This window comes from Enterobacter sp. HMSC16D10 (genome assembly GCF_001807145.1).
GTDB classification, from domain to species: Bacteria; Pseudomonadota; Gammaproteobacteria; order Enterobacterales; family Enterobacteriaceae; genus Enterobacter; species Enterobacter roggenkampii.
The window spans coordinates 1-96,949 of record NZ_KV787849.1 but is presented as its reverse complement, the minus strand read 5'-3'; the positions used below and the strand labels follow the sequence as shown (position 1 = coordinate 96,949).

The 96,949-nt window shown below is 58.2% G+C and carries 84 protein-coding genes and 1 pseudogene; 40 read left to right on the top strand and 45 right to left on the bottom strand.

Annotation, left to right across the window (positions count from 1 at the left end):
* Window positions 1–61 precede the first annotated feature (61 nt).
* The 7 genes from HMPREF3143_RS06110 to HMPREF3143_RS06080 are packed head-to-tail and all read right to left on the bottom strand — an operon-like array spanning window position 62 to window position 6,512.
* Window positions 62–1,288, bottom strand: coding sequence for a Zn-dependent hydrolase (locus HMPREF3143_RS06110; protein WP_070532224.1), 1,227 nt, complete (start codon window positions 1,286–1,288; stop codon window positions 62–64).
* A complete protein-coding gene (locus tag HMPREF3143_RS06105) occupies window positions 1,285–1,767 on the bottom strand; it encodes an L-2-amino-thiazoline-4-carboxylic acid hydrolase (protein ID WP_025910964.1) in 483 nt (160 codons plus the stop codon). The genes HMPREF3143_RS06110 and HMPREF3143_RS06105 overlap by 4 nt, the downstream gene beginning before the upstream one ends.
* Window positions 1,768–1,784: 17 nt before the next feature.
* A complete protein-coding gene (locus HMPREF3143_RS06100; RefSeq protein WP_039025279.1) occupies window positions 1,785–2,942 on the bottom strand; it encodes a branched-chain amino acid ABC transporter substrate-binding protein in 1,158 nt (385 codons plus the stop codon).
* 28 nt (window positions 2,943–2,970) lie between these two features.
* Complete coding sequence (locus HMPREF3143_RS06095; protein ID WP_059364467.1) at window positions 2,971–3,690, bottom strand: ABC transporter ATP-binding protein; 720 nt, start codon at window positions 3,688–3,690, stop codon at window positions 2,971–2,973.
* Window positions 3,683–4,450 carry an ABC transporter ATP-binding protein gene (locus tag HMPREF3143_RS06090; RefSeq protein WP_070532219.1) on the bottom strand — a complete coding sequence of 256 codons (768 nt, stop codon included), beginning with the start codon at window positions 4,448–4,450 and terminating at the stop codon, window positions 3,683–3,685. The genes HMPREF3143_RS06095 and HMPREF3143_RS06090 overlap by 8 nt, the downstream gene beginning before the upstream one ends.
* On the bottom strand, window positions 4,447–5,553 hold the full coding sequence (locus HMPREF3143_RS06085; RefSeq protein WP_070532216.1) for a branched-chain amino acid ABC transporter permease: 1,107 nt from the start codon (window positions 5,551–5,553) through the stop codon (window positions 4,447–4,449). Before HMPREF3143_RS06085 ends, HMPREF3143_RS06090 begins: the two co-directional genes overlap by 4 nt.
* A gap of 8 nt (window positions 5,554–5,561) precedes the next feature.
* On the bottom strand, window positions 5,562–6,512 hold the full coding sequence (locus tag HMPREF3143_RS06080) for a branched-chain amino acid ABC transporter permease (protein ID WP_032651944.1): 951 nt from the start codon (window positions 6,510–6,512) through the stop codon (window positions 5,562–5,564).
* Window positions 6,513–6,682: 170 nt separating this feature from the next.
* Here HMPREF3143_RS06080 and HMPREF3143_RS06075 point away from each other — a divergent pair, with 170 nt between their 5' ends.
* On the top strand, window positions 6,683–7,627 hold the full coding sequence (locus HMPREF3143_RS06075) for a LysR substrate-binding domain-containing protein (protein WP_047748869.1): 945 nt from the start codon (window positions 6,683–6,685) through the stop codon (window positions 7,625–7,627).
* Between the two features lie 52 nt (window positions 7,628–7,679).
* On the opposite strand, the gene HMPREF3143_RS06070 is transcribed toward HMPREF3143_RS06075, so the two are convergent.
* Entirely contained in the window at window positions 7,680–8,789 is a 1,110-nt protein-coding gene (locus HMPREF3143_RS06070; RefSeq protein WP_058654485.1) for a porin OmpC, read from the bottom strand.
* Window positions 8,790–9,417: 628 nt separating this feature from the next.
* The gene (gene yddG / locus HMPREF3143_RS06065; RefSeq protein WP_070532212.1) at window positions 9,418–10,296 is read right to left on the bottom strand and encodes an aromatic amino acid DMT transporter YddG; all 879 of its coding nucleotides are present in this window, start codon (window positions 10,294–10,296) and stop codon (window positions 9,418–9,420) included.
* A gap of 220 nt (window positions 10,297–10,516) precedes the next feature.
* Between yddG and fdnG the strand changes: the two genes are divergently transcribed.
* The 3 genes from fdnG to fdnI are packed head-to-tail and all read left to right on the top strand — an operon-like array spanning window position 10,517 to window position 15,109.
* Window positions 10,517–13,564: a formate dehydrogenase-N subunit alpha gene (gene fdnG, locus HMPREF3143_RS06055; protein ID WP_114138874.1), complete on the top strand. Its 3,048-nt coding sequence runs from the start codon at window positions 10,517–10,519 to the stop codon at window positions 13,562–13,564.
* An 11-nt stretch (window positions 13,565–13,575) separates the two neighbouring features.
* Window positions 13,576–14,460 carry a formate dehydrogenase subunit beta gene (gene fdxH, locus HMPREF3143_RS06050; RefSeq protein ID WP_070532209.1) on the top strand — a complete coding sequence of 295 codons (885 nt, stop codon included), beginning with the start codon at window positions 13,576–13,578 and terminating at the stop codon, window positions 14,458–14,460.
* Entirely contained in the window at window positions 14,453–15,109 is a 657-nt protein-coding gene (gene fdnI, locus HMPREF3143_RS06045) for a formate dehydrogenase-N subunit gamma (protein WP_032640727.1), read from the top strand. The genes fdxH and fdnI overlap by 8 nt, the downstream gene beginning before the upstream one ends.
* Before the next feature lie 58 nt (window positions 15,110–15,167).
* Here the strand turns inward: fdnI and ppk2 are convergent, their stop codons facing one another.
* Window positions 15,168–15,986: a polyphosphate kinase 2 gene (gene ppk2 / locus HMPREF3143_RS06040; protein WP_008501727.1), complete on the bottom strand. Its 819-nt coding sequence runs from the start codon at window positions 15,984–15,986 to the stop codon at window positions 15,168–15,170.
* A 252-nt stretch (window positions 15,987–16,238) separates the two neighbouring features.
* Here ppk2 and HMPREF3143_RS06035 point away from each other — a divergent pair, with 252 nt between their 5' ends.
* The 3 genes from HMPREF3143_RS06035 (at window position 16,239) to araJ (ending at window position 18,478) form a co-directional block, all read left to right on the top strand.
* Window positions 16,239–16,607, top strand: coding sequence for a hypothetical protein (locus tag HMPREF3143_RS06035; protein WP_021240196.1), 369 nt, complete (start codon window positions 16,239–16,241; stop codon window positions 16,605–16,607).
* A complete protein-coding gene (locus HMPREF3143_RS06030; protein ID WP_032651933.1) occupies window positions 16,607–17,113 on the top strand; it encodes a YqhG/Tai3 family protein in 507 nt (168 codons plus the stop codon). Before HMPREF3143_RS06035 ends, HMPREF3143_RS06030 begins: the two co-directional genes overlap by 1 nt.
* A 189-nt stretch (window positions 17,114–17,302) precedes the next feature.
* Window positions 17,303–18,478: an MFS transporter AraJ gene (gene araJ, locus HMPREF3143_RS06025; RefSeq protein WP_023292340.1), complete on the top strand. Its 1,176-nt coding sequence runs from the start codon at window positions 17,303–17,305 to the stop codon at window positions 18,476–18,478.
* 6 nt (window positions 18,479–18,484) lie between these two features.
* On the opposite strand, the gene HMPREF3143_RS06020 is transcribed toward araJ, so the two are convergent.
* The 8 genes from HMPREF3143_RS06020 to HMPREF3143_RS05985 all read right to left on the bottom strand — a co-directional run bounded on the left by HMPREF3143_RS06020 (window position 18,485) and on the right by HMPREF3143_RS05985 (window position 28,666).
* Window positions 18,485–19,576: an alkylhydroperoxidase domain protein gene (locus tag HMPREF3143_RS06020; protein ID WP_070532204.1), complete on the bottom strand. Its 1,092-nt coding sequence runs from the start codon at window positions 19,574–19,576 to the stop codon at window positions 18,485–18,487.
* 10 nt (window positions 19,577–19,586) lie between these two features.
* Window positions 19,587–20,576 (bottom strand): putative FMN-dependent luciferase-like monooxygenase, encoded by a 990-nt coding sequence (locus HMPREF3143_RS06015; RefSeq protein ID WP_070532201.1) that lies wholly within the window; start codon window positions 20,574–20,576, stop codon window positions 19,587–19,589.
* Entirely contained in the window at window positions 20,573–22,180 is a 1,608-nt protein-coding gene (locus HMPREF3143_RS06010) for a dipeptide ABC transporter ATP-binding protein (RefSeq protein ID WP_070532197.1), read from the bottom strand. The genes HMPREF3143_RS06015 and HMPREF3143_RS06010 overlap by 4 nt, the downstream gene beginning before the upstream one ends.
* Window positions 22,177–23,028, bottom strand: coding sequence for an ABC transporter permease (locus tag HMPREF3143_RS06005; protein WP_023344202.1), 852 nt, complete (start codon window positions 23,026–23,028; stop codon window positions 22,177–22,179). The genes HMPREF3143_RS06010 and HMPREF3143_RS06005 overlap by 4 nt, the downstream gene beginning before the upstream one ends.
* The gene (locus HMPREF3143_RS06000) at window positions 23,025–23,969 is read right to left on the bottom strand and encodes an ABC transporter permease (protein ID WP_070532195.1); all 945 of its coding nucleotides are present in this window, start codon (window positions 23,967–23,969) and stop codon (window positions 23,025–23,027) included. Before HMPREF3143_RS06000 ends, HMPREF3143_RS06005 begins: the two co-directional genes overlap by 4 nt.
* A 10-nt stretch (window positions 23,970–23,979) precedes the next feature.
* Window positions 23,980–25,599, bottom strand: coding sequence for a TIGR04028 family ABC transporter substrate-binding protein (locus tag HMPREF3143_RS05995; protein ID WP_070532192.1), 1,620 nt, complete (start codon window positions 25,597–25,599; stop codon window positions 23,980–23,982).
* A 149-nt stretch (window positions 25,600–25,748) separates the two neighbouring features.
* Window positions 25,749–26,759: an alcohol dehydrogenase AdhP gene (gene adhP / locus HMPREF3143_RS05990; RefSeq protein ID WP_023327537.1), complete on the bottom strand. Its 1,011-nt coding sequence runs from the start codon at window positions 26,757–26,759 to the stop codon at window positions 25,749–25,751.
* A gap of 197 nt (window positions 26,760–26,956) precedes the next feature.
* Window positions 26,957–28,666: an ABC-F family ATP-binding cassette domain-containing protein gene (locus tag HMPREF3143_RS05985; protein WP_070532190.1), complete on the bottom strand. Its 1,710-nt coding sequence runs from the start codon at window positions 28,664–28,666 to the stop codon at window positions 26,957–26,959.
* 546 nt (window positions 28,667–29,212) lie between these two features.
* Here HMPREF3143_RS05985 and HMPREF3143_RS05980 point away from each other — a divergent pair.
* Both HMPREF3143_RS05980 and HMPREF3143_RS05975 read left to right on the top strand, forming a co-directional pair.
* On the top strand, window positions 29,213–30,358 hold the full coding sequence (locus tag HMPREF3143_RS05980; RefSeq protein ID WP_070532187.1) for an HNH endonuclease signature motif containing protein: 1,146 nt from the start codon (window positions 29,213–29,215) through the stop codon (window positions 30,356–30,358).
* Window positions 30,359–30,367: 9 nt separating this feature from the next.
* A complete protein-coding gene (locus HMPREF3143_RS05975) occupies window positions 30,368–30,889 on the top strand; it encodes a YrhA family protein (RefSeq protein WP_139145854.1) in 522 nt (173 codons plus the stop codon).
* 574 nt (window positions 30,890–31,463) lie between these two features.
* Here HMPREF3143_RS05975 and HMPREF3143_RS05970 read toward each other — a convergent pair.
* From HMPREF3143_RS05970 to HMPREF3143_RS05955, 4 genes are all read right to left on the bottom strand, one after another.
* On the bottom strand, window positions 31,464–33,161 hold the full coding sequence (locus HMPREF3143_RS05970) for an NAD-dependent malic enzyme (RefSeq protein ID WP_070532181.1): 1,698 nt from the start codon (window positions 33,159–33,161) through the stop codon (window positions 31,464–31,466).
* A 176-nt stretch (window positions 33,162–33,337) separates the two neighbouring features.
* Window positions 33,338–33,475, bottom strand: a complete 138-nt coding sequence (gene sra / locus HMPREF3143_RS05965; RefSeq protein WP_008501714.1) for a stationary-phase-induced ribosome-associated protein — start codon at window positions 33,473–33,475, stop codon at window positions 33,338–33,340.
* A gap of 95 nt (window positions 33,476–33,570) precedes the next feature.
* Window positions 33,571–33,786, bottom strand: a complete 216-nt coding sequence (gene bdm, locus HMPREF3143_RS05960; protein ID WP_008501713.1) for a biofilm-dependent modulation protein — start codon at window positions 33,784–33,786, stop codon at window positions 33,571–33,573.
* A gap of 232 nt (window positions 33,787–34,018) precedes the next feature.
* Complete coding sequence (locus HMPREF3143_RS05955; RefSeq protein WP_025911005.1) at window positions 34,019–34,870, bottom strand: Vmh family MBL fold metallo-hydrolase; 852 nt, start codon at window positions 34,868–34,870, stop codon at window positions 34,019–34,021.
* Between the two features lie 110 nt (window positions 34,871–34,980).
* On the opposite strand from HMPREF3143_RS05955, the gene HMPREF3143_RS05950 reads away from it, so the two are divergent.
* Entirely contained in the window at window positions 34,981–35,856 is an 876-nt protein-coding gene (locus tag HMPREF3143_RS05950; protein ID WP_070532178.1) for a LysR family transcriptional regulator, read from the top strand.
* Window positions 35,857–35,875: 19 nt separating this feature from the next.
* Here HMPREF3143_RS05950 and HMPREF3143_RS05945 read toward each other — a convergent pair whose 3' ends face one another.
* Window positions 35,876–36,835, bottom strand: a complete 960-nt coding sequence (locus HMPREF3143_RS05945; RefSeq protein WP_070532174.1) for a hypothetical protein — start codon at window positions 36,833–36,835, stop codon at window positions 35,876–35,878.
* 114 nt (window positions 36,836–36,949) lie between these two features.
* Here HMPREF3143_RS05945 and HMPREF3143_RS05940 point away from each other — a divergent pair, with 114 nt between their 5' ends.
* Complete coding sequence (locus HMPREF3143_RS05940; RefSeq protein ID WP_008501708.1) at window positions 36,950–37,378, top strand: OsmC family protein; 429 nt, start codon at window positions 36,950–36,952, stop codon at window positions 37,376–37,378.
* Between the two features lie 23 nt (window positions 37,379–37,401).
* Here HMPREF3143_RS05940 and HMPREF3143_RS05935 read toward each other — a convergent pair.
* Window positions 37,402–38,306 (bottom strand): annotated as a pseudogene (locus tag HMPREF3143_RS05935) (LysR family transcriptional regulator).
* 116 nt (window positions 38,307–38,422) lie between these two features.
* Here HMPREF3143_RS05935 and HMPREF3143_RS05930 point away from each other — a divergent pair.
* Complete coding sequence (locus tag HMPREF3143_RS05930) at window positions 38,423–39,172, top strand: SDR family NAD(P)-dependent oxidoreductase (protein ID WP_070532171.1); 750 nt, start codon at window positions 38,423–38,425, stop codon at window positions 39,170–39,172.
* Here the strand turns inward: HMPREF3143_RS05930 and HMPREF3143_RS05925 are convergent.
* The 7 genes from HMPREF3143_RS05925 to HMPREF3143_RS05895 are packed head-to-tail and all read right to left on the bottom strand — an operon-like array spanning window position 39,169 to window position 46,002.
* Entirely contained in the window at window positions 39,169–40,098 is a 930-nt protein-coding gene (locus tag HMPREF3143_RS05925; protein ID WP_070532169.1) for an oligopeptide/dipeptide ABC transporter ATP-binding protein, read from the bottom strand. The two genes, HMPREF3143_RS05930 and HMPREF3143_RS05925, sit on opposite strands and share 4 nt — an antisense overlap.
* The gene (locus HMPREF3143_RS05920) at window positions 40,091–41,077 is read right to left on the bottom strand and encodes an ABC transporter ATP-binding protein (protein ID WP_023327531.1); all 987 of its coding nucleotides are present in this window, start codon (window positions 41,075–41,077) and stop codon (window positions 40,091–40,093) included. Before HMPREF3143_RS05920 ends, HMPREF3143_RS05925 begins: the two co-directional genes overlap by 8 nt.
* The gene (gene ddpC / locus HMPREF3143_RS05915; RefSeq protein WP_070532167.1) at window positions 41,077–41,970 is read right to left on the bottom strand and encodes a D,D-dipeptide ABC transporter permease; all 894 of its coding nucleotides are present in this window, start codon (window positions 41,968–41,970) and stop codon (window positions 41,077–41,079) included. Before ddpC ends, HMPREF3143_RS05920 begins: the two co-directional genes overlap by 1 nt.
* Window positions 41,967–42,989 (bottom strand): ABC transporter permease, encoded by a 1,023-nt coding sequence (locus HMPREF3143_RS05910; protein ID WP_070532164.1) that lies wholly within the window; start codon window positions 42,987–42,989, stop codon window positions 41,967–41,969. The genes ddpC and HMPREF3143_RS05910 overlap by 4 nt, the downstream gene beginning before the upstream one ends.
* A gap of 22 nt (window positions 42,990–43,011) precedes the next feature.
* Window positions 43,012–44,544: an ABC transporter substrate-binding protein gene (locus tag HMPREF3143_RS05905; protein WP_070532161.1), complete on the bottom strand. Its 1,533-nt coding sequence runs from the start codon at window positions 44,542–44,544 to the stop codon at window positions 43,012–43,014.
* A gap of 15 nt (window positions 44,545–44,559) precedes the next feature.
* A complete protein-coding gene (gene ddpX / locus HMPREF3143_RS05900; protein ID WP_070532157.1) occupies window positions 44,560–45,135 on the bottom strand; it encodes a D-alanyl-D-alanine dipeptidase in 576 nt (191 codons plus the stop codon).
* 12 nt (window positions 45,136–45,147) lie between these two features.
* Complete coding sequence (locus HMPREF3143_RS05895; protein ID WP_069598327.1) at window positions 45,148–46,002, bottom strand: MurR/RpiR family transcriptional regulator; 855 nt, start codon at window positions 46,000–46,002, stop codon at window positions 45,148–45,150.
* 266 nt (window positions 46,003–46,268) lie between these two features.
* Here HMPREF3143_RS05895 and HMPREF3143_RS05890 point away from each other — a divergent pair, with 266 nt between their 5' ends.
* From HMPREF3143_RS05890 to dsbG, 15 genes are all read left to right on the top strand, one after another.
* On the top strand, window positions 46,269–47,750 hold the full coding sequence (locus HMPREF3143_RS05890; protein WP_070532154.1) for an alpha/beta hydrolase: 1,482 nt from the start codon (window positions 46,269–46,271) through the stop codon (window positions 47,748–47,750).
* Between the two features lie 95 nt (window positions 47,751–47,845).
* On the top strand, window positions 47,846–49,057 hold the full coding sequence (locus HMPREF3143_RS05885; protein ID WP_039025256.1) for a diguanylate phosphodiesterase: 1,212 nt from the start codon (window positions 47,846–47,848) through the stop codon (window positions 49,055–49,057).
* Between the two features lie 88 nt (window positions 49,058–49,145).
* Entirely contained in the window at window positions 49,146–50,036 is an 891-nt protein-coding gene (locus tag HMPREF3143_RS05880) for an aminoimidazole riboside kinase (RefSeq protein WP_070532152.1), read from the top strand.
* 172 nt (window positions 50,037–50,208) lie between these two features.
* Window positions 50,209–51,726, top strand: coding sequence for a carbohydrate porin (locus HMPREF3143_RS05875; protein ID WP_021240175.1), 1,518 nt, complete (start codon window positions 50,209–50,211; stop codon window positions 51,724–51,726).
* Window positions 51,727–51,792: 66 nt separating this feature from the next.
* Window positions 51,793–53,163, top strand: a complete 1,371-nt coding sequence (locus HMPREF3143_RS05870; RefSeq protein ID WP_023619263.1) for a sucrose-specific PTS transporter subunit IIBC — start codon at window positions 51,793–51,795, stop codon at window positions 53,161–53,163.
* Entirely contained in the window at window positions 53,163–54,569 is a 1,407-nt protein-coding gene (locus tag HMPREF3143_RS05865; RefSeq protein ID WP_070532150.1) for a sucrose-6-phosphate hydrolase, read from the top strand. Before HMPREF3143_RS05870 ends, HMPREF3143_RS05865 begins: the two co-directional genes overlap by 1 nt.
* Before the next feature lie 28 nt (window positions 54,570–54,597).
* Window positions 54,598–55,605, top strand: coding sequence for a LacI family DNA-binding transcriptional regulator (locus tag HMPREF3143_RS05860; RefSeq protein WP_063417819.1), 1,008 nt, complete (start codon window positions 54,598–54,600; stop codon window positions 55,603–55,605).
* Between the two features lie 98 nt (window positions 55,606–55,703).
* Entirely contained in the window at window positions 55,704–57,254 is a 1,551-nt protein-coding gene (locus HMPREF3143_RS05855; protein ID WP_070532146.1) for a methyl-accepting chemotaxis protein, read from the top strand.
* Window positions 57,255–57,370: 116 nt separating this feature from the next.
* Entirely contained in the window at window positions 57,371–57,889 is a 519-nt protein-coding gene (locus HMPREF3143_RS05850; RefSeq protein WP_070532144.1) for a P-loop nucleotide/nucleoside kinase family protein, read from the top strand.
* A gap of 578 nt (window positions 57,890–58,467) precedes the next feature.
* Complete coding sequence (locus HMPREF3143_RS05840; RefSeq protein ID WP_021240169.1) at window positions 58,468–58,887, top strand: hypothetical protein; 420 nt, start codon at window positions 58,468–58,470, stop codon at window positions 58,885–58,887.
* Between the two features lie 5 nt (window positions 58,888–58,892).
* Entirely contained in the window at window positions 58,893–59,453 is a 561-nt protein-coding gene (locus HMPREF3143_RS05835) for an RNA polymerase sigma factor (RefSeq protein WP_084832155.1), read from the top strand.
* Between the two features lie 87 nt (window positions 59,454–59,540).
* Window positions 59,541–59,912 carry a hypothetical protein gene (locus HMPREF3143_RS05830; RefSeq protein WP_070532137.1) on the top strand — a complete coding sequence of 124 codons (372 nt, stop codon included), beginning with the start codon at window positions 59,541–59,543 and terminating at the stop codon, window positions 59,910–59,912.
* Window positions 59,913–59,960: 48 nt separating this feature from the next.
* Window positions 59,961–61,985 carry a protein-disulfide reductase DsbD family protein gene (locus tag HMPREF3143_RS05825; protein WP_070532136.1) on the top strand — a complete coding sequence of 675 codons (2,025 nt, stop codon included), beginning with the start codon at window positions 59,961–59,963 and terminating at the stop codon, window positions 61,983–61,985.
* 7 nt (window positions 61,986–61,992) lie between these two features.
* On the top strand, window positions 61,993–62,604 hold the full coding sequence (locus tag HMPREF3143_RS05820; protein WP_070532133.1) for a DsbA family protein: 612 nt from the start codon (window positions 61,993–61,995) through the stop codon (window positions 62,602–62,604).
* A 41-nt stretch (window positions 62,605–62,645) separates the two neighbouring features.
* The gene (dsbG, locus tag HMPREF3143_RS05815; RefSeq protein WP_070532130.1) at window positions 62,646–63,404 is read left to right on the top strand and encodes a thiol:disulfide interchange protein DsbG; all 759 of its coding nucleotides are present in this window, start codon (window positions 62,646–62,648) and stop codon (window positions 63,402–63,404) included.
* Between the two features lie 40 nt (window positions 63,405–63,444).
* Here dsbG and HMPREF3143_RS05810 read toward each other — a convergent pair whose 3' ends face one another.
* The 8 genes from HMPREF3143_RS05810 to HMPREF3143_RS05775 form a co-directional block, all read right to left on the bottom strand.
* Window positions 63,445–64,737, bottom strand: a complete 1,293-nt coding sequence (locus HMPREF3143_RS05810) for a glycoside hydrolase family 10-like protein (protein ID WP_070532128.1) — start codon at window positions 64,735–64,737, stop codon at window positions 63,445–63,447.
* Between the two features lie 7 nt (window positions 64,738–64,744).
* Complete coding sequence (locus HMPREF3143_RS05805) at window positions 64,745–65,032, bottom strand: VF530 family protein (protein WP_023292372.1); 288 nt, start codon at window positions 65,030–65,032, stop codon at window positions 64,745–64,747.
* A 94-nt stretch (window positions 65,033–65,126) separates the two neighbouring features.
* Window positions 65,127–67,301: a glycoside hydrolase family 2 protein gene (locus tag HMPREF3143_RS05800; RefSeq protein ID WP_070532125.1), complete on the bottom strand. Its 2,175-nt coding sequence runs from the start codon at window positions 67,299–67,301 to the stop codon at window positions 65,127–65,129.
* A complete protein-coding gene (locus HMPREF3143_RS05795) occupies window positions 67,298–69,964 on the bottom strand; it encodes a hybrid sensor histidine kinase/response regulator (RefSeq protein WP_070532123.1) in 2,667 nt (888 codons plus the stop codon). The genes HMPREF3143_RS05800 and HMPREF3143_RS05795 overlap by 4 nt, the downstream gene beginning before the upstream one ends.
* A gap of 10 nt (window positions 69,965–69,974) precedes the next feature.
* A complete protein-coding gene (locus HMPREF3143_RS05790; protein ID WP_058654460.1) occupies window positions 69,975–70,400 on the bottom strand; it encodes a globin family protein in 426 nt (141 codons plus the stop codon).
* A complete protein-coding gene (locus tag HMPREF3143_RS05785) occupies window positions 70,397–71,791 on the bottom strand; it encodes a DUF3131 domain-containing protein (RefSeq protein WP_070532120.1) in 1,395 nt (464 codons plus the stop codon). The genes HMPREF3143_RS05790 and HMPREF3143_RS05785 overlap by 4 nt, the downstream gene beginning before the upstream one ends.
* On the bottom strand, window positions 71,776–74,061 hold the full coding sequence (locus HMPREF3143_RS26205) for a DUF3131 domain-containing protein (protein WP_070532116.1): 2,286 nt from the start codon (window positions 74,059–74,061) through the stop codon (window positions 71,776–71,778). The genes HMPREF3143_RS05785 and HMPREF3143_RS26205 overlap by 16 nt, the downstream gene beginning before the upstream one ends.
* Window positions 74,058–75,875, bottom strand: a complete 1,818-nt coding sequence (locus HMPREF3143_RS05775) for a glycosyltransferase family 2 protein (protein WP_070532113.1) — start codon at window positions 75,873–75,875, stop codon at window positions 74,058–74,060. The genes HMPREF3143_RS26205 and HMPREF3143_RS05775 overlap by 4 nt, the downstream gene beginning before the upstream one ends.
* 281 nt (window positions 75,876–76,156) lie before the next feature.
* On the opposite strand from HMPREF3143_RS05775, the gene opgC reads away from it, so the two are divergent.
* From opgC to HMPREF3143_RS05750, 5 genes are read left to right on the top strand one after another with little or no spacing between them, the layout of a single operon-like run.
* Window positions 76,157–77,374: an OpgC domain-containing protein gene (opgC, locus tag HMPREF3143_RS05770; protein ID WP_023327506.1), complete on the top strand. Its 1,218-nt coding sequence runs from the start codon at window positions 76,157–76,159 to the stop codon at window positions 77,372–77,374.
* Between the two features lie 11 nt (window positions 77,375–77,385).
* Window positions 77,386–78,285, top strand: a complete 900-nt coding sequence (locus HMPREF3143_RS05765; protein ID WP_008501670.1) for a hypothetical protein — start codon at window positions 77,386–77,388, stop codon at window positions 78,283–78,285.
* A gap of 9 nt (window positions 78,286–78,294) precedes the next feature.
* Window positions 78,295–79,509 carry a PP2C family protein-serine/threonine phosphatase gene (locus HMPREF3143_RS05760; protein WP_070532111.1) on the top strand — a complete coding sequence of 405 codons (1,215 nt, stop codon included), beginning with the start codon at window positions 78,295–78,297 and terminating at the stop codon, window positions 79,507–79,509.
* A complete protein-coding gene (locus tag HMPREF3143_RS05755; protein ID WP_023292380.1) occupies window positions 79,499–79,837 on the top strand; it encodes an STAS domain-containing protein in 339 nt (112 codons plus the stop codon). Before HMPREF3143_RS05760 ends, HMPREF3143_RS05755 begins: the two co-directional genes overlap by 11 nt.
* Complete coding sequence (locus HMPREF3143_RS05750; RefSeq protein WP_070532108.1) at window positions 79,838–80,263, top strand: ATP-binding protein; 426 nt, start codon at window positions 79,838–79,840, stop codon at window positions 80,261–80,263. It begins immediately after the preceding gene.
* 25 nt (window positions 80,264–80,288) lie between these two features.
* Here HMPREF3143_RS05750 and HMPREF3143_RS05745 read toward each other — a convergent pair whose 3' ends face one another.
* Window positions 80,289–81,779 (bottom strand): UbiD family decarboxylase, encoded by a 1,491-nt coding sequence (locus tag HMPREF3143_RS05745; RefSeq protein WP_047748899.1) that lies wholly within the window; start codon window positions 81,777–81,779, stop codon window positions 80,289–80,291.
* A 113-nt stretch (window positions 81,780–81,892) separates the two neighbouring features.
* Here HMPREF3143_RS05745 and HMPREF3143_RS05740 point away from each other — a divergent pair, with 113 nt between their 5' ends.
* Complete coding sequence (locus HMPREF3143_RS05740) at window positions 81,893–82,777, top strand: LysR substrate-binding domain-containing protein (protein WP_008501665.1); 885 nt, start codon at window positions 81,893–81,895, stop codon at window positions 82,775–82,777.
* On the opposite strand, the gene HMPREF3143_RS05735 is transcribed toward HMPREF3143_RS05740, so the two are convergent.
* From HMPREF3143_RS05735 to HMPREF3143_RS05720, 4 genes are all read right to left on the bottom strand, one after another.
* Window positions 82,768–83,679, bottom strand: a complete 912-nt coding sequence (locus HMPREF3143_RS05735; protein WP_070532105.1) for a LysR family transcriptional regulator — start codon at window positions 83,677–83,679, stop codon at window positions 82,768–82,770. The genes HMPREF3143_RS05740 and HMPREF3143_RS05735 overlap by 10 nt on opposite strands.
* A 1-nt stretch (window position 83,680) precedes the next feature.
* The gene (locus HMPREF3143_RS05730) at window positions 83,681–84,667 is read right to left on the bottom strand and encodes an MBL fold metallo-hydrolase (protein WP_008501663.1); all 987 of its coding nucleotides are present in this window, start codon (window positions 84,665–84,667) and stop codon (window positions 83,681–83,683) included.
* A gap of 141 nt (window positions 84,668–84,808) precedes the next feature.
* Window positions 84,809–85,567, bottom strand: coding sequence for a 5'-nucleotidase, lipoprotein e(P4) family (locus tag HMPREF3143_RS05725; protein WP_070532102.1), 759 nt, complete (start codon window positions 85,565–85,567; stop codon window positions 84,809–84,811).
* A 90-nt stretch (window positions 85,568–85,657) separates the two neighbouring features.
* Window positions 85,658–86,185: a GNAT family N-acetyltransferase gene (locus HMPREF3143_RS05720; protein WP_008501660.1), complete on the bottom strand. Its 528-nt coding sequence runs from the start codon at window positions 86,183–86,185 to the stop codon at window positions 85,658–85,660.
* A 132-nt stretch (window positions 86,186–86,317) separates the two neighbouring features.
* On the opposite strand from HMPREF3143_RS05720, the gene treZ reads away from it, so the two are divergent.
* The 3 genes from treZ to glgX are packed head-to-tail and all read left to right on the top strand — an operon-like array spanning window position 86,318 to window position 92,661.
* Window positions 86,318–88,105 (top strand): malto-oligosyltrehalose trehalohydrolase, encoded by a 1,788-nt coding sequence (gene treZ, locus HMPREF3143_RS05715; protein WP_070532099.1) that lies wholly within the window; start codon window positions 86,318–86,320, stop codon window positions 88,103–88,105.
* A complete protein-coding gene (gene treY, locus HMPREF3143_RS05710; protein ID WP_070532096.1) occupies window positions 88,102–90,570 on the top strand; it encodes a malto-oligosyltrehalose synthase in 2,469 nt (822 codons plus the stop codon). The genes treZ and treY overlap by 4 nt, the downstream gene beginning before the upstream one ends.
* A gap of 15 nt (window positions 90,571–90,585) precedes the next feature.
* The gene (gene glgX / locus HMPREF3143_RS05705) at window positions 90,586–92,661 is read left to right on the top strand and encodes a glycogen debranching protein GlgX (RefSeq protein ID WP_070532093.1); all 2,076 of its coding nucleotides are present in this window, start codon (window positions 90,586–90,588) and stop codon (window positions 92,659–92,661) included.
* On the opposite strand, the gene HMPREF3143_RS05700 is transcribed toward glgX, so the two are convergent.
* Complete coding sequence (locus tag HMPREF3143_RS05700; RefSeq protein ID WP_021240146.1) at window positions 92,662–93,207, bottom strand: winged helix DNA-binding protein; 546 nt, start codon at window positions 93,205–93,207, stop codon at window positions 92,662–92,664. It lies immediately after the preceding gene.
* 200 nt (window positions 93,208–93,407) lie between these two features.
* Between HMPREF3143_RS05700 and HMPREF3143_RS05695 the strand changes: the two genes are divergently transcribed.
* The 4 genes from HMPREF3143_RS05695 (at window position 93,408) to HMPREF3143_RS05680 (ending at window position 96,739) form a co-directional block, all read left to right on the top strand.
* Window positions 93,408–94,130 (top strand): DUF969 domain-containing protein, encoded by a 723-nt coding sequence (locus HMPREF3143_RS05695; RefSeq protein ID WP_021240145.1) that lies wholly within the window; start codon window positions 93,408–93,410, stop codon window positions 94,128–94,130.
* The gene (locus HMPREF3143_RS05690) at window positions 94,127–95,113 is read left to right on the top strand and encodes a DUF979 domain-containing protein (protein WP_070532087.1); all 987 of its coding nucleotides are present in this window, start codon (window positions 94,127–94,129) and stop codon (window positions 95,111–95,113) included. Before HMPREF3143_RS05695 ends, HMPREF3143_RS05690 begins: the two co-directional genes overlap by 4 nt.
* A 9-nt stretch (window positions 95,114–95,122) precedes the next feature.
* Entirely contained in the window at window positions 95,123–96,118 is a 996-nt protein-coding gene (locus HMPREF3143_RS05685) for a DUF2891 domain-containing protein (RefSeq protein ID WP_070532084.1), read from the top strand.
* Between the two features lie 75 nt (window positions 96,119–96,193).
* Entirely contained in the window at window positions 96,194–96,739 is a 546-nt protein-coding gene (locus tag HMPREF3143_RS05680) for a polymorphic toxin type 44 domain-containing protein (RefSeq protein WP_252909153.1), read from the top strand.
* The last annotated feature ends 210 nt before the right edge of the window (window positions 96,740–96,949 follow it).

Sequence of the window (96,949 nt, the reverse complement as noted above, 5' to 3'; positions counted from 1 at the left end):
GCCCGGTGGCGCTGCGCTTACCGGGCCTACGGGCGCGGTTGTCCGAGCCGCGCCACCCGGTTTATTTTTCCTGGGCCGCGGCCAACACGCTGTACAACAGCACGTTCGCCCCTTTTTCCGACCACTCCGGCAGGATCCTTTCCGCTTCGTTATGGCTGATGCCCTTCACGCAGGGGATAAAAATCATGCTGGCAGGGGCAATTTTGCTCACATAGCAGGCGTCGTGTCCCGCGCCGGAGACCATCGGTTTCGCCGAGTAGCCCAGTTCCGCTACGGCCTTCTCCGTGCGGGCCAGACATTCGGCATCAAACGCGATGGGCGCGTAGTCAAAGATGCGCTCAACGGCAGCCGCCACCCCGCGCAGGCTCAGGCTTTCAGCCACCTTATGCAGCGCCGCCTCCATGGCTTCCAGCGCCGTCTGCGCCGGATGGCGAAACTCCACGCTGCAGACCACCCGAGACGGCACGACGTTGCGCGAGTTTGGCGTAACCTGCGCCATACCGATCGTCGCCCGTCCGTCCGGCGCATGCCGATAGCCAATCTCCTCCACCTTCAGCGCCAGCTCCGCGAAGGCGGTCAGCGCGTCGCGGCGGCTGTGCATCGGCGTCGTTCCTGCATGGGCGGCAAATCCGTCCAGCGTCAGGGTGAACCAGCGCTGGCCCATTGCCGCGCGGACGAGCCCGATATCCAGACCTTCGTCCTCCAGAATCGGGCCCTGCTCGATGTGCAGCTCGTAGCAGGCGTGAACCGGAAACGCGCGGGCAGGGGCTTCACCCCGGTAGCCGATGCTTTCCAGGGCTTCACCCACGGTGATACCGTTGCTATCCGCGCGGGCATGGGCGTACGCTTCGCTAAATTGCCCCGTCCAGACCCCTGAAGAGAGCATGGCTGGCGCGAAGCGCGCGCCTTCTTCGTTGGTCCAGTTGACCAGCACAACGTCACGTTCTGTCTCAATGTGATGGTCGTTGAGGGTTCGCAGCAGCTCCAGCCCGGCCAGCACGCCGTAAACCCCGTCGTAGTTCCCCCCCAGCGGCTGCGTATCCACGTGCGAACCGGTCATGACCGGGGCAAGCTGCGGATTTTTCCCCGCACGACGGATAAACATATTGCCCATGCTGTCGACGTCACAGGTAAAACCGGCGTCCAGCGCCCAGTCGCGAAGCAGATGACGCGCAACGCGATCTTCCTCGCTCAGTGCCAGACGGGTGACGCCACCGGCGGGCGTGCCGCCGATCTGCGCCATCATCTCAAGCGTTGACCACAGCCGTTCGGCGTTGACGCGGATCATGGCTTGTCCTTACTGCTGCGGTAGCGGAAATCACAGCACGCGCCGCCCTGCATAATGGTGGTGGTGCGGGTTAGCTCTACGTCGGGCGCATAGCCCACGATGAATTTTTCATCGCGCGCGCAGGAGAGCAGGTGACCAATTTCGCCCAGCCCCATCTCGTGGTACATCTCCGCGTAGCGACAGCGGGTCACGTTGTAGTTGTACTGCTGGTCGTCGGCGTCGATCACCTTCACGTCCAGGGCGTTATCTTTCTCCCACAGATACTGCAGGGCGATAAAGCTCTTGATGTTTGCGCCGTTGGGTTCTTTGCTGGCAAACCCTTTGCCAGCGTCAATCGCGGCCTGCTCAATGGCCTCACCAATCACCGCCTGGGCGCGGGCTTTCCCTATCTCGCGCACCAGGATTTCATAAATTGGCTTAATAATTTCGGCTTCAATTTTGCGGCGGGCGAGAATGCCCAGCTCGTTATTATCACTCATCACATTGCCTCGCTGCGTTACTTCGCTTTTGCGCCGCCCAGCACGGTCTGCGGCTGCCATTTGCCGTCGACAACCTTATAGACCGTGAACGACGGCGATTTCAGGTTGCCCTCTTTATCAAACGCGATCTGTCCGGTAACGCCGGAATAGCTGATGGCGCGCAGGGCGGGCAGATAGTCGGACGGCTCAACGGAGTCTGCTTTTTCCATCGCCGCCACCAGCACGCGGGTGGCGTCATAGGCGAACGGGGCGTGCAGTTCGATATGGGTGTGGTAGCGGGACTGGTACGCCTGCTCGAACGCTTTACCACCCGGCATCTGGTCAACGGGCAGACCCGGCTCCAGCGCCACAACGCCTTCGCCTTCTTTCTGCGCCAGCTTGAGGAACGTCTGGCTGACGAATCCGCCTGCGCCCATCAGCGTGGCGTTCATGCCCAGCTGTTTGATGCGGCGCGCCAGCGGTGCGGCCTGGCTGTCGACGCCGCCGAAGAAGATCAGATCGGCGTTTTTACTGCGGATGGCGGTCAGTACGGCGCTGAAATCGACCGTTTTGTCATCCACGTACTGACGATCGACAATTTTCACGCCCTGCGCTTCCAGCGATTTAATAAACTGGTCTGCCAGACCCTGACCGAAGGCGGTACGGTCGTCGATCACCGCAATGCGTTTGGCTTTCAGGGTGTTAACCGCGTACTGACCGGCGAGCTGACCGCCGTCATCGTCGTGGCCCATCACGCGGAAGCTGGTGTCAAAACCCTGTTGGGTATAGGCATGACCGGTTGCGACCGGCGCCACCTGGGCGATACCCGCATCGTGATAAATGCGGGCCGCCGGAATGCTGGTGCCGGTATTCCAGTGACCGACCACGCCCGCCACGCCGCTATCCACCAGACGCTGCGCGACGGCTACGGCGGTGCGCGGGTCGGACTGATCGTCTTCGGACTGCAGTTTGAAGGTCACCGCTTTGCCGCCGATGGTCGGGTGCTGCTTGTTAATGTCGTCAATGGCCAGCTGCGCGCCGTTCTCCAGATCTTTCCCGATACGGGCAGACGGGCCGGTCAGCGGGCCTGCCAGACCGATGACCACGGTTTCACCGTCAGCGGCCCACGCGGACGTTGAGGCAAAACCACCGAGCAGAATAGCGGCGCTGAGCGCGCTGATTTTTACTGTTTTCATTGTATTTCCCTGATGTTGGCTGGTGTGGTTAAACGGGCATTTCGCCCAAATAAATCTGTGCAATCTGGTCGTCGTTGAGCAGCGCTGTCGATTCGCCATGATGAACAATGCTGCCGCTGTCCATCACCCACGCGCTGTCGGTCACCTCCAGCGCGAGCCGGGCGTTTTGTTCGATAAGCAGCAGGGCGACGCCGCGCTCGCGCAGCCCGGCAATAACGGCAAAAATGTTCTCGACCATCTTCGGGGCAAGGCCCATTGACGGCTCGTCGAGGATCAGCAGGCGCGGGCGGCTGAGCAGGGCGCGGTTAAGGGCCAGCAGCTGTTGCTCACCGCCGGACAGCAGCCCGGCAAGCTGATGCTGGCGTTCGCCCAGACGCGGGAAGCGCTCGAAAATTTCGTTCATCTCGCGCCTGACGGTGACAGTGTCACGCCTGAGCCAGGCTCCCATCTGCAGGTTTTCCAGTACCGTCATGCGGGAGAAGATCCCGCGGCCCTCCGGGACCATCACCAGCCCGTCGCGAAGCAGGGTCTCCGGACTCTGTTTGCGTACCGCTTTACCGCTGAAGTCAATGCTGCCGCTAAAGCTTTCCAGCCCGGTAATGGCGCGCACGGTGGAACTTTTCCCCGCGCCGTTAGCGCCGATCAGCGTAGCCTGTTCGCCCTCGCGCAGGGTAAAGGAGACATCGCGTACGGCCTGAATGCCGCCGTAATGCACGTCCAGACGTTCTACCTTCAGTAATTCAGACATGAGCGTGACCTCCAAGCCAGGCGGCGACCACTGCCGGGTCGCGCCGCACGCTTTCCGGCGTGCCGCTGGCGAGCGTTTTTCCGTAATCAAGGACCGTCAGGCGATCGCAGATGCCCATCACCAGCTTGACGTCATGCTCAATCATCAGCAGGGTTTTGCCGTCATCGCGGATGCGGATGAGCAGCTCGCCGAGCGCCACTTTTTCCGCCGCGTTCATCCCGGCAGCGGGTTCATCCAGCGCCAGCAGCAGCGGATCCGTTGCCAGCGCGCGGGCGATTTCAAGCCGACGCTGATGGCCATAGGCCAGGTCGCAGGCGCGATAGTGGGCGAACTGCGCAATGCCGGTATAGTCCAGCCAGTGCCAGGCCAGTTCGCGGGTCTGCTTCTCTTCCTCGCGGGCGCGTTTGTGGCGGCTCAGCGCGGCCCACAGGCCGTTACGGGTGCGCACGTGGCGGCCCACCATCACGTTTTCCAGCACCGACATGTCGTTGAAGAGGCGCACGTTCTGGAAGGTGCGCGCAATCCCGGCGGCGGTCACTTTCTCTATCTGCTTCGGGAAGTAGGGCTTATCGGCAATCGAAAATTCGCCGCTGTCCGCCGGATAAAGCCCGGTGATCAGGTTAAAGCAGGTGGTTTTTCCCGCGCCGTTGGGGCCGATCAGCCCGTAGATCTCGCCTCTGTTCACGGTAATCGAAACGTCATCCACGGCAGTCAGCCCGCCGAAGCGTTTTCTCATGTTGCGTACGGTTAACAGACTCATGCCTTCACCTCCTTGTGGCGTACCGGCCAGATGCCGGACGGGCGCACCAGCATCACCAGCACCAGTGCCAGACCGTAAAACAGCTGTCGCAACACTTCAGGATCAATCAGCACCGTACCGAACAGCGCCTGCTGCACCGGCGCTGCCTGGCTGCGCAGCAGTTCCGGCAGGGCGGTAAGCAGTACCGCGCCCAGGATCACGCCCGGAATGTGCCCCATACCGCCCAGCACCACCATCGCCAGTACGGCAATCGATTCCTGTAAGGTGAAGGATTCCGGGGAGACAAAGCCCTGAAACGCGCCGAAAAGCGCACCCGCTACGCCGCCAAAGGAGGCGCCCATCGCAAAGGCGAGCAGCTTATAGTTACGCACGTTGATGCCCATCGCACGGGCCACATCTTCATCCTCGCGGATGGCGTGCCAGGCGCGGCCGATACGGGAATGCTGCAGGCGCAGGCAGACGAAGACGATCGTGATAATCACCAGCATCAGCAGGTAGTACCACAGCCACAGCGCGGGTACTTTGAAACCAAACCAGTGGTATACGCCGCTGAACTTCAGGCCGAACAGGTTCAGCGTATCCACCCCGGTAATGCCCTTTGCGCCGTTGGTAATGTTTACCGGACGGTCGAGGTTACGCATCAGGATGCGGATAATTTCGCCAAAGCCGAGGGTCACTATCGCCAGGTAGTCCCCGCGCAGCTTCAGCGTGGGCGCACCGAGTAAAATCCCGCAGACGGCCGCCACGAGGGCGGCCAGCGGGATAATGAGCAGATACGAGGTGTGCAGCCCGTCCGGGAACCAGACGCCGAGGATCGGAAACACCTCCAGCAGGTGCGGGGAGGCCATCAGTGCCGCGAGGTAGGCGCCGACCGCGTAAAAGGCGATAAAGCCCATGTCCAGCAGGCCGGTATAGCCGACCACAATATTAAGCCCGAGCGCCAGCATGATGTAGAGCAGGGCGAAGTCGATGACGCGCACCCAGTAGTTGCCGCCAAGCTGCGTGGCCACCACGGGCGCAATCAGCAGCGCGAGGCAGAACAGGCTCATGCCTGACCAGAATTTGCGCGTCGTCGCCGGGGTCTGGAGTTGAAATGTTGTCATGGAATTCCTTACGCCCTGTTCGCCACGCGCTCGCCCAGCAGGCCAGCCGGACGGAAGACCAGCACCAGGATCAGCACCATAAAGGCAAAGACATCCTGATAGTTGCTGCCAAATACGCCGTGCGTCAGTTCACCCAGGTAGCCTGCGCCCAGCGCTTCGATAATGCCGAGCAGGATGCCGCCAATCATGGCGCCCCGAATGTTGCCAATGCCCCCCAGCACGGCGGCGGTAAAGGCCTTGATCCCAGGTAAAAAGCCCATCGAGAAGCTGGCGTTACCGTAGTTGCTAGCCATCATCACGCCTGCCAGCGCGGCAAACGCCCCGCCAATCGCAAACGTCAGGGTGATGATGGCGTTTGGGTTAACCCCCATCAGCGTGGCCACGCGCGGGTTTTCCGCCACGGCGCGCATGCCGCGCCCCAGACGGGTGTATTCCACCAGCAGCCACAGCCCGGTCATCACCGCCAGCGCAAGGACAACGGTGACGATACCGGTGACGGTGACGATGGCAGGAGGATGCGCTTCGCTGCCTGACGTGACGGCGATAGGGTCCATCGGCAGGATCTGCGGGAACATCAGCGGGTTGCGCGTCCAGATAATCATCGCCACGGTTTGCAGCAGGACCGAAACGCCGATACCCGAGATCAGCGGCGCGAGGCGCGGGGCGTTGCGCAGTCGACGGTAGGCAAAGCGTTCCACGGCCATCGCCAGCAGGGCGCAGACGGCCATGGCAATCATCAGGGCAACGCCGAGCTGCAACAGCTGCGGCATATGCGGGAAGGTGGTATTCAGGGCGTTCATGGCGGAGAGCGTGGTGAGCGCGCCGACCATCAGAATATCGCCGTGAGCAAAGTTAATAATGCGCAAAATGCCATACACCATGGTATAGCCCAGCGCGATCAGCGCGTAGATGCTTCCCAGCATCACACCGTTGATCAGTTGTTGTATGAGTGTATCCAACGTCTGTACCCGCTAAGTGCTCGTTCTGCGGCTACCATCCAATAAATGAATAAAATTGTAAAATACGCATCTATTATTTCTTATGATAAATAGATATTGTTCTATCTTTATGATTTATATAAATATAATGAAGACCTGTTTTTGGGTGAAAAGCCTAAAGAAATCAACATATGAATAAAACAGAACAATTAGTTGGCCTGCCTGCGTATGCAGAAAGTCGCCTTGCAAACGATCCGCCGCTTCGGGCTGTGCGTGCCTTTGAGGCCATCGCCCGGCTGGGCAGCGTCACGCTGGCCGCGCAGGAGCTGGACATTTCTCCGTCGGCCGTCAGCCATCAGCTCAGGGTACTCGAAGGGTACCTGCAAATGCCGCTGACGGAGCGTCAGGGGCGCAGGCTGGTGCTGAGCCAGCACGGGCGTGAATACTACCGCTCGATCCGTGCTGCGTTTAACGTGCTGCGCCAGGCGACGGAGCACCTGGCGGAGCAGGCGCAAACGCGTCAGGTCACCATCAGCCTGATCCCGCTTTTTGGTATGGGGTGGTTTATCCCGCGCTTGCCTGCGTTCATGCGCGCCAACCCGCAGACCGAGATCAACGTGGTGTATGCCAACCATCGTAACTATCTGAGCGACGCATCGGATATGTCGATTCGTTTTGGCAACGGCCAGTGGGCGGGCTATCAGAGTGAAAAGCTGATTTCCGGACAGATGGTGCCGGTGTGCAGCCGCGCGTTTTTGCGCATTCACGGCCATATCGACACGCCTGAGCAACTGCTGCAGATGCCGCTGCTGCACGATGAGGAGCGCACGACGTGGGCGCAGTGGTTTGTACAGCATGGGGTGAAGCGTCCCGTTCGCCGCAGCGGTCCAATGTTTGAGGACGGTCTGCTGACGCTGGCGGGCGTACAGGCGGGTCTGGGGTGCGCGCTGATGCGGGAGCCGCTGATTGCGCCGTATCTTGAGAGCGGCGAGCTGGTGAAGATCTTTGACCTACCGATTGATGACGGACGCGACTACTACCTCTGCGTGCGCTCAGATTCAGAGATGACCGAGGACGGCAAGCTGCTGCAAAACTGGCTGCGACGGGCAGCGGGCGGGGAGTCGTCTGGCGGGTAAAAGAGGGCGATAAAAAAGCCAGCTGTTCAGCTGGCTTTTGGAGAGACAAGATTTAGAACTGGTAGGTCAGACCCAGCGCTACGATGTTGTCGGTACCGATGCCTGCCTGGCGAGTGAACTTGTTGTCATCGAGCAGGTTGATTTTGTAATCCACGTAGGTGGACATGTTTTTGTTAAAATAATAGGTCGTGCCAACATCGATGTATTTCACCAGATCCTGGTCGCCGAAGTTTTCGATGTCTTTGCCTTTAGACTGCAGGTAAGCGATAGACGGACGCAGGCCAAAGTCGAACTGATACTGGGCCACAACTTCGAAGTTTTGCGCCTTATTTGCAAAGCCGTAAATGTCGGTACGCTTGTTGTTAGAGGTACCGAAACGGGTTGCATTGTAGGTCTGAGAGTATTGCGCCGCGAGGTAAATGTTGTTCGCGTCGTATTTCACACCACCGCTGTATACTTCTGCGCGGTCGCCTTCACCGTATACGCCAGCCGCATTCTGGTCAGCGGTACGACGGGAGGAGGACATTGCACCACCTACGCTGAAGCCTTCGCCCAGATCGTAAGTCAGGGATGCGCCATAGCCGTCACCGTTCTGGTTCAGCAGGCTGCGGCCGCTGGTGTTTTCACCGCTTACGCTGCCGTTTTTACCCTGATACTGCAGAGCAAAGTTCAGGCCGTCAACCAGACCGAAGAAGTCCTGGTTACGGTAGGTTGCCACGCCGTTAGCACGAGACTGCATGAAGTTGTCGGCACCGTAGGTGTCACCGCCGAATTCTGGCAGAACGTCGGTCCAGGAGGTCACGTCGTAAATCACGCCGTAGTTACGACCATAATCGAATGAACCTGCTTCCGCGAACTTCAGACCTGCAAACGCCACACGAGTCCAGGACTGGTTGTCGCCTTCGTCTTTGTTGCCCTGAATCTGGTATTCCCACTGGCCGTAACCGGACAGCTGATCGTTAACCTGGGTTTCACCCTTGAAGCCGATACGCATGTAGGTTTTATCGCCATCTGCGCCAGCATCATCAGAGAAATAGTGCAGACCTGTCACTTTACCGTACAGATCCAGTTTGTTACCGTCTTTGTTGTAAATTTCGGCAGCGTTAACAACGCCTGCTGCCAGCATGGAAGTGACTGCCACTGCAACTAATTTAAGTTTCATCTTAAATGTTCCTTATAATTTTTTTCGGTATTTCCTGAACCACTTTGAACGATTTCTAAACGAGGCTGTTCGTCAATGGCATGCTATTCTTAAAAATCTCGTAGTCTTATTTCAATAATAAGTTTCAAAATATTAGAGATAATTTCAATTAGTGTGATCTCGATCGTGTGAGAAGGCGATCATTCAAACAATATGGTCGGAATTTATACGATTAATAGTTATTTAGTCAGTGGGATTATTGCTTTTACTATAATTTCTGATGGTTTTTGTTTATCGCGTTAAATTTCGCAATTTCCGAGGGTTTAATGATGGTGGTATTGCTGCTTTTCTTTAAAAACAATGGGTTATTTGATTTTTCAGCGTCTATTCCGCATATTATCATAAAACTGTCAGAGCTGAATTATTGCGCGCCATGCTATCCTGAGCGTTAATATTCATTACTCACTAATTTCATTGGGTTGTCAGTTTGTGTCAGCTCGCTTCAGGTGGCTTTACAGAAGGCGTTCAATATAAACCGAACTTAAACAGATGCTCTATTATCATGATAAATATTCTGATGTCTGATCACATTTTAAATTTATGTTAATTATGTTGCCGGGTTGAAATTCCCCCGGCCAGTCGAGCAGCGTTATTTTCGTGTGGCGTACCAGCAGAGCAACGACCCGGCGCAGACCATCAGCGCGCCTTGCCAGAACGAGAATGACAGGGGGGAGCTTAGCACCGCGGCGGCAAGCGCGGCAGAAAGCACGGGGGTAAAATAGGATACGGCAGCCAGAACCGTGACGTTACCGTGCAGGATGCCAATATTCCAGGCGGCGTAACCAAACCCAAGCGCGATACCGCACATAACCAGCTTCACTGCTACCGGAAGCGTGAACACCATGTCGGGCTGATCGCTCAGGGCATATTTCACCCACAGACTCAGCGCGGTCAGCAAAACAAACAGGGTGATGCCGTTTTGCCCTTTCGCAAATTTGCTGGTGACGGTGCAATAGGCGGCCCAGATAAAGGCCCCGGCAAACGCCAGCGCATAGCTCAGAGGGCTGGAAACGACATTCCGGGTTATTTCCTCAAGGTGTAATCCTTCTTCGCCGCCCAATACCCAGCACACGCCCAGCAGAGAAATGAGCAAGCCGGGGATCACCCACAGGGTAGACTTTTGCCCATTGAACAAAATCGCAAATACGATCGTCAGGCTCGGCCAAAGGTAATTGACCATGCCCACTTCAATCGCCTGCGATCGTGTTGCGGCATAGCCCAGCGACAGCGCCAGACATATTTCGTAGCTGACAAATAAAACGCTGCCGGCAATAAGATAGCGGGGAGAAAACCGTCGTATATCAGGAAATCCTACCGTCACCAGACACAGTAATCCGCTGAGGGTGTAGATCATCGCGGCACCGCCAACAGGGCCCAATCCCTCACTCACGCTGCGAATAAGGCCGACCATGGTGCTCCATAACAGTATTGCCGCCAGCCCAAGAAGCGTTGCTCTCTTTCTGTCCATTACTCGCCATCACAATAAAAATTAAAGGAAAAATGTATCGCATTACGCCTGTCGCTGTCGTGAATTATTCTCTTAAGCCGTTAATCAAAAAGGGGTAATGAAACGTTGCGGAGGTGACTATTAAGGGGGGGAAGGCTGATGACCTTGATTTGACGCAAAAAAATCAGGGGCTTTGCTGTTAGTTTGCGGCGCGAAGTCTTTTCAGATAACGAGGACAGCAATGGACGTCAGCCGCAGACAATTTTTTAAAATCTGCGCGGGCGGTATGGCCGGAACAACAGCCGCAATGCTGGGATTTGCTCCCAAAATGGCGCTGGCTCAGGCACGCAACTATAAACTGCTGCGCGCCAAAGAGATCCGTAACACCTGCACATACTGCTCCGTGGGTTGTGGGCTTTTAATGTATAGCCTGGGCGATGGCGCGAAGAACGCCAGAGAAGCGATTTATCACATTGAAGGGGATCCGGATCATCCGGTGAGCCGCGGGGCGTTATGCCCGAAAGGGGCGGGGCTGCTGGACTACGTCCACAGCGAAAACCGCCTGCGCTACCCCGAATACCGCGCGCCGGGCTCCGACAAATGGCAGCGTATCTCCTGGGATGAGGCCTTCTCCCGTATTGCGAAATTGATGAAAGCCGACCGCGACGCCAACTTTATTGAAAAGAATGCGCAGGGCGTGACGGTCAACCGCTGGCTTTCCACCGGCATGCTATGCGCCTCGGCAGCCAGTAATGAAACCGGCATGCTGACGCAAAAATTTGTGCGCTCGCTCGGCATGCTGGCGGTAGACAACCAGGCGCGCGTCTGACACGGACCAACGGTAGCAAGTCTTGCTCCAACATTTGGTCGCGGTGCGATGACCAACCACTGGGTTGATATCAAAAACGCGAACGTCGTGGTGGTGATGGGCGGTAACGCCGCTGAAGCCCATCCGGTGGGGTTCCGCTGGGCGATGGAAGCGAAAAACAACAACGATGCGACGCTTATCGTCGTCGATCCGCGCTTTACGCGTACGGCATCGGTGGCCGATATCTATGCGCCGATCCGCTCCGGTACGGACATTACGTTCCTGTCCGGCGTGCTGCTGTACCTGATCGAAAACAACAAAATCAACGCGGACTACGTTAAGCACTACACCAACGCGAACCTGCTGGTGCGGGATGATTTTGCCTTCGAAGACGGGCTGTTTAGCGGCTATGACGCCGAAAAACGCCAGTACGATAAAACGTCCTGGAACTATCAGTTCGATGAAAACGGCTATGCGATGCGCGATGAAACGCTCACGCATCCGCGCTGCGTGTGGAACCTGCTGAAGCAGCACGTCTCCCGCTATACGCCGGACGTCGTGGAGAACATCTGCGGCACGCCGAAAGCGGACTTCCTGAAGGTGTGTGAAGTGCTGGCTTCCACCAGCGCCGCCGACAGAACCACCACGTTCCTGTACGCGCTGGGCTGGACGCAGCACACCGTGGGCGCGCAGAACATCCGTACCATGGCGATGATCCAGCTGCTGCTCGGCAACATGGGCATGGCGGGGGGCGGCGTGAACGCGCTGCGCGGCCACTCAAACATTCAGGGCCTGACCGATCTCGGTCTGCTCTCCACCAGCCTGCCGGGCTACCTGACGCTGCCGTCTGAAAAGCAGGCCGATCTGCAAGCATATCTTGAGGCCAATACGCCAAAAGCGACGCTGCCGGATCAGGTGAACTACTGGAGCAACTATCCGAAGTTCTACGTCAGCCTGATGAAATCCTTCTACGGCGATGCGGCGCAGAAAGAGAACGACTGGGGCTTTGAGTGGCTGCCGAAGTGGGATCAGGCTTATGACGTCATCAAGTATTTCAACATGATGGATAAGGGCGACGTCACGGGGTATATCTGCCAGGGCTTCAACCCGGTGGCCTCCTTCCCGGACAAGAACAAAGTCGTTCGCAGCCTGAGCAAGCTGAAGTACATGGTGGTTATCGATCCGCTGGTGACCGAGACCTCCACCTTCTGGCAGAACCACGGGGAATCGAACGATGTCGATCCGGCCTCGATTCAGACCGAAGTGTTCCGCCTGCCGTCCACCTGCTTTGCGGAAGAGGACGGCTCCATTGCCAACTCCGGCCGCTGGCTGCAGTGGCACTGGAAAGGCCAGGACGCGCCGGGCGAAGCGCGAAACGACGGCGAGATCCTCGCCGGGATTTACCACCGTCTGCGCGAAATGTACCGCACTGAAGGCGGCAAAGGCGCTGAGCCGCTGCTGAAGATGAGCTGGCACTACAAGCAGCCGGATCGTCCTGAATCCGAAGAGGTCGCGAAAGAGAACAACGGCGTGGCGCTGGCGGATCTGTATGACGCAAACGGCAATCTGGTGGCGAAGAAAGGCCAGCTGCTGAACAGCTTCGCGCTGCTGCGTGACGACGGTACCACGGCATCGTCCTGCTGGATCTACACCGGTAGCTGGACGGAGCAGGGTAACCAGATGGCGAATCGCGACAACGCCGATCCGTCAGGTCTGGGCAACACCCTGGGCTGGGCATGGGCGTGGCCGCTGAACCGTCGCGTGCTGTACAACCGTGCGTCCGCCGACGTGAACGGCAAGCCGTGGGATCCGAAACGGATGCTGATCCAGTGGAACGGGACGAAGTGGACGGGGAACGACATCCCGGACTACAGCACCGCCGCGCCGGGCAGCAACACCGGGCCGTTTATCATGCAGCCGGAAGGGCTGGGGCGCCTGTTCGCCCTCAACAAGCTGGCGGAAGGGCCGTTCCCGGAACACTACGAGCCGATGGAAACGCCGCTCGGCACCAACCCGCTGCACCCGAACGTGGTCTCCAGCCCGGTGGTGCGGATCTACGAAGACGACGTGCTGCGCCTGGGCAAAAAGGACAAGTTCCCGTACGTAGGGACGACCTACCGCCTGACCGAGCATTTCCATACCTGGACCAAGCACGCGCGGCTTAACGCCATCGCGCAGCCGGAACAGTTTGTGGAAATAAGCGAAACGCTGGCGAAGGCGAAAGGCATCGCCAACGGCGACCGCGTGAAGGTGAGCAGCAAGCGCGGCTTTATCCGAGCGGTGGCGGTGGTCACCCGCCGCCTGCAGTCGCTGAACGTGCACGGCCAGCAGGTGGAAACCGTCGGTATTCCGCTGCACTGGGGCTTTGAAGGGGTGGCGCAGAAAGGCTATATCGCCAACACCCTGACGCCAAACGTCGGCGATTCCAACTCGCAAACGCCGGAGTACAAAGCGTTTCTGGTCAACATCGAGAAAGCGTAAGGAGCGATTAAATGGCGATGGAAACACAAGACATAATTAAACGCTCCGCGACCAACCCGATCACTCCCGCGCCTCGCGCGCGGGACTACAAGGCAGAGGTCGCCAAGCTTATCGACGTCTCCTCCTGCGTGGGCTGTAAGGCCTGTCAGGTGGCCTGTTCGGAGTGGAACGATATTCGCGACGAGGTGGGGCACTGCGTTGGGGTCTACGACAATCCGGCGGATCTGAGTGCCAAATCCTGGACGGTGATGCGCTTTAGCGAAACCGACCAGAACGGCAGGCTGGAGTGGCTGATCCGCAAAGACGGCTGCATGCACTGTGAAGATCCGGGCTGCCTGAAGGCGTGCCCGTCTGCCGGGGCAATTATCCAGTATGCCAACGGGATCGTCGATTTCCAGCAGGACAACTGCATCGGCTGCGGGTACTGCATCGCGGGCTGTCCGTTTAATATCCCGCGCCTCAATAAAGAGGATAACCGGGTATACAAATGCACCCTGTGCGTGGACCGCGTCAGCGTCGGGCAGGAGCCTGCCTGCGTGAAGACCTGTCCAACCGGCGCCATTCACTTCGGCACCAAAAAAGAGATGCTGGAGGTGGCGCAGGAACGCGTCGATAAGCTCAAAGCGCGGGGCTACGACAAAGCGGGCATTTACAACCCGCAGGGCGTGGGCGGCACGCACGTCATGTATGTGCTGCACCATAGCGACCAGCCGGAGCTGTACCACAATCTGCCGAAGGATCCGGCGATCGATACCTCCATCAACCTGTGGAAAGGGGCGCTCAAGCCGCTGTCCGCGGCGGGCTTTATCGCCACCTTTGCCGGGCTGATTTATCACTACATCGGTATCGGGCCAAACAAAGAGGCGGATGACGACGAGGAGGAGCATCATGAGTAAGTCGAAAATGATAGTGCGCACCAAATTTGTCGATCGCGCCTGTCACTGGACGGTAGTGATCTGCTTCTTCCTGGTGGCGGTATCGGGAATTTCGTTCTTCTTCCCGACGCTGCAGTGGCTGACCGAAACCTTCGGTACGCCGCAGATGGGGCGCATTCTGCACCCGTTCTTCGGCGTGCTGATTTTCGTGGTGCTGATGTTTATGTTCGTGCGCTTCGTCCATCACAATATCCCGGACAAGCAGGATATCCCGTGGGTGAAAGGGATCGTTGAAGTCCTGAAGGGTAACGAGCACAAAGTCGCGAAGGTGGGGAAATACAACGCCGGGCAGAAGATGATGTTCTGGACCATCATGAGCATGATTTTTGTGCTGCTGGTGACCGGGGTGATTATCTGGCGTCCGTATTTTGCACACTACTTCCCGATACAGGTGATTCGCTACGCGCTGCTGATCCACGCGACGTCGGCCATCATTCTGATTCACGCCATCCTGATCCATATGTATATGGCGTTCTGGGTGAAAGGATCGATTAAAGGCATGATTGAAGGGAAGGTGAGCCGCCGCTGGGCGCAGAAACACCATCCGCGCTGGTACCGTGATGTGGAACGGCTGGAAGCGAAACAGGAAAGTACGGAAGGGATGAAGTAAAACCTGCGCCGTCGGCTTTGCCCGGCGGCGCTGCGCTTGCGCGGGCCTACTCTTCAAATCAGAACCGCTCTTCCACATACCGGAACGGATATTTCGTGGGTTTGACCTTGCCGATTTTGCGCTTCGGTAAATCCACCTTGTCGACGTGAATTTCTTTATACGGGATCTGCGAAAGCAGATGCGAAATAATATTCAGGCGCACGCGTTTTTTATCCTCTGAACGCGCCACAAACCACGGCGCCCAGGCGGTATCGGTGGCTTCAAACATGGCGTCGCGCGCAAGGGTATACTCATCCCAGAGGTTAAAGGATTTAATATCCATCGGCGACAGCTTCCAGATCTTACGCCCATCGTTAATACGGTCGCGCAGGCGGCGCTCCTGCTCTTTCGGCGTCACCTCCAGCCAGTACTTCAGCAGGATAATCCCGGCATCGACCATCGCTTTTTCCATAACCGGCGCGCCGTCTAAAAATTTCTCCGCCTGTTCCTCCGTGCAGAACCCCATCACCCGTTCCACGCCCGCGCGGTTATACCAGCTGCGATCGAAGATCACGATTTCACCCGCCGAAGGCAGGTGGGGCACATAGCGCTGGAAGTAGAGCTGGCTTTTTTCTTTTTCCGTTGGGGCAGGGAGCGCAACAACGCGAAACACGCGCGGGCTGACGCGCTCGGTGATCGCTTTAATGGTGCCGCCTTTGCCAGCACCATCGCGTCCTTCAAAAACAATACACACTTTTAACCCTTTGGCGACGACCCACTGCTGGAGCTTAACCAGTTCGACGTGCAGGCGGCGGAGCTCTTTTTCATACTCTTTGGTCTTAAGCGGTGCATTCGATACGACATCAACAGCGACAGGGGTTTTCTTTTTGCTTCCCATGATTGTCATCCTCAGGTTGTCCGGTGCGGAAAAAGCGAGGCCGCACTATGAAGTGTAATCCACCTGATATTATGCGTATTGTTTTTAGGTAATTAATGTCTCGACACTTTTTTAAGCAGATACAGAGGTATTAACGAAGGTGCTAAGCACCTGTTTCCCTATGCAGATGTAATAAAATCAGCACATTTAACCCCGCACTCTATGTGTGGTTAATGTGATAATTTCATTCTTATTTACTTAAAGGAACTAAGAATGAGTTGGAATAAAGACGCTGCGGTTTCGTATCTCCGTTCACACGCTCTGGGGCGCTCTCATAGTGAATGTGCTAAGTTTACCCGCCTTGCCATTCTGGCTGGCGGTGTTAAGGTAGCGAACACAGATTATGCAAAAGATTATGGGGTTGAATTATTACGTGCTGGATTCAGTGAGCTGCCGCCCGGTTCAACGTTAATTGCTGGTGATGTGGCCGTGATACAGCCATACCCTGGTGGAAATGGCATAGGTCACATGACTATGTATGACGGTACACAATGGATTTCTGATTTCGTTCAAAAAAGTATGTATCCGGGGCCTGGATACCGCAAAATGCAACCATCCTTTAAAATTTACAGGATGCATTGATGAAAAGGATATTGTTATCATTCGTTATGTTGCTGGTGGGATGTAGTTCGGCTGCCAATCAAGAACGTAGCGCACAAGACGCTACTGAATCATTTTATAAATCCTATCTTTCCGTATTCGGCAGCGATGAAACCAGGCCTTATCCTGCCGACGAACTGCGTAAATATGTTTCTGCTGATACTATTGCTCGTATCAATGCTATTCAGGAAATCTCTGAACAAGAGTTAATAGAGTCTGACTATTTTACGTATACCCAAGATTACTCCCGTGAATGGATACCTGCGTTACGAGTGGAAAACGCCAGACCATTTTTAAACGGTGAAGTAGTCCACGTCATTGAAGGGGCGGGTAACGGGAGAAGCATCCATCTTGAGGTATTTCTTCGTCGTGAAGATGATGAATGGAAAATCTACCGCGTTCGTGACGTAACGAACAATCACGAGCACCCAATTTTCAATGCTGGCGCGATTACACGCGCTAAAGCGGCGGCAGAAAGCACACCGTAAAAGCCAGACCTTAAACCCTTTAAAGCCCTGACGCCTGCCGGGGCTTTTTGTTTGCCAATCCCACCGCGTAGCAGTTGGAGAAAACTCCTGAATCAATGGATTAACCTGTCAGCCATCTGATTTGAACTGGCTCACCATACAAGATTATTCAATAATGCCCGCTGCGAGTGATTAACCCGTGGTTGAGGTATGAAAAAGACAATATTTTCGTTGGCGCTTGGCACATTTGGCCTGGGCATGGCTGAATTTGGCATCATGGGCGTGTTAACCGAGCTGGCGCATGACACCGGTATTTCGATTCCCTCCGCCGGGAATATGATCTCGTTTTATGCCTTCGGCGTGGTGATTGGCGCCCCGATTGTGGCGCTCTTCTCCGGCAAGTTCTCGTTAAAAACCACGCTGCTGTTTCTGGTGGCGATGTGCGCTGTTGGCAACGCCCTGTTTACGTTTTCTACGTCATATTTCTGGCTGGCGCTGGGGCGGCTGATTTCCGGCTTCCCGCACGGCGCGATTTTCGGCGTCGGGGCGATTATTCTGTCTAAAATTGCGCCGCCGGGGAAGGTGACGGTCGCGGTGGCCGGGATGATCGCCGGAATGACCGTCGCCAACCTGGTGGGCGTCCCGCTCGGCACCTGGCTGGGGCACCAGTTCAGCTGGCGTTATACCTTTTTCCTGATAGCCCTGTTCGATGCGCTGGTGATCCTCTCGGTGCTGATCTGGGTGCCGGACATTCATGACAAATCAGAAATTAAACTGACCGAGCAGTTCCAGTTCCTGAAGAAACCGGAGCCCTGGCTGATTTTTGCCGCCACCATGTTTGGTAACGCAGGTGTATTCGCGTGGTTCAGCTTCGTCAAACCGTTTATGGTCAACGTTTCTGGCTTCTCCGAAGGCATGATGACGATCATCATGATGCTGATGGGCCTTGGCATGGTGTTGGGCAATCTGTTGAGCGGCAAGCTCTCGGGACGCTTTAGCCCGCTGCGCATTGCGGCCACCACCGACATGGTGATTGTTGCCTCGCTGCTGCTGCTTTTTGCCTGCGGTGAACTGAAAACGGCCTCGCTGGTGATGGGCTTTATCTGCTGCGCCGGGCTGTTTGCGCTCTCTGCACCGCTGCAAATCCTGCTTCTGCAAAATGCGAAGGGCGGCGAGATGCTGGGGGCCGCGGGCGGGCAGATGGCGTTTAATCTCGGCAGCGCGATCGGGGCGTACTTTGGTGGGATGATGATTACCCTCGGCTTTAGCTGGCGCTACGTCACGCTGCCTGCGGCGTTACTCTCGTTCTCGGCCATGAGCGCATTACTGATCTACGGTTACCTGCGTGCCAGACAGGCTCAGGCTAACGCTCGCGCGCTAGCCTGATGGAAGTCAGGCAAGCCAGGGCTCGCCCAGGGTCAGCATCAGGCGGTTGGCCCAGGCGAAGAACGCGGCGGACTGCACCAGATCAAGCTGGGCTAAGGTGTCCAGCCCCTCTTTTTCCAGCGCGGCAAGGTGCAGCGGCGTGGCGGCCGGCGGCGTAACCGACAGCGCTGCCGCAAAATTAATCTCCGCCTGCCAGCGCGCAGACTGCCCCTCGCTCAGGGACTGTCCCGGACGCACGGCCAGCAGGGCCTCTACCGCCGCGTCATCCTTAGACAGCTGGCTGGCTTTCCGCGCATGGACAGATGCGCAGTAGATGCAGCCGTTGATTTTACTGGCGACCGTTGCCGCCAGCTCGCGCTCGGCGCGCGGCAACCCCCCCGGCGTATAAAAAATCCCCTTATCCGTTAGCGTGCGCTGTTCAAGCACCGGCAGGTTGCGCCCCAGCAGGCGGAAATAGTCGGAATCGGTGTGGCCAAACTTCGCCAGTATAGCAACCTCGCCATCACGAAAATCCGCCAGCGGTTTGGCGGCGATCCACGGCTCCCAGCCCAGCTCCTGCTGGGTGAAGGCGACGGGAGCCGCCTTTCCGGTGGCCGTGGTGGCGGTCGTGTGCCAGACGCCTGCCGCCAACGGCGCATCGCTTGTGGCGACAGGCCTGTCGTTCAGCAGCCGCAGCCCGGCAATCAGTCGGCTCTGGAAGCTGACAAAGGCGATAAGCTGCGCCAGCGTCACGATGCCTTCCTTGCTCCATCCCGCCTGGGTCAGCGCCCTTAACGATGTCGGCGTGGCTTCAACGGGGGAGAAGGTCAGCAGGCGCGCGAAATTGAGCGCCGGCGTCAGACGGTCTGAGGTCGGGTCTGCCAGGCCAAACCCCGCATAGTGCGCGGCCAGCGCCTCCGCGTTGTGCCACCTGGCAACTTTTGCCGCGACGGCGAAGCGCTCGTCCAGCGCAAAATCGCTATCCTGCTGAGTGAATAAGATTTCATAGCTGCCCTGGGCGTGGCGCGTGGCGGCGTCCCGCGTGGCGCGCGCCTCTGCAAGAGGGGAACCGGGTTTGATTTCCGCCAGCTCGGCGAGAATGTCGTGACTTAATGACATAAGTGTCTCCTCAAAGGATTTGGGGGGCAATATGTTCGGCGATCAGTTCGATAGAGCGCAGCGTGTCTCGATGGGTGGGCTCGACCGAATGGACCTGGAATGAGATGTCCGTGGCGCGCCGGAGAACGGAATCGGCCTGCAGCGAACGCAGCACCGTCTCGGGCGAACCGATGTGGGCGTCGAACTGGCGACGAAAATCGGTGACGGTGTCACCTTTAACCGCGTGTCCGGCAGCGCGATGCTGCTGGGCCTGTCTGGTGAGACCCGGCGTCGCAACCTTCAGCGCATAGTCATCGCTGTCGGCGACGAATGCCGTACGGGAGGCCAGAATACGCGGTGCGATACCGGCAGGCAGGGCCTCAAGGTAGGCATCCACAATCGGGTTCTGGATCGCGTCGAGCGTGAGATCCAACTGGTCTGCCGGACGCGGCTGCGTGCGGGAGAGCATTAACCCGTGTCCGGCCCGCGCGGCGCGAACGGCGCCGTCGACGGAAAAGGTGGCAATCCAGATCCTGTCAGCCAGCTGTGGCGCTGGCGGGTAGAGGTGGTTATCCGGATGGGTAAGCGAATCCCCGCGCCAGGCGCTCTGGATCACATGCAAATGGTCAGCAAAGGCCGCGCCGCGCTGTTCAAACGTCAGTCCGAACGGCAGGAAAGAGGTCGGCGTGCCGCCCGAACCAAAGCCGACTTCGAGACGTCCATCGGCGAGTAAATCCAGCACCGCCGCATCTTCCGCCACGCGCAGCGGGTTTTCCATCGGCAGGGTGATGATGGCCGTGCCCAGCCGGATGGTTTCGGTATGCGCCGCCACGTGGGCCAGAAACAGCAGCGGCGACGGCAGGCCGCCTTCACTTTCGTGGAAGTGGTGCTGGGCAATCCAGGCGCTGTCAAAACCGTGGCGTTCGGCGTGGCGGATCTGTTCTGTAGCCAGTCGATAGCGCTCTTTCGGCGTGGCGTCGTCAAGCAGGCGGGTGAAAAATCCCAGGCGTTTTCGCGTCATGCGAACTCCTCCGTAGCGGGTGAAAAATGGGGAATGGCGGCAATCAGCTCGCGGGTATAGTCGTTCTGCGGTGACGTGAATAAGGTCTCGACGTCACCGTGTTCGACCACCTGACCGCTGCGCAGCACCGTGACGCTGTGGGCGATCCGGCGAACGGTGGAGAGATCGTGCGTGATGAACAGGTAGGTTAATCCCAGCTGTTGCTGCAGTTGCTGAAGCAGAGCCAGAATCTGCGCCTGGACGGTGACGTCCAGCGCGGAGGTGGCTTCGTCCAGCACCAGAATGGTCGGCTCCAGGATCAGCGCCCGGGCGATGGCTACGCGCTGGCGCTGACCGCCTGAAAGCTCTCTGGCCGTACGGGTCAGGAGTTCGACGGGCAGGGCAACCCGCTGCGCGACCGTCTCCACCCGGGCCTTTCGCTCCGCCTTGGCAAGGCGAGAAAAGTTCTTCAGGGGCTCTTCGATGATCTCGAACAGCGTCTGACGCGGGTCGAGAGAGGCGAACGGGTTCTGGTAAACAAACTGGATCTTCTGGCGCAGCTGACGGCGGGCCTCGCGGCTGAGGTCGGTGGCATCGATGTCGTCAATAATGACCTGTCCGCTGTCCGCCTGTTCAAAACCCAGCAAAATACGGGCGAGGGTAGTTTTCCCGGAGCCGGATTCACCGACCAGCGCATGCGTGCTGCCGCGCCTGACGTCAAACGTCACCCGATCCAGCGCCTGAAGCTGATGACCTTTACCCAGCGAGAACCGTTTGTTGATGGCGCGGGCGCGAATGGCCGGTGACGCGAGCGGGAGACCCGCTACCGGGGCGATGGTCAGGCGCTGGCCCTGAAGATCGCTCAGCAGCTGACGGGTGTAGGCGTGCTGCGGCGTGCGGACGATATCGGCGGTGTCGCCGTGCTCCTGAACCTCGCCGTTGCGAAACACCAGCAGCCTGTCCGCGCGCTGGGCGGCCAGGGCCAGATCGTGGGTGACAAACAGAACGGCAGTACCCGATTCCCGGCGCAGGATATCCAGCAGGTCGAGAATGCGTTTTTGCACCGTCACGTCCAGCGCGCTGGTGGGCTCATCGGCAATGATGACGTCCGGGCTCAGGGCAATGGCGATGGCAATCAGCACGCGCTGTTTCATCCCGCCGGAGAGCTGATGCGGATACTGCGTCATGCGCTGTTCGGGGTGGCTAAGGCCGACCTTTTTCAGCAGGGCGAGCACCTGCTCGTCGCGCTGGAGTGCCGTTACCTTTTGGTGCAGCTGAATAATTTCCCCGACCTGCGCGCCGATCGTCTTCACCGGGTTGAGTGAATTACCCGGATCCTGCGGAACCAGGCTGATTCGCGCCCCGCGAAGGGTATCGAGACGCTTCGCTGACCACCGGCTAATCTCCTCGCCGTTGAGCACGATTTTCCCCGCATCCCGACGGGCATTATCCGCCAGCAGGCCGATGATCGCCTGCGCCGTGGTCGTTTTGCCGGAACCGGATTCGCCGACAAAGGCCAGCATTTCCCCCCGCCGAAGGGCGAAGCTGACGTTATGCACCACCTCGCGCCACCGGCGCGCGGTACGGTAGCTGATGGTCAGGTTTTCTACCGAGAGTATGGTCATTTCAGGCCTCCGCTGAACTGCTGGCTGATACGGTTGGTGGCAAGCACGACGGCGATGACGACCACGCCGGGGAAGGTGGTTAACCACCAGGCGGTAGAGAGATAGTTACGCCCTTCGGCGATCAATAAGCCCCATTCCGGTACGGGCGGCGGGGTGCCGTAGCCGAGAAAGCTCAGCGTGGAGAGGGCCAGAATGGCCTGACCAAACTGCAGCGTGGCAAAGGCAAGGACGGCGGTTAAGGCATTGGGCAGGATGTGTCGCCACAGCACCGCCAGGAACGTCCCGCCGCTTCCGAACGCCGCCTCGACATAATCCGTATGGCGGATGCGCACCACTTCACCGCGCGCGAGGCGGGCGAAGCTGGCAATGGAGGCCACGCCGACGGCAATGGCGGCGTTAACGGTGCCAAACCCGAGCAGAATAATGACCGTCAGCGAGAGCAGCAGAGACGGAATGGACAACAGCACGTCGACAAAACGCATCAGGAAAGACTCGACGCGTCCTGCGAACGCCCCGGCGATCACCCCGAGACCGGTGCCCACCACAAGCCCCATCGTGACGGCAGCGAGCGCCGCGCTCAGGGAGTGGGACGCACCGTACACAATACGGGTGTAAACATCGCGGCCAAGCTGATCGGTGCCGAGCCAGTGGCCCGCCTGCGGCGCCAGACGTTGCGCTCCGGCGATGCCCTCAATCGGGCTGTAGTGGGTTAACAGGCCGGGCGCCACGGCGGCAAAAACCGCGAGAATAATCACCGCCCACGCCAGCCACAGTCCCGGCTGCCATGCGACGCCCTGCCAGCCGGGAACGCGTTTTCGCGCCGCGGCAGCGTAATCGACCAGGCTCATGATGCACCTCCGGTAACGGTTTGCAGACGGGGATCCAGCAGCGGCATCAGCAGGTCCACCAGCAGATTGATCAGGACAAAGCCGAGGGCGGAAATCATCACCACCGCCTGAAGCACGGCGATGTCCTGGTTATTTACCGCCTGCTGGGTTAGCTGCCCGAGCCCGCTGCGGCCAAAAACGGTTTCGGTGATCAGCGCTCCGGCAATCAGCTCGCCCAGCAGTAGCCCGGCAATATTGAGTACCGGCAGCAGGGCGTTGCCGGTGACGTGGCGCCACAGGACGGCGGTTTCACTCAGCCCTTTGGCGCGGGCCACGGCGACAAACGGCTGCGTCGCCACCTGGTCCAGGCTGCGCATCAGGATTTGCGCCAGCGGGGCGGAGATCGGGATCGCGACGGTCACGATCGGCAGGATCAGCCCCTGCAGCGGCGTCGGGTTAATCACCGGGATCAGCCGCAGCTGGAAAGAAAAGAGCTGGATGAGGGCAATCCCCAGCCAGAACGTCGGTAAGGAGATAAACAGGACCGGCAGCGACTGGAGGGTATTACTTAGCCAGCGCAGACCCGGCAGGCGCGACGCAAAGGCCAGCGCAAACGCCAGCAGAACCGCGAGTAAAAAGGCGGGCAGGGCTAGGCTCAGGGTATCCGGCAGATTGCTGGCAATCAGTTCGCTGACCGGCACCCCGGCCTGTAACGAGTAGCCGAAATCCCCGCGCAGCATCGCCAGCAGCGTGTGGCCGTATTGCTGCCACAGCGGGCTGTCCGCGCCGTAGGGCACGCGCATCTCCTCGATTTGCGCCGGGCTCAACCCCAGGTCCGGGTTCTGAAATTTAATCAGCACCGCGTCGCCCGGCAGAACCTGGAGCAACACGAACGAGAGGGTAAAGGCGGCCCACAGCACCAGCAGCCCGTGCCCAAAGCGTTGAAGAAGTGCGTGGCGCATCGTCAGCTCCTCAGTGTTTCTCAAGCCACGCGCCGTAGAACGACGGGCGGCCGACCGCTTCAAAATTCACGCCTTTCAGCCATGGCGCACCGGCAAAGACCTGCGGTTCCTCGAAGATCGGAATGACGTAGGCGTTATCCAGCAGGTAGCGCTGGGCATCGCCGGTCAGATGCAGGCGTTTTTGCGGATCGACCTCTGAGGAGATATTTACCAGCAGCGCATTCAGCTTGTCGTCACGGAAGCTTTTGACCTTGTCGCTGGAGCCGCCTTTTTGCAGCAGCGCGTCGCGGTTAGCGGGGTAGAACATGCTTTTCACCACGTCCGGATCGGCGCGGCCTACTTCGGAGACGGTTAACGGGGTTTTCAGCGGGTCAAGGTTATCCAGCGTGCGGCTGCCTGCGTCACCGGCTTTCACGCTCAGCGCCACGCCCACCTGACGCCACTGCTGGGCAACCAGCTGCAGCACCTCTTTGTTTTGCGGCTGCGGCAGGGATTCATACACCGTCAGCGCCAGCCGCTGGCCGTCTTTGGCGCGGATGCCGTCGCTGCCCGCTTTCCAGCCCGCCTCGTCCAGCAGCTGGTTAGCTTTAGCCGGGTCAAAGGACAATTTGTCGCTGAGATCGACAAAGCCAGCGGCGGAATCGGCAATCACCGACTTCGCCTGCGGATAGTTAGCCGAGAAGAGGGTCTCAACCACCTGTTTTGCATTGGTGGCATGCAGCAGCGCCTGGCGCACGCGGATATCGGAGACCAGCGGGTTATCCGGGCGGAAGCTGATGCTGTCGTTCACCCCGCGCGTTGGGGCAGCGTAGATTTTATAGCCCTGGTCTGTCGCCTGCTTTTCGTCATACGCCTGCACCTGGCGAATAAAGTCGGCCTGACCGGCCAGCAGGGCGCCGACGCGCACGCTGTCTTCCTGAGTCACGATAAACTTGATGCCATCAAGATTGGCTGGCCCCTGTTGCGCCAGATTTTTGGGCCCCCACTGGTAGTCCTTTCGCGCTTCCAGCGTCACTTCGCGCCCCAGCTTCTCGTCCTTCACCACAAACGGGCCAGAGCCAATGATATGCCGGGCGTCACCCAGCTCTTCAAAGTTGCGCTTCAGCGTGCTGAGCGAGACCAAACCCGACCCGATGGTGGCCGTGCCCTGCAGGAACCCCGGCGACGGTTTTTTGAAGTAGAACTTCACGGTCAGCGGGTCGACCACTTCGCTGCGATCGTAGTTATTGATCACTTCTGACACCGGCAGGCGCTGCGCTTTGTTGCCTAGGCCGTAGGTATCAAAGTTTTTCGCTACGGCGTTGGCGTCGAGCGGCGTGCCGTCGGAGAAGGTGATCCCCGGGCGAATTTTAAAGGTGTATTCGGTTTTATCGGCGTTGGTGGTCCAGCTTTCGGCCACCCACGGTTCGACCTGCAGCGTCTTTGGATTTTGCCACGTCAGTTTGTCGGTGATCTGGTTCAGAATCCCGCCGTTCGGGTAGAAGCCGCCGGCGGGCGGATAGAGGTTGGTGTGCGCTTGTTGTTCCAGATAAATCAGCGTGCCGCCTTTGACCGGCGCATCGGCGGACCAGGCTGCGGTGGTCGTCAGAATCAGCGCCGTCAGCAGCGGCAGACGAAATGGGGTTTGCATGGTGAATTCCTTTGTTATCTTCTTGTTAGCGTCGGATTCATCATCGGGCGCGGGGGAAAACAAGGGAACAAAGGAATTAAGATAAGGATTGCCGGAAAATGGCTATAAAAAAACCGCCCCGGAGAGGAGCGGTGATGAACGGTGAACGATTACGAACGTAAGTCAATCACCATACGGCCACGGATCTGGCCCTGTTCCATCTCTTTAAAGATGGCGTTGATGTCCTCGATCGGACGCATCGTTACTTTCGGCACCACTTTACCTTCAGCGGCGAACTGGAACGCTTCCTGCAGGTCCTGGCGGGTGCCGACCAGCGAACCCACCACCTGAATGCCGTCCAGCACCAGACGCGGAATATCGAGGCTCATCGCTTCCGGCGGCAGGCCAACCGCGACCACGCGGCCACCGGCACGCACGGCATCAACGGCAGAGTTGAATGCTGCTTTTGCGACGGCAGTGACGACGGCGGCATGCGCGCCGCCGGTTTTTTCCTGCACAATTTTAGCGGCATCTTCGCTGCGGGAGTTGATGGTGAGGTCCGCGCCCATGCTGGCCGCCAGCTTAAGCTGTTCGTCGTTAACGTCAAGGGCGATGACTTTGGCGTTAAAGACGTTTTTGGCGTACTGCAGCGCGAGGTTGCCCAGCCCGCCCAGACCGTAAATCGCAATCCACTGGCCCGGTTTAATACCCGACACCTTCACCGCTTTGTAGGTGGTCACGCCAGCGCAGGTAATGCTGCTGGCCGCCGCCGAATCCAGACCGTCCGGCACTTTTACCGCGTAATCCGCGGTGACGATGCACTCTTCCGCCATGCCGCCGTCGACGGAGTAACCGGCGTTTTTCACGTCACGGCACAGGGTTTCGTTGCCGGAATTACAGTATTCGCAGTGGCCGCAGCCTTCAAAGAACCAGGCCACGCTTGCGCGGTCGCCGACTTTCAGCGACTTCACGCCAGGGCCGACTTCTTTCACGATACCAATTCCTTCATGGCCCAGGATAACCCCGGTCTTGTCGCCAAAATCACCGTTCTTCACATGAAGATCGGTATGGCATACGCCACAGCACTCCATCTTCAGCAGGGCTTCCCCATGCTTAAGCGGGCGTAAGGTTTTTTCGGTGACGCTGACCTGGTGGTCCTGAGTGACAACAGCAGCCTTCATGTGTATCTCCTTGTTCATGATAAGAATCTGCATAGCAGGTGTAATACCCCTTAAGGATTAATACATTAGCCTGGTAATGCAAGGCTGCGGCAACATAATGTCATCATTTGATTCGATTTCAGATTAAGAATACGGCGATCCTCTAAGAATTAAGGGGGGAAAATGCTGGCCCGGCGAGGCGCTCGCCGGGCGCAGACTTACAGCTGGGCTTCTATCTCCTCAATCTCTTTACGCCATTGCGCCTGGAGCTGCGGCTTTTGATGCTTTGGCTTGCGCGCCAGATCGTCTTCCAGCAGCGTTTCCAGCGCGATCAGCCGCTCAAGCAGATCGTCATGCGGCGAGGGGTGAACCGTCGCGGCGACAGCGGGCGCAGTGGCTGTCACGAGCCCCGCGCGTTCACGCAGCCGCTCAAACACCGCTTCTGCATCGTGCCATTCGCTCAGCGTACTGTCCTCAATTAGCCAGAAACGGTTGCAGCTTTGGCTAATTAACTGACGGTCATGGCTGACCAGCAGCACGCCGCCTTCGAACTGCTGAAGGGTTTGCGCCAGCGCCTCTTTGCCTTCCATGTCCAGGTGGTTGGTGGGCTCATCCAGCATCAGCAGGCTGTAGCGGGCAAGCGTCAGGCCCACGAACAGCAGGCGCGAGCGTTCGCCGCCGCTGAGCGTGCTGACTTTCTGCCCATGGCGGGACCACGGGAACCCGGCGCTGATGAGCGCCATTTTGCGGTTCTGCGGATCCGGTGCAAAAGGCTCCAGCGCGTCGAGCAGCGTGGCGTTGTCCGGCAGCTGATGCAGCGTCTGGTCGTAGTAGCCCGGCGAGACGCGCGGATGGATTTTCAGCCCACTGTCCGCCGGTTCATCGGAAAAATGTCGCCAGATAAGCTTCATCAACGACGATTTACCGCAGCCGTTACGACCGACAATCGCCACGCGATCGCCGCTTTTCAGCCGCGCCGTTTCGATGTTAAACAGCGGCGGTAGCCCAGGCGCGGGCGGGACGCCGAGGTTTTCCATCTCCAGTAGACGGTCCGCCCGCAGCGCGTCGCCGCGAAGGGTTAGCGTCCACGGGCTGCCCGCCGTGAGCGCGGTCTGGCTCTCTTTGAGCCGTTCAACCTGTTTTTCCATCTGCTTGGCTTTTCGGGCCAGGTCTTCGTTGTCGTAAACCTTGCCCCAGGTCGCCAGACGTTTGGCGCTGGCGGTCACGCGGTCGATCTCCTTTTGCTCCGCTTTGTGGCGCTGCGCGTCGGTCTCATCTTTGGCTTCCAGCGCCTGACGTGCCGCCGTGCAGGGAAGGGCAAAGTAGTGCAGCGTTTTATCGCGCAGGATCCAGCTGCCGTTGGTGACGGCATCCAGCAGCTGTCTGTCATGCGAGACCAGCACAAAGCTGCCCGACCAGTTCTGTAGGAAGTGTTCCAGCCAGAGCATGGTCGGCAGGTCAAGGTGGTTGCTGGGTTCATCCAGCAGGAGCAGGTCCGGCTCGTGAATCAGCGCCCGGGCCAACAGCAGGCGGGTGTGCTGCCCGCCGCTCAGCGTGGCGGAGTACAGCATCATATCCTGCGGCGTAAAGCCCATGCCTGCCAGCAGCGTTTCGGCTTTCCAGCGCAGGCTTTCCCGTTCCGCTACGGGCAGTTGGGCCAGGACGGCATCCAGCATGGTGAGCGGTAAAATAGCGTTCGGGAGATGTTGCTCCACGCGCGCCATCAGGCAATGCCCGGCCAGCGAGACCGTTCCGGCAGCAGGGGAATCCGTGCCGTCCAGCACCTTCAGCAGCGTACTTTTACCGCAGCCGTTGTCGCCCAGCAGGCCAATGCGGTCGCCTTTTTTCAGCGTAAAGGAGAGTGAGTCGAAGAGCGTGCCAAACGCCGTATCAACGCGTAAAGATTGTGCAGTGAGTAAAGTGCTCATTGTTGCTTACCCAAGAGTTACAGGCATGTTTATGCCTCGTCAAACATCGCTGACGATAACTCAGTAAGCCCGAGAGAAGGGATTTCAGGGGTTGGTGTCTTCGCTCAAGCCGAAGTTATCGCAGCACGATACCGATAACGCTTGAGCGGGTGCGATCACCAAATGTATGTGAAACATTGAAAATTTCACGATACAGCATAATTGGCCTCCTTATATATTCAGTGGGTTAATGGATGAAAGGAGTGTAGCGGGGGAAAAGGGGTTTGGCTAGGGGGTATTTGATGGTGCGGTCTGTTGCACTCACCCTAACCCACAGGGAGAGAGATATGCAAACTCGCTGGCTATAATTTAATCGCAGAATTGTTGTAACACGCTGATTAAAAAGAAGATTAAAAATAGCATTTTGAAGTATATAAATTCCGGATTGCAAAATTCAACAATTCGGATTTAATTTAAGTTAATCCAGTATGATATGCATCATAAAGCTGATATTTATTTCCTCTATTGCTGTAGTCATTTATAACGATTAAAAAATAGAGGGATACTATGTTCAGATTATGTGAGATCTATGACTTTGAGCGAGATGCTACTCTTTTGGACTTCGAAAATATAGTGAGTCCAAAGCGGGGCTTGGAATTGGCATGTTATTACTATGTGTTAGACTACAGCGCGTATAAGTCAAGGTTATATTTTGATATACCTAATAGAAAATGGAATGGCGATAGGCATTTTGGTGAGAAATTTAAAAGGCAACCTTTAACGTACTATGATCCGATTTATGATGATTTAGAAAGGGAGTTGTTGCTCGGTCGAATAGTTGCTGTAGATACAGATAAACATTGGACTTGGTATAATAACCCTTTTTCTTTTGATGATAACGGTGAAATAGTTTACGAGCCGTTTATGCCTGGTTCTTGGGAATGTTCATTCCGTGATTCAGTGTTGAGCGCATATCATGTAGTGCTGGAGCGTAATCAACGTATCAAACCACGTCCTACACAGAAAATACAGTATGGCGCACCTGGATATGTTGAACCTGAGCAACATGCTCAGTCAGCAAAGACCATAAATAACAAGAATGTAGGGCGTCTGTTAGCCGCTGGCGGCGTTTATAATGGTAACGTTGAGGGATTTAGAAAGACTGCTGAACAACTGGGTGGAGAAGCTTTAGAAGGTTATAAAGGCGTTATGACCGATACTAACATTGGAATGGGTATAGCTGCTGCATCAATTCTTTTGGTAAAAAATCCTGCGATGGCTGAAGAACTAACAGGATTTTTAGGGAAAACAAAAAATACAAAAGTCTTCTTACAGAATGTAAAAGTTGAACAAATAAATTACTTACGCAGACCACGTGATGAATATTTATCACTTAGAAAAGAATTTGATAATACAGTCAGAAAAAATTTTATGAAAAGCTTATCAGTCGAACCAGGTATTGATCATTACTTTAATACTTCTCAAATTGAATTAATGGCACATGGAGGTGTTCCTGATTCCTGGCAGGTTCATCATAAATTACCTCTTGATGATGGGGGCGACAACAGTTTTGGAAATTTGATACTAATACAAACAAAGCCATATCATAATGCATTAACTGGGGCACAAAAATCCGTTACTAAATATTTGATGCCAGGTCAAAGCATTGATACATTATGGCCTATGCCAAATGGAACATTTTTCAGTAAATAGGTGATGGGAATGGAAAATATAAGTTTTCAAGATATTGATAAATCAGTTGAAATTTTAAAAAACAATATGATTAAATATCATTATAATATTGCAAAACCGCTTCCTCAAGAAATACAGGAATTTATTCAAAGCGACGTGCCTCCCGCAGACTGGAATGAAATAAAGAAAAATATACACAAAGACATAAAAACATTATTTGACGAAGTGGAGGAGGTTAAATATTTTTATACAAAAATTGATGGTTTAGAATTTAATGCAGCGACGATATATGGGTTCAGTCAGATTGCTGATGGGGAAATGCTGTGGTCAAATATCTATACAATGAACTTTTATAATAGAGATAATGAAATATTCATTGATCCGGACTTAAAAGATAACATTGTTATTGGTGAAGATAGTATGTCATACTTTTTATATAATATGGAATGTAAAACCTTTGAAATTAGAGATAAGATTGCCCCTGGCGTTCTAGAATCATTCATTGAATTCAACGGCATTCTGAAGTATATAATTAGAACGACAGAACTTTGAAAATAAAAAGGGACTCTATTGAGTCCCTTTGCTATTTTATTCCAGCGCACCATATATTGGTTCAGCAATCCAGCCATACGTAGCTGCCGGAAGCAAGCCACTAACCCCGTAAGGACGCAGCAGGGAACACTCCTGGGCTGGCGTGAAGATGAGTATCAGAAATTTTTTTTAACGGGCCAGGTTGAAGGTTAATAAAAATCCCGCCATTTTGGCGGGATTTTATTTTTTTAACTTTTAATAGAAGCTTTAACTTCTCAACATCATCATTGCTTAAAGCTCTTTTGAACTCCACACTTCCACATCATAAGCAATCATAATGCTCATTTAGTAAACCGTTGCAGTGGGGACTTACCGATTTATGTACACTAATTGTTTGTTGCTTCTTCCAGCAAGAAGAATGAATATTCACTAAGATGAATGCATACGATAATGAGGCATTACAACATCCACAACAGCAGCCATTCAATTTTTTTCAATGACTATTATTCGAGTAAGTGATTAAAAATATAAGCCTTTGTTTTAAATTTGTCTTATACGACCCTCTCCCACCGGGAGAGGGAACGGTCAAAGCGGATCAAATCGACGTACGGCGATAGCTGCGGTATTCAGGCTTCCAGAAGTTGTCGTCGATGGCCTGCTGCAGCGCGTCGGCAGAGGTTTTCACCGCCACGCCCTGCTGCTGCGCCATTTTACCCACTGCAAACGCGATAGCGCGCGACACCTTGTGAATGTCCTTCAGCTCGGGCAGAACCAGACCTTCGCCGTCGTTGACCAGCGGCGAGTGGCCCGCCAGGGTCTCACTCGCGGACATCAGCATTTCGTCGGTGATGCGGGACGCGCCGGAGGCGATAACGCCCAAACCAATGCCCCGGAAGATATAGGAGTTGTTGCACTGGGCAATCGGATAGGTTTTATCCTTCCACACCACCGGATCGAACGGGCTGCCGGTGGCCACCAGCGCATTACCTTCGGTCCAGGCGATGATGTCCTGCGGCGTCGCCTCCACGCGGGACGTCGGGTTAGACAGCGGCATCACGATAGGGCGCTCGCAGTGCTTGTGCATCTCGCGAATAATCTCTTCGGTGAAGAGACCGGTTTGCCCGGAAACGCCGATCAGAATATCCGGCTTCACGTTGCGCACCACGTCCAGCAGGGAAAGGACTTCGTTGTCGGTATCCCAGTTTTTCAGGTTTTCGCGTTTCTGCACCAGCTTCGTCTGGAACGGCAGCAGGTTCGGCATGCCGTCGGTCAGCAGGCCGAAACGGTCCACCATAAAGACGCGGGAGCGGGCCAGCTCTTCGCTTAAGCCTTCGCGCTGGGTCTGGGCGATAATCTGCTCGGCAATACCGCAGCCCGCGGAGCCTGCGCCCAGGAAGACGATTTTCTGGTAGCTCAGCTGGCTTCCCGCTGCACGGCTGGCGGCGATAAGCGTACCCACCGTGACGGCTGCGGTGCCCTGGATATCATCGTTAAAGGAGCAGATCTCATCGCGATAGCGGTTCAGCAGCGGCATCGCGTTTTTCTGCGCGAAGTCTTCGAACTGCAGCAGCACGTCCGGCCAGCGGTGCTTCACGGCCTGGATGAAGTCGTCGACAAACTGATAGTACTCGTCGTCGGTAATACGCGGATGGCGCCAGCCCATATAGAGCGGGTCGTTGAGCAGCTGCTGGTTGTTGGTGCCGACGTCCAGCACCCCCGGCAGGGTATACGCCGGGCTGATGCCGCCGCAGGCGGTATACAGAGAGAGTTTACCGATAGGGATCCCCATCCCGCCAATGCCCTGGTCGCCGAGGCCAAGAATACGTTCGCCGTCGGTCACCACAATGACTTTGATATTGTGGTTCGGCACGTTCTGCAGAATATCGTCCATGTTGTGACGGTTCTGATAAGAGATGAATACCCCGCGGGAGCGACGGTAGATCTCGGAGAAACGCTCGCAGGCGGCACCCACCGTCGGGGTGTAGATCACCGGCATCATCTCTTCGAGATGGTTTTGCACCAGGCGATAGAAGAGGGTTTCGTTGGTGTCCTGGATGTTGCGCAGGTAGATGTGTTTGTCGATTTCCGTTTTGAAACCCTGATACTGGATCCACGCGCGCTCTGCCTGTTCTTCAATGGTTTCAACCACTTCGGGCAGTAAACCCAGCAGGTTAAAGCTGCTGCGCTCTTCCATGCTGAAGGCGCTGCCTTTGTTGAGCAGGGGGAATTCGAGTAAAACCGGTCCGGCGTATGGGATGTATAAGGAACGATGTTTTTTCAGTTTGTTGTCCATGTCACTCACTCTTTTTATGAAGATCCGTCCCTGACACTGCTGTTTGTCATCTTTCTGGCCTGTGCGATGGGGTGCGGTCCGGCGGTATTATAAAGGAGCTAAATATTAATTACCGCAACACATAAACAAAAACACCATCGGGATTACCGATGGTGTTCTGGATCTCAGTCTGGAACTTACTTGCCGGCGTGGCGTTTTCTGCCGGTGGCGTGAGTGACTTGGGTTTCGTGGTCGCCTTCAATCACCACTTTGCGCTGATTAGAAAGCTTGTAGTTCAGTCCCAGAATATGGCGTGCCTGACGGTTCGATTTCATATTAACTCCTCAATCCTGTTGATAGTTTTAAGGACCAGTTTGCTTACGCAAACGAAATGTAACCCCTTAGGTTGCAGATCCAGCTTAGCAGGTTTTTACAAGGGTGCGTTTTGCCCGCTGACGACGTAGTTAATGGTCTGCTGGTAGATGTCACTGAGGATGTCATTATCTGTCGATTCCACCCACCTGGTGAGTTCCATCAAAATGTCATCTTCAGTCACAGCACCGTGCTCGGCGTGAAGACCCTGTGCAATCGCGTTAACGAGTTCAGGTTGTGCTGCTGCGGTATTTGCCGGGTAATAAGTAAACATGCTGCCTCCGTGTCGTTGTCTGTTTAATGGTACGGCTCGCAAAAAATTTAATTCACAAACAGAATGGCAAATATTTTCCCGGTTGTGGCTCAGATTCATCTTAGAAATAAAAATGACATAAGTGTATGCTTTTGTGTGCTTTTGAAATGCGGGGGTAAATCGACGTGGCGTTGAGTGGATATTATGACGGTGCTCCTGCTATCTCGAAAATATAGCAGGAGCAGCGTTTAAATTACCACTTCATTTCGCCGGTATTCACCTTAGCGCTTAATTCCAGCGAGCTCTCTTCAGCCAGATTCGGATACTGTTTTTTCAGGGTGCTGATGACGCCCGCAGAATCTTTATGAACGGACAAGGCCTTTTCAAAGCGCTGGAGATAGTCTCGGGTAAAATCAATCGCACCCGTCCCGGCTGGCGGGGTACCCAGATAGTGACCCGGGATCACGCGCTCGGGTTTGTGCGCCGCCATGTTCACCAGCGTTTCCTGCCACTGCTTACGGCTTTCCGCTGTCTGGGTGTCCGCCGTCCAGACGTGAATCCCCCAGGCTACGCCAGTGCCGCCGAGGATGGTCTTTGCGGACGGGATCCATACATAGGCCGCATAGCTGTCAGGCTGTTCGATGTCGATCTTCTCCCCGTCAACCATAAACGTGGTGGAGGCGAGCACCTGCGGGACGACCAGCTCCGTTGGCGCGCCGTCTTTCATCTGCGGACCCCAGAAGGCGAGCTTGGCGTCTTTAGTGGCCTTGATGTGATCAACCACGTGCTGCGTGGCCACCACTTTGGCGTTCGGGAAGGCTTTGACCAGCGGCTGCAGGCCAAAATAGAAATCCGGATCGCCGGAGGTGATCACAATCTTGTTCAGGGTCTTACCGCTTTGACGAATTTTCTCTACCAGCGCTTCGCCATCCTTCACGCTGAACTGCGCGTCAAACAGCACCGCTTCTTTCGGGCCGGAGACCAGCGTGGAGGAGACCGCGAAAATGCCTTTCTCCTGCGGGTTATAGGTATCAATGCTTAACGGCGCGGCAAAAGCAGCCGGCGTGAAAAGGGTGGAAAGCAGGGCAAGGTGAGTGAATTTCATGCTGTTGTCTCTGTTGTTCAGGAATGTCTCTATTGTACGGAAATTCGCATTTGCCAGAATTCCTGAAACAAGACATGCTTAGTTTCATAAATCGAGCAGATGGAGTTGATATGGATCGCGTGATTGCCGCTCAGGTTTACAACCGCATATGCGAGCTGGGAAGTTTGAGCGCGGCGGCCCGGGCGCTGGGTATTTCCCGCCCAATGGTGAGCCGCTACCTTGAGCAGATGGAGAAATGGGCGGGCACGCGGCTGGTAAACCGCTCCACGCGCAAGCTGACGCTGACCGCGGCAGGCGAAAAGGTGCTGCAAAAAACGCGAACGCTCTCGCAGATCTCGCAGGAAATTGAAGGCCAGTCGGAAAAAGATCTCCCGTCTGGCACCCTGCGGGTGGCCTGCGCGCACTTTACCGCCATGCACCTGATTGCGCCGGTCCTGCCCGGTCTGCTCTCGCGCTACCCGCAGCTGCGCATTGAGCTGGACGTGAACAACCATCCTGTCAGCCTGGTGGGAGAGCGCATTGATGTTGCCGTACGCATTACCGATAACCCTGAACCCGGCATGATTGCCCGTCGGCTGGGGGAGTGTCGCTCGGTCCTTTGCGCCTCGCCGGACTATCTGGCGCAGCACGGCACGCCCGGCAGCCCCGAAGAGCTAGCCCGGCATAACTGCCTGCACTACAGCTTTTTTGCCGGGCAGTCCTGGCACTTCCTGACGCCGGAGGGCGAAAGCCTGAGCGTGGCCGTCAGCGGCAACCTGAGCGCCAGCATCTCTTCGCTGCTGATGGACGCGGCGATTAAGCACTGCGGTATCGCCATGCTGCCGGAGCGTGAAGCGCGTGCCGCGCTGGAGAAGGGATGGCTGGTGCCGGTACTGGCGGCGCTGGAGCCGAAGCCGCTGGCCATCCATGGTATTTATCAGTCCCGGGAATACCAGCCTGCCGCGCTGCGGGCGTTCCTTGATGAGCTGGCCCGCTATCTGGCATGAGCGCGGCGTTTGCCGTCGTTTATTTAGCCTTTAGCCAGGGGGAGGCCGTGCTCCAGAAAATAATATCCGCCCCGAGATAATTTTCCGCGAACCGATCAAATTCTGCTTTGGTGAAGGGCTTGCCGGTCTCAGGGTTCTTATAGGTCAGGGTCGGTTCCTGAACCGCCATGGCGATAAGCGGCAGCGTCTGTTTATTTTTATGGAAGAAAGGATAGGCATTCTTCATATGCGCCTTGCGGTTGGGAACAATGTCCGGCCCACCGAGGCCGACACTGTTGGCGCTGGCATACGCAAAAAGACGCCCCATGTAGTTGTGGTCATTATCCCATTCGCACGGCCAGAAGTTCACGTATTGCACCACGTGTGATTTCTGAAAAGCCTTGCGCGCAAAGGCCAGGTTTTCCATTTCTCCCGCAAAATAGCTGTCGCAGGTAAATCCGGCGGGCGGATTTTTTTCGTCAAGATCGATGGCGGTTTCAGGCAGGTTTACACCATATACCTCGCCATCAAAGCGTTTCGCGAGGGCGGCCAGCAGCGCCTGGTAGCGCTGGCGCACCGCGGGATCCCACTGACGCGCCACCCAGCCTGAACCGACCGGCTTGCCTTCGCCGGGGTTATCGAACTGCGGCGCAATCCCGCCTCCGTATTGCTTATCGTGCATCAGATAATCCGGCACGTAGCGCGCGTCCGCCTCAAAGAAACGGTCCTGAATCTGGATAAAAAGCTTTTTCCTGGCAGCCTTAAGACGCGCGAGATCCCGTTCAATGCGCGAGAAATCGTAGCGATCCTTCTCAGGCTCAAGCGCGCGCCAGTTGTAGACGATCTGTACGCCGCCGATATCGCTTCGCATAACGAGCGGGAACGCCGCGTCGAGCTCGCCGGAGCTGGTATAGATAAAGTTCTCGGGCGTTTTCGCCTGCAAAGACAACGATAGAGCGAGGGTAGCGATCGCAACGGCCATCCTGATTTTTAGCGCCATAGGTTTATCCTTTTGTCGGTCCAGCAGGTGTAAGTCCCGGAATCGTCTGTGTTCCAGGGGCAGTCAGATGCGTAGTCTATACTTAACCCTTTGTAAGCCAAAAGGAGAGCAAGAATGACTATTCATAAGCACGGTTCGGCACACTGGTCTGGCGACATTAAGCGCGGTAAAGGAACGGTTTCCACCGAGAGCGGCGTTCTCAATCAACAGCCTTATGGCTTTAATACCCGTTTTGAGGGTGAAAAGGGGACCAACCCCGAAGAGCTGATCGGCGCGGCACATGCGGCCTGCTTCTCGATGGCGCTGTCGCTGATGCTCGGCGAAGCGGGCTATACCGCCGACGCTATTGATACCACCGCGGATGTCTCCCTCGATAAAACGGACGGTGGTTTTGCCATCACCAAGGTTGCCCTGAAGAGCAAGGTGACCGTTCCCGGCATCGCCCCTCAGCAGTTCGACGGTATTATTCAGAAAGCCAAAGCGGGCTGCCCGGTTTCGCAGCTACTGAAAGCCGAAATTACGCTGGACTATACGCTTAACTAAGCCTCAGCCGGGCTGGCGCCCGGCTATCCCTTCAGCGCGGCGGGAAACACCTCCGCCAGCCAGGCAATAAACACCTTCAGACGGTGCGTCAGATGGCGGTTCTGAGGGTATACCACGTGAAACGGATAGGCGGCAGGGCGCCAGTCGCCCAGGATCGGCGCCAGCGTTCCCGCCTGTAAATACGGCTTTGCCGAATACTCAAACGTCTGCACGATCCCCAATCCTGCCACGGCCGCCGCCAGGTGGGCATTACTTTCATTTATGCCGAGATAATGGGGGATATTGATTTCCATCGCCTCGCCATGCCGCCTAAAGCGAAAGGGAAACGCACGCCCGGTGACGGGCGAGAGGTAGCTAATGAGCTTGTGGCCGTTGCACAGCTCCTGTGGATAGGCTGGAACGCCATGGTTTTTCAGGTAGCCCGGCGTCGCGCAGGTCACCATTTCGGCGTTACCAATATGGCGAGCGATAAGGGTCGAATCGTCCAGCGGGCCGCCGCGGATCACGCAGTCTACGTTACCGCTGATCAGATCCACCGGACGATCGGCCACGCCAAGATCGATGCGGATATCCGGATAGCGCTGCATAAAATCCGGCAGCAGGGGGATAAGCACGTCCCGGGCGGTGGATCCGCCCACGTCAACCCGCAAATGCCCTTTGGGCGTCGCGCGGGAAACGCGAAACGCGGTGTCGATGTCTTCGATATCTATCAAGACCCTGAGCGCTTTTTCATAGTATTCCATCCCTTCCGGCGTCGCGACCACCCGGCGAGTCGTCCGGTGCAGGAGGCGTATCTCCAGATGCGTCTCAAGCGATTTCACCAGCTTGCTCAGCGTGGCGATGGGCATGTTCGCGAGTCCGCCGCGCGGGTAAAGCTGCCGGTTTCCACCACCCGGGTAAAGGCGCGCATCGCCATGAGCTGATCCATGAGACTCCCTCTTATTATTTCTGTATGTGAATAGTCATTTTCATTTTTGCTGGTTTTTCACTAATCCCGCAAGGGCTAAAGTTTGTCCAACGCAAACCCAACAAAAGGTAAATGACATGAACACGACTCTCTCAGGAAAAATCGCACTGGTCACAGGCGGCAGCACCGGCATCGGTCTTGGCACGGCGCAGGAGCTGGCGGCACAGGGCGCGAAGGTGTACATCACCGGACGACGTCAGGCCGAGCTGGACGCGGCGGTGGCTGAAATTGCTTCAACGGCAGTGGGCATTCGCGCTGACGTGTCAAAACTGGCGGACCTGGACGAGGTCTATGCCCGGATAGCCAAAGAAGAAGGCCGCCTCGATATTCTGTTCGCCAATGCGGGTGGCGGCGATATGCTGCCGCTGGGCGCGATTACCGAAGAGCAGTTTGACCGGATTTTCGGCACTAACGTCCGCGGGGTGCTGTTTACGGTACAGAAGGCGCTGCCGCTGCTCTCCGCCGGATCGTCGATTATTCTGACCGGCTCGACGGTGTCCATTAAGGGGACGGCAAACTTTAGCGTCTACAGCGCGAGCAAGGCCGCCGTGCGCAACTTTGCGCGCTCCTGGGCGCTGGATTTGCAGGGCCGCGGGATCCGCGTCAACGTGGTAAGCCCGGGCCCAATCAAAACCCCGGGCCTCGGCGACCTCGTGCCGGAAGAACACCGCCAGGGGCTGTACGACGCGCTGGCCGCTCAGGTGCCGCTGGGCCGTTTAGGCGCGCCGGGTGAGGTGGGTAAAGCGGTGGCGTTTCTGGCCTCCGATGCGGCCAGCTTTATTAACGCCACCGAGCTGTTCGTGGACGGCGGGATGGCGCAAATCTAACCCAGACTGCGCCAGCAGCGGACGTCACGGCCCTCGCGAGAGGGCTGTAACGGCTGAGGACGCTCGCACCCCTGCGCGGCCATCGGGCATCGGTCGCGGAAAAAACAGCCTTCGGGCAGACGGCGGTTGCCGGGAAGCTCCGTTTTGCGTAAGGCCAGCGTTTCATCCAGCGGTTCACCGGTGCGCGGAACCGAATCGAGCAGCAGGCGGGTGTAAGGATGGCGCGGCTCGCCAAGCACCTGCGCGGCGCTGCCCAGCTCCACAATCTGCCCAAGGTACATCACCGCCACGCGGTCGCTCATGTGCCGGACCACCGAGACGTTATGCGAGATCAACACGTAGGTCAGATTACGCTGCTGTTGTAGCGTCACCAGCAGGTTGAGGATCTGCGCCTGCACGGAAATATCCAGCGCGCTGGTGGGTTCATCGAGCATGATGATATCCGGATCGGACGAGAGCGCCCGGGCGATGGCAATGCGCTGGCGCTGCCCGCCGGAGAAGGCGTGCGGAAGCCGGTCGAGATATTCCGGGCGAATGCCCACCTGCAGCGCCAGGTTTTCAGCCAGCTGGCGGCGGTCGCGCTCGCTGCTGCGCTTTTGCACCCACACCGGCTCGGTGATGATTCGCCAGACCGGCAGGCGTGGGTCAAGCGAGGAGAGCGGGTCCTGAAACACCATCTGCATGCCGCCCGCGTGGTGCGCCCGCTGGCAGGCGCCGGTGCTGGGCTTAAGCATGCCCATCAGCAGCTGGGCGAGCGTGCTTTTCCCACAGCCGGATTCCCCGACAATGCCAAGCGTTTCTCCCCGACGGATCTCAAGGTCGAGCCCGTTGAGCGCATGGACCCGTTCCGTCACGCGGCCCAGCCAGTTTTTGCGCGCCGCAAAGTTCACGTGCACGCTATCCAGTTCCAGCAGTACATCAGACATGGGCTTTCTCCCGTTGTGGATACCAGCAGGCGGCCTGTTGGCCCTCTGCGCCAGTGGGCGCTAGGCGCGGCGTTTCGCTGCATTTCGCCCCGGCGGCAAAGCAGCGCTCGCGGAATGCGCATCCCTGCGGAAGCTGGCTGAGGTTGGGCACCGTGCCGGGGATGGCGGGAAGCGGGGCGCGCGGCTGGCCGTTTTCCGGCGCGCACTGCAGCAGGCCAATAGAGTAGGGATGCACGGGCTGGTGGATCAGCGTTTGCGTGGTGCCGCTCTCGATCACGCTGCCCGCATACATCACGTACACTCTGTCGCAGAGCTGTGACACCACGGCCATATCGTGGCTGATAAACAGCACCGAGGTGCCGCTGGCCCGCGCCTTGTGCTTCAGCAGGCGCAGCACCTGCAGCTGAACGGTGACGTCCAGCGCCGTGGTTGGTTCGTCGGCGACGATCAGCTCCGGCTCGCAGGAGAAGGCAAGGGCGATCATCACCCGCTGGCGCATCCCGCCGGACAGCTCGAACGGATAGCGCGCCATGACCGCTTTCGCGTCCGGGATTTGCATCTCTTCCAGCAGGGTAATCGCCTTCTGCTGCGCCTCACGCCGGGAAAGCGGTTGATGCTGGCGGATCACCTCGACCATCTGTTTGCCAATCCGCCGCGTCGGGTTGAGGGCGGTCATGGGCTCCTGAAAAATCATCGCGACCTTTGCGCCGCGCCACTGGCGAAGCTGTTTCTCGGACGCCGTCAGGACATTTTCGCCGAGTAATTTCACCTGACCATGATGAATGCGGTAGCTGCCTTCCGGCAGCAGACGCATGGCGAGCATGGCGGTCACGGATTTTCCCGAACCGGATTCGCCCACCACGCCGACAATTTCACCCCTGCCGATCTCCAGCGAGACGTGGTTCAGCGCGTGGACCTCGCCGCGGAAAATCGGGAAGCTCAGATGCAGGTCTTCAATCTTGAGAACCGGGTCGGTCATCACTGTTTACCTCCTGACTTCGGATCCAGCAGATCGCGGATGCCATCCCCAAACAGGTTAAAGCCCACGGCGGTAATCAAAATCGCCGCTCCGGGAAACGCGCAGTACCACCACTGGTCCAGAACGTAGTTACGGCCGACGGCCACCATCGCGCCCCATTCGGCGGTCGGCTGCTGCGCGCCCAGGCCAATAAACCCCAGCGTGGCGGCCATCAGGATGGCGCTACCGATGTCCAGCGACGCCTGCACGATCAGCGGCGGCAGGGCGTTGCGCAGGATGTGCCAGCGGATCACATGCCAGCGGGAGGCGCCAAAGGTGCGGGCCGCCTGAACGTAGGTAAACTGGCGCACCACCAGGGTTTGGCCGCGCGCCAGGCGGACGTAAAACGGAATGCGGACAATCGCAATTGCCAGCATGGCGTTAAACAGGCTCGGCCCGAGCGCGGCGGCCAGCGCCATGGTCAGCACCAGGGAAGGTATCGAGAGCATAATGTCCATCACCCGCATGATGACGGCGTCGCCGCGCCCGCCCAGCACGCCGGACAGACAGCCCAGCAGTGAACCGATGCCGCCCGCAATTACCACCACCGCCAGCCCGGCGGTAATGGACTGCTGGCTGCCCGCCAGCACGCGGCTGAACAGATCGCGGCCCACCTCGTCGGTACCAAACCAGTGCTGCGCGGACGGCGCCTGCAGGCGCGCGGTCAGATCCAGCGCGTTCGGGTCGTGCGGCACGATCCACGGTGCGGCCACCATAATGAAAAGCATCACCAGCATAATGATGCCGCCAACCATCGTGAGCGGACTTTGGCGCAGCATCCAGAACAGCTTTGCCCAGTTGATGCGTTGTCTGGCGGTTTTCACCGGGACGGGCGTTTCCTGCGTTAACATCATTCGGCACCTCCGCGCCCGATTCGCGGGTCAATCCACAGGTAAAGCAGATCGACCACCAGATTAACCAGCACGTAGGCCAGCGAAACGACGACGGCAAAGCCCATCACCGCGGGGAAATCGAGCGCCTGAATGGACGTCACCACCCAGGCGCCCATGCCCGGCCAGGCAAAGACGGTTTCGGTCAGCACGGCACCGTAAAGCAGATCCCCCAGCGCCAGCCCGAGCACGGTAATTGACGGGATCATCGCATTCGGCAGGGCGTAGCGCAGGACGATATACCAGCCGGGCAGGCCGCTGGCGCGGGCCGTGCGGATGTAGTCTTCGCTAAGCTGCTCCAGCATCGCGGAACGGACCTGACGCGCCACGATGCCGAGATGCACAAATGCCAGCGTCAGCGAGGGTAAAATCAGGTGCTGCAGCGCATTGAAAAAGACCTCGCCGTTGCCTTCCAGCAGCGCGTCCAGCAGATAAAAGCCAGTGACGTGCGTCGGCGGATCGAGCCAGTCGTCCAGCCTGCCGCCGCCCGGCAGGATTTGCAGGTGCCCGTAGAACAGCACAATGACGCCCAGCCCAAGCCAGAAGGCCGGGGTGGAGATCCCGGTCATCGCCATCAAACGCACCAGGTGATCCAGCCAGCGGTTGCGGTACACCGCCGATAAAATTCCCAGCGGCACGCCGATGACCAGCGCCAGCAGGAGGGAACAAAAGGCCAGCTCCAGCGTGGCGGGGAAAAAGGCCTTCAGGTCTTCCGCAACCGGGCGTCCGGTACGGATGGAGGTGCCTAAATCACCGTGGGCCAGGGCGTCCACGTAGCGGCCAAACTGAACGTAGAGCGGCTGATCCAGCCCCAGCTGCTGGCGAATGTTCTGCACGATGTCGTCGCTGGCGCGGTCGCCGGCCAGCAGACGGGCCGGATCGCCGGGGATCAGGTGCGAAATAATAAAAGTGATAATACAGACACCGGCCATCACCAGGAGTAACCCCCAGCAGCGCTGGCGCACGATGCTCCAGAACGTCATACACTTTCCCCCGGCGAAACGGTTACTTGCTCATGGTGGCGATGTTAAACACCTGCTCGAGCATCGGATTAAAGGTGAAGCCTTTGACCTCTTTGTTCATCGCCAGCTGGTAGTTCTTCTGGAACAGATAAACGTAGGCCGCCTCGTCGATGACCACCTTTTGCGCCTGCTGGTAATCTTTGGTGCGTTCCGTCTGGTCCGTGGTTTTCAGCGCGGCCTGCAGCAGGGAATCGACCTCTTTGTTCTCATAGAACGAGCGGTTGCCCGGTAGCCCTTTCTTGTCCGATTCGAACCAGTAGTTCATGAACATGTACGGGTCGGCAAAGTCCGGGCTCCAGTTGCCGATAGCGATGTCGTAATCGCCTTTGCCGACGCGGTCGCGCATGGTGGCGTTGGCCAGTTTCTCCAGCTTGACGTTAATGCCGATCTTGCCGAGGCTGGCCTGAGTCGAAAGGGCGATAGGCTCCCAGTTTGGATCGTTGTCCGAGTAGAGGAAGGTCAGGCTGGCGGGCTTGTCTTTGACCTTCTCCAGGGCCGCTTTGGCTTTGGCCTCGTCGAGGCTGTACTGCATTGCCGAGGCGTCAAATCCCCACATGCCTTCCGGGATCGGGCCGCGCATCTGCTTGCCGTTGCCGCTCAGAATACCTTTCACCATCCCCTCATAGTCCGTCGCCCAGGAGACCGCGCGGCGTAAATCGACCTGATTGAGCGGCGCTTTGCTGTTGTTGAGGTAGAGGTAGGTGACGCGCAGAGACGGGTATTCGGCGACGGCGACTTTCCCTTCCTGCTTCAGGGCCGACAGCTGATCGACCGGCAGGGAGTCGGCAATGTCCAGGTCACCGCGGGAAAGCTGCAGACGGCGCGACGCGCTCTCACCGATAATTTTCACCGAGACGCGCTTGAAGTGCGGCTTGTCGCCCGACCAGTGCGGGTTTGGCACCAGCACCAGCTGCTGGCCTTTCTGCCAGCTTTTCAACATAAACGGCCCGGAGCCGGCGGTGTTTTGCGCCAGAAAGCCGCGCGCGTCGTCCGCGGCATTGGCCTTCAGCACCGTCGGGTTAATGATGGAGGCGCCGTCGTTCGCCAGGGTGTAGAGGAAAGGCGCGAACGGCTGGCTGAGGGTGAATTTCACCGTGTGCTCATCAACGGCCTCCACTTTCAGATCTTTCGGGAAGGCCTCAGACGGCCCCTGGCTGAGCTTCAGCAGGCGTTCAAAGGAGAGTTTGACCGCCTCGGCGTTGACCGGCGTGCCGTCGGAGAATTTGGCGTTATCCGCCAGGGTGAAGGTCCACTCTTTCTGGTCGTCGGACGCTTTCCAGCCCGTCGACAGATCGCCTTCCACCTCGGTAGAGCCTGGCTTGTACTTGACCAGACGCTGGTAGGACGGATAGGTGACGGTCCAGTCGTTGTTATCAATGGTGATGGCAGGGTCGAGCGTTTGCGGGTCGGCGGCTTTACCGATGACCAGCATGTCTTTCGGGACGGCAGCCAGCGCCAGCGGGGCGCTCAGGGCCAACGTGGCGGCAATGACGGTCGAGAGAAGCGATGTTTTCATGGCAGTGCTCCAGGTTCAAAGAGAGGTGTGCGTCAGGGGAAAACAGGCAAAACGGTCATCAAGCAGCGGGTAGCTGGCGGCGTTCGGCAGTTCGAAGTGCCACCATTCGCTGCCGATCCCGACAAAACCGCCGCCGAACATGATGGCGTTCAACAGCAGACGGTTGCGCTGGGCGTGCGGCGGCACGGAAGGGTGATACGGATGCGAGCGGTCATGCATTTCGTCAAAACCGGCGCCCATATCCAGCACGGCGTTATGCTCGTCCATCAGCGTGACGTCGATGGCCGTGCCGCGGCTGTGGTTGGAGCCAATTGCCACGTCGACCACATATTCCGGGTTCGGGCAGGCCTCCCACAGCTGGGCCTGCGCCTGCTGCGGGCGATAGGCGTCGTAGACCACCAGCTTCAGCCCGGCCAGCGTGGCAATGCTGATGGCTTTAGCCAGCGCGGTAGCGGCATCGGTATGCAGCAGGCACAGCGTCTCCTGATAGATCGGGCGGCCTGTGATGTTGTCGGCGGTGGCGTACTTCAGATCGATATGCAGCGTGGGGAACGTCTTCGCCACATCAATCAGTTCACTCTCTACGGGCATAGCTCCGCTCCTTTAGCGTTCGAATTGACCAAACTCTTGTTGTAATTGTCGGTTTACCGCCAGGCGCGCCGGGAGCGCATCACCCAGCGCTTCCACCACGCCCGACAGCAGCAGGTTGAACAGACAGCTCACGGGGGCAAGTGAATCCCAGAAATGACCGGTATCGGTTTTCACCTGCAGTAAATCAATCGGATAATCCCGCGCCCACGGGCACCAGATGTCGGTGATTAAGGCCAGCGGAATGCCTTTCTCGCTCGCGACGCGGCAGTATTGTCGGGCCATCGTGGAGTAGGTACGCGTATCGGTCAGCACGACATAAGGGTGCGCAAACCCGGAGTTAAGGGATTCCACCCAGCTGCCGGAAGCGCCTTCGGCATAGCTCACCCGCGGGCGGAGGTATTCAAGGTGGCTGAAGAAGGCGTTGGCGATCCCGCGCGTGGACTGGATCCCCAGCACAAAGACCGCGTCCGCGTGGGCCAGATGGTGTACCACCTGGCGGAAGGCGTCCGTTTGCGCCAGCTGATACACCTGCGTGATAGCGTCCACTTCCAGCGACAGGGCGTGCTGAAGGCGGTTGGGCAGGGGGCGCTGCTGCTGCCAGGAGTCGAGGCGCTCGTTCATGCCCCAGGGCTGGTACGGATCGCGCAGGCTCTTTTTGGCATCTTCCAGGTTGCGATATCCCAGCTTGCGCAGGAAGCGTCCGACGGTGATCCCGCTGGTCCCGCTTGCCAGCCCGACGCTCTCCGCCGTTTCAAACGGGATTTGCGCGGCGTGCGCCAGCAGCCAGCTTCCGACCCGCTTTTCGCTGGGCGTGAGCTGGCTGAAGGTCGCCTCGATACGGCTTAACATCTCGGGTTTCGTCGTCATACCGCCTCGCTGTTAACAGGCTGTCAAAAGCTGAATATGTGTTACCGGGTTAACAATGCATGACGCGTGCCATGTTCACAGAAGGGCGAAAACCCGCTGCGCAATAAACTTCATGCAATATTTGGTTAACCAATGATCAACATTTGTGCAGCGTAGTTCACTTTTGGTGCACTGGCTGACCTGGCAGGGATGAATTTGGTGAATACGTCAGCCCGTTCACATTTTTGATAAGATAGAAAGACAGTGAACATAAAAGGGATCCCGGCATGGCGAATTGGCCCTGGCGAGTCAGCGTGCGCCTGGTGGCGCTTGCAAAGAAAACAGGGATGGTCGTGGGGATCGTCCTGGTCGTCCTGCTGGCGGTGCGGGTCTATCTCTCGCAGCAGGGGCCGGAACTGCACCCGTGGCACACCTGGCGGGGAGATGAGATGTCCGTGCGCGAGCTGGATAACGCCGATTTCGCCGGGTACCTCGCCCGTGAAAAGGCGATTTTCACCGATCTGGATAACGCGGTGACGGCGAAAACAGTGGGCGAGGATCAAACTCCGTTAAACCGCTACTACCGCCAGAGCCTGGTGTGGCCCGGCCAGTTTGCCCCCGATGCCAACCGCTCCTTTGTGCGGATGCCAGCCGGGAAGCCGCGCGGCGCGGTGGTGCTGCTGCACGGCCTGACCGACTCGCCTTACAGCCTCAGGCACCTTGCCGTGAACTATCAGCAGCGCGGCTTTGTGGCCGTGGTCCCGCGTCTTCCCGGACACGGCACCGCGCCCGGTGCGCTGACGGACGTGGACTGGGAAATGTGGCTGGCAGCGACGCGGCTTGCCGTGCGGGAAGCCACGCGTCTGACGGGGAATAACGTGCCGCTGCATCTGGTGGGCTACTCCAACGGCGGGGCGCTGGCGATGAAGTATGCCCTCGATGCGCTGGAAGACCCTGCGCTGCGTAAGCCTCAGCAGATGATCCTGCTCTCACCGATGATCGGCGTGACGTCCTTTGCGCGGTTCGCCGGATTCGCCGGGCTACCGGCGCTGTTGCCGCCGTTTGCCAAAGCGGCCTGGCTGAATATCTCCCCGGAATATAATCCGTATAAATACAACTCGTTCCCGGTGAACGCCGCCCGCCAGTCGTGGCTGCTGACGAAGGCCCTGCAGGAGCAGATTGGCCGTGAGGCGCGGGAAAACAGGCTGGCGAATTTGCCGCCGGTGCTGGCGTTCCAGTCGGTGATGGATTCTACGGTCAGCACCCGCGCGGTGGTCAGCGGCCTGTTTGACCAGCTTCCGGCAAACGGCAGCGAGCTGGTAGTGTTTGATATCAACCAGGCGGCGAGCTTCCGTCCACTCTTTAAACCGTCGTCCTGGACGGCCACCACGGCGCTGCTGCCGGTCGCGCAGAGGCGTTACAGTGTCACGATTATCACCAATGCCGGCGAGCACAGTTTCTCGACGGTGGCGAAAATCACGCCGGCAGGCAGTACGCAGGAGACGGTCGTGCCGCTTGCCCAGTCCTGGCCGCAGGATGTTTATTCCCTGTCGCACGTTGCGGTGCCGTTCCCGCCGGATGACGATCTCTATGGTCGTGAACCACGCGTGAAAAACCGATATGGCATCAGCCTGGGGACGATTGCGCTGTGGGGAGAGACGTCCGTGTTGAGCGTCGGGAAAGAGGCGCTTATGCGGGTCACCTCGAACCCGTTCTACGACTATATGCAGGAGAGGATTTACAGCCGGATCGGGGACCAGAAAAAGTAATGTTCCCTTGTGGCGTGAATATGTTAGGTCGCATTGATTAAGTATGTTACATAGTAGCTTCAAGGCACCTCTCTTTATCACTGGAACCCCTTTTTGTGCTGACGACGCTGATCTACCGAAGCCACTTGAATTTATCCCGCCCGTCCACCGAACTGCGGGAGCTGGTGGAGCGCGCCAGGGGCCGCAACGTAAAACTGGACATTACCGGCGTCCTCCTTGCTAAAGGCAACGACGTTCTGCAGATCCTCGAAGGGTCGGAAGAGAGTGTGGTCAAACTGTTCCATAAAATCCGCGAGGACAAGCGGCACAGCGGGGTAGTAGAACTGCTGCGGGACTATGGTCCGCGCAGACGCTTCGAAAACGTCGGTATGCTGCTGTTCGACCTGCAAACGCAGTCGCCGAAAGAGGTGCTGCAGTCGGTGCTGCGCTACAGCAAGCTGGACAGCTATCTGACCTCCGACGATCGGGTGTTCAAATTTATTCAGACCTTTATAACCGGTAAACGTCCGGCCCCGTCGGGGGCACGCTACACCGCGGACAAATGGACGCTCTCGACCGAAGCGCTACCCTTTGGCGAACATCTGGGCCTGATTGCCGGACAAACCTGTCAGTTTGCGCTGCAGCCTATTGTCGAGCCCTCGGAAGGGAAAATCAGCTCCCTTGAGGCGCTTATCCGCGGCAACGACGGCGGCAGCCCGGAGCATTTCTTCAGCACCGTCGACCCGGACAACGTCTACGAAGTCGATCTCCAGACAAAAGCCTATGCCTTTGCGCTGGCGGAAAAGCTGGGCATTGGTAGCCATAAAATCGCGGTCAACCTGCTGCCCATGTCGCTGGTAAATGTCCCAGGCGCGGTGGAATTTCTGGTCGATCAGATTAAAAAACATGGCCTTCAGCCGGAGCAGGTGGTCATTGAAGTCACTGAAAACGAGATGATCTCCGGGCTCAACCAGTTTAACAGCGCCATCAAGCAGCTTCGCGGTGAGGGGATTGGCCTGGCGATCGATGATTTTGGCTCGGGCTATGCCGGGCTTTCGCTGCTGACCCGCTTCCAGCCGGATAAAATTAAAATCGACCGTGAGATTGTCAGCAACATCCACCTGAGCGGCCCCAAACAGGCGATTGTGCGCTCCATCATCAGCTGCTGCTCCGATCTTGAAATCACCCTGGTGGCCGAAGGCATCGAGAAAATTGAGGAGTGGTGCTGGCTCGAATCGGCCGGAATCCGCCGCTTCCAGGGCTTCCTGTTTGCCCGGCCGCAGCTTAATGGCGTCGGCGATATCCACTGGCCGCATCTGGTGCGGTAAGCCAATTTTCCCTCCCGTTATTTCCCCTTTGCCCGGCCTGTGCTTAAATAGCTAAAACGGTTTAACATAGTTTAGCTACGAGGATCACATGAAGAAAATCTGGGTACTTGGCGATGCGGTAGTGGATTTGCTGCCGGATGGAGAAGGTCGATTACTGCAGTGTCCCGGCGGCGCGCCGGCGAACGTCGCGGTCGGTATTGCCCGGCTGGGCGGCCAGAGCGCCTTTATCGGCAGGGTTGGCGACGATCCTTTTGGGCGCTTTATGGCGAAAACGCTCGCTGACGAGCGGGTTGACGTGACGTGGATGCGCCTTGACCCGGCGCACCGCACCTCAACGGTGGTGGTCGTTCTCGACGACCACGGCGAGCGCTCGTTTACCTTCATGGTGCGCCCGAGCGCCGATCTGTTTCTCGAACCCGACGACCTGCCGACGTTCAGCGCCGGGGAGTGGCTGCACGTCTGCTCCATCGCCTTAAGCGCCGAGCCGAGCCGGACTGCGACGTTTCAGGCGATGGCCGCCATTCGTGAGGCGGGCGGTTACGTCAGCTTCGACCCCAATATTCGCCCGGACCTCTGGCCGGATGAGAACGCACTGCATGGCTGCCTGGAGCAGGCCCTGCAAAGCGCCGACGTGGTGAAACTTTCGGTAGAAGAGCTGGCCTTTTTCACCGGCAGCGCGGAGGTCAACGTTGGTCTGGAGGTGCTGATGCAGCGCTGCCCGGCGCGTCTGGTGCTGGTTACCCAGGGAAAAGCGGGCGTAACCGCGTGGCATGAAGGTAGCGTAAAACACTACCCGGCAACGCCTGTGCAGTGCGTCGATACGACCGGTGCGGGCGATGCCTTTGTGGCGGGGCTGCTCTACGGGCTGGCCGCCGGACAGGACCTGATGCCGGTTATCGCGCTCGCCCAGCGCTGCGGCGCGCTGGCCACCACCGCCAAAGGGGCGATGACCGCGTTGCCCTGGCAGCACGACCTGTAATTTCTCCTCTCCTGGCCGCCATCCGGCGGCCTGAATTGTCGCCTCGATCACACTTACTAAATCGGTTTAGCAAAAAAGATTGCCGATCCAAAATTCACAGGTTTAGTATCAGCAACCTAAACCGGTTTAGCAATTTAGCACGTTTAATGACTTCTTTTAGGGATGCGACAAAATGTATAAAAAACGCAGACTTGCCGTGATGATAGGCATGCTGGCCGGAAGTACCTCTGTTTTTGCCCAGACGGATATGTCCAGTATTGAAGCGCGTCTTGCCGCGATGGAGCAGCGCCTTCAGGACGCGGAAACGCGCGCGCAGGTGGCTGAGAAGCGCGCCGCGGCAGCAGAACAAAAAACGCAGCAGCTGGTTGCCGCTCAGCAGCAGGCGCAAACGACAACCCAGGAGGTGGCGCAGCGCACCACCGCGCTGGAGAAGAAGGCGGATCAGACCGGCGGGTTTGAGTTCCACGGCTATGCCCGCTCTGGACTGCTGATGAACGATGCCGCCTCCAGCAGCAAAAGCGGCCCTTACCTGACCCCAGCCGGTGAAACCGGTGGTGCGGTAGGGCGTCTGGGTAACGAAGCAGATACCTACGTCGAGCTGAACCTGGAGCACAAGCAAACCCTGGACAACGGGGCGACCACGCGCTTCAAGGCGATGCTGGCCGACGGTCAGAGAACCTATAACGACTGGTCAGCCGATACCAGCGATCTCAATATTCGTCAGGCCTTCGCGGAGCTGGGCAACCTGCCTGATTTTACCGGCGCGCTGAAGGGCAGCACCTTCTGGGCGGGTAAACGCTTCGACCGCGACAACTTTGACATCCACTGGCTGGATTCCGACGTGGTGTTCCTGGCCGGTACCGGCGGCGGCGTTTACGACGTGAAGTGGAACGATTCGCTGCGCAGCAACTTCTCCATTTACGGCCGCAACTTTGGCAGCGTGGAGCAGACCGACAACAACGTTCAGAACTATATCCTCAGCATGAACCACTTCGCCGGCCCGTTCCAGCTGATGGTGAGCGGCCTGCGGGCGAAGGATAACGACGACCGTAAAGACACTAACGGCGATCTGATTAAAACGGATGCCGCCAATCACGGCGTTCATGCCCTGGTAGGCTTGCATAATGAGAGCTTCTACGGCCTGCGTGAAGGGACCGCCAAAACGGCGCTGCTTTATGGTCACGGGCTGGGTGCGGAGGTAAAAAGCATCGGCTCCGACGGCGCGCTGCTGTCTGAGGCGGATACCTGGCGCTTCGCAAGTTACGGTGTCACGCCAATCGGCGGTGGCTGGAGCGTTGCGCCCGCCGTTCTGGCACAGAGCAGTAAAGATCGCTACGTCAAGGGCGATAGCTATGAGTGGGTAACGCTCAACACCCGCCTGATCAAAGAGGTCACCCAGAATTTCGCGCTGGCGTTTGAGGGAAGCTACCAGTACATGGATTTAAACCCGGAGGGCTATAAGGACCGCAACGCCGTGAACGGCAGTTTCTACAAGCTGACCTTTGCGCCGACGTTAAAAGCGAGCAAAATCGGCGATTTCTTCAGCCGTCCTGAACTGCGCCTGTTTGCCACCTGGATGGACTGGAGCAGCAAACTGGATAATTACGCCAGCGATGATGCCTTTGGCAGCAGCGGCTTCAACGCCGGCGGGGAATGGAACTTTGGGGTCCAGATGGAAACCTGGTTTTAACCCATCACGCTCCCGCCAGGCGGGAGCGTTTCGCACATCATAAAAAGGAGTCAGGCAGAGGTATTTATGGATTTTAATCAAATCGCCCGCGAGCTTATTCCGCTGCTCGGTGGCAAGGAAAACATCGCCAGCGCGGCGCACTGCGCAACGCGTCTTCGTCTGGTGCTGGTTGATGACGCGCTGGCGGATCAGCAGGCCATCGGCAAGGTTGACGGCGTGAAAGGCTGCTTCCGTAACGCCGGGCAGATGCAGGTGATTTTTGGCACGGGCGTGGTCAACAAGGTGTACGCCGCATTTATTCAGGCGGCGGGGATTAGCGAATCCAGCAAATCGGAAGCCGCGGATCTGGCGGCACGCAAGCTGAACCCGTTCCAGCGCATTGCCCGCTTACTCTCCAACATCTTTGTGCCGATCATTCCCGCGATTGTGGCGTCCGGTCTGCTGATGGGCCTGCTCGGCATGGTGAAAACCTACGGCTGGGTCAATGCGGATAACGCCATCTACATCATGCTGGACATGTGCAGCTCGGCGGCGTTTATCATTCTGCCTATTCTGATTGGCTTTACCGCCGCGCGCGAATTTGGCGGTAACCCGTACCTCGGCGCGACGCTGGGCGGCATTCTGACCCACCCGGCGCTGACCAACGCCTGGGGCGTGGCGTCGGGCTTCCACACCATGAACTTCTTCGGCCTTGAGATCGCGATGATTGGCTATCAGGGTACGGTATTCCCGGTGCTGCTGGCCGTCTGGTTTATGAGCATCGTCGAGAAAAACCTGCGCCGCGCGATCCCGGATGCGTTAGACCTGATCCTGACGCCGTTCCTCACCGTCGTCATCTCCGGCTTTATCGCCTTGCTGATTATCGGTCCGGCGGGGCGCGCTCTGGGGGACGGTATCTCCTTTATTCTGAGCACGCTGATCGCCCACGCGGGCTGGCTCGCCGGGCTGCTGTTCGGCGGACTTTACTCGGTGATTGTGATCACCGGTATTCACCACAGCTTCCACGCGATTGAAGCCGGGCTGCTGGGGAATCCGTCGATTGGCGTTAACTTCCTGCTGCCGATCTGGGCCATGGCGAACGTGGCGCAGGGTGGCGCCTGTCTGGCGGTGTGGTTCAAAACCAAAGATGCCAAAATCAAAGCCATTACCCTGCCGTCGGCGTTCTCTGCAATGCTGGGCATCACCGAAGCGGCCATTTTTGGTATCAACCTGCGCTTCGTTAAGCCGTTTATCGCCGCGCTGATTGGCGGTGCGGTGGGCGGGGCCTGGGTGGTCTCCGTGCACGTGTACATGACCGCCGTCGGGCTGACCGCCATTCCGGGCATGGCCATCGTGCAGGCCAGCTCGCTGCTGAACTATATTATCGGCATGGTGATTGCCTTCGGCGTGGCGTTTACCGTCTCACTGCTGCTGAAATATAAAACGGATTCTGAATAATGACGTTACCTTCCCGCTGGCCTGCGATCCTGCAGGCCGTTATGACAGGTCAGCCGCGGGCGCTGGCGGACAGCCACTATCCACAATGGCACGCCGCGCCGGTGGCGGGGCTGATGAACGACCCGAACGGGTTTATCTGGTTTGCTGGCCGCTATCACCTGTTCTATCAGTGGAATCCGCTGGACTGCGAGCACCGCTTTAAGTGCTGGGGGCACTGGAGTTCTGCGGACCTGGTGCACTGGAAGCATGAGCCGCTGGCGCTCATGCCCGACGAAGCGTATGACCGCAACGGCTGCTACTCCGGTAGCGCCGTGGATAACGAGGGCGTTTTGACCCTGTGCTACACCGGCAACGTCAAGTTCGATGACGGCAGCCGCACCGCCTGGCAGTGCCTGGCCGTGGAGCAGCCGGACGGAACCTTTACGAAGCTGGGGCCGGTGCTGGCGCTGCCGGAAGGCTACACCGGCCACGTGCGCGACCCGAAGGTGTGGCAGCACGAGGGGATGTGGTACATGGTGCTCGGCGCGCAGGATGTGCAGAAGCGCGGCAAGGTGCTGCTGTTTAAATCAGCCGATTTGCACGCCTGGACATCCTGCGGGGAGATCGCCGGTCACGGGGTTAACGGCCTGACGGACGCGGGCTATATGTGGGAGTGTCCGGACCTGTTTGCCCTCGACGGGACGCACGTCCTGATCTGCTGCCCGCAGGGGCTGGCGCGCGAGCCGCATCGCTACCTCAATACCTATCCGGCTACCTGGATGAGCGGGGCGTTTGACTATGCCCGCGCGACGTTCGATCACGGCGAGCTGCACGAGCTGGACGCGGGCTTTGAATTCTACGCCCCGCAAACCACGCTGGCGGAAGATGGACGCCGCATCCTGATTGGCTGGATGGGCGTACCGGACGGGGAAGAGATGCTTCAGCCCACGCGGGCGCACGGCTGGATGCACCAGATGACCTGCCCGCGAGAATTGCGCTTCCGCGACGGCAGGCTCTGGCAGACCCCGGCGCGCGAGCTGGCGGCGCTGCGTGAAGATGAGCAGCACTGGCAGGGGCGCGCCAGCGACGCGCCCGAACTGGACGCGACGCGCCTGGAGTTTGAGCTGGGCGCCGCGCACGTGAGCGTCGATTTTGGCGGCGCGCTGCGCCTCACTCTCGATGAGCAGGGCGTGCGCCTGGAGCGCGCGAGCCTGAAAACCGGTGAAACATTGGCCCGCTACTGGCAGGGCGACGTCCGTCATTTGCGCGTCCTGTGCGACCGCTCCAGCGTCGAAATCTTCATTAACCACGGCGAAGGGGTGATGAGCAGCCGCTATTTTCCTGACCATCCGGCCCGGGTGCGATTCGAAGGTGCGTCCGATATCACATTACGCTACTGGTTGCTACGCGCCTGCATGATAGAATGAGGGTTTTGGCAGCCGGATCTAAGTCGTTGTGAGAAAAACAAAACGCGTCACCATTAAAGACATCGCGGAGCTGGCGGGTGTGTCAAAAGCCACCGCCAGCCTGGTTCTGAACGGTCGCAGCAAAGAGCTTCGCGTGGCGGAGGAGACGCGCGAGCGCGTGCTGGCAATTGCAAAAGAGCACCACTATCAGCCCAGCATTCACGCCCGGTCGCTGCGCGATAACCGCAGCCACACCATTGGTCTGGTGGTCCCGGAGATCACCAACTACGGTTTTGCCGTCTTTTCTCATGAGCTGGAAACGCTGTGCCGCGAGGCGGGCGTTCAGCTGCTGATCTCCTGCAGCGATGAAAATCCGGGGCAGGAGACGGTGGTGGTGAACAACATGGTGGCGCGTCAGGTGGACGGGCTGATTGTGGCCTCCAGCATGCTCAACGACGCGGACTACCATAAGCTGAGCGAGCAGCTGCCGGTGGTTCTGTTTGACCGTCACATCAACGACAGCGCGCTGCCGCTGGTGATCACCGATTCCATCACCCCGACGACCGAACTGGTGGCGGACATTGCGCGCCAGCATCCGGATGAATTCTACTTCCTCGGCGGCCAGCCCCGTTTATCCCCGACGCGCGATCGTCTTGAAGGCTTTAAGCAAGGCCTGCGAGAGGCCGGCGTGGCGCTGCGCCCCGAGTGGATCATTCACGGCAACTATCACCCGAGCTCCGGTTACGAGATGTTTGCTGAACTCTGCGCCCGCCTAGGGCGTCCGCCGAAAGCGCTCTTCGCCGCCGCCTGCGGGCTGCTGGAAGGGGTGCTGCGCTATATGGGCCAGCATAACCTGCTGCAAAGCGATATCAGGTTAGCCAGTTTTGACGATCACTATCTCTACGATTCGCTGACGATCCCGGTGGATACCATCCGCCAGGATAACCGCCAGCTGGCGTGGCACTGCTTTGATTTGATTAGCAAACTGATCGAGGGCGAGACCCCGGAACCGTTGCAACGCAAGCTGGCGGCCACCCTGCAGCGGCGCTATAAGTGAGCAATATAGCCCGGACCGATACATCAATAACTTTAATTAATTTAAGTTTTGGAATGGCCGATAACCATAAGGAATAATTCTCCTTGAGGTATTGGTTTATGTCGTTGAAAAAGTCGTCCCTGATAGTCCTGTTCTCGCTGCTTTTCTTCTTTGTTGTCAGCACCGTCACCAGCGTTGGCATCATCATTAAAAGTAATAATTCCCTGGATAACGTCAACAAAGAGATCCAGGTTGTGCTGTCCATTATTGACCCCATCAACCACAGCCGTACGCTGCGCGTGCGGGTGATGGAGTATGTGAAGATGGTGGAAGCGGGCAACGCGGCGGACGGCGCTGCAAAGCTGACCGCCGTGAAAGAGGCGCTGACCAAAGCGGACCACGCCTTTGCGGCCTTTATGGCGTCGCCGCGCCTGAGCGATGAAGCGCCGCTGGTCACTGCCTATCAGGATGCCTGGCAAAACTACCGCAACCAGGGGCTGGCGCCGCTGATCGACGCCGCCGAGGCGCACGATGTCGTCAAATTTAACGCGCTCATCCCGGAAGTCTCCCGCCTCGACCGCCAGTACGAGATCGTTCTCGACCAGGTGCTTTCCGTCCACCAGAAATACGCCAAAAGCCTGAACGAAGATGCGAGCAGTAGCTTCGTCTCCGGCCTGGCGATCGTTGCTGCTATCGCCAGCCTGTTTGTGGTGGTGATTATCGCCGTTAGCCTGCTGATGAAGCGCTTTGTCTTTGCGCCGATCAACCTGGCGCGCGAGCACTGCAGTCAGATTGCGGCAGGCAAGCTGGACATTCCGGTGCCGGTGAAGGGGAGTACAGGCAACGAAATCGACCATCTGATGGGCTCGATGGAGCAGATGCGTCAGGCGCTGCTGGCGACCATCGCCCAGGTGCGCGATGCGAGTCATACCGTGACGCACGCCGCCCAGGAGATTGCCTCCGGGAATATCGACCTGGCGTCACGCACCGAGCAGCAGGCTTCGGCGTTGACCCAGACGGCAGCGAGCATGGAAGAGCTGAGCGCGACGGTGGCGAACAATACCGACAATGTGTATCAGGCCGGGAAACTGGTGCAGGACGCGGTGAAAAATGCCCACACCGGTGAAGCGGTAACCCGTGAAGTCATCGACACGATGAATACCATCGCGGCGAACTCGAAGCGCATTGAAGACATCACCAGCGTGATTAACAGCATCGCCTTCCAGACCAACATCCTGGCGCTGAACGCGGCGGTTGAAGCGGCGCGCGCCGGTACCCAGGGACGCGGCTTTGCGGTCGTGGCCAGCGAAGTACGCACCCTGGCGCAGAAAAGCGCGGTGGCGGCGAAAGATATCGAAAGCCTGATCGCGCAGTCGGTCTCCAGCGTGAAAAACGGTGCGGAGCTGGTGAGCCGCTCGGGCGAGGTGATTGACGCAATCATTTCGTCGGTGAACAAAGTGAATACGCTGATGGAGCAGATCTCCGTCGCCTCCGAAGAGCAGAGCCGCGGGATCAGTCAGGTCGGGCAGGCGGTGACCGAGATGGACGGCGTGACCCAGCAGAACGCCGCGCTGGTGCAGCAGTCCGCCGCCGCAGCGGCCTCGCTGGAAGAGCAGGCGCAGCAGCTTTCGCGGAGTATTTCGAGTTTTAGGTTGCCGGTGCAGGCTTGATGGTATGAGGGGGCTCCGCAGGGAGCCTTTTTTGTACCTGGCGTAACCGTAACTGTATAATTCAGAACGTCTCTACGGGCAGTACAAATCTAATATAACGATCACCAGGGAAAATTATGTTAATTATTTTTAGTGGGCTACCCGGCAGCGGTAAAAGCACCGTTGCAAAAATAGTTGCCCAAAGGCTGGGAGCGGTCTACCTGCGGGTTGATACCGTTGAGCAGACCATTCGTTCAGTTTCTGAAACCGGTCAGAAAACGGGTCCGGAGGGCTATTTTGCCCTCTATGGTTTAGCGAGTGAAAATCTTAAGCTGGGCTCCACCGTTGTGACCGATTCCGTTAATGATATCAACCTTGTGCGAGATGCTTTCCGCAATATTGCTCTGTCGTTAAATGTCCCTTTCCTGGAAGTTGAAATTGTCTGCTCAGACGAAAAAGAACATCGTTATCGCGTAGAGAACAGAATATCTGATATCCCGGGACTCACGCCTCCTGACTGGGAAAGGGTAAAAAACCGTGAGTATGAACCCTGGGAGAGAGAACATCTCATATTGGACACCGCTGCGTTATCAGCGGCAGAGTGTGCAGATAAAATCCTGGAAATAGGGCATAAGATTGCGCTAAACCGATCTTAAACGATGGACAAGCGCCTGCAATGGCTTAGCTACTTTGAGGATTCGCCTGAATTCAGCATAATTGGCTTCAGGAAATAAAAAGCTTCGTTTTTATCGACAACGTAAACCGCAGCGTAATCAGAAATCGAAACCGCGCACTGGAAGAATTAATTCTCAACATGAACATAGGGGCAACATCGAAAATGGGGAAGCGCAAGAGTGCTCTGGTTTATGTCCTGACCGTCATTATTTTTTTGCTTATTATCCCTGAGATCATTCTGCGTGTATGCACGTCCGAGCAACTTGGCCGTCTCAGCGACTTCACCAGTTTAGGTGGCTTGTTAAATCCACTCTTATCCTTGCTCATCTTCCTGACATTGTTATCAATCATACTGGCCGTCATTGCTATCGCATTGGTTAAGCGACTTCTTCGTACGAGATGATTTGCTTTCGAGCGACTCATAGCACCCGCCAGCCGTTACCGCTATGAGTCCAAAACCGTCAGCACAAAATTTTCATTCACCCCAGCAATATTTCCCTCCCTCATCCGTCTACCTCATCACACGCCATAATCAGTTACGATAAACGAGGTAAACACCATGAGAGATTTTGAACTGCACGGCAGAGGTCACGGGCGCGGATTTGGTCGCCACCGTATGGGCAAAGGTTTAATCATCGGCGCGGTGATTTTCATCGTGCTCGGCCTGCTGGTGATGTCCCTGTGGAACGCCTTGCTCCCGGCGATCCTGGGCGTGAAGGCCATCGGCTTCTGGCAGGCGCTGGGCATTCTGGTGCTGAGCCGCATTCTGTTCGGTGGGCTGGGGTTCCGCCCGGGGATGTTTGGCGCGCACCGCCGGATGCACGAGCGCTGGATGAACATGACGCCCGAGCAGCGTGAGGCGTTTATTCAGCAGCGTCGCGAAGGGTTTGGTCGCCACGGACGCGGTCACTGCGGCTGGCACGGCCATCGTGACGATAAGCGCGATGACGCTACGCCAAAAGCGCCGGACGCGGAGTGAGCGAGATGAAAGCCGGGGAGGCGGGCGGATCCATGCTGATGTCGGCGCTAAACGCCTGTCGCGCCCGGCTGAAAGCCTTCATTCGCGGACGGACGTCCGTGCGCGATGATGCCGACGACATTTTGCAGGAAGTGACGTATCAGCTGATGAAAGTGGAGCAGCCGGTCGAAAACGTCGCCGCCTGGCTGTTCCGCGCGGCGCGTAATGAGATGACCGACCGGGCGCGTAAAAAGCGCGAGGTGTCGCTCTCCGGCTATTTTACGGGCGATGACGACGAGGATTTTCCGGAAGACGAGCTGGCCGAAACCCTGTTCGGCGTACCGCACACGCCGGAGGAGGAGTATCTCAAGACGCTGCTGTGGGAAGAGCTGGGCCAGGCGCTGTCAGAACTCCCGCCGCCGCAGCGGGAGGTATTTGAAAAGACCGAACTCCACGGCTACAGCATTAAAATGCTGGCAGAGGAGACCGGCGCCAGCGAACAGGCGCTGTTATCCCGCAAGCACAAGGCGGTGCTGTTTCTGCGCACGCGGCTGCGGGACGTCTATGACGCGCTGACGGGCGTATAGCGGCGACAGACAAAACCTTACACTTCCGGCACTTGTAGATTCATCACTATCGTTTATGATCGGGGCGTCTTGTCACTCTGGAATGTTATGCGCAACCGTCAGCTCCTCGGAAAATGGCTTTTGATTATCACCTGTCTCGCGATGGCGCTTTGCCTCGTGCAGCGTGCTGTCATGCTCAACCATTTTTTACAGGGACTGGAACCGCAGATTTCACTGAGTGTAGATGCCCCGGCTCAAACCAGCACCACTGAGCAATCCGGCCCGTCGCCGTGTCAGCTCGGCGCGCACTCGCTGCTTTGCGCGCAGCCGCTGTTCTTCGACGGCGCGCTGCCGGCCATTATTATCTTCTTCGCGCTGCTGCAGCTGTTTACGCAAGGGCGGGCACTGGCTCCCGCGGAACAGCCCGTTCAGGCACCGCCTCCCCGAATACACCTGAAAAACTGCGTTTTCCGTGAATGAAAAACATCGTCCTCACACGATAATTTTTCACTGTTCACGGAGTACAACATGGTTAACCTCTTCAGGGGATTCGTCTTCCTGTGGCTGTCCTGCATCGGCATTGTCCATGCGGCGGACACCGGCTGGCTGGTCTCCCCACAAAACGATCACGCCCGCATCCGCTTTCAGGCGGAGAGGGAGCAAACGAACGTTAAAGGCCTGCTCACCGTTGAGCTAAAGCCCGGCTGGAAAACCTACTGGCGATCGCCGGGCGAGGGCGGCGTGGCGCCGAAAATCAGCTGGCCGGACGGCATAACGGACAGCTGGTCCTGGCCGGTCCCGTCGCGTTTCGATATCTCCGGCATGACCACGCAGGGCTATCACGATAAGGTCACTATTCCGATCGTTCTCGACGGGGTGAAGGGCGACACGCTCGACGGGACGCTGACGCTCTCCACGTGCAGCAACGTCTGCCTGCTGACGGACTACCCGCTGCATCTCGATTTTACCCAGCCGGTGGATGAGGGCTTACGCAGCGCCTTCGAGCAAGCGATGCGCGCCGTGCCCGGCACGTCGGGCGTGTCTTCCAATCTGTCCGCCTGGCTTTCCGACGGCAATCTGGTGATTACCGCCACCACGGACGGGAAATGGGACAATCCGGGGATCTACTTTGACCCGCTGGAGGGCGATATTCTGCCCGGCGAGCCGGTTATTAAACATGACGGCACTGGGCTTCGGGTGACGGTGCCCGTGACCGACGAATGGGGAGACAAACCCGCCTCGCTGGCAGGCAAGAGGCTGTCGTTTGTGCTGACCAACGGCGAGCGGGCGCAGCAAACCACCATGACCGTTGGGGCAACGCCCGAAGAGACCTCCGCACCGGACGGGACGGGAAAAATGGTGCTCTTTGCGCTATTAGGCGGGCTGATCCTCAACCTGATGCCCTGCGTGCTGCCGGTAATGGGCATGAAGCTTAACAGCATCCTGCAGGCGGGCTCGGACAGGCGTGCCATCCGGCTGCGCTTCCTCGCCACCAGCGCCGGGATCCTCACCTCCTTTATGCTGCTGGCCGGGATGGTCACCGCGCTGAAGCTGGCCGGGGCGTCGCTGGGGTGGGGCATTCAGTTTCAGAACCCGTGGTTTATCGGCCTGATGGTCGCCGTGACCTTCCTGTTTGCACTGAACCTGTTTGGAACGTTTGAAATGCTGCTGCCTTCTTCGGCCGCCGGACGGCTGGCGACGGCAGGGGGAGCGGGGATCGGCGGCAGCTTCTGCGAAGGGATGTTCGCCACGCTGCTGGCAACGCCGTGCTCCGCGCCGTTCCTCGGTACGGCGGTCGCCTTTGCCCTTGGCGCGCCGCTGCACGCCCTGTGGCTGATCTTCCTGATGCTCGGCGTGGGCATGAGCCTGCCGTGGCTGTTCGTTGCCTTGGTGCCGAAAACGGCCATGCTGCTGCCCAAACCCGGCCGCTGGATGAACACGCTCAGGGTCATCCTTGGCCTGATGATGCTGGCCTCCAGCCTCTGGCTGGCGACGCTGTTGAGCGTGCATCTGGGCGAGGAGGTCAGCCAGATCGTGATGCTGGGGCTGACTGCCGTCGCGCTGGTGCTGTTTGCGTTAAAGGGGCAAAAATCTTCGCCGCTTTTCTGGCTGGTGGTCATCGCGCTGTCGGCGTTCGGCGGGTATCAGGTGCGCGGTCTGCTTAACGCGCCGCCTGACGCTCCGGCACAAAACGTTGCGCAGACTATCCCGTGGCAGCCGCTCAGTGAAGAGACTATCGAGAACGCGCTGGCGCAGGGGAAACGGGTGTTTGTGGATATCTCCGCGGACTGGTGCGTGACGTGCAAAGTTAACGAGCACCGCGTACTCAGTCAGCCGGACGTGATTGCCGCGCTGCGCCAGCCGGACGTGGTGGCCCTGCGCGGGGACTGGAGCCAGCCGTCCGCGTTTATCGCGGATTTTCTGGCGAAGCGAAACCGCTACGCCATTCCGTTTAACGCGGTGTATGGCCCCGGCCTGCCTGATGGCGAGATCCTCTCGCCGCTGCTGGACAAGCGCACCCTGGTCACCACCCTGAACAACGCAAAAGGCTAACTGTGTCATGAAAAAATTCCTTATTACGCTTCTGCTCCTGCTGGCCCCGCTTCAGGTATTCGCCGCGCAGCCGCTGACGCCGGGCCAGGAGCAGCGCGCGCAGAAGACGATCGCTGATTTCCTGTTTAACGATCCAAACTCCCCGCGCATCGGCGCGAAAAACCCAAAGCTCACCCTGGTGGTGTTTACCGACTACAACTGCCCGTACTGTAAAAAATTCGATCCGTACCTGGAGAAGATTGTCGAAAAACACCCGGACGTGGCGGTGGTCTTTAAGTTTTTACCTTTCCGCTCGGAAAGTTCGCTGACTGCCGCACGAGACGCGTTAACCGTCTGGCGTGCGCATCCTGAGCAGTTTATGAAGCTGAACCACACCCTGATGGCGAAAAAGGGGTACCACGATGACGCCAGCATTCAGGAGGCGCAAAAGCGGGCGGGCGTCAGCGTGACGACGCCGGACGAGGAGAGTTTTCTGACGATCAGGCGCAGCCTCATTGTGGCGGAAAAAATGGGGATCCAGGGCACGCCTGCCACGCTTATCGGCGAGGGGCTGCTTCCCGGCTGGGTGCCGTTCGAACAGTTCGACGAAATGGTCAGTGACGCACTGAAAAACCGCTAACCTGAAGGGGGCGAAATGCCCCCGATAAACCGGAGAGGGAAATGAAAAAATTACTGTTACTTTCGGCGCTGGCGACGTCAGGGCTGGTACAGGCGGCTGAAGCCATACCGGATGTGGTGAAGCACTTCAGCGAGCAGCAGCAGATCAACATCATCAAGAAGCTGGATGCGCCGGGCGGGGCGCCAGCCTGGCTGGGGCAGTATCAGGATATGGGCGTGACGCTCTTTCTCACGCCGGACGGCAAGCACGTGATCTCAGGTTATCTTTATGATGACAAAGGGAAGAACCTCAGCGAGGGCTACTTCCAGAAAGAGATCTACGCCCCGATGGGACGCGAGATGTGGAAAAACCTCAACGCGGCGCATCCCCTGAAGGAAGGGGCGGATAGCGCCCCGCGCAAGGTCTTTGTCTTTGCCGATCCGTTCTGCCCGTACTGCAAGCAGTTCTGGTCCGAGGCGCAGCCGTGGGTGAAGGCCGGTAAGGTGCAGCTCAATACGCTGCTGGTGGCGTTCCTCAACCCCAACAGCGGACGCAACGCCGCCGCCATTCTGAATGCGAAAGATCCGGTTTCGGCCTGGCGCGAATACGAGCTTTCCGGCGGCAAAAAACTGCCCAAGCCTGAAGGCGAGGCTTCCCGCGAAACGGTTGCGATCCTACAGAAACATCAGGCGCTGATGGACAGCCTCGGCGCTAACGCCACGCCCGCAATTTACTATCTGAATGCGGAAAACGAGCTGCAGCAGGTGGTGGGGATGCCGGATGCGCAGCAGCTCGAGGCGATGTTCGGGCCGAAGCCGTAAAAGACCAGGCAGAAACGGGGCGTTTCTGCCTGGTGGTCATTCAGCTACCCCAGCGTCCACGGAGATAGTTTACCGCCTGCTGCGTCTGCGGCTGGTTCAGGTAATCTTCCCGGAACAGGATGGTGCCGTTGACGTTGGGCAGCGAATCGTTGAGATCGAGCTGCTTTTTCAGCTCCGGCACGCCGCCCTGAACCGTCCAGTCCGGCTCTTTTTTCGACGGCTCGCCAACCTTGTAGAACGCAATGCCGATATACAGGCGAGTGTGGGTCGGCTTCACCACGTCGGCCCACCATCTGGTCAGCACGTCGTAGCGTGCGGCATCCCGGGAGAAGGGCCAGTAAATCTGCGGCGCGATGTAGTCCAGCAGGCCCTGCTGCACCCACTGACGCGTATCGGCGTAGGATTCATCATAGGCCGCGGCGCCGCGGGTGTCTGAGCCTGCCGGGTCAAAGGAGCGGTTGCGCCACACGCCCGCCGGGCTGACGCCAAACTCCACGTTGGGTTTTGTCTGCTTGATCGCGCGGGAGACCTGGACAATCAGCTGCTGCGTATTGTGTCTTCGCCAGTCGGCTTTTGAGGCAAACCCCTGGCCGTACTGCCGCCAGCTCTGCGCGTCATTGAGCGCGGATCCCGGCGATTCGGCATAGAAGTAATCATCAAACTGCACGCCGTCTACCGGGTAGTTCGCCACCACTTCGGTGACCACTTTGGTTATCCAGTCGCGCACCTCCGGAATGCCCGGGTCGAGCACAAAGCGGTCACCCGAGATGCGGACCCATTCCGGATGCTGGACATAAACGCTGGACGGCGTCTGGTATGCCGTCCGGTTCAGGGCGGCGATGGTGGACGGTTTGGTGTTGGTCGACACGCGATAGGGGTTAAACCAGGCATGGACCTTCATGCCGCGCTTGTGCGCTTCATCAAGCATAAACTGCAGCGGATCGTATCCCGGATACTCACCGATGTTGCCGGTCAGCATATCTGACCACGGTAAAATTTTGGATGACCAGAGCGCCGTGCTGTCCGGCTTCACCTGGAAAAAGACCGTGTTGATGCCGAGTTGCTTAAGGTTGTCGAGCTTTGCGATCAGCGCCTGCTTTTGCATCGCGATGCGCTGGTCCGCGCTGCGGCCATTCACCGAGGCTACCGGCGGCCAGTCGAGACGCGAGACGGTCGCCAGCCAGATCCCGCGCATCGGGGCGTTTGCCTGCGGCGTCGGTTTACTGACGGTGGGAAGAGGGGTAACCAGCGATTTGGGTGGTTTTGAGGAGCAGCTTACAAGTAAAAGCGCGCAGGCAGCCAGCGCACCAATCCGTTTTACGTGTCGCGTCATTTGCGTATTAGCTCTTGATAATCCGACTGTTAGCCCAGGGATTAAAGGCGGGCGCCGCCTGCTCTGTATTTCCCTCATCGCTGAGAGAGTCCAGATACAGGGCTTCAACTTCCGCGCGCGCCCACGGGGTGCGGCGCAGAAATTTCAGGCTCGATTTAACGCTGGGGTCTTTTCTGAAACAGTTAATTTTGATGCGGTCACCCAACTCGCTCCAGCCATATTTTGCCACCAGGGCGTTGACCATCATCTCCAGCGTTACGCCATGCAAAGGATCTTTGGAAATATGTGCAGTCATAGGCGTCCGGATGTCTCGATTTTTAGGGGATTGGGGTAAACGCTGAAAGGGTCCAAGAAAGCAGGGGAAGCGGCAATTTTCCTTTTCCCCTCGCTCACTTTATGACGGACTCCGTGCGCTGATTTTCGCCGACAATTTTTCCCGCGCTGTTTTCAATCGTAAACCGAATCGACACGTCGTCCTGGCCCACGGGCGTGGCCGTGACCGCTTTTACCATCGTTCCCGAGTCTGCTGCGATCGTCATCGTCGTCGTGCCTTTTGCCAGCACCTTATCGCGCTGGGTGATGCGCCAGCTCAGACGGCATTCGCGGCACGGTTTCCAGGTGTCGTTGATGGCCCACAGACGCACGGTCGCCGCCGCCCCGGATTGCCACTGCGCGGTGACCGGTTCAATGGACGGTAAAACAGGCTGGTAGGCGCGTTTTAAGGCGTAAAACCCGGCTTTAGGCTTACGCAGGTAGTCCACCACGCCCCAGTTGATGGAGGGCCAGGTTTCCACGAACATGAAGTGGAACAGGGCCGTCACCGGCTGGTAGCGCTGTCGACGGTAGCTCTCTGCCGCCGTGGCCACCAGCTGCGACTGGTACGCCTGAGTATTGCGGATCATCGCCTGAATGTTGTCCCCACGCGAAATACCGGCAAACTTAAAGGTCTGGAAGGGCTGAAAATTATGGTATTTCCAGACGGTCCAGCCGGGATCGTCAGCGGCGGTCGTTTTGGGCCAGAGCGACGCCGCCGGGATGATGGTTTTTAGCGTCGATAAGCGGGGAAGCGCCTGCGCGCCGAACTCGGTGATGATCTCCGTTTTGGCCGGAGCAAGCAGGTCGCGTACGGTACCAAAGTACCAGCCCGCCCAGTAATGCTCCTCAACGGCGGAGAAGCGGTGCACGATGCGTGAGGTGTCTTCGGCAAGCGTATCCGCCACCTTTTGCGTGAGCTCGCGATTCAGATTTTTATTCCAGTCCGGGAAGCGTTTTTCCATCCACGGCGAGTTCCACGGCGGTTCGTTATGCCCGCCCCAGACGATGATGGCGGGGGAATTGCCGAACTGTTCGATCATCTCCCGCGTCTGTCGAACCGCATTTTCCGTGAAAGCCGCACTATTGTTGTAGCCCCACTGCAGCGGAACATCCTGCCAGATCATCATGCCCATCTCATCGGCCACGTCATACAACGCACGTCCGGCAACGTGTCCGTGCACGCGTATGGCGTTGGCATTCATGGCTTCCACCAGACGAAGATCGCGACGGTATTTTTCTCGCGTCATGGTGCTGAGCCAGGGGGATCCGATGTAATTACTGCCCTTAATGAAAAGGCGTCTGTCGTTAATGAGCCAGCCCTTATTGTCGGGCTGCTCGACGATCTTACGCAGCCCGGTGCGGGTGACCGCCGTATCCATCAGGCCGTTTTCATCCCGCAATGCCACGCGAATGGTATACAGGTGGGGTTTTCCGGTACCGACGGGCCACCACAGTTTTGCCTTCGGCATGGGCAGCGTCAGCTGCACGGAATGGGCGCCGCTTTCGAGGGTAACCGGAAAGTCAGCCTGATAGCGCCTGCCGCTGAAGTTGGCGAGCGTGGCGGTGAGCCGCACGGTCGCCGGGCCCTGACCGAGTGCGCGATAGCGAATGTCTGCTTTCAGCGCGGGGTGCGTCAGCCCCTGTGACCAGTCTGGCCGCAGGATGGTCTCATCAAGGGTAGCGCCCCGGCTAAGATGCAGCCTCACCGGCGCCCAGATGCCGCCCGAGTTGGCGTCCTGTCCTTGCGGTGACCAGGCCCCGCCGGGACGCGTGTCATGCTGGTTAAGGATCCCCTTCATGACCGTTTTATGCAGCGGCCAGACCTTAGTGGGATCTTCGTAAGGGCTGTCCACCCTGACCACGAGCTGGTTGTGACGTTGTAACGCTTGACCGGCATCCAGCGAAAAGCGCTGAAAATAGCCCTCATGCTGGCCGAGCGGCTGGCCGTTCAGGGTGACCTCGGCCAGGTAGTCGACGCCGTCAAATACCAGGGTGCTCATTACGTCGGGCGGCTGCACGGGCAGGGAAAACGCGTGCTTGTACCACAGCGCGCCCTGATGATCGTACCCGGCGCTGTACCAGTTGGCGGGGACCTGAAGCGGGCGCCAGCCTGATGCGGCAGGATGCGCGCTATCATTGGCGTCCTGAACCTGCCATTCTCCGGCCAGAGACCAGCTGACCGGCGCAGCGTTCGCCACCGTATGGGTGGTCAACAGAGCAACGAGCAGCGCGCAGTTGCGAGTCATCATGCGTTTACCCCGCGCGCGTTGAGCCACGCCATCAGGCGCAGCGATTCCTTTTGAAGCTGCTGGTTTAGTAGCGCAAGCTGTTGCCCTTCCAGCGTGTGCGCCTCGCTCTCCAGCGCCTGCAGCTGACGGGCGAGTCGCCCGAAATCCAGCGTGACGGCTTCTCCTCGCAGCTTGTGGGCCGCGCGGCGCAGCGCTTCACGATCGTCGCTGTCGATAGCCAGGGTAATGGCCTTCATGGCCTCCTCCAGCCCTTCGCCAAACAAGGCCAGCAGCTCCTGGACCAGAGCAGGGTCGTCAGCACACTGCTTCAGCAGACGTGCTTCATCCGGGAAGGCGGAAGGGTCATCGTGGCGCGGGAGCACGCGAGCAATCTCCTCAGCGAGACGCTCCTGGCTGATGGGTTTGGCAATGTAGCCGTCGAACCCCATCTGAAGACAGCGCTCTTTATCCCCCTGCATGGCGTGTGCCGTCATGGCGACGGTGGGCTGCGCCGGTCCGGGCCGGGCGCGTTCTTCTTCACGCAGCAGGCGAATGGCGGTCTCACCGTCCATCTCTGGCATCTGAAGATCGATCAGCAAAACGTCCCACACGCCCGCGCGCCAGCGTTCCAGCAGTGCGACGCCATTATCGACGATCTGACAGGTGTGCCCGAGCCGCTCAAGCAGGCGCGCGGCGACCTTCTGGTTGACCAGATTATCTTCCGCAAGCAGGACCCTGAGCCCGGCCGTGTCCGGCGCGACGGTGGGCGCGGGCGCGCTTTCACTCACCGTCTTTGGTGCACGTTCAAACGCCGCGGCAATCGCCTGATGCAATTCATTCTGGGCGATAGGTTTGTGCAGGTAGTTCTGGATACCGATCCGCTTCAGCATATTGATATCAAAATGTCGGCTCATGGAGCTCAGCATAATGATGTGGCTTTCAGCAACCTGCGGCAGCACCGAAAGTTCGAGAGCCAGCGACACGCCGTCCATATCCGGCATCTGCGCGTCCAGCAGGATCAGGGGCCATGCCGTTCCGGTTTTAACCCGGTTGATGGCCTCGCTGGCGTTATTAACGCAGGTGGGTTTCAACCCCATCTGGCTAAGCATGGCGGCCAATAGCCGCAGGTTGGTCGCGTTATCATCAACCACCAGCACGGGTTCCCCGTTAAAGCGATGGCTATGCCGGCGTTCCTCCGGGCCGGGCGCCTGGGTCGCAAGCGGTAGCACGAAGGAAAATTCGCTGCCTTTCCCCGGCTCGCTGGAGACCGTTAATTCGCCGCCCATCGCCGCGACCAGTCGCGCAGAGATGGTTAGCCCGAGCCCCGTACCACCATAGCGTCGGGTGGTTGAGTTATCCGCCTGGCTGAAGGCTTCAAAAATGGCTTTCTGCTTATCTGCCGGTATGCCAATGCCGCTGTCGCACACCCGGAAACGCCATCGATCCGCGCTATCGTCGGGCTCAACAATCAAGATAACTTCCCCCTGATGGGTAAATTTCAGCGCGTTACCCAGCAGATTGGTCAGGATCTGGCGCAGCCGCGCGCCGTCGACCAGCAGCACGTCGGGAACGTCGGGCGCAATATCGACCAGCAGCTCAATGCCTTTTTCGCTCGCCCCCGGCATGTGGGGGCGAATAAGCGACTGAATGAAGGGGCGGACCGGGACGGGCTCCGCCTCCAGCTCCACTTTGCCGGCTTCAATCCGGGAAAAGTCGAGAATGTCGTTGATGATATGCAGCAGAGACTGGGCAGAACTCATCACCAGCGTCAGGTAATCGCGCTGATCGGCACTGAGAGAGGTATCGAGGCACAGCTGGGTCATGCCGATAATCCCGTTCATGGGGGTGCGAATTTCATGGCTCATATTCGCCAGGAACGCGCTTTTTGCCTCATTGGCTTTTTGTGCCTCAATGGCCGAGGCGAACGCCTGAATTTCAGCCTCCTTGCGGCGCGTAATATCCTGCAGCGTGCCAATCACGCGCTCGGCGTTTCCCTCAATGGAGAGCGTGACCACCTGGCCGGAGAGCAGCATCCAGCGCAGACCTTCGGTAGGGTGATGCACGCGAATTTCACATTCAAAGACCGGACGATGATCCTGCTTCGACGCGTGCAGCGCCTTGCGCAGCGCAGCGCGATCGTTCTCGTGGACCTGATTGAGCAGAAAACGCACCGGATATCGCCACTGGGTGCGCGACTGGCCCAGCATGGCAAGCAGGGTATCGTTGACCTGGAGCGTGTCGCCAGACACCTGCCAGTCCCAGATCCCGATATGGATGGATTCTGCCGTCAGCAGAAAATCGTCATGCAGCTGATGACGCGCCCGCTGCGCTTCATCCAGCTCCGTGACATCGCTGTGCAGGCTGACAATGCCGCCGTCCGCAAGGCGCTGGTGCTGGACGAAGATCCGCCGCTGGCCTGCCTGCCGCACTTCGCAGTGTTTATCCTGCCGACAGTTGCGCACGATCGACTCGCGCAGCGTCTGGCGAAGGCCAGGGTCGACGTTGTAAACGGCGTCGATAAAGCGTTCCGCCAGCGACTCCAGCGTTGTGCCCACCTTCAGCCACGGGGTAATGACCGGATAAAAAAGGGCCACGTTGTGATTCCAGGCCTGCAGGCGTTCCTCGGCGTCATAAATCATGACGGCGGCCGGCAGCGCGTTAAGATCGTACGTGAATGCGCTCATCGTGATCCTCCTACGCGCGGTAGTGCAGTTCTGCCTGTCGGCGCAGGTATTCCAGCCCGGGCGCGATCGCCATGGCCCAGGCCGTCAGGATCTCATCGTCGCACTGCGGATCGCGCAGGCTCACGGTGTTCAACATCGCTTCGCGCCACAGGGCGAAAAAACGCGGGGGCAGGTGGAGACCGTCGTCACTTTGCTCCCGCGCCAGGCGCTCGAGAAAATCAGGCACGATTAACGCGCCGTCTACCGCAAGCATGGCGAAGAAACTCTTAAACAGAGTCTGCTGACCCTCGGTATCCGGCAGGCGAGAAAAATGCTGCTCCGTCTCGGGTGACATATGGACGAAGGCGTCATAGAACGTCTGAAAAAACGCCGTTTTATCATTATCCGGAAAGACGCGGTTCAGACTGGATTCAAACAGATCGCGGTAAAATTTCACGGCGTCCTCCTTACTGCGTTTTCGCCCGGTAGACAGTGCCCGACGGGCGTATAGTCATCTGCCACACGGCGCGTAAAGTAGCTCTCTTTTTTAGCCCGGCGGGCGTCAAACAGGGGGCCCGCGTTGTGTTTGAAGAACAGGGCTTCCAGCACCGTGGCATTGGTGGAAAGGGTGAGCGCAGCGTTAGTATCGCCCGTGGCTTCCTGTCGGCCTTCGTACCAGCCTTTTTGCGGATCGTTAAGATGCTTTGTCACCGCCATCAGCACGTCGGTGTACGGGGTGTCCCACAGGGCCCACAGGGCAAAGACCGCTTTGGTCGACACCTGCGCGAAACGGGTGTAGTCCCGGCCATCGTCACCGACAGAGTTCCAGGCATAGCCATTTCCCCAGACCGTATCCTGGATATGCCAGGGTGCCTGCGGGAGCGAGAAATCTGCCCTGGCCGTCAGGATTTTATCGGTCTCCCAGCGGCTCTTCTGGCTCAGCCAGACGTTTTCGGCCTGCTTGCGCAGACGCTTTTGCCGATCGGCCGCAACGCCTTCGGGCTCCCAGCCAAACTCCAGGCCCGGCAGCATATAGGGAAGGGTGGTGATCAGGGAGGGCTGCCACGTGGTGCGCGGATCCCGGGCATCGACGGCCAGACGCCGCTGGGCGATGATGACGTGGTGCGCCGGGGGGGTAAACGCTTTCTCCGGGGAAAACCCCCACAGCTGAAACGCCGTTGCGGCATATTCGCTCTCGCCCAGGCGCAGCTCATCGCGTACCACCGGCTGGCCGTTTTGCAGGGAAGATGACCACAGTTCGCCTTCACGATCGATAACCGGACAGAAATTCCAGCGCAGGATGATTTTATCGAGGTATTCGCTGTACTGCGGTTCCCGCTCTGCGGTGAGGCGCAGGGCGAGCATCAGACGCGCCATGTCGCGCGCTGACCAGCCATTTTTAACGGGCTTGCCGCTAAAGTCGATCGGCGTCGCCGTCTGGCTGGAATAGAGTCGACCGGGCGTCCGGGCCTCGGTCAGCATCATGCGGTTGAGGGTGCCCATCAGCCGCGTCAGGCGAGCGTCATACTCGGCCTCCTCAATCAGCCCCAGCTCTTTGGCCGCCAGCAGGGCGATAAGCGTATCGCCCATTTGCCAGAGCGTGACGCGGGGCTGTTTGTCGCTGCCGTTGACCAGCCCGGTTTGCGGCTGGGTATTATTGACGAAATAGCGCCAGGCGATCGCCGCCCACGTCTGCTCTTCCGGCGTCAGGGCGGCAATGCGCGCGCTGGAGTGCCAGCCGCCACTGATGAGCCAGCGCCAGCCTGCGCCCTGATGGGCAAACAGCGCAAAGACGATCGCGCCTGCAAGGAGTAATCCCGCAAGCCCTCTGGCTATGGTTTTAAGCATTGCGCAGTCACCGGAGGCAGTTTAACGGGCTCGTCCACGCTGCATGACGCGCACTGACAGGCCTGGCAGGCGGGTTTGGTGCGCTGCGTGACGCCGGTCCGGTCGCACCAGCTTTTTACGGCCGGGGTGCTGGCAAGGAACGGGCGGCTGCGCAGCGCGTTATTCTCTTCAAACTGATCGAGCAGCTTTCGATCCCACAGAGACGGGGCAAAATCCTTGCTCTTCGGGTTGTCGGTGTTGAAGGCCAGCAGTTTCCCCTCTTTTTTGAACAACAGGGCCTCCAGCATGATGCCGTTATTGTTCGCGGTGAACTCTTTGATCGGCCCGTCGCCGTTTTCATACAGCCCTTCGTAGTAGCCTTTTCCCTCTTCGTTGGCATTCTCAATGGTGTTCAGCAGGCGGTCGGTATAGGGGGAGTTCCACAGCACCCACATGCCCAGCGCCGCCTTCAGCGAAATCGCGGCAGCGTTAGGGACGAACTGGCCTTTATCGGTAATGGTGTTCCAGTTGTACCCGTCGCTGAAGACGGTGTCATAGACGAAGTAAGGGGCCTTATCGAGCTGGTGCTCGGAGCGCGCGGTCAGGACGCCGGTAATGGTATAGCGGTTCTCCTGAGCCTGATAAACGCGGTCGGCAAAGTTTTTCATCCACGTCAGGGAGTAGTCGCGCGGGGCGTTATCCCGGTCGGTCGGTTTATCAAAGCCGAACTCCAGCCCGTAGAGCAGGTAGGATTCCGTCACCACGTAGTTATGCTGCGACGTGTTGCGCGGGTCGCGCGTATCGTACGGGACCAGCACGCAGTAGATCTCGGCCAGCTCGTAAGGCTGCGGACGGCTGGCTTTGCAGGTATTAAACCCCCACAGCTGGAAACCGGCCGCGCCGTACTCTTCATAGCCCAGTCGACCTTCCTGAACGTACTTCGGCTGGCCGTTCTCCAGATAGGCCCCGTACAGCGTGCCGCAGGGGTCGATCGCGTGGCTGAAATCCCAGCCGAGCACCACGTTATCAATGCTGTTGCCGTATTCCGGGTAACGCTCCTTGATGATTTTCAGCCAGACCAGCATTCGCCCGATATCCAGCGCCGAGAAGCCAATTTCGCCGGGCTTGTTGGTGTAGTCCACCTTCTGGCCGCTGATGGTGTTATAGGCCTTGTTGGGCAGCTCGTTGCGGAACAGGGCATACCAGGCAAACGCGGTGCGGGTGGAGGTCATCGCCACTTTCTCCGGCACCTCGTCGCGCAGGTTGCGCGCCTGTACCGGCTGCCTGTCCGGCAGATCGTTAACGTAATCCGGCGCGGGTTCGGCATAATCCGTGCTGACGGGGGGTTTTGGCGCGCGCAGGTCGTGGCGCCGCTGCTGGATCTGCATAATCCGCCACGCAATTTCAGCGCTCTGCGCATCAAAGCCCAGTTCAAGACCGGTTAACAGATAGGGGAGACTGATCAGCGAGGTTTGCTTGCCCCAGGGCGTGCGAAGCCCTTCATCGGGCACCATTACGCCATCCAGATCGATCATCTTTTGCCCTTCAGGCGGGTTGGTCACCGCGAGTCCTGCCGCGCTGTCAATCAGGCGCAGCGTATGGCTGGCATAGAGACGGTAGCCAAAAGTGTCCCGCTGTTCATCGTCGGTCAGCGTCCAGTGGTGGAGCGGCACCGCAGCCTGGCTTTGGGTGTTATTTTCAATCAGCGCCGCGGTGCGCCACACGCTCAACAAATCGCGGATGGCCGCCGCGTGCTGGGGATAGCGCCACAGCAGGGTCTGTAATGCCGTCAGCAGCCGGCTCAGACCGATTGCGGAGGCGTCAGGTTTGCCCAGGATCTTGAGCGTGTCCGCATGGTAATAGGCGGCGGGGAGACCTTTGTCATTGAGCGGCAGTTGCCCCAGCGTGAACACGGCGGTGCTGACCCTCTCGTCAAACTCATCGGCGGATATGATATTGAGCTGCTCTGCGGCAGCGGTCGCAAAGAGGTAGCTTCCCACGCTCCAGAGGCTCAGCCAGGGTTCACCGTCGCTGGCGTTCGCCAGCCCGTTTGGCTGGGTATTGTTCACGTAGTATTGCCAGGCGACCCGCGCCCAGATGGCTTCGTCATAGGTCAGCGCCCGTGTTGTGGGCAGCGGCGGGAAGTCTTTACTGAGCGCGATGCCGCCGCTGCTTTCCACGCGCGTGGGCATCTGTTTCTCCACCCAGACCACAATGGCAAAGCCGATCAGGAAGCCGAGCAAAATGGTGAGGTAGCTGCGCGCGGGCAGCAGGGCGTCACGTATCCTCATTGAGTGACCTCGTCCTCTTCAGCGGGCGTCCACATGGCCGCGAAAATCAGCGGCAGCATGGCGGCGATGTTCACCCCTCCCCAGAAAATATTGATGACGTAGCCGGAGGGGTCGTCCACCTGCCCACGCGCCACCTGAATACCGCCCCAGATAAGCCCTGCGAGGGTCAGCACCACGATGGCAATCTGCGGCTTCACCAGGTAGAGAAAACGGCCCGTCTGCCGCTCTTTTGGCGTGACGTGAAATTTGATCTGCTCGCCCCGCAGCACCGTATTGAGCGCGCGCAGGTTCATGGAAAAGAAGGAGAGGTAAGAGGCCCTGCCGTCCCAGGCCGAGATCCCCCAGGTGCCGAACATAAACGCCAGTTCAGAGAAGATAAAAAAGGGGAGAAAGTGGAGATAGAACGGCGTCGACCAGGCGGACACCGGCGGAATGCCGGTAAACAGATAGATAATGGGCGAAATCAAAAACACCGTGTTCCACACGCAGGCCATGTAAGACCAGAAGGTGGTGGCATACATCAGCGTCTGGGGGAGTGAAAGCCTGAAGCGGCGACGGCTGAAGATGTTGTCATGAAACAAAATATCCAGCGAACCGGCGGCGTCCTTAAAGCGCTGGATCATCCAGGTGAGCATATCCTGCGGAGAGAGCATCTTCGACTCAACCCGCGGATGCATAACCGAGCGCCAGCGCCGTGCGGCGTCACCGTGCAGCAGCACCGAGGTGTAAATATCTTCCGAGACGTGGAATTTGTAGGGGGTAAGCTCGGTGTCAAACGCCACGTGCGGACGCATTGCATTCTGCAGCGCGTCCCGGGTCTCCTCATCGCGAATGTCGCGCGTATGACGATGGATCTCCTCTTCGACGGACCAGACATAGCTTCTTAGCGCGGCCTGCATGACCGCCTCGCGACGGTGAATGGACGCTGCGCCGCAGCAGAAAGCCGCGTTCGCCCAGTTGCGCCGCCGCAGGATCACGTCATAGAACATGCGCGGATCGTTAAAAAACGGGTCGCGGCCAATCGTGATCGGGCCAACACACTTTTGAATCAGCCAGCCCAGACCGTAGCCCACTTTTCCGGCTTTTCGCTGGCCCCAGCGCGACAGGTTTTCTCCTTCCGGAAGATCGAAGAACCACTGCGGCGTCTGTACCCAGGCCACGTCCGGATCGCGAAAATAGCCCAGCGTATGGCTGAGCAGGGTGGGAAATACCCGCGTGTCGGCGTCGCAGATAACAATAAAATCGCCGTCGGTTTGCTCAAGGCCGTTGCGCAGGTTGCCGGCCTTAAAGCCGATGTTGGTCTGGCGAGTGATATAGTTAACGCCTTCTTCTTCGCAAACGGCTTTCATCTCCGGGCGGCGGCCATCATCAAGCACGTGGATGCGGTAGTCAATCGGGAACGGGTACGCCATCTTCAGGGCGTCGCGAATGGACAGCCTGACCAGCTCGGTGTCTTCGGAGTAGGTGGCAATGAACAGATCCACCTTGACGGGACGGGGCTCTACGGCCTCCTCAGGCGACAGGCATTCGTTAATTTCGCCGGGCGGCGGACTCTGAGGAGGATCCTGTTCTTTCCATAAATTGATGGTAAACAGCACGGTGCCAATCCACGCCAGGGTTTCGGCAAGGACCAGCGGAATGGCATACCATAATGCGTCAGTATTCAGGGAGGCGGTCCAGCGCCAGTAAATATAATTGGCACCCAGAATAAGCGCCGCGACCGCTAACACCTGCCAGGTGAACATGACCCAGCGCGGTGTTGTTAACGGTTCCGGAGGACGACGATGTTCAAAACGGGAAAAATAAAAATCCATAGTTCCGGCGTTCCTGATTCCGTGAAAATGCAGACCAATTCTGCTGCGCAGACAGTTGCCCAAAAGCGAAAGAAAATAGGGATTAAACAAGATTTAAGATAAGTGTAGAACGCCGAATAAAAGTGTCCAGCCACGTTTTTATTAATATTTAGCGGTGGTTAATTCAGCTTAAATTCTGCTTAATGATGTTTCATCGGCCGTCGATAAATTGCGGTTACTATTCCTTTAGGCTATCTACTTTATTTAGACCTTAATTTTCGTATTCAGGCAAAGGACACCCTATGAGCCATGTTGCGCCGTCGGTAGCGCAAGAAGATGACGCTAAATCAACAGCATGGCGGTATGCCGTTGCAGGTGCCAGGGACCTGAGAATCGACTTTATGCGCGGCATTGCCCTCGTCATGATGGTCGTGGCGCATACGGAGGTGATGTCGGTATTTAATATATTCTCCTGGGAGCGTTTTGGGTTAACAACCGGTGCAGAAGGTTTTGTTATTCTCTCGGGGTTTATGCTTGGCATGCTGAACCGCGCGCGTCTGCAAAAAGTGGTTTTGCTCACGGTTTCCTGGGGGCTTTATCTCAGGGCATGGAAAATATATCGTGTAAATATCATTATCATAGTGTCGTTTATTCTTCTGGCCTATATTCCACATATTAACGTTTTCGAGGTCACCCATTTTACCGACCGTTTTTCGGGTGAAAGCTGGTCGCTTTATCCGGTTACGCCGCAAATAAAAGAGACCTGGTTCAACATTATCCTCTATTTGCAGATTGGCCCCCATCAGACGCAAATTCTGGGGCTGTATATCTTTTTACTGCTACTCAGCCCGCTATTTTTGGGGATGCTGCAGAAAGGAAAAGTCTGGTGGCTGCTTGGGCTGTCGCTGCTGGTGTACAGCCTGTGGCAGCGCTGGCCGCTTCGGCTGACGCCGTCGGAATTCGAATTTGCCTTCCCGCTGCTCGCCTGGCAGTTCATCTTTGTGCTGGGCATGGCCAGCGGCTGGTATAAAGCCGAACTGCTCTCTTTCGCCCGGACGCCTCCGGGGAAAGGGGTGGTAGTGGCGCTGGTCATGGTGTCGCTGGTGCTGGGATTTGTCGCCCAGAACCATACTAACCCGTTTATGCCGCCCGCGCTGCTGATGCACGTCATCCCGCCTGACAGCTTCAATTCGTTTTATCACACCTGGGCGGCGAAGAACGGGCTGGGCCCGGTGAGGGTGTTAAACGATATTGCCCTGATGGTCACCGTCTACCTGGTGCTGACGTATTGCTGGACGCCGCTCAATCGCCTGCTGGGATGGTTCCTGATCCCGCTCGGCCAGCACTCGCTTTATACCTTTATTTTGCATGTGTACGTGGTGCTGCTGGTGAGCCAGTTCATCACCTTCGATTTATGGCGTCACGCCTGGATAGAGAACACGTTAGTGCATGCGGCGGCACTGGGTATTTTGTGGCTGATGGCAAAATACGACGTCGGCGCACGCTGGATACCTAACTAAGGATGGCGGTTATGCGCGAAAAATGGCTTCTGGCGGGCGTGCTGCTCGCCGCGATCCCCGCCGCAGAGGCGGCGAAAAGCAGTGAAAATGAATCCCTGCGCGATAAGAACGGTGAACCTGTTCAGGCTGGCGTCTTTACCAGCCGCTGGGGGCGCCTGTTCTCGGGTAACGATAAGAAATTCTCAGGTGCGCTGAGCTTTAGCTCGGGACTGAAAGAGCAGTGGATGAGCATTCCTAACAGTTCAGACACTGCCACGGAAAAGAAAAAGATTAACCAGACGCTGAATCTCAGCCTTCAGTATTCCCCCTACAGCTTCTGGTTTGCCAACATTACGTCCCGACTGCCGGTCAGAGACACCAGCCGCTACACCGCCGATTTTCGCTACAGCTTCGGCTACGATGACTGGCACGCCAACACCGTCAGTCTGGTTTACAGCAACTACGGCGATAACCATTTCTGGACATCGGGCAGCCGACGACACACCTATTTCGAACAGGGCGCCTTCACGCTGGCCTACAAGTTTTCGCTACCGAAACCGGTCGAAAACACGCTCCTGATTAATAAAGGGGATTCCATCATTTGCCAGGTCGGGTACAGCTGGGTGCCGCGCTACTACGACCTCAGCAGCGATGACATCCGCAAAAATAAAAACGTCATGCTCGGCGGCTGCGGCTACACCTTCAAACAACATTTCTTCGTTCGCGCGACGGCATTCTGGTTCCCGGACAGCAGCCAGCAGCAGCCCTGGAACGGCGATTACAGCTACAGCTTCGGTTATGCCGGCTATACGCCGGGTTCGTTCTCCATCCAGTACGCGAACTATGCGGGAACGCGCTATCCGGGGCACGGCAACGGGAATGCAAAATTCAGGGAAGGGACCGTGAGCCTCATCTGGTTCTTACCGCTTTAGGAGGGATGTATGTCGGCGCTGCACGTGTTAATCGTTGAAGATTCGCTGATTTATCGTCGGTTACTCTCCCGAATGCTCACCCAGTGGGGGTATATCGTGAGCGAGGCGGAAAATGGCGTCGCCGCGCTGGAAATACTGTCCAGCCAGCCGATCAGCATGGTGATAAGCGACTGGGACATGCCGGAAATGGACGGACTCACGCTCTGTCAGACCATCCGCAACCGTCAGTTTGGCCACTACGTCTATGTCATTCTGCTCACGGCACGCGAAAATGCCGGGGATTTAACGCAGGGCTTTGATGCCGGAGCCGATGATTTTTTAAGCAAGCCGGTCGAGCAGGATGAACTGCGGGCGCGTCTGCACGCCGGGGTCCGTATTTTAACGCTGGAAGCGACCCTCGCGGCGCACAACAAGCGCCTGAGTGAAGCGTTGCATCAGATTGAACAGGATCTTGAACTCGCGGCGCGCGTTCAGCACTCCGTGCTGCCTTCGCACCGCTTACGCTTTGGGAACTACTTTTCCGACTGGCTTTTCTTGCCGTCTGCGTGGGTCTCAGGCGATGTGTTCAATATTTTTCCACTCGATTCTCACATTGGGTTCTATTGCGTGGATGTGTCCGGTCACGGCGTGGGGGCCGCGATGATGTCCCTCGCGGTGGCGCGTCAGTTCTTACATGGCCGGGTGGTAGACCGTTTTTTGTTTACCGATCAGGGCGGCATTCAGTCGCCTGCGGAGGTGATCAGGATCCTGAACAGCCGCTTTTGCAGTGAAGGGAGCGACATTACCAGCTATTTCACCATTATCTACGGGGTGATCGACCCCGAGAGCGGACGAGGGGTGTTGTGTCAGGCCGGGCATCCTACTCCCGTCATTGTGAACGCAGACAGCGCCGTCACGTCCGTGGGCAACGGCGGCCCGCCGGTCGGGCTGATGCCTGACCTCAGCTGGGAGGACGTCGCGTTTACCCTCAATCCGGGGGATCGCTTATGCTTATTCAGTGACGGTATTACGGAGTGTGAGAACGTCAGCGGCGAGCAGTTTGGCCCGCAGCGTCTCGAACGCTGGCTTCATGACCATGCCCGACTTCCGGTTGACCAGCTCCTGGCGCGGTTCGGTGACCACCTGACCGGCTGGCGCAACGCAAATCGTGATGAACCGACCGCCTTAACCGATGACGTTTCACTGCTCGTGATCGAGCGTCAGGGAGAACAGAATGATTATTAATACTGAACGACTACCGCATGCCAACATTCTCACGCCCGCAGTCCGGCGGCTGGATGCCTCCGTTGCCGCGACGTTTAAAGCGTCCGTGACGGAAGAAATTGGCGACGATCGCAAGGCTTTGATTGTCGACTTCAGCAAAGTGGATTTTATCGACAGCAGCGGGCTGGGAATGCTGGTGTCGTTGTTTAAGCTGATGAACGGGAAAGGCGACATGGCGCTGTGCTCCCTGAACCCCGGGATCATGAACATGTTCACCCTGACCCGCATGGACCGCATATTCCGCATCTATCCGGACAAAAGCAGCGCGCTTGCGCAGCTGGGGCAGTAGATGCAGACGCCGGTGCAGGCAGAATTTCCGGCGGTGCTCGGTTCCCTGACGCCGCTGGCCGGCTGGCTGGAAGCGCGGCTGAGCGCGCTTCCCGTAGATGATGAGTGGCGTTTCGCGCTCGATCTCGCCGTCTGTGAGGTGGCGACGAATATCATCCGGCACGCGCTGCATGAGGATGCCACGCGCGCATTCAGCGTATGCTTCGATATCCGCGACAGCGACGTCTGCATTGTTTTTACCGACGCGGGCGACGCGTTCCCGCTGGCGCGGCTTGAGGCCGCCAGGCGAGACCGTTTTTGTGAAATCTCGCCGCTGCTGGAGAGCGGCAGGGGGCTGATGCTCATTTTGCTGAGCGTCGATCGTTTCTCGGTGGAGCGAGCGGCGGGTGAAAATATTGCCACGCTTGAAAAGAAAATCAGCGTATGACCTGCGGGCCATACGCGTGCTGTTTCTATTTCGTGTTGTCAGCAAACAGCTCTGGCGCCCACGGGCGTGGGTCAACCTCCATAAACGGCGCACGCTCGAAGCGATCCTTCAGCGCCCACGGCACCGTGCAGTCGAAGATTGTCTTGCAGGAAATGCCGTTGCCGCGAATCGAGGTGCTGTAATCCGGCGACTGGGACGGATCCAGCTGGTGGCCGCGGATCCCCGGAATATTGGTGATGCTCACATCGCCCTGCATGCGCGTCGTCATCGCCCACAGGATGTCGTCGCTGTCGAAAATATCCACGTCTTCGTCGACCAGAATAATGTTCTTCAGCTCCGAATAGGTGGCTAAGGCGATGAGTGCCGCCTGGCCCTGACGTCCTTCGTCTGACGGCTGGCGTTTTTTCACCTGCAATATCCCGAGGAACTTGCCGCCGCCCGCGGTATGGGCATAGACGTTTTGCAGGAAGCCCGGAATAGCTTCCTCTACGGCATTGCGGATGCTGGCCTCGGTCGGCAGTCCGGCCAGCGTGGTATGTTCTTCCCCCGGTCCCACCAGCGTTTGCAGGATCGCGTGGTTTCGCATGGTCACGGCTTTCACTTTGATCACCGGCAGGGAGGGGTTCGCCTCGCCGCAGTAGCCCGGGAACTCCGGCATCGCGTGGCCGGTATTGGTGTGCTGATCCTCTCTCACGCGCACGCCCGGCAGCAGTTCACCTTCGATGATGATCTCCGCTCGCGCGATGGCTTTCTCTTTGACCGCCACGCCCTGTACCAGCTCAACCGGCTGCTGGCGCAGCGCCCCGGCGACGCCCAGCTCGTTGTAGCCAAACGGCGTGGTAGGGGCCTCAAAGCACGCGCCGATGTAGATGGCGGGGTCGAGACCCATGTTGATCGTTACCGGCAGCGGTTTTCCTGCCTCCTCCGCTTTTTTGCGGAAGACTTCGATATGGCGCCCGGCGGCAAGGAACATGGAAAGCTCGTCGCGCTCCTGAACGCAGAGGCGGTGGATGGTGACATCCGTCAGCGAGCTGTCTTCCGGATCGCTTGCCAGCACCAGCCCCAGACAGAAGAACGGACCCGCATCAATCGGCGTGTTGGTCGGGGCCGGCAGCAGCTTGCGCAGGTCGAAGTCAGGATCGTCAGCGTAAAAGACCTGCTCCTGGCAGGGGGCCTGCGAGGCCGGAACGACAACCGGCGCAACCGGCTTTTTCACCGCCTGGCCGACGTGCTTTGCCAGTTCAGAGGGCTCGCAGCCCAGAAGGAGCGCCGCGCGCTCGCGGCTGGCGTGCATGCCCACCAGGATGCGGGAGTGCGGATAGCCCTTCACGCTGTTGAACATCATCGCCGGGCCCGTGCGGGTCGGACGTTTGACCGTGCCGCCTGCGCCAATATGGCGGTAGACGCCCGCCAGTTCCGCGTTGGGGTCGACCGGACGATCGGTTTCAATGTACTGCCCTTCGTGGCGCTGCAGTAAGGCGATGGCGCTGCGGAGATCGTTAATCTGGTTTTCCATATTTTCCTCCCTCGGTTGAATACCTCCATTTTTATGGCAATGACCAATAGCATCAATTGCATCATTACTGTTAAATTGATAAGTAAATTAATATCAATTCGGGAGGTCGTCTCGTGCAGTTTCGCCAGATGCGCCACTTCATCGTCGTGGCCGAAGAGCTCCATATGCACCGGGCCGCCGAGCGTCTGAACATGGCGCAGCCGGCGCTGAGCCAGCAGATAAAGGCCCTGGAAGAACGCTTAGGCGTCACGCTTTTCAGCCGGGCGAACCGCCGCTTGACCCTGACGCCCGCGGGCGAAGCATTTCTCGTGAAAGCCCGGCTTGCCATCTCGCTGACCGAACAGGCGGTGCTGGACGCCAGACAAACGGCACGGGGCGAGCAGGGTGTGTTAAACCTCGGGTGCGTGTCGAGCGCGATGTTTGACGGCAGGCTGCCCGCCGCGCTGCGCCAGATGCACAGCCGCTGGCCCGCCATTACCATGTCGCTGATGACGGGAAACGTGCAGACGCTCTACGCCGCCGTGCAGAGCAACCAGCTGGATGTGGCCATCATCCGCGCGCCGCTGCCGTCGCTGCCGGACGATCTGCAAAGCCGCCCGTTCGCCTCGGAGAAAACGGTGCTGGCGCTGTATCGTCAGCATCCGCTGGCCGGGTCCGCCGCGTTGACGCTTTCGTCGGTGAAAGACGAAAAATGGATCTCCCTGCGCGACCCGGAGGGAATGGGGCTGGAGCAGTACTTCTATGACGCCTGCAGCGGGGCGGGCTTTCAGCCGGACGTGGTGCAAAACGCGACCGACGTGCCCACGGTCATCAGCCTGGTTTCGGCAGGGTTTGGGCTGGCGCTGCTTCCCGCGTCGGCAAAGGCGGTGAGCGTCGAGAACGTCGTCTACGTGGACATCCTTGACCGGCTGCGGGAGAGCGAACTCACCCTGGTTTGCCACCGGATTATTCGTTCAGAAGTGCTAAAAAAGTTTCTGGTTACGCTCGATCACACCTGACGTCCTGCTGCCCGCAGGAGCTGCTCGCGCAGCCAGGCGTTCGCCGGATCCTGGCTGTTTTTCGGGTGCCAGTACATGTTGATGGTAATGGGCTGGAGCGGCAGCGGTGGTGCAAAGAGATCCAGCGTGCTGGCGAACAGCTTCAGCATCCGTTCCGGCAGGGTGCACACCAGGTCGGTACCGGCAACCAGCGCAGGCGCCATAGCGTAGCTCTGGGTGGACATGGCAACGTGTCGCTGATAGCCCAGCCCGGCGAGGGTTTGGTCGACAAATCCGGTAAACGGATCGCCCGCCGACGACACCACCAGATGGGAAAGCGCGCAGTAGATCTCCAGATCTAACGCACCCGTTCCGCGCGGATGCCCTTTTCGCTGCGCGGTGGCAAACGCGTCGTCGAGGAGTTTGCGCCTTACCCACCCGTCATGGGCGCCCGCGCTCACGCCGATGTAGAGATCCACATCGCCGTTCTCCAGCTGCTGCGGCAGTTCGGCCATCTCGGGCAGGGCGAAGCGCAGGCGAATACCGGGAGCATCGGTACCCACCTGGTTAAGCAGCGCGGTGCCGAGCATCAGCGCCGGGTTTTCATGCAGCGCGATAACAAAGGTCCGGCTGCTGGTTTGCGCGTCAAACGCGGTGGGCGCAAACATCGAGCTGATGCCGCGCAGCACGCCTGTCACCTGCGGCCTGAGCGCTTCCGCGCGCGGCGTGGGCAATACCCCGCGTCCATGCGGGGAGGGAATAAATAGCGGTTCGCCAAACAGCGTGCGCAGACGCGCGAGACGAGCGGATAACGCGGGCTGGCTGATGCCCAGCCGCGCGGCCGCATGGGTGATGTTCCTGTCCTGAAGCAGGGCGTCCAGCGTCAGGAGCAGGTCTATGTCCATGTCAGATATCCGCGTCATCTTATTTCGCGCTGCTGGCGTCCCGGTTGGTATAGGTCACAGGGACCCAGGCATAGCCGCCTTTCTCGCCTTTCGTCACATAGCCGATGCCCGGGAAAGGCAGATGGGGCGCGGCAATGAGGTCCTTGTTTTTCACAAAGTCAGCGAACGCATGCTCGCGTACACTTGCCGCTTTGTTCTCATCTTCATCGTAGGTGATGGTCACCGCAGGCTGCGGGAACTGGACCGCCGCGGCGTGAATGATGTCGCCGACAAAGGTGATCTTCTCGCCTTTGCTTGTCAGGGTGTAGAAGGCTGAACCCGGCGTGTGTCCGGGATGAACCGTGCCGGTAAGCCCCGGAAGAATCTCCGATGTGCCGCTAAACGGCACCACTTTCCCCGCGTCAAGGTAGGGTTTTAAGGTCTTCTGCGCGACGTCGAAGTAGTTCTTGCCGTAGCCGGTTTTCTTCTGATTGTCGTCGTTAAAGAAAAAGTCGATGTCCGGTTTGCCAACGAAAACGCGCGCGTTGCTGAACACCACCTTGCCGTCTTTCACCAGGCCACCCGCATGATCGGAGTGGGCGTGGGTCAGCAGGACTTCAGTGATGTCCTCGGGTTTTATTCCCTGCGTGGCGAGGCTCTCAACCAGACGTCCGCCGGTATCAGGACCAAAGAGCTGGCCCGAGCCCGTATCCACCAGGATTTTATGTCCGGGTATCGCAATCAGAAACGCGTTGATGGAGACCTCAGCCGGGTTGGTCTGAAAGTTTTTCGCGAGCAGCGCATCAATGTTTTGCGGCGTTGTCCGGCGCAGCAGCTTGTGCAGATCCTGCGCGACGGTCCCGTCGGTAAACGAGGTGACAAGCACGTCGCCGACCTGCACGCTGTAACCGCCCGCCGGTTGTTTAACGACGTGCTGCGGCGTTTCTGCAGAGGCCTGGAGCGCAGGGTAGAAAAGCAGAGAGCTGGAAATCAGCGTGGAAAGAGCAAGTTTTTTCACGGTAAGCATACGAGTCTCCTTTGAAAGTGCTCATCTTACTGCTCCGTAAAATTATAAGAACCTGCCCAGAAATGATAGGACCTATAAACGGGATGGATAGGAAACCGAAGGGCCGGGAAGGGGCGCGATAGCTTTCCCGGCCCGTAGACATTATTTTTTCAGCGGTGCGTTCCAGCTGTCCGGCGTGGCTTTGGACCATGAGCCATAAGCGGCATTAGGCAGCACAATCCAGTCGTTGCCGAAGTGTTCCGCGCTGGCCTCAACCAGTTCACGCTGCTGTTCGCTCGGCTTTTTGTTTTTAAACTGCACGGCGAAATCCGGCAGGCTGTCGCCGAACAGCATCACGATCTGCTGCTTTTTGAGGATGCTCTGACGGCGCTCTTCCTTGCTGACCGTATCCAGCAGCACGCTTTCGTCAGATACCTGCGGCAGGCCGAGAGCGTTTAACGTCTTCAGCGTGTCGGCTTTGTTTTCCTGCATACGATCCGAGACATAGTAGATACGGACCTTGCTTTGATTCACGTGGTCAAGAAACGCTTTCGCCCCGGGAATTAAGCCGGGTTTTCCCTGTTTCTCCCAGTCGCTCCAGGTGTCCCATTTCGTATAGTCGTGACACTGCTCCATGTCGCGCACCAGCAGAAGGGTGTTATCCAGTACCGTTTCATCCAGGTCCATTACCACGGCGTAATTTTCGGGCGTTTTCAGATCCTTTAACTTTTCGTTGAAACGCTCGGTGGCAAACCGATAGGTTTGCAGCTGAAGGGCCATAATCTCTGCCGATTTCTGCTGATAGCGCAGCGCCATTTCGTACGCTTTCGGTTCACACAGGTCGTGCTCCGCGGCCGTCGCCGCTGCCGTTGCACTCAAAACCGGTAATGCCAGCAGTAATGCCTTAGCCATTGAATTCACACTTCTTTCCTCAACACCGTGGTTAAAATCCCGAAAGCGTAATGAAATTCAGTGACAGAAATATGACCGTGATGTGGCAATGTGTTTCCGCTAGACCAGCATGTAATACCAGAACAGAGCGACCTCGTCTTTTTCCGGTAGGGCGTTGTAGAGATAACGATCGTATCCGCCCAGGGTAAATCCGTAGTGACGGTAAAACAGGCAGGCAGAGACGTTCACATTTTGTGTTTCAAGCCGTAATCCCGGCGCGTTTACGCTGCGGGCCCACACGTGCGCGGCGGCCATTAATTTATGCGCGGCGCCGGTTCTGCGTTTGGTGCGCTCAACGGCAATATAATCCACTGAAATAAATTTGTTCCAGCCGACTGACGCGGTAATAAATCCGGCTATTTCACCGTCGTCCGTTTCCGCGACAAGAAATATGGCGTCCGGATTAACGCAGTGATTTTCAAGCGTTTGAATGTCGAGTTCGTAGGTTTTTATCCACGGCTCTGCCACGGCTTCAATATGTAAATCACAGTGGATAAACGGCTCCCGGGCAATGTGGCTAATGGTGAAAGAAAAGTCACAGCATTCAAGGCGTGCGAAGTCGGTATTGAGTCCTTTTCGAATCTGCATAGTATTCCCGTTAGTGAGTTATTTCATAAAGAATAGACGAAGCGGTTAAATCCGCTGAGCTCACGCACTTTTAATCCTGAACTAAGCTTGTACTTCGTTCCGCGTAAAATGTGGGTCATTCGAGGACAATGAATGGAATTCAGGACATTTCAAAAGCAGTGGGGTGCTGAGTTTATTTCCGATGACGTTGTACGTTTTCGCGTCTGGGCAGAAGGACAGAAAGAACTTACGCTACGTCTTGCCGCCACCGACGTGCCGATGACGGCAACCGGCGACGGCTGGTTTCAGGCGGACGTCCCCGGCGTCAGGCACGGTGCAGAATATCAGTTTGTTCTTCAGGACGGCACGGCGGTGCCCGATCCCGCCTCGCGGGCGCAAAAGGGCGACGTTAACGGCCCCTCAGTCGTGATCGATCCCCGGCGTTACCAGCCGGTCAACCGCGACTGGGCAGGGCGGCCGTGGGAAGAGACGATCATTTACGAACTGCACATCGGCACGTTTACCCCGGAGGGCACCTTCCGGGCGGCGATCGACAAGCTGCCGTATCTGGCGGAGCTGGGGATTACCCAGCTTGAAGTCATGCCCGTCTCCCAGTTTGGCGGTTCCCGCGGCTGGGGGTACGACGGGGTGCTGCTGTATGCCCCGCACTCTGCGTACGGCACGCCGGAGGATTTTCACGCGTTTATCGACGCCGCGCACGGGCTGGGGCTTTCCGTGGTGCTGGATATCGTGCTCAACCACTTCGGCCCGGAGGGGAACTATCTCCCTCTGCTGTCGCCCGCGTTTTTCGATGCACAGCGGATGACGCCCTGGGGCAACGGCATCGCTTACGAGCGCGAGCCGGTGAGGCAGTACATGACCGACGCGCCGCTCTACTGGCTGACGGAGTACCGTCTGGACGGCCTGCGCTTTGATGCCATCGACCAGATTAAAGACAGCTCCGGGACGCACATTCTCGAGGAGATTGCCGCGAAGATCCGCGAGGCGATCCCCCACCGGCACGTTCACCTGACCACGGAAGACAGCCGCAACGTGATTTTCCTGCATCCGCGCGATGAACAGGGCCACACGCCGCTGTTTACCGGCGAATGGAACGATGATTTTCACAACGCTGCCCACGTGTTTGCTACCGGTGAGACGCACGCCTACTACCAGGACTTTGCCTTTGAGCCGGAGAAAAAGTTCGCCCGGGCGCTGGCGGAAGGCTTTGTCTACCAGGGCGAGATTTCGCTGCAAACCGGCGAATCCCGCGGCGTGGAGTGCCGCACGCAGCCGCCGCAGTTCTTCGTCGATTTCATCCAAAACCACGATCAGACCGGCAATCGCGCCCAGGGCGAGCGGCTTATCTCCCTCGCGGGGGCTGATAAAACGAGGGTGCTGCTCGCCGCGCTGCTGCTTTCCCCCCATATCCCGCTGCTGTTTATGGGCGAGGAGTTTGGTGAAACGCATCCGTTCCTGTTCTTCACCGACTTTCACGGCGAACTGGCAAAGGCGGTGCGGGAAGGGCGCGCGAAAGAGTTCACCGGCCATGCCGGGCACGATGAAACTGTCCCGGACCCGAACGACGTGAACACGTTTATCCGCTCAAAGCTCGACTGGAACAAAATCGCCACCGACGAGGGCAAAACGTGGCTGCGCTATACGCGCCATCTGTTGACGCTGCGCCATCGCTATATCGTTCCGCTTCTGCATCCGGGCGGTGCCGTTGAGGGCCATGTGCTCAAGACCGCGCCCGGCATGGTGGCGGTGAGCTGGCGCTTCCCGTCAGGCACGCTTTCTCTGGCGCTGAATATTGGAACGAAGCCCGTCGACCTGCCCGCGCTCGCGGGGGAGACGCGCTTCGCCTGGCCGGAGGTCAACGACGTTTTACCCCCGAACGGTATTGTCGTTCGCTTTGCTGATGGAGAAGCATCGTTATGATCCCTTCCGCCACGTACCGTATTCAGTTCCGTAACGGCATGACCTTCGACCGCGTTGTGGCGCTGGTGCCGTATATGAAGGACCTCGGCATCAGCCACCTTTACGCGTCGCCCGTGTTCACTGCCACGACGGGGTCTGCCCACGGCTATGACGTGACCAACCCGAATGAAATCGACCCCGCGATTGGCGGACGAGAAGGCTTTGACCGCATGGCCGCGGCGCTTAAGCAGGCCGGCATGGGGCTGATTCTGGACATTGTCCCGAACCATATGTCCACCTCGCTGGAAAACCTCTGGTGGCGGGACGTGATTGAATACGGCCAGCAAAGCCGCTACGCGCACTATTTTGACATTGACTGGTCGAGGCCGCTGACGCTGCCGTTTCTTGGCGATACCTTTGAGGCGGAGCTGGAGAAGGGAGCCATCACGCTAAAACGTGACCCTGTCACGGAAAAGGCCGCTCTGGTCTACTATGACGCCGAGTATCCGCTCAACCCGGGCACGTACAGCGAGGAGAAGAGCATTGCCGAGCTGCACGAGGCGCAAAGCTGGCGGCTGATGTCCTGGCGGGAGGCGCCGAAGCAGCTCTCATGGCGGCGCTTCTTTGAGATCACCGGGCTGGTCGGCGTCCGGGTTGAAGATGATGCGGTCTTCGACGATACGCACCGGCTGATCCTTGAGCTGGTCCACGCGGGCGTGGTGGATGGTCTGCGCATTGACCATGTCGACGGTCTGGCGGATCCGCTGGGCTATCTGCAGCGCCTGCGGCAGGCCGCCGGGCCCGACTGCTACATCACGGTCGAAAAGATTCTCGCCAAAGGGGAACAGCTCCCCGCTGACTGGCCGGTATCCGGCACCACCGGCTACGAGTTTATCGCCTCGCTGGCGGAGGTGCTGGTCGATGATGATAGCCTGTCGCGCCTGGAGACAATCCACGACGAAACGCTCGGCGTGACGGTCGATCGCCACGCGGAGCTGCGCGATGCCAAAGGCCTGATGACCGATCGCAATTTTGAGGGTGAATTCACCACGCTGCTAAACCTTGCTGAGGATCTGGCCCGCCGCAATGAGGTTGCGCTGCCGCGCGAGGATATCCGCCACGCGCTGCGCGAGCTGCTTATTGCGTTTCCGGTCTACCGCACCTACGGCACTCGCGAGGGGTTAACCCCGCCGGACGTGGCGCTGCTCAACCGCGTGGTTGCCAGCGTGGAGACGTCAGAAGCCGCGCTCAGCCTGATCGTGCGCATTCTTGCCGGCGACCTGCCGGAAGATTGCCGCGAGAGCGCCGCGCTGTTCAGGACCCGCTTCCAGCAGCTGACCGGGCCGCTGATGGCGAAGTCCGTTGAAGACACGCTGTTCTTTCGCCACAACCTTGAGCTTGCGCTCAATGAAGTGGGGGCCGACCCGACGCCGCGCGCGTTTTCCTTATCCCGCTTCCACCAGGAGATGCGCATTCGTCTGGCCCGTCAGCCCGACGCGCTGCTGGGTACCTCCACGCACGATACCAAGCGCGGGGAAGATGCCCGGGCGCGCCTTTACACCCTGACGGAAGCCCCGGAACGCTGGGGTGAAAATCTGGCCCGCTGGCGGCAGATGAACCAGACCCAGGTGCGTTTTCTCAATGACGGTACCGCGCCGAACGCCGCCGATACGTGGATGATCTACCAGGCGCTGGCGGGCGTCTGGCCCGCCACGCTGTCACCGGACGACGCTGAAGGGCTTAAAGCACTCGAAACGCGGTTCCTCGGCTTCCTCGAAAAAGCGCTGCGCGAGGCGAAGCAGCGCACCGACTGGATTGACAGCAACGAGAGCTATGAGAGCGTGGTGTTGAGCTACGCGCGGCACCTGCTTTCACCGGACAACAGCCTGTTCCTGCACGATTTCAGCGAGGCGATGCAGCCCTTTATTCGCGCCGGGCTGATGAACAGCCTCAGCCAGACGGCGATCAAGCTGACGGCGCCCGGCGTGCCGGATATCTATCAGGGCAGCGAGGCGCTTAACTTCAGCCTGGTCGACCCGGATAACCGACGCGAGCCGGACTTTCCGGCCCTGGTGCAACACCTCAGCGCGGCGGATTCCGGGGTGTTTGACAACCCGGCCTGCTGGCGGGACGGACGGGTCAAACAGTTTGTTACCGCCACGCTGCTGCGGCTTCGACCGCACTACGACGCGCTTTTCCGCTACGGCGACTGGCTGCCGCTTAAGGTCACCGGCGAGCGGGAAGAGAACCTGATTGTTTATGCGCGCGTTAAGGACGAGGAGGCGCTGATTGTCGCCGTGCCGCGTCTGGTTTTTGGCATCACCGATAATCATCAGCTGTGGGTCAATACCACGGTGGCGATACCCGACGAACTGGCCGGGAAGCGCTATCGGGATCTGTTCAGCGGTGAGAGCCGCATTCTGCAAAAGACGCTGGATTTAACGTCAGAAAAGGGATGTGTACTGGTTCTGCTTACCTGCGAATAATCGTGGAGAACGAAAATGGCAAAGGATACAACGTTTAAAATTCGGGCCGGTCATGGCCAGCAGTTGGGGGCGAATTATGACGGGAAGGGCGTTAACTTCGCGCTGTTCTCCGCGCACGCTGAACGAGTGGAGCTCTGTCTGTTTGACCCGTCCGGGAAAACGGAAATCGCCCGGCTGACGCTTCCGGAGAATACCCATGAGGTCTGGCACGGCTATGTGCCTGACCTGAAGCCGGGCGCGCTGTATGGCTATCGCGTCTACGGCCCCTACGACCCGGAAAATGGTCATCGCTTTAACCCGCATAAGCTGCTCATCGACCCTTACGCTCGCGAACTGGTGGGTGACATCGAGTGGAACGACGCCCATTTCGGCTATGAGCTGGGGCATGACGAGCTGGATTTGAGCTTTGATACCCGCGACAGCGCGCCGTTTACGCCGAAATGCAGGGTTATCGACCCGAACGCCTTTGACTGGCAGGACAACAACCGGCCGAAGGTACCCTGGCCGCATACCGTTGTCTATGAGAGCCACGTGAAAGGGTTTACCCAGATGAACCCGGCCATTCCGCCCGAGCTGCGCGGGACGTTTGAGGGGATGGGGCACAAAGCCTCGGTCGACTACATCAAAAGCCTGGGCATTACCTCGGTGGAGCTGCTGCCGGTTCACTGGTTCCCGGACGATCAGCATCTGCTCGACCGCGGGCTGAAGAACTTCTGGGGCTATAACACGCTGGGCTTTTTTGCTCCGGCGTCGCGCTACTACGGCCCGGCGGGGATCCAGGGCTTTCGCGATATGGTGCGCGCCTATCATGACGCGGGCATCGAGGTCATTCTGGACGTGGTATACAACCACACGGCGGAAGGCAACGAGCTTGGCCCCACGCTCTCGTTTAAGGGGATTGATAACTACAGCTATTACCGCACGCTGCCCGACCAGCACCGGTACTACATCAACGACACCGGGACGGGAAACACGGTCAACACCTCACACCCGCGCGTGTTGCAGATGGTGATGGATTCCCTGCGCTACTGGGCGGAATCAATGCACATAGACGGTTTTCGTTTCGACCTCGGGACGATCCTGGGCCGCGAGCCCGAAGGGTTTGACCCGCGCGGCGGTTTTTTCGACGCCATGACCCAGGATCCGGTCTTATCCCGACTGAAGCTGATTGGTGAACCCTGGGATATTGGCCCCGGCGGCTATCAGGTGGGCGGATTCCCGCCGGGCTGGGGGGAGTGGAACGACAAATACCGCGACACCGTTCGCGAGTACTGGAAGGGGGACAACGTCTCCACGGACTTTGCCGCGCGGCTTCTCGGCTCCGGCGATCTGTACGATCTGCGTGGGCGTCGCCCGTGGGCCAGCGTCAACTTTATCACCGCCCACGACGGCTTTACGCTGAATGACCTGGTGTCGTACAACGAGAAGCACAACGCCGACAACGGCGAGGACAATAACGACGGGCATAACGATAACCGCTCGTACAACTACGGCGAGGAAGGGCCAACCGAGAACCCGGATATTATTGCTACCCGCGAACGGCAGAAGCGTAACTTCCTCACCACGCTGCTGTTCTCCCACGGCACGCCGATGCTGCTGGCGGGGGACGAGTTTGGCCGCACGCAGAAGGGGAACAACAACGGCTACTGCCAGGACAGTGAGATCTCGTGGATCGACTGGAAGGGGCTCTCCGAAAACGACGCCGCGCTGCGCGAGTTTACCCGTCGTCTCATTGCCCTTCGCGCGCAACAGCCGCTGCTGCGCCGTGAAAGCTGGCGTGACGGGCTGGAGATCCGCTGGTTCAATGCCGGAGGCGGTCCACAGCAGGCCGAGCAGTGGGATGAAGGCTCAACGCTCGGGGTCTCCATCAGCAGGCCGGATCTTCAGCAGGAGGACGGCATCTGGCACGACGTGCTGATGCTGTTCAATCCGTTTGAAGGCACCGTGCCGTTCCAGATCCCGCAGTTTGGCGAAGGGGGATGGGTGCTGGAGCTGTCTACGGCGGATGATGCCGCCACCGGGACAGCGATCACCGAAACCGTTGAGTACGCGCTGGCCGGACGGAGCATTACGCTGTTCCGCCGTCCTTAGTTACAGTGACGCCGCCGCCCGGGCGGCGGTGTCATACAGGGAGGAGATCGTGCGTAACAGCTGCGCGGTCTCGCCAATCGACTTCCCGGCAATGCCGCTCTCCGCGTGGATCGCAATCAGACACGCCTCCCGCACGTCCCGGTATTTCATGCACAGCGCTTTCCCTTCCTCCGTTGTAGAGAAAAAGAGCTCTTTACCCGCTTTCTCGCTCGTCACGTAGCCTGCTTTGACCAGCTTTTTCAGCGCATAGGTCACCACGTGGGTGTCTTCCACGTTGAGGACGAAGCAGATATCGGCCAGCTTTTTCTTGCGGTCGCGGTGGTTCACGTGATGCAGCAGCGAAACGTCAAAGGCGCCCATATCGGGCTCGCCGGCAGCCGTCATGCAGCGCACCATCCATTTGTTAAAGGCGTTGCCGGTCATGATCAGCGCATATTCCAGCTCTGATAACTCCGCGCAGCGCTCGGATACCAGATGGCGGGAAGAGACGATCCGGCCCTCGTTGATATCGTCGCGATCGGGTGAAGCACTCTTTTCTGAGGTCATAACGTTCCTTAGCCAGAAATGTAAACTCATCGATAAAATAAGAACATTTTATTGATAATTTGTTTACATGTTTTTGAGGTTCAGATATAGCTTTTTAGCGCAGGTTTTGCGAAGCCTGCCAACAAAACACAACATCGCTCGCCGCAAATTAAAAAAATAGCCGTCGGCGCGCAACGCTCACTTTCGATAGGGTAAACGTTATGGACGGTACTACGCTGCTGCCGCTGATCGGGATACCGATCGTGGTTATTGGTTTTGCACTGCGCTTCAACCCGCTGCTGGTGGTCGTGGTGGCGGGGCTGGCGACGGGTCTGCTGGTCGGCATGGATTTCGGGATGCTGCTGGAGACCTTTGGCGAGAAGTTCGTCAATAGCCGATCGCTGGCCACCTTCATCCTGATCCTGCCCGTGATTGGTCTGCTGGAATATTACGGGCTTAAGGAGCGCGCCCAGGCCTGGGTGGCGAAGATCGCCAGCGCCACCTCGGCGCGTATTCTGATGCTCTATTTTGTCGCGCGTGAAGGCACCGCCGCGCTGGGCCTGATGTCGCTGGGCGGCCATGCCCAGACGGTGCGCCCGCTGCTGGCACCGATGGCCGAAGGGGCGGCGCTGAACGAATACGGCGAACTGCCGCAGCACATCCGCGACAAAATCAAAGCCCACGCCGCCGCGTGCGACAACATCGCGGTCTTCTTTGGGGAAGATATCTTTATTGCCTTCGGGGCGGTACTGCTGATCGACGCGTTCCTGAAAGAGAACGGTATTCCGGGCATTGAACCGCTGCATATCGGCCTGTGGGCCATTCCAACTGCCATCGCGGCATTAATTATTCATATGACGCGCCTGCTGCGCCTCGATGCGAGCATCCGTCGCGACGTGATGGCCTGGCGTGCAGAGCAGGGTACGCAGGAGGCCGCGCAATGATGACGCTTATCACCATTAACCGCGTGTACTACCTGATCGGCTTTGTCGTAATGCTGCTGGTTGTCATGACCCTGCGCGATCGCGCCAACCCGAGGCGCTTTACTACCGCGCTGTTCTGGTTCTTGTTTGGCGGGATCTTCCTGTTTGGCGATCTGATGGTGCAGGAGCTGGGGAAATCGCTGGCGTACCGGATCATTGGCGGCGGCGTTATCGTTATCGCGCTGCTGGCGGGTTTTGGTCTCGTCGGGAAAGGACACTATAAAATGTCCACCGAGGAGGAGCGCGTCGCGTCGTCAAATCGGCTTAAAAACTGGCTGTTCCTGCCGGCGCTGATGATCCCGGTGGTGACGGTGCTGGGCACGTTATTCCTGAAGGGCGTTTCGATCGGCGGCGTGTTTCTGCTCGATCAGAAACAGCTCACCCTGGCGGCGCTGTGCGTGGCCTGCGTCGCGGCGATCCTCACCGGCTGGTGGCTAACCAAAGGCACGCCGCTCCATGCCGTTCGTCAGTCCCGCCGTCTTGTCGATACCATCGGCTGGGCGGTGATCCTGCCGCAGATGCTGGCCATGCTTGGCGGCGTGTTCGTGGTGGCCAACACGGGTGACTCGGTGCAGAAGGTGGTGAGCCTGTTTGTGAACCCGGATAACCGCTTCATGCTGGTGGTGATTTACTGCGTGGGGATGGCGCTGTTTACCATGATCATGGGTAACGCCTTTGCGGCCTTCCCGGTGCTGAGCGCGGGGATCGCCTTGCCGTTTCTGATCAACGTGCATCACGGCAACCCGGCGCCGCTGCTGGCGATTGGCATGTACGCAGGCTACTGCGGCACGCTGATGACGCCGATGGCCGCGAACTTCAATATCGTTCCCGCCGCGCTGCTGGAGCTGAAAGACAAATATCAGGTGATCAAGATACAGATCCCGACCGCGTTAACCCTGCTGGTGGTGAACGTGTTCTTAATGTATTTCCTCGTGTTTCGCTAAGGAGCTGTCATGGAATTAACGCAACATCAGGCCGACGCGTTTGCCCGCATGCCTTTGACCTATTTGCGCCAGGAATACCCGAACCACATCATGCACCTGCTGAATGATGATGGTGAGGTGCTGCCGCCGCGCGAGCTGCATCCCATTTTCTACGGCTGTTTTGACTGGCACTCGGCGGTGCACGGCTACTGGCTGCTGCTGCGCTGCGTGCGCCTCTATCCAGAATTACCGTGCCGGGACGCGATCGTCGCGCTTTTTGACGAGCACCTGACCGAAGAGAACGTGGCGAAGGAGCTGGCCTATTTTACCGCGCCGTTCCGCGCCTCGTTTGAGCGGCCGTATGGCTACGGTTGGCTGCTGGCGCTGGCCCAGGAGCTGAAACAGTCGTCGCTGCCGCAGGCCGCAGGCTGGTACCAGACGCTGGAGCCGTTAACCCAGGACATTCGCAACCGGCTGGTGGACTACCTCGGCAAGCTCACCTATCCGATCCGCGTCGGGACGCACTACAACACCGCGTTTGCCTTCGCGCTGGCGCTGGATTATGGTCGCGCAGTGGGCGATAAGGCGCTTGAGCAGGCGATTGTGGCAGCGGCGGAGCGGTTTTATCTCGCCGACACGCGCTATCCGGCTCATTATGAGCCCGGCGGAGACGAGTATATTTCCGGCGCGCTGACGGAGGCACTCCTGATGAGCAAGGTGTCGGAAGACTTCCCGGCCTGGTTTGACGCGTTTCTGCCGGAGGTGGGCGCCGTTACGGCACTGATGAACCCGGCGGAAGTGAGCGATCGTACCGACCCGAAAATTGCCCATCTGGACGGATTAAACCTTAGCCGCGCATGGTGTATGAAGCACATAGCGAAAGCGCTTCCTGCCAGCCACCCGGCGCAACCGGCATTGCGCGAGGCGGTGACGAAACATCTGGCCGCCAGCGTCGGGCATGTGGTTGGCAGCCACTATAGCGGCGGGCACTGGCTGGCGAGCTTTGCGCTGCTGGCGCTGGAGTAAACAAACGCGCCGTCTTTCTTGCCGGGTGGCGCTGCGCTTACCCGGCCTACATTGTGCAACGCTTGCCTGGAGGCCTTGCCGGGCGCAGCCTACATTTCTTTGATTTTTAATGCGATTAATACCTTAGTCGGATATTTTTTCGTCATTTCTCTGGAAACAAATATCTTTTTTACCATCGCAAAAGTGTACGATACGCGGCCACATACCCACAGTGGATGGATGGTTAATATGGCTGTTATACCTTTGTTGCCTAAAGAAGGAATCGCACTTGTGTTGGCAAACATGAGGATTGCAAGAGCGCATGGTATGAGTAGAAACATGGCTATCCCTACGACCTATCTTTGGTTTTATCAAAAAGTAAGAAATAAGGGGCCGTGGGATTACAAGCAAGGACACCCGGAGTTAGCAAATTTTGGGAACTTCAATTATGGTTCGGCTGGCTATGCTGCCGGGATACCCTCAGAAACGCTATTGATGGGTGCTGGATGGGCGCAGGAAAGAGCTAAAACCTCCAAAAAGAAATGGGGGCACTGGTATCAAAAACCGCCTTATGGGGATGATCCTCACGATCAGTTTTGGATAAGGCAAGGTATAGAATATGCAAAGAAATACGGTTATTAAACGGCTTCATTGCTTACTCACAACGATTCTATTGCTCGTTGTTTGTGGGTTTCTGACATATCAATACTCTTTTAACGCACCTTCTCACGATAGTTTTGTCAGCAAACAGAAACTCTCTGATTCCGTCACACTGTACATAACTAAGTATGATGATGGAGGCGCTACGGTGTCGGATGTTTTGAATCGCCACGCGTTTAACAGACACCTCAG

Excerpts from the sequence above, each read along its gene's own strand:
- HMPREF3143_RS05930 (WP_070532171.1), top strand. The coding sequence starts at position 38,423 with ATGAACACGACTCTCTCAGGAAAAATCGCACTGGTCACAGGCGGCAGC.
- HMPREF3143_RS06020 (WP_070532204.1), bottom strand. The coding sequence starts at position 19,576 with ATGTCATTAAGTCACGACATTCTCGCCGAGCTGGCGGAAATCAAACCC.
- HMPREF3143_RS06090 (WP_070532219.1), bottom strand. The coding sequence starts at position 4,450 with ATGAGTCTGTTAACCGTACGCAACATGAGAAAACGCTTCGGCGGGCTG.
- HMPREF3143_RS05690 (WP_070532087.1), top strand. The coding sequence starts at position 94,127 with ATGATGACGCTTATCACCATTAACCGCGTGTACTACCTGATCGGCTTT.
- HMPREF3143_RS06095 (WP_059364467.1), bottom strand. The coding sequence starts at position 3,690 with ATGTCTGAATTACTGAAGGTAGAACGTCTGGACGTGCATTACGGCGGC.
- HMPREF3143_RS05830 (WP_070532137.1), top strand. The coding sequence starts at position 59,541 with ATGCGCAACCGTCAGCTCCTCGGAAAATGGCTTTTGATTATCACCTGT.
- HMPREF3143_RS05905 (WP_070532161.1), bottom strand. The coding sequence starts at position 44,544 with ATGAAAACATCGCTTCTCTCGACCGTCATTGCCGCCACGTTGGCCCTG.
- HMPREF3143_RS05940 (WP_008501708.1), top strand. The coding sequence starts at position 36,950 with ATGACTATTCATAAGCACGGTTCGGCACACTGGTCTGGCGACATTAAG.
- HMPREF3143_RS26205 (WP_070532116.1), bottom strand. The coding sequence starts at position 74,061 with ATGAGGATACGTGACGCCCTGCTGCCCGCGCGCAGCTACCTCACCATT.
- HMPREF3143_RS06070 (WP_058654485.1), bottom strand. The coding sequence starts at position 8,789 with ATGAAACTTAAATTAGTTGCAGTGGCAGTCACTTCCATGCTGGCAGCA.
- HMPREF3143_RS05865 (WP_070532150.1), top strand. The coding sequence starts at position 53,163 with ATGACGTTACCTTCCCGCTGGCCTGCGATCCTGCAGGCCGTTATGACA.
- HMPREF3143_RS05855 (WP_070532146.1), top strand. The coding sequence starts at position 55,704 with ATGTCGTTGAAAAAGTCGTCCCTGATAGTCCTGTTCTCGCTGCTTTTC.
- HMPREF3143_RS05765 (WP_008501670.1), top strand. The coding sequence starts at position 77,386 with ATGCGCGAAAAATGGCTTCTGGCGGGCGTGCTGCTCGCCGCGATCCCC.
- HMPREF3143_RS05800 (WP_070532125.1), bottom strand. The coding sequence starts at position 67,301 with ATGATGACTCGCAACTGCGCGCTGCTCGTTGCTCTGTTGACCACCCAT.
- HMPREF3143_RS05880 (WP_070532152.1), top strand. The coding sequence starts at position 49,146 with ATGAAGAAAATCTGGGTACTTGGCGATGCGGTAGTGGATTTGCTGCCG.
- HMPREF3143_RS05820 (WP_070532133.1), top strand. The coding sequence starts at position 61,993 with ATGAAAAAATTCCTTATTACGCTTCTGCTCCTGCTGGCCCCGCTTCAG.
- HMPREF3143_RS06075 (WP_047748869.1), top strand. The coding sequence starts at position 6,683 with ATGAATAAAACAGAACAATTAGTTGGCCTGCCTGCGTATGCAGAAAGT.
- HMPREF3143_RS06010 (WP_070532197.1), bottom strand. The coding sequence starts at position 22,180 with ATGACCATACTCTCGGTAGAAAACCTGACCATCAGCTACCGTACCGCG.
- sra (WP_008501714.1), bottom strand. The coding sequence starts at position 33,475 with ATGAAATCGAACCGTCAGGCACGCCATATTCTGGGACTGAACTACAAG.
- HMPREF3143_RS05890 (WP_070532154.1), top strand. The coding sequence starts at position 46,269 with ATGGCGAATTGGCCCTGGCGAGTCAGCGTGCGCCTGGTGGCGCTTGCA.
- HMPREF3143_RS05920 (WP_023327531.1), bottom strand. The coding sequence starts at position 41,077 with ATGACCGACCCGGTTCTCAAGATTGAAGACCTGCATCTGAGCTTCCCG.
- HMPREF3143_RS05755 (WP_023292380.1), top strand. The coding sequence starts at position 79,499 with ATGATTATTAATACTGAACGACTACCGCATGCCAACATTCTCACGCCC.
- ddpX (WP_070532157.1), bottom strand. The coding sequence starts at position 45,135 with ATGCCCGTAGAGAGTGAACTGATTGATGTGGCGAAGACGTTCCCCACG.
- HMPREF3143_RS05695 (WP_021240145.1), top strand. The coding sequence starts at position 93,408 with ATGGACGGTACTACGCTGCTGCCGCTGATCGGGATACCGATCGTGGTT.
- HMPREF3143_RS05810 (WP_070532128.1), bottom strand. The coding sequence starts at position 64,737 with ATGACGCGACACGTAAAACGGATTGGTGCGCTGGCTGCCTGCGCGCTT.
- fdnI (WP_032640727.1), top strand. The coding sequence starts at position 14,453 with ATGAGTAAGTCGAAAATGATAGTGCGCACCAAATTTGTCGATCGCGCC.
- HMPREF3143_RS05720 (WP_008501660.1), bottom strand. The coding sequence starts at position 86,185 with ATGCAGATTCGAAAAGGACTCAATACCGACTTCGCACGCCTTGAATGC.
- HMPREF3143_RS05785 (WP_070532120.1), bottom strand. The coding sequence starts at position 71,791 with ATGCTTAAAACCATAGCCAGAGGGCTTGCGGGATTACTCCTTGCAGGC.
- HMPREF3143_RS05775 (WP_070532113.1), bottom strand. The coding sequence starts at position 75,875 with ATGGATTTTTATTTTTCCCGTTTTGAACATCGTCGTCCTCCGGAACCG.
- HMPREF3143_RS05985 (WP_070532190.1), bottom strand. The coding sequence starts at position 28,666 with ATGAGCACTTTACTCACTGCACAATCTTTACGCGTTGATACGGCGTTT.
- HMPREF3143_RS05700 (WP_021240146.1), bottom strand. The coding sequence starts at position 93,207 with ATGACCTCAGAAAAGAGTGCTTCACCCGATCGCGACGATATCAACGAG.
- HMPREF3143_RS05745 (WP_047748899.1), bottom strand. The coding sequence starts at position 81,779 with ATGGAAAACCAGATTAACGATCTCCGCAGCGCCATCGCCTTACTGCAG.
- adhP (WP_023327537.1), bottom strand. The coding sequence starts at position 26,759 with ATGAAGGCTGCTGTTGTCACTCAGGACCACCAGGTCAGCGTCACCGAA.
- HMPREF3143_RS06100 (WP_039025279.1), bottom strand. The coding sequence starts at position 2,942 with ATGAAAACAGTAAAAATCAGCGCGCTCAGCGCCGCTATTCTGCTCGGT.
- HMPREF3143_RS05980 (WP_070532187.1), top strand. The coding sequence starts at position 29,213 with ATGTTCAGATTATGTGAGATCTATGACTTTGAGCGAGATGCTACTCTT.
- HMPREF3143_RS05685 (WP_070532084.1), top strand. The coding sequence starts at position 95,123 with ATGGAATTAACGCAACATCAGGCCGACGCGTTTGCCCGCATGCCTTTG.
- glgX (WP_070532093.1), top strand. The coding sequence starts at position 90,586 with ATGGCAAAGGATACAACGTTTAAAATTCGGGCCGGTCATGGCCAGCAG.
- dsbG (WP_070532130.1), top strand. The coding sequence starts at position 62,646 with ATGAAAAAATTACTGTTACTTTCGGCGCTGGCGACGTCAGGGCTGGTA.
- HMPREF3143_RS06015 (WP_070532201.1), bottom strand. The coding sequence starts at position 20,576 with ATGACGCGAAAACGCCTGGGATTTTTCACCCGCCTGCTTGACGACGCC.
- HMPREF3143_RS05910 (WP_070532164.1), bottom strand. The coding sequence starts at position 42,989 with ATGACGTTCTGGAGCATCGTGCGCCAGCGCTGCTGGGGGTTACTCCTG.
- fdxH (WP_070532209.1), top strand. The coding sequence starts at position 13,576 with ATGGCGATGGAAACACAAGACATAATTAAACGCTCCGCGACCAACCCG.
- ppk2 (WP_008501727.1), bottom strand. The coding sequence starts at position 15,986 with ATGGGAAGCAAAAAGAAAACCCCTGTCGCTGTTGATGTCGTATCGAAT.
- ddpC (WP_070532167.1), bottom strand. The coding sequence starts at position 41,970 with ATGATGTTAACGCAGGAAACGCCCGTCCCGGTGAAAACCGCCAGACAA.
- HMPREF3143_RS05970 (WP_070532181.1), bottom strand. The coding sequence starts at position 33,161 with ATGGACAACAAACTGAAAAAACATCGTTCCTTATACATCCCATACGCC.
- HMPREF3143_RS05760 (WP_070532111.1), top strand. The coding sequence starts at position 78,295 with ATGTCGGCGCTGCACGTGTTAATCGTTGAAGATTCGCTGATTTATCGT.
- yddG (WP_070532212.1), bottom strand. The coding sequence starts at position 10,296 with ATGGACAGAAAGAGAGCAACGCTTCTTGGGCTGGCGGCAATACTGTTA.
- HMPREF3143_RS06035 (WP_021240196.1), top strand. The coding sequence starts at position 16,239 with ATGAGTTGGAATAAAGACGCTGCGGTTTCGTATCTCCGTTCACACGCT.
- bdm (WP_008501713.1), bottom strand. The coding sequence starts at position 33,786 with ATGTTTACTTATTACCCGGCAAATACCGCAGCAGCACAACCTGAACTC.
- HMPREF3143_RS06105 (WP_025910964.1), bottom strand. The coding sequence starts at position 1,767 with ATGAGTGATAATAACGAGCTGGGCATTCTCGCCCGCCGCAAAATTGAA.
- HMPREF3143_RS06005 (WP_023344202.1), bottom strand. The coding sequence starts at position 23,028 with ATGAGCCTGGTCGATTACGCTGCCGCGGCGCGAAAACGCGTTCCCGGC.
- HMPREF3143_RS05955 (WP_025911005.1), bottom strand. The coding sequence starts at position 34,870 with ATGAAATTCACTCACCTTGCCCTGCTTTCCACCCTTTTCACGCCGGCT.
- opgC (WP_023327506.1), top strand. The coding sequence starts at position 76,157 with ATGAGCCATGTTGCGCCGTCGGTAGCGCAAGAAGATGACGCTAAATCA.
- araJ (WP_023292340.1), top strand. The coding sequence starts at position 17,303 with ATGAAAAAGACAATATTTTCGTTGGCGCTTGGCACATTTGGCCTGGGC.
- HMPREF3143_RS06085 (WP_070532216.1), bottom strand. The coding sequence starts at position 5,553 with ATGACAACATTTCAACTCCAGACCCCGGCGACGACGCGCAAATTCTGG.
- HMPREF3143_RS05945 (WP_070532174.1), bottom strand. The coding sequence starts at position 36,835 with ATGGCGCTAAAAATCAGGATGGCCGTTGCGATCGCTACCCTCGCTCTA.
- treZ (WP_070532099.1), top strand. The coding sequence starts at position 86,318 with ATGGAATTCAGGACATTTCAAAAGCAGTGGGGTGCTGAGTTTATTTCC.
- HMPREF3143_RS05875 (WP_021240175.1), top strand. The coding sequence starts at position 50,209 with ATGTATAAAAAACGCAGACTTGCCGTGATGATAGGCATGCTGGCCGGA.
- HMPREF3143_RS06030 (WP_032651933.1), top strand. The coding sequence starts at position 16,607 with ATGAAAAGGATATTGTTATCATTCGTTATGTTGCTGGTGGGATGTAGT.
- treY (WP_070532096.1), top strand. The coding sequence starts at position 88,102 with ATGATCCCTTCCGCCACGTACCGTATTCAGTTCCGTAACGGCATGACC.
- HMPREF3143_RS05750 (WP_070532108.1), top strand. The coding sequence starts at position 79,838 with ATGCAGACGCCGGTGCAGGCAGAATTTCCGGCGGTGCTCGGTTCCCTG.
- HMPREF3143_RS05950 (WP_070532178.1), top strand. The coding sequence starts at position 34,981 with ATGGATCGCGTGATTGCCGCTCAGGTTTACAACCGCATATGCGAGCTG.
- HMPREF3143_RS05850 (WP_070532144.1), top strand. The coding sequence starts at position 57,371 with ATGTTAATTATTTTTAGTGGGCTACCCGGCAGCGGTAAAAGCACCGTT.
- HMPREF3143_RS05840 (WP_021240169.1), top strand. The coding sequence starts at position 58,468 with ATGAGAGATTTTGAACTGCACGGCAGAGGTCACGGGCGCGGATTTGGT.
- HMPREF3143_RS05805 (WP_023292372.1), bottom strand. The coding sequence starts at position 65,032 with ATGACTGCACATATTTCCAAAGATCCTTTGCATGGCGTAACGCTGGAG.
- HMPREF3143_RS05975 (WP_139145854.1), top strand. The coding sequence starts at position 30,368 with ATGGAAAATATAAGTTTTCAAGATATTGATAAATCAGTTGAAATTTTA.
- HMPREF3143_RS05835 (WP_084832155.1), top strand. The coding sequence starts at position 58,893 with ATGAAAGCCGGGGAGGCGGGCGGATCCATGCTGATGTCGGCGCTAAAC.
- HMPREF3143_RS06000 (WP_070532195.1), bottom strand. The coding sequence starts at position 23,969 with ATGCGCCACGCACTTCTTCAACGCTTTGGGCACGGGCTGCTGGTGCTG.
- HMPREF3143_RS05895 (WP_069598327.1), bottom strand. The coding sequence starts at position 46,002 with ATGACGACGAAACCCGAGATGTTAAGCCGTATCGAGGCGACCTTCAGC.
- HMPREF3143_RS05870 (WP_023619263.1), top strand. The coding sequence starts at position 51,793 with ATGGATTTTAATCAAATCGCCCGCGAGCTTATTCCGCTGCTCGGTGGC.
- HMPREF3143_RS05795 (WP_070532123.1), bottom strand. The coding sequence starts at position 69,964 with ATGAGCGCATTCACGTACGATCTTAACGCGCTGCCGGCCGCCGTCATG.
- HMPREF3143_RS06110 (WP_070532224.1), bottom strand. The coding sequence starts at position 1,288 with ATGATCCGCGTCAACGCCGAACGGCTGTGGTCAACGCTTGAGATGATG.
- HMPREF3143_RS05730 (WP_008501663.1), bottom strand. The coding sequence starts at position 84,667 with ATGCTTACCGTGAAAAAACTTGCTCTTTCCACGCTGATTTCCAGCTCT.
- HMPREF3143_RS05925 (WP_070532169.1), bottom strand. The coding sequence starts at position 40,098 with ATGTCTGATGTACTGCTGGAACTGGATAGCGTGCACGTGAACTTTGCG.
- HMPREF3143_RS05735 (WP_070532105.1), bottom strand. The coding sequence starts at position 83,679 with ATGACGCGGATATCTGACATGGACATAGACCTGCTCCTGACGCTGGAC.
- HMPREF3143_RS05995 (WP_070532192.1), bottom strand. The coding sequence starts at position 25,599 with ATGCAAACCCCATTTCGTCTGCCGCTGCTGACGGCGCTGATTCTGACG.
- HMPREF3143_RS05825 (WP_070532136.1), top strand. The coding sequence starts at position 59,961 with ATGGTTAACCTCTTCAGGGGATTCGTCTTCCTGTGGCTGTCCTGCATC.